Raw genomic sequence first — 115,343 nt, 5'->3', positions numbered from 1 at the left:
TGCATTACGGCTAGCCGCTTCGCGATCCTGCTGCATTTCCTCAACGGTTTTGACCTGTAGACGTGTATTACCTGTATATTGACGAGTAGGCAGCAATGGGCCTTCCTGTAGACGCTGTTTGGCTGCTGCAATCGCATCGGTATATTGTGGCAGCCATGCTTCGCCAGCTACCAGCATCTCGTCCACCATTTGCCAGATTTCCGGTGGATTGCATACCGCGCCCACGAGTGGGTCCATCATAAAGGCCTGACGCAGTAGCTGGTCGTCTCCATGCACCGCCGCTTCTACAGCCAGACGCTGAACGGAGATGCTCACATTGCAGACTGCTGCTGGGCCGAGCGGTAATGCACCCACATGAGGCATCGAGATGCCGTTACGATCCACATAGCCTGGCGCTTCGATGACGGCATCGTCAGGCAGATTGCTAATAATACCGCGATTGATCGTATTAAAATGTCCACGATAGACGCGTCCCGTCTCCAATGCTTCAATAATATACGAGCCATGCTCCTCACTGCGCTCTTCTGCGACAAAGCGCTTCGGCTCCTCCTTCATCCAGTTCGGGAAATCCGTCTCAAACCAGTTCCGTCCCTCCGTGCATACACGCAGATAACCCCCCGTTTCACCGTTGATCCAGCTGTTCATATCGATCCAATCGACAATTTCCTCTGGACGCTTACGATACCACGGTACATATTCACTCAGATGACCATTCGATTCTGTGCTGTAATAACCAAAACGACGCAGCATATCGATACGTACCTTCTCAGTACGACTGTATTCAGGATGCTGTTCAAAGGCTTCCAGCAATCCTGCTGTGAGATCGCGACCTTCGTGAGAAGCCTTGATATACCAGGTCTGATGGTTGATGCCTGCACAGATGATATCGACATCCTTTTTATCCAGACCATATACCTCGGCAATCTGATGATGACCATGCTGCACGCCATGACAGAGCCCTATCGTACGCACGCCTCCATAGGTATTACAAGCCCAGGTGAGCATCGCCATCGGATTCGAATAGTTGAGCAGCAGTACATCCGGTGCAGCCACCTCACGAATATCGCGGCATACATTCAGTATCTCAGCAATACCGCGCTGACCGTACATAATTCCACCCGCAGATAACGTATCGCCGACACACTGATCAACACCGTACTTGAGCGGAATATCGATATCTGTTGCAAATGCCTCCAGACCTCCTACGCGAAATGTACAGATGACATATTTCGCATTCCGCAGCGCTTCGCGGCGATCTGTGGTTGATTGAATTGTGATGTCTAGCCCATTTTCCACAATATCGCGCTGACATAGCTGGGTGACCATATCGAGATTGTGCGGAGCAATATCTGTAAATGCGATTTCAATATGAGCAAATTCGGGCACAGCCAGTAGATCGCGTAAAAGACCGCGTGTAAAACCGATACTTCCTGCACCAACAAAAGCTACTTTAAATGACATCTTGTGTCCCCTCCATCATTGGTTATCATTTTGATCCAGCGTGTAATATGCTCAACCCTATGCTGTACTGATCCCTTTTCGTTCATCGAGACAATGCTGTGTGAATCGCTGGGCAGCAACATGTTTCAATATACTGAATGGAGCGGATATCGCTTGCTATCCAGCATATGCAGCTAGCACTGGATTGCTTTTATTGTAATCCCGATCAAAAGTAAAGCGTTATCAATATCATCACCAGTTGCTAGCATAGCTGTCCAAAATCCTAACCTTGATTTAAAGTGATCCAGTAAATTTTATAATGAGCAGCCACAAGCAACAAAAAAGCACCACTGCATGCGTCATGCCTGCTCGGTGCTTTGTCGGTATAGATTTAATATATTCACAAGCCTCCAACTATGCTTACTCCATGCTCTATGTCATACAGCCTACATATCTGGATCTGAGAGCAGGACTAGCTATATAACGACTATACTTCCGGTTGCTCCTGCGACACCGTATTCCATCTCGTGCGCTCCATATGGGTGCGGTAATCCGCAGGTGTCTGTCCCGTATGCTTTTTGAACAGCAGGTGAAAATATTGCCGACTCGATACGCCCACATAATCGGCAATTTCGGCAATCGGAATATCGGTGCTACCGAGTAGCATCGTAGCCTTCTCCATACGAAGCGTATTCAAATAATCGGTCGGTGTTGTACCGGTGTGCTTGCGGAATACGCGATGCAGATAGCCTGGATGCACGTTAACAGCGGCGGCAATCTGTTCCATTCGGATGCTACGATCATAATTTTGTCGCATGAATTCGATGCTTTGACGCACATAGCGCTCGCCTTGCGATAGACGGCTTTGCTCATGCTCACGCCATAGTCTGGCAATACGTACAAGCAGCTGCGCAAAGAGTAGCTCGCTAAGCATGGAGGTCATACTGCGCTGATCCAGCTCCAGTACAAGCGCTTTGAGCGTGTAATAGACCTCTTCAGGATCCGATAATACGCTGTGCCGCTGTGGCTGACTGATCCACGTCGCAAGCTCCTCCTCCTGACGAACGAGCTGTTGCAAGATGGTCGTGTCCGATGACGATTGTGAAGACGGCTGTATAGCTTGCAGCCGCAATCCAAATTCCAGATTTAGCATTCGGCAGGGCTGCTCGCCTACGATCAATCGATGCGGCACATCCGCATCAATCACGATGAATTGACCACGCTGTAGCTCTACTACCTCGGGTTGTGTAGTATCCTGCGCCTTTAACTCACCATCCGCTGGTAATAGCTCGATTCGGCAGGTGCCAGCAATCATATACATAATCTCTGTCGAGTGATGCTGATGATAGTCCATTTCATAATGTTGCCACTGCTTATAATAATACGCGTAAAATTGCGGACGATAGCCGCTATCTGCTAGCTGGCTTCCGTATACGCTGGAGATGATGGAGGACGGTTCTGCTTCTGTTTTTAACGTATTAGAATAATGCTGTCTATTGGCTTGTGAATTGTATAGGGAAGGGATGGAACGCTGGCTTGCAGAGGGCTCACCAGGTGCTTGTGCTTCCAGCCGTGCATGAATATCAGCTGGCTCTGTTCGTCGGATATTCATGATAGTGTCCTCCCTTCATTCTTCCATATTTTGCAACTTTTTAAATATTCTTTCGTCCATAATAAAGCAGGCTGTACTAGAAATATAGATATATTCATAAGAATTGTAGAAAAGAGGTCGAGTGTATTGGTATATAAAAAATCCTGCGCTTCACTCCTGTTAGCATCAGCGCTATTCGTCTCACCGCTTGCCATACCTGGAGCCTATGCCGCTCCTACAAGCGATTATCATTACGAGATTCATGTAGCAGGTCAACCATCAACGTATGTTCAACAAGACAGTGTGTATATGAAAAATGGCACGCTATATGTACAGCTCAATTCTCTAGCAGACCGCTACTGGATTCAAGCTAGCTTCGACTCTACGGGCAAGCGCGCTGGCTTCAATGGCTGGTTAAAGAAAATAGGGGTACGTGATGGCAGTAAAAAAGCAATCGTCGACGGTAAAGTCGTAATGATGCCCAAACCAGCATATTTTAAAAAAGAAAAAGATAGCAAGCAGCCTGGCGTCTATGTTCCATTTCAATTTGCAATCGAAGCCTTAGGTGGTACATATACAGGCTACAATGCCCAAACAAAAGCAGTAACAGCTAAAAATTTGCAGGAACCTCATTTTATTTATACTACCCATCATGGCATGATGTACGGCGCTGATAAAAACGACGGTGCTGTATACAAATGGGATGGCAAGAGCAAGCCTGTCCAGATTTTCTCTTTAAATCACAATCTAGATGCAGCTGGCATCGATGTGGAGACGACACCAGGCGGATTATTACTGATCACGATCGGAAACTCCTACGGTGAGCCCCATCTCAATAGTGAGGTGTATCAGTTCCTTTACAAAAATGGAGCGCTCATTCGTCAAAACCATGCAGACTATAGTCCAGGCAATACCGATCTTATGGACAGGTATAAAGGCAAGATCATGATGAACGATAGTCACATCCTACGTTTCATTGAGGATGGTAGTGGCGATGTCGTACAAACGATCGATCTGACCAAGCTTGGTAACAAAGGTGTAGATCAGCAATATAGTATCGAAGCGATGGATGACGATATGCTGCTGCTCCGTAATGCAAACGATTTTGAGCTTAGTATAGCGAATATTCATACTGGGCATAGTGCTCTATTGTACAAGCAAGTGTTATCTGCAAACGAACAGAAAGTCGTCGAAGAGTCGCTTCCCGATGCCCTTCAATTTATGAGTGCGGATCGTTTGACATTCAAAAAACGCGTAGGTCACACGCTTTATTTTACCTTTGCTTCACCAAATGGCGATCCGCCACGAACCGTCACATATGATCTTAACCAACTAAAGTAACTAGCTAAATAGCTAAAGTAACTACTCGATTTCAGTCAATCCGATACTATTTTACAAGAAAGGATCTGATTCTATGATGAACAAGAAATCTTGCACAGCTCTTCTACTCTCTGCCGCATTGTTATTTTCACCGCTAGCGGCACAGCACGCTCAAGCAGCAGGTAGCAGCTACCAATTCAAGATCATTACAAAAACAGATCAGTATTCAAGTGTATATCAAGATTCTGCCTATATGCGCAATGGCACATTGTATGTACAGCTCAACTATCTTGCCAATAATTATGGACTGGAAGCTAACTTTGATGCTACGGGCAAGCGCGCTGGCTTCAATGGCTGGTTGAAGAAAATAGGCGTACGCGATGGCAGCAAAACAGCAGTAGTCGACGGCAAAATCGTAACGATGAGCCAGTCTGCTTATTTTAAAAAAGAGAAGGATAGTAAAGAACCTGGCGTCTATGTTCCATTCAAATTCGCTGTCGAAGCACTGGGCGGTACGTACGTCGGTTACAATGCCAAAACGAAAGTAGTCACAGCAAAAAATCTAAAAAAATACGATGTTGTCTCTACCTCCTACGATGGCATGACCTATGCGATTGAAAAAGGCGGCGGTAATGTATTTTCCTGGGATGGCAAAGGCAAGCCTGTTAAAATCGCCTCGCTTCAAGGAGATCTGGATTGGGTAGATTTTAAAATTCGTTCGACACCCAAAGGACTGGTGCTGTTCAGTATAAGTAATTCCTATGGCGAGCCACATATTAATAGTGAGACGTATCAGCTACTATTCAAGCAGGGTAAGCTCATTCGTCAGAATCATGCTGATTACGGTTGGGGGAGATCCGATCTGATTGATACGTACAATGGTCAAATTCTAATGAATGACGGCAAAAAGCTACGCTTGATTGAGGATGGCACAGGCAATGTCGCGGAGACGCTCGATCTGATCAAGCTAGGTAATAAAGGCGCGGATCAGCAATATAGCGTAGAAGCGATGGACGGTGATATGCTACTCATCCGTAACAGTCATGACTATCAGCTGGCTGTCGTTGATCGAAGTAGCGGTCGAAGTGTTGTCATCTACAAGCAGGTTCTAACCACCGCAGAACAGCAAAACGTTGACATCGATTCTGGTGGTGGCCCGATGGGTAGCGGCGACGGACTAACCTACGAAAAGCGTGTTGGGAACATACTATATTTCACGTATAATCCGCTAGTCGATTCAGGTAAACGTACTGTGACGTATGACTTGAGCAAGCTAATTAACCAATAAGAAAACGCACCATTACTATACCATTAGTACATCACTATACGATCAATACATCGAATCGAATATACTATCATACTCATCTCCAAGAAAGAATGGTACAGCATATGAACAAAAAAAGATGGACTTTCCTTCTGTTATTTACAATCCTGCTGCTCTCAACGCTTGTCGCACAGCAGGCTCAGGCAGCATCCAAAAGCGACTACCATTACGAAATTAACCGCGGACAAGACACAAACTTGTCTCCATTGCAAGGCGATGTGTATAAACGCAATGGTATATTGTACGTTCAACTGGACGATATTACGGGCAGTTATAATCTTCAAGCCAGCTTTGATGCTACAGGGAAACGAGCTGGATTTAACGGCTGGCTGAGAAAATTAGCAGTACGCGATGGAAGTAACATGGCTATTGTTAATGGCAAGACGGCTAAAATGGCAAAGCCTGCTTATTTTGCTAAACAAAAAGAAAGCAAAGATCCTGCCGTGTATGTTCCATTTCAATTTGCTGTAGAGGCGCTTGGTGGAAAATATACGGGCTACAATGCCAAAACAAAAACCGTTACGGCCAAGGATTTACCACATTATAATGTGAGCTATACAATCCACGATGGTATAACCTATGGAGTGCAAAAAGATACGGGTAGCTTATTATCGTGGGATGGTAAAAATCAACCTGTCAAAATGGCATCGCTTCAAAATAAAGACGATCTGGACTGGGTATCTGTTAAAGCAAAAACTACGCCAAAAGGTCTATTACTGCTAACAATTGACAATTCTTACGGTGAACCGCATAACAACAACGAGACCTATCAGCTCCTGTTTAAAAACAACAAAATGATTTGCCAGACATATGATGTTTTATACTGGGGCAGTCTTAGTCTGATCGACTCCTATAACGGAAATATTCTTCTCAATGATGGTAAAAAGCTACGTGTGATTGAAGACGGTAGTGGCAATATACTGGAGACGATCGACCTGATCAAAGTAGGCAATATGGGGGCTAATCAACGATACAGTATTGAAGCGATGGACGATGATATGCTACTCATGCGTAGTAATGTAGATTACAGACTGTATCTTGTTAATCGTCACAATGAACGCAGTATCATCGTATACAAAGAAGTATTGCCTGCTTCGGATCAAAAGGATGTTGAATGGGTGTTAAATGATACGAGCGGATTTATTGAACACGATAAGCTAGAATTTAATAAGCGAGTCGGGAATACATTATATTTCACCTTTCACTCACCTGCCAGTACCAAATCGCGCATCGTAACGTATGATCTGAGCAAGCTCAACAGTAAGTAATCGTAACCAATCTTGTTTCGTTTTAGAAACATATAGCTTGCGTTATAGTGATGCTCTACAGGAGCGATCCAGTGCTCTATTCAGTTAACGTCATCACATCGCGACTCCTCCTTATTGGCTGGACTCGCTGTACTCTACCCAGAACAATAGCCGCTACCTGCTGTATAACAACAGATAGCGGCTATTTCTTTTATCCTCTATGATCACTACTTGTGATCCATATTTATCTGCGCCAGCCTGCACTAAATAGAAAACGCGATTAACGGAACTCTGGCGGTGTACGACGGGCTACGCCTGTCTTAATCGCAGCTTCGATGACGCCTTTTCTTACTTCCTGTACGACCTGCTCGTTAAACACACCCGGAATGATGTATAGCTCATTCAGCTCATCTTCCTTAACGACCGATGCAATCGCGCGTGCAGCAGCGACCTTCATTTCCTCATTGATCGTTGATGCGCGGCAATCCAGTGCACCGCGGAAAATACCAGGGAAGCACAGTACATTGTTAATCTGGTTCGGATAATCGCTGCGTCCGGTTGCCAGTACGCGTACATGCGGCTCTGCCAGCTCAGGATCGATCTCAGGATCAGGATTGGCCATCGCAAATACGATACGGTCATCTGCCATCGTATGCAGATGCTCGACGGTCAGCAGACCTGGACGAGATACGCCCACGAATACGTCTGCATCGCGAATCACTTCGCTCAGGCTACCACGTTCCTGATGCGGATTACTATTCGCTGCAATCCAGTTCCACATCTCGTGTGCATATTCCTCATCGCGCACCAGTGCGCCTTCTTTATCAACAGCGATCAAGTTCTTCGCGCCTGCTGACAGCAGCATCCGCACGCAAGCTGCACCGGCAGCACCGATACCGAGTACGACAATTTTTGCTGTTTCCAGCTCTTTACCAACGATACGCAGTGCATTCAGCAAGCCTGCCAGCACTACAACAGCCGTTCCGTGCTGATCATCGTGGAATACCGGAATGTCCAGCTCCTCACTCAAGCGGCGCTCAATCTCAAAGCAGCGTGGTGAGCTAATATCCTCCAGGTTGATGCCGCCAAAGGCAGGCGCCATCCATTTTACCGCCTGAATAATCTCTTCCGTATCCTTCGTATTAAGGCAGATCGGGAAAGCATCCACTTCACCAAATTGCTTGAACAGCATCGCTTTACCTTCCATAACAGGCATCGCTGCTTCAGGGCCGATATCGCCCAGTCCAAGCACGGCTGTACCATCGGATACGACCGCTACCATATTACGTTTAACGGTCAATGAAAATGCCTTTTGCCGATCCTCATGAATCGCCATGCACACCTTCGCTACGCCCGGTGTATACACATGGGACAGATCCTCCCGGTTTTTGACTGGAGACTTCGGTTGAACCTCGATCTTACCGCCCAGATGCGCTAGAAACGTCCGATCCGATACGTTGACGACCTTGACTCCTGGCAGCGCTCCAACTGCCTGTAGCATGCTTTCGCGTACATTTTCCGGTAAATTAATTGTAAGGTCGCGTGTTGTGCTCTCTGGACTGGCATGGATCACGTCAATAGCGACCACATCGCCGCCATTTTGACCAATCGCACCTGCCACTTCACCAAAGCTCACCTGTGTTTTGTCCATTTGTAAACGCATAATCATGCTTGTTCCAAGAGCCATCGTTATACCTCCTGCAAAATACGTTTTTGATCAACAGATCACCTGCATAACCGATAATATGTACCCTGATGCCAACAGCAGGTCATCGTTACATGCCTTTTTAAAATAACGCTTACATTGGAAGTCGGACTCCATTATAACATAGTTTATGACCAAATAAACGCAGTCGAACGGTCGGAAATGGAGTTTATCGTGAATATGATAATCTAACACCACTATGTAACATTGTTCTGTAATATCATTATCAAGCCCATTGTTCATATGTGCCCATGCGAGCCTACACTGAAATACATGCTACACGAAATAGACCGAGCTATGTTCGTTATAACATAGCTCAGCTCGCTCGTAACCATCATCCCCTCAACCATTACGATTCATTCATTTCGGCTTTCTTTGTTTGTACTCTGTACCCAGTGCTCTACATATTGTAGAAAGCGCCGGGTCGCTGGAGAAGCCTTGGACATCGACTGTACCGCCAGACCCAGCGAACGAAAAGCTGGCTGCTCCAACTCCAGCATACCGACGTTGTGGTCACGCCCCTGTAATACGAGCTCCGGTAAAATGCTAATGCCCAGCCCATTTTCGACCATAGCAATAATCGCATAATCATCACCCAGCACAAAATGTACATCAGGCGTGATGCCAGTATGCTCCAGCACACGCCTCACATCATAATCCGAGCCTTCGCGTGGCATAATGAAGGCTTCCTCTGCAATACGCTCTAATGGAAAGTGTGCAGCTTGCCGCAGCGGATGATCCGGTGGCACGATGACCAGCATCCGATCCTGTCGCAACGGTACAATCTCAAAGCTCCCTCTAGCTGGCAATGTCATAAATCCGCAATCGATCTCCCCAGCAGCCAGCCAATCCTCAATTTGCTCATAGTCACCCTCTACAAGTCGAAAGCTAATGCCCGGATAATCGCGCTGAAAATCCTTGATCATGCCTGGCAACCAGTGTACAGACACACTTGTAAATGTACCGATGCGAATCACACCGGATGTTAAGCCGTGAATCGAGGATACTACCTGTTTGAGCTGCTCATTCCAGTTCACCGTTTCGCGCATCGGTGGTAGCACCCGTTCTCCATTGGTCGTCAGGCGAACACCGGAGCGATCTCGCAACAATAAGGGAAAGCCGAATTCACGCTCCAGCCCATGAATAATATGGCTGACCCCGGACTGAGTGAATCCAAGCTCCTCTGCCGCTCGTGTTAGGCTGCCCAGCTCGACCACTTTGAGCAGTACCTCATATTTATGAATACTCAACCGTTGCACTCTCCTCAGTATGCTTTCAATCTTGCCGTACAGCCTTTGCCTCACAGCTCCAATCGCATATTCTACTTTTCTAATTAACACTGTATTTCTATATCTCACTTCTAATCGCTCACTCTTATCATTGCTCATTCTCATGATGGTTCATTTGCATTACATTCTCTCATGTATTCCATTACAAACATTCAATATTCTTGTATCTATATTGTACTATACTGATTTCATGATCTTGTTACCAGTATGAATCTGGAGCATACCGGTAGCTTGAATAGGATGCGATCGTAAAGGATGGATTCAACATGAAGCAATCACGAGCCGACCTGCTAATTTTCACGGTCACGCTCTGCTGGGGTTCCTCGTATTTATTTATGAAAATGGGGATGGACTCGCTCAGCCCATACAATCTGATCGCGCTGCGCTTTGGATTGGCATTTATTTTAACGGCTCTAATCTTCTTTCGTCAGCTACGGCATTTGGACTGGCGCACGACTGGATATGGCGCGCTGCTTGGACTATGCCTGTTTGGTGTGTTTGCGTTTATTATGTTCGGGCTGCAAACGACCTCAACTTCAAACGCGGGCTTTCTCGTTAGCCTGACTGTTATTTTTGTGCCGATTTTGTACTGGCTGCTCTTTCGCCGTGCACTGGCTGGAAAGCAGATTGTCGGTGTGCTGCTTGCCGTAATTGGTATTGGACTGCTGACGCTGAACGGACAGCTTGCGATTCATCCCGGCGATGCGCTCTGTATTCTGGCGGCGCTTTGCTATGCGGGCTATATTTTGATCACTGGCGCAGCGGCGAGATTGACGAGAAGCACGCTGAATCTGGGCATTATGCAGCTTGGCTTTGCTGGATTGTACGGCTTGATCTTCTCTCTGATCTTCGAAACGCCTACCTTGCCTCATACAGGTGACGGGTGGCTAGCAGTATTGGCTTTAAGCGTCGTATGCAGCGCATTTGGCTTTGTCGTACAGCCGATTGCTCAGAAATATACAACACCAACCCGGACAGGGCTGATCTTCTCCCTGGAGCCGGTATTTGCCGCGTTATTTGCTTACTGGTTTGAGCATGAGATGCTGTCGGTCAAAGGATATATTGGTGCCGGGCTGGTGCTGGCTGGTGTGGTCGTATCGGAGTGGAAGCTTGGCGGTGGTAACAAGCGGAAGCGCCGCAAGCGAAGTGCCATTGTATCGGTGCAAGAAGCACAGAATGCTTCGCCGCTATAGCAGGAATTAGGTCAAATAAAAATAGATCTACTATGCAATCAAGCCGCTATGTCCTCTCCTGTATAGGTAAGAGACATAGCGGCTTTTATAATGTAGTGACTGTTGTGGTGTAGAGATTTTTGTAGTGTAGTTATTTTTATAATATAGAGACTTTTATAGTAAAGTGACTATTACTGTGCAGCAAATATTATAGCACAGAGATTTTTTATAATACTATTGCAGTTAGGACGCTTTATTTACGTTCATCATTATGCAACGATGTGAGTAGTGAATGATAACACTTCACCATCCATCCCTCATATCCATCATCGATCCATGTTATCCCTGCTCGATCAGCATTAATATAGCTTGCCGACCGCCTCTGCCTGAAATGGCTTGAGCTCATCTAATCGACCATCGTGTATTTTGGCTGCCCATTCTGGATCAGCCAGCAAGGCACGACCTACAGCGACCAGATCGAATTCGTGGCTTTGCAATCGTTCTGTCAGCACGCTCATACTCCCCTGTTGGTCCGCACTGGCACCAGCCGCGAAGAAATCGGTAAAATCCTGCTTCAAGCCGACCGAACCGACGGTAATAACCGCTTTGCCTGTGATATGTTTGGCCCAGCCTGCCAGACTGAGCGGCGATCCTTCAAAGGCTGGCTCCCAGAAGCGACGTGTGGAAGCATGGAAAATGTCCACACCTGCCGTTGCCAACGGTTGCAGCACCTCTGCCAGTTGTTCTGCATCATATGCCAGCTTCGCCGTATACACTGGGTACTTCCATTGCGAGAATCGGAATACGATCGGGAAGTCTGGACCGACTGCACGGCGACACGCTTCCACGATCTCCACTGCAAAACGAACACGATTGGCGATACTTCCACCATACTCATCCGTCCGCTGATTGGTCGTTTCCCATAGGAACTGGTCAATCAGGTAACCATGTGCCCCGTGCAGCTCAATACCGTCGAAGCCAAGCTGCTGCGCCTGTAGCGCTGCATCGGCAAACGCCTGCACCACTTCACGAATCTGCTGGATCGTCATCGGCTCCCCTTTTACCTCACCATACACATCCAGACCGGATGGGCTGATCGATGGCGCTGCACCTGCGGGCTGCGGAACATTCTCCCTAGCGATCCCTGCATGAATGAGCTGAGGTATAATTTTACCGCCAACCCGATGCACCTCATCCACGACATGCTTCCAGCCTGCCCGTGCAGCTTCACTATTAAAGTCGGGGCTGTTTGCCGGGTCCTGATTGGCGGTAGGATGCGGAATCGAGACATTTTCTGTAATGATCAGACCTACATATTGCTCGGCACGACGACAATAATAATCCGCCACCTCCGGGCCGGGTACACCATCTGGCGAGAATCCGCGTGCCATCGGTGACATCACAATTCGGCTGGATAGCTCCAGCTTGCCTAGCTTGAGCGATTGGAACAGCAGCGCTACATCTTGCTTTGGGTGGGATTGCATATTATTTTCAGTGAAATTCATATTTATCGTAACCTCCAATGATGTTTTCGGTTATACTATATTCATTATCTTTAGGAAATAAATATATAAAAGTAAGTTATAGAATAAAACAATTCCTTCCCCGGTGCATGCTACCGGGTGAGGTATATGCCTGATTGTACAGGCGTGAACTTATGGATACAACCAACAAAATCTCCAATGTGTCGTTTAAGTCTCATATTCTAGAATCTGTCGTTTATCGCTCGGCTCTGCCATTTTAGTTCATACAGGAGGTATGTAGGATGTCCCTTTCCGCTAAACCCAATCCGCACGATCCGCGTGTGAGACGTACTCGCCAATTGATTCATCAGGCTTTTGTGGAATTACTTCAAACTAAAGAATTTCATGAGATTACGGTGAGTGATATTACACGTCATGCGATGATCAATCGGGTTACCTTTTACACCCACTATACTGACAAATACGAGCTGCTGGATTATATGATATCTACCCATCTAATCCAGCTACTCTACAAAGGCATCGACCCGCAAAATGCACTGACTTCGGAGGCGCTGACGACGCTGATCTGCGCACTATGTCAATTTCATGAGTATTCCGGTACCAAATGTCCGAAAAATATTGCTTCCCTTCGTTCGCTGGTCGAAACGAATATGAAACTTCAAATTCAGCAATATATGTTGGAACAATTAACAGCTCATCTGCCAGAACAGGATGATGCGAAACAAGTCACATTGTCTACTATGATCAGCTGGTCACTGTATGGTGCAACCTTGCAATGGAGCAGCGAGCCAAAAGAATCACGCGATACGCCACTTCAACTCGCAGCGCGCATGACTCCGTTACTGCGAAGCTGGATAGCTGCTTGATAAACATCCGTTCCATTGGCGTAAACGGCAACAGCTTTATTAAGAACAATTCAACGGGGATGTGGCGAATACGTGAGTAGTGCACGTGAATAGTGCACGAGAGTAATACATGAGTTGCAACAAAACGGCTGTACAGTAAGCACAGCCGCTCTCATAAACAACATATTCTCGTAGTCTGTTCTCGTAGCGATAGCAGTAGTCAACATGGAGTGGTGAAGCGTACTCGATCTTTGAGCAATCCCAGGTAGATCTATTATTCTACAAAATCGTGCACAGCAAAGATCGCTGGAAAATCGTTCATATGCCGATGCATTTGATACACTAGCTGATCGACCTCCAGCACGATATCCAGCTTGATGCTGCGATTGATCTCAGCCATCGTCTCGTACAGTAGATCAATCTCCGATGACTGTAAACCGTCCAGCCGGAAGTAGCATAGCGATACATGGGGCGAATACATGCTCCGCTCCGGTGATAACTCACGGATACGCTCGTACAGATCAATCAGCAGCGCATAATCGTCAGCAGCCTCGGGTGCATATTTGATACTCACTACATCGCGTGTATTCGTACTGACGCCCAGCGCGCGCATCGCAATATGGCGACCAGCATAACGCTCCGCAATCTCACGAAATGCCTGCTCAATCTGTGGTTGATCCCTGGTCATACGCTGCCGCACGATCTCCATGCCTCCGCTCGTATTTCGTTCATTGCTCAGCGCATGAATCGTTAGATGAAATGTCTCTGGCAATAGCGCTACGAATCGATCAGGTAGCCGTTCAAGCAAAATCTGCTGTGCCTGCTCACAACGCTGCCGATCTGAAGCACTGAGTGGAATAACGGTGGTATATCCGTAAAAGTCATTCATCGTTCCATCCTCTTTAATTTTGGCAGCTAGCCCCTCTGATACTTTCCACTGCTGCGGCTTGTTGTTCATCTGCTCCTGCCACTGACGCTCCAGCTGACTGACGAAGTGCATATAATGAATGTGCATATCGTTCATCGTCGATTCCCATCCTTTCTGTATGATGCTTGGTTTTATCGCTTTAGCTTAACGAATCAGCACAAACTCTCTTCAAATTCCAATCACGATTTGTGTAAAAATACAGAAGGATAGCACAAGACAGACATCAACATAGCGTAGAACATAACGCAGAGCATACCAAAAAACCTGCCGATCCCCATAAGGGTCAGACAGGTTTTTTGAGGTTTAATTTTCAATAGAATACTACCTGACCGATCAGGCGCACAGGAACAATTTTAAAAAGCAGGTACAGCAATATCGGCGTAGTTATCCTGCAAGAACTTCTTCACTTCTGGGCCTGCCAGATGCTGCTTGAGCTTTTGAATAGGCTCGGCATCCTTATTATCTTCACGCGCTACCAGTGTGATTGCAAAGGTTGAATCCGCTTTTTCAGTAACGAGTGCATCCTTGACCGGAGTCAGATTGAGCGGCTTCGCATACGCAGGTGTCATTGCTACCAGATCCGCTTCATCGTACATACGTGCCAGCATGAGCAGATCGACTTCCTTGAAGCTGTAGTTTTTTGGATTAGAGATGATATCGGCTTGAGTGGCATTCATGCCCACGCCGTCTTTGAGCTTGATCATGCCTGCCTGTGCCAGCATTTGCAGGGAACGACCGATGTTGGATGGATCGTTCGCAATAGCGATCACCGCACCTTCTGGCAGCTCGTCAATGCTCTTATACTTTTTGGAATAGGCGCCATAGATTGCATCGTATACAGGCTGAATCGCAACTAGATTCGCACCCTTGCTCTGGTTGTACTGGTTCATATACGGTACGTGCTGGAAGAAGTTCGCATCGACTTCTTTATTCGCCAGCGCATCGTTAGGCTGTACATTATCCGATAGCACGACAACTTCCAGATTGATGCCGTCTTTTTTCAGTAGTGGTTTTACAATATCGAGCATATCGGTCATCGGTGGGATCAGACTTGCCACCTTGAGCGTCGTTTCGGTTGTACCTGTTGCTTCGCTAGAGCTTGCTGCCTCATTCGTAGTAGAGCTAGATTTACCGCCACATGCGGCTAAGAATAGCATCATCGCGATGAGCACCATCCATAGTGCCTGTTTGTTTTTCATGTTGTTCCTCCGTTAGTTGAGATTAGTCACCAGTGAGTAGACCCAGAAGGTGACCCTGTTATCATTACAATCAAAAAGCGTGTTGTTCATTACGTTGAAGCTACTATATGCCGCGCATCCATGTATCAACGCTTATCCAATACACGCGCTAGCAGGCTCCCGATAAACTGAACGCCCTGCACGAGAATGATCATCAGTATAATCATGTAGACCATCACATCCGTTTCGAAGCGCTGGTAGCCGTAACGAATCGCAAAATCACCAATGCCACCGCCACCCACGATACCAACAACCGTTGAATACGAGATAAAGCTGATCGCCGATGTCGTTAGTCCAAGCACCAGACCAGAACGTGCTTCTACATATAGAAATTTAAAAACAATCTGTAGCGGTGACGCTCCCATCGCTCGCGCCGATTCGACAATCCCACGCGGCACATCCAGCAGAGCCTGCTCCACCAGACGAGAGTAGTACGCAATCGCAATAATAGACAACGGCACAGATGCCGCTTCTGTACCGATCGACGTACCGACGACGAGCCGGGTAAACGGAATCAAAAAGACAACGAGTAATAAAAATGGAAACGAGCGCACCACATTAACAAATGTGTTCAGCACACCAGCCAGTACAGGCTGCTCGTACAGTTGTCCTTTTTTGGTCAGATACAGCAGTGTGCCAAGTGGCAAGCCTATTAATACCGCCGCGGCAAGCGAAATGCCGACCATCGTGAATGTCTCACCGATCGCACGCCAGATTTCATGCTGATACCGTTCCAGCATTTCCCCAAGTGTTCGTGATCCACTCATGTTGGCTCACCGCCCTGCTTGGTCGACTCCGATTGACCGAGTAGCTGTTCTCGATATGACAATGTATAGTCGGGTGCAGGCGCAAAGCCATGCTGTGCACGCGAATAGCTCTCCGTGATCCGTCCATGCTCCATGACGGACACCGTGTGACAGATACTTTTGACCACATCCATCTCATGCGTAACGATCACAATCGTAACACCCAGCTCCTCATTGATCTGCTTTAACAGCTGCAAAATGCCTGCTGTCGTCGCTGGATCGAGTGCAGAAGTAGGCTCATCGCATAACAGCACCTGCGGACGATTCGCAATCGCACGCGCAATCGCCACCCGTTGGCGTTGTCCACCACTCAGCTGCGCTGGATACGCATGTAGCCGATCCTGCAAGCCTACCTGCTCCAGACATTCGTGAACACGGAGCTTACGTTCGATTCCCTTCATACCAGCAAGCTCTAACGGCGCAGCTACATTGCCGCTAACATTACGATTATGCACCAAATTGAATTGCTGAAAGATCATACCGATCCCTTGCCGTACTTCCCGTAGCTTCCGCTCCGATAATGCTGTCAGCTCTTGACCAGCGACGATAACGCGTCCTGCATCTGGCCGCTCCAGCATATTGATCATGCGCAGCAGCGTCGACTTCCCGGCACCACTACTGCCTACAATGCCGTGAATGCCGCCAGCCTCGATATGCAGATCGATCTCCTGCACTGCTGCCTGCCCTACTCCAACCGAACCAAAATATTTACTCACGCCTTCCAGCGTAATCATTCGCTCTCCCTCCTCTGCCTCAACCCGGACCGATGAGGTGCTATTCCTGTCGTGCATTGCTGCTGTATATCAAATGATGTGGCATCCCGTCAAAGTGTATTACTATTTTATCATATCTGTTATAGCCTACACTCCTGCTACATTATAAGCAAAGCGATCTGCTGTGTCACTAATTTTCGGTGGTTTAGTTGGTGAAGGGATGATGAAGATTATTGGAGAAGCTACTGAGGAGAGTCGCTCGGAGGGATGATATGAAAATTTCTAGTAAGGGCTTGGCTCGGTCAGAGAAGTAGATGAGAGAATCAGAGAACTGGATCAGAGAAATAGAAAAGACGCAGGCTGCTATGTCCCTGAGGGATAAAACAGCTTGCGTCCGGTTATTGTGTGTTACTTGTTCTTTTGTTTATGGACTATGGTGCGTTGGCATACATCACTTCCCGGAAGGAATAAGGGAACGAACTCCAGTCTCGCATAGGAATCTACGGAGTAGGAGTAAAATGTAGATTCCTGAGTTCCAAAAGCGGTAAGATATTTTGCTTTGCAAAACTCACTTTTTCATTGAATCCTGTGTTAGGAAGTCGCTAACACGGTAAGTCGTCCTTTCCCCTTATTTCCTCCCCTCCGTTCAGTACTTTTCACATTAAAGAGTTGTAAAATTAGCAGTAAGCATTACTTTTTCTAGCTTCAGTTACCTTTGCTATAAGATTGCTATAACTAAACATGCTATTCGAATCTTATAAAATAACTGTTGCTCACTCTATGCGCTGAAACTAAAAAAATGAAGTAACTAACCACAATCAGCAATCGATCCTTGCACAGAACGGAAGGCCGAGAACGATGCCAAAAGACCGACCTTTAAGCCGGGATGCCTAGTGTTAGTGATCTTCTAACACGGGGTTCCATGAAAAGGGATTTTTGCAAAGCAAAATATCTTACCGTTTCATCTGCTTTCTTCCTATTCGGAGTATCCCGGCTTAACCGAAGGTCGTTGGCATGTTCTCGGCCTGGAGTGCTTGCTGCGACGAACATTTTAATACGTGTACCTATTCATCCAACCTTACAATCCAATCCAAACCATTCCTTGCTCAACCTTGACCGGAAACGTCCGAACTTGTCCTTCATCAGGCGCCTGTACCATTCCAGTACTCAGATCGATTTGCCAATCATATAGCGGATCGTACAGAATGTGACCGGATACGATACCTTCGGCGATAGGGCCGCCTTTCGGATGAGGGTTACGATTTTCGAGTGCAAAGACATGATCATCAGAGGTGCGGAATACAGCGATTTCCTGTCCTTCCAGAATGATTACGCGTCCGATTCGGCTCAGGAATTCATCCAGTGTGCCTGCTTGATAAAATGTTTGGGTCATGTTCATAGTGTTCAGCCTCCTTTTGCGTTATACGTTTGTTTTCGTTCCAAATAGCGCTGTCCGTGTTGGTTCATCATGCAGCACTTTTTGCCATGGGTCTTCAAGCTGAGCCAATGCGATATTGACGCGTTCGATTAATTGTTGACGGTTATCCGTATCATCCAGAATAGCAGCCTTGATCTGATCCAGTCCCATACGTTCGACCCATTCCGAGGTGCGTTCGAGGTATTTACCAGTTTCGCGGTAGTATTGAATAATCGCGCCGCACAGATCGATCAGCTCTTCATCAGTTTTAACCTTGCAGAACGAATCAGCCAGACGTGCTTTGATCCCACCGTTACCACCGATAAAGATCTCCCAGCCTCCATCGTTACCAACGATACCGATATCCTTGGTGCACGATTCAGCGCAGTTACGTGGGCAGCCGTTGACTGCCATTTTGAATTTGGCAGGGAAGTCAAGGCGTTCAAATCGCTGTTCCAGCGATGCGCCCATGCCCATCGAATCCTGTGTACCGAAGCGGCAGAACTGCGAACCAACGCAGGTTTTAACAGTGCGTAGCGATTTGGCATATGCATAGCCTGATGGCATATCCAGCTCTGCCCAGACGAGCGGCAGGTCTTCTTTTTGCACACCGATCAGGTCGATCCGCTGTCCGCCTGTCATTTTCACGGCTTTCACATTATATTTGACCGATACATCGGCGATCTTTTTCAGGTCTTCCGGTGTCGTTACGCCACCATACATCCGTGGGACAACGGTATACGTACCGTCCTTCTGAATGTTGGCGTTCATACGTTCGTTTACGAAGCGCGATTCCTTTTCATCCTGATATTCTACCGGATGGATCATACCGAGATAGTAGTTAATAGCTGGACGGCATTTCGAGCAGCCCTCTGGATTTTTCCATTCCATCACATTCATGACTTCTTTGATCGTTTTTAAGCCCTTATCGCGAATAGCAGCAACGATCTCGTCGCGACTATGAGTTGTGCACCCGCAGATGCCCTGACTTGAAGCTACAGTTGCACCGTCACCAAGTACGAATTGCAGAATCTGCTCTACCACTGGTTTACAGCCACCACATGAGCGAGTCGCACCCGTACATGCTTTAATCTCGTCTACGCTCGTTAGCCCTTTATCCTGAATTGCACTGACAATATCTAGCTTGGTGACACCGTTACAGCCGCAAACAATTTCATCATCTGCCATCGTTTCGACCGATGCTTTTTTCTTACCATGACTGCAACCACCTGTGCCCATTAGCTCCGCATATAGCTCGTCTGTCATCGGCGCACCATCACGAATTAACTTTTGGAGCTGTGCCGAATCGTTAATATCGCCAAACAATACTGCGCCGACGATAGTGTTATCCTGCAAAATAATTTTTTTGTACGTCTTCTTCCAATCATCACGAGCGGTAATAACCGATTGCTGTTCATTTTCAATAAACACACCTGCCGAGAACACATCGACACCGGAGATTTTCAGCTTGGTCGATACGGTCGAGCCTTCATACGGCTGTGTATCCAATCCGCAAATATGCTTTGCCAGCACCATGCCCTGTTCAAACAATGGAGCAACCAACCCGTAGCAATTGCCGCGATGCTGTACACATTCGCCGACAGCATAGACGTTAGGCATCGATGTTTGCAAATAGTCGTTCACGAGAATGCCGCGCTCCATTTCGATTCCACTATTGCGCGCTACTGCCGTATTCGGACGAATCCCTGCTGCCATCACGACAAAGTCCGCTTCCAGTGTAGTACCATCGTTGAACAGCAGACGCTCTACGCGCTCGCCACCCTGTAGCTCAGCAGTCTGTGCACCCATTTTGAATTGGATGCCCTGTGATTCCAGTTCCTTTTTCAGCATCGCAGCAGCGACCGAATCCAGCTGGCGCTCCATCAGATCATTCATCAGGTGCACAACCGTAACATCCATACCCAGACTGACCAGACCTTTTGCAGCTTCCAGACCGAGCAATCCGCCACCGATCACTGCGGCTTTCGGATAAGTCGCAGCGGCTTCCATCATCTGATGACAATCTGCAATATCACGGAATCCGACTACGCCCTGTTTATCATGACCCGGAATAGGTAGAATCAGCGAGCTAGAGCCGGTAGCGATAATCACTTTGTCATATGGAATAGGGTCACCTTTATCCGTGATGATGCAGCGGCTGTCCGCATCGATCGCAGTCACGGTGACACCAGTATGCAGGGTAATGCCGTTCTCTGCATACCATTCACGGCTATTCAGTACGATATCATCAATTGTCTGGCTACCTTCCAGTACATAAGACAACATGATCCGGTTATAGTTTGGATGCGGCTCACTACCGATAACTGTAATCTCGTAGTTGCCTCCCAGCTTGATGATTTGTTCCAGTGTCGCTACCCCTGCCATACCATTACCGATCAGGACGAGTCGTTCACGTGTTGCTGTCATTGCAATTCCCCCATTGCGTTTATAGTGGTGTTGTAATTGATCTACATTGTGGCTTGTTCTGTAATGTGGTTCATTCTGTGTTCAAAGCGTCGAAGCATCTATAAATATCCCATAACTACGTTATATATTTCACAATCTTTAATATCTAAAATTGGAGCTTTTTATATGTTTAGTATACTGCTGCACAATGGGAGGGGATGTGATCTAGATCACCTTACTTTTCCACTTTTAGTTATGTTTTCACCTTGTAAATTCATATAACAACGAAAATAAAAGACAGAGCCCATTTCTGCCTCTGTCCCTGTTTATTTTAAAATTGAACAAATCGTGACTATTGATAGGAGGCGTTACAGACGCGCAATAGTACACCCGTTTGTGTTAGCTTCCAGCTAAAAGTGTCGGCTCCAAAGCAAGCTCACCTTCATCCAGCACACGTATGCCATGGCGACGAAATAGTGCTGCTGTTAAACCCGCTCCATTGATCTTATTTCCGCTAAAGGTACCATCGTACACCATCCAACTGCCACAGGAAGGACTATTCGCTTTCAGCACAGCTACAGTTACACCCGCTTGCTGTGCTTGTTCCAGTGCGATATAGGCGCCTTGCTTGAATGCTTCGGTCACCTCGACACCCGTAGTCGTCACAACGCGTGCTATTCCTGCCCATACATCGTCTGCGGTTCCGCCTACGATCTCAGCTGGCTCGCGTGGTGTGGACAGACCGCCAAGCACCTCCGGGCAAAAGACGACAGCCTGTCCGGTAGATAGCAATTCTTCCAGCGCCTGAACTAGATTGCTGCCTCCATCATATCGACAAGGTGTACCGATCAGACATGCACTAATTCCGATCATTTCTATTCCTCCTTGCTCACCATCTCATCGGTAAAGCCTTCCCCACTATATTCAGCATTCTGCTCCGGCTCATCAAATTGCTGCTCCATTCGTTGCTCATCCGCAAGGCTTTGAATATCCTCAGAGCTGATACTAATATAGCGGTATCCATTTTCCTGCTGTCTGCGTAGTGCTTCCTGCTTGAAAAAGCGCGGACTTCCTTCCCCTGCATCCTCATCGTATACCAGAATAAGACCATCGGTTTTACGAAATAATAGCTCGTCCCGTGCTTTGAATTGCCAGATGCCTTCATATGGACGATTACTCACCACACCATGAAAATCAATCTGCTTCAAAATGCCCTCATAATATTCCTTCTTATCATCGCTCCAGCGTTCCTCTGGGCTGGCAAATGCAGATAGGATCGAAATCCGTAATTGCGGATAGTCCTTTTTCAGCTCGATCGCTTCCTCACATGCCCACAGATCGACACCGTATTGTCCCGGCGTGATCACCCATTCCAGGCCTTCCTCCAGCAGCGGAACCAGCTTGCTACGAATCGCCTGCCGGATATATGGGATACCTTCATGCTTCTGGTTGAAAATATTCAGCTCATGCGCCCGGTAGCCCGTAACCAGTATATTTTTCATACGCTAGCGTCCCCTGCTTTCGTGTTCATTGTGTAGTGTAGCCCCTCGTATCATCATACCATGATGACATTGCTACATAGATAAAATCACCTTTTCGCCATGGCAAATATAACAAACATAACAGTCATGACAACACAGGTAAACAGATAAAAAGACCCTTTCGGCTCCAGTGAGCGCTGCAAAGGGTCTTTGTGTACTGCCTTATGTGTACAGCTTATCCGAATACGATATTCGGCAAACGCAGAATGGAATGAGCAATTACGTCCCCATCTTTTTGCGTTGATTGTTTACTTTTTTGGTCATCTGGCTGGTCATCTTTTTCGTACCTGTCGATTGTAGACCACCTGCACCTTTACCCTGGTTTTGCTTCTTTTGTGCCAGCAGACGCTTGGCTGCTTCAGCCTGACTCAGCTTTTTGGACTGACTTGCTTCCTCAGTGGACGATGGTTGATTTTGTTCTGTCGTCAATGCACTCACCTCAGCATCATCATAGCATAATCATGAAGGCAACTCTATCCTTTGTTCATGCTTTTATTGCAACAGATAGACATGCTGGCGTTCGGTATCAAGTGCAGCTACTACCGCACCCTGACTGCTATCCATAAAATGAAACCGTTCCGCTCCACCTACAATCATCGACGCCTCCAGCTCATAGCGATTACGCTCCACTGTAGTCAAACCAGCCAGTACCGAGCTACCCAGCTGCTGTGCCTCCAGATGATCTAAAAGCCAGCGCGCTGAGCGAAGTCCCATGCTTGCTGGTCGCTGACCGGTCAGCTCGTCCATATGCCGAAATTGCCCTGTTCGCTGGTAATGAATACGTGTGTACATGTAGCTGTATACGCTATGTGCATAGGCACGAGCATCAAAGTTCGCAATACTCGCAAGCGCGGTCTGCGCACCTGTGACGTAATCGTCTGCACTCATCTGCTCATGCATATAATATTCACAGTTGCGGTCAAAGTCCTGCAATAGCCACGCATAGACTTCAGGCACATTCATACCACCGAATACAGCGGTATCGCCGAGCCAGCGATATTTGCCATCATTATAGGCAAAGCCCCATACATGTGGCTCACCATACCGATCGGGTGCAACACACGGTAATCCCTCTATACCGAATAGGTGAATCCGGTACATCTGCCCATTTTGCAGATGCTCATGATCAAAGGAGACGAGCGGTAGAAAATAACAGGAGAGCGCTGGATTGTCCAGTACCTCGTCTGGATCGGGATACCAGTGAATCGATGGCTGCTCCTGCGCTGTACTCTTATCCTGCACATCGACTTCATGCTTCATGATGATCGCACCTCCGATTTAGCCGTTTCCGCCCTGGAAGGAAGGATACTTCGTCATGCCGCCATCCGCAAACAATGTAATCCCGGTCACATAGCTTGCTTCGGAGGATGCCAGCCATACAGCGACAGCAGCGATCTCTTCTGGTTCACCGATATAGCCCATCGGAATCAGCTTGGTCACCGCTTCCTTTTTCTCCGGATCTTCGAACTTCTCCGCATTAATCGGGGTATTGATCGCGCCTGGTGCGATACCGTTCACTCGTATGCCATGCGGTGCATATTCCATCGCCAGCGTTTGCGTCATCATTTTCACACCGCCCTTACTGGCAGTGTAATGCACAAAGTGCGGCCACGGAATAATCTCATGCACACTCGACATATTGATAATGTTGCCCTTAATCTGATGCTTCAGCATATACCGAAGCGCCTCACGGCTACCGAGAAAGGCACCGGTCAGATTCACATTGATAACCTTATTCCAATCGTCCAAAGACAGCTCATGAGAAGGCACTTCATTTTCCATCCCTGCATTATTGATCATAATATCCATGCTGCCAAAGGTATCATGTGCCGTCTGAACGATGCGCTGTGCATCCTCTTCATTCGACATATCTCCCTGCACATCGATCGCTTGACCTCCAGCTTCCTTAATCTTGGCAATCGTCTCTTCTACACCATCATGGTTACTATGATAATTAATGACCACATTTGCTTTTTCCTGTCCAAAACGAAGCGCAATCGCCTGACCGATACCAGTTGCTGCGCCTGTAATTACTACCGTTTTGCCTGCCAGATCCGGGTACATAATGCTGCCTCCTTCATCGTTTCCAAAGTGTAGTTTCATGCTGCGCTTTGCCGGGAACCGATCATTCCTCGAAAAGCAGCTCTACCCATTGGTTACACGATTTGGAGCATTCGTAAACAAAAGGAGCTTAGCTGTCAAGCTTCACGCCAAGACGCTGCACGAGCTCCGACAGGTTCTGATTTTTCAGTGCCCCCTCTACTAGCGCGGGTAAAAGATTCGGCGTGCAGGCAAAGCTTGGCGTTCCATCACGGGTAAAACGCTTCGCTATATTGGCATCGTAGAAGGGCTTTCCATCATCCGATAGCGCCAGCAGACAGAGCGTTTTCACACCGGATTCGCGCATTTCGCGCATCCGCCGTACAAGCCGACTCTGATTGCCACCTTCGTACAGATCAGAGATCAGAATAAACAATGTTTTCTTCGGTTCTTCAATGAATTGCTGGCAATAGGAAACGGATTTGTCGATATCTGTACCACCGCCTAGCTGAATACCAAACAGCATATCGACTGGATCATTATTGCATTGCTCCGTCAGGTCGACGACCGATGTATCAAAGGCAACGACCCGCGTATCCAGTGATGGCAGGCTGGCAAAGATCGCCGCGACGACCGATGCCCAGATGATCGAATCCGCCATCGAGCCACTCTGGTCAATATCGATAATGACCTTCCACTCGTTACTACGCTGCGCACGGTCAAAATAATAAAACTTTTCAGGAATGATCCGTTTATGCTCTACATCATAATGCTTCAGATTACGCTGGATTGTGCGTTTCCAGTCAATCCCACTCAGCGAAGGTAAAGGAGAATGCTGGCGACGATTCAGCGCACCCGTCACTGCACGTCGCAGATTACTCTCCATCCGTTTTTTCAAATCCTCTACGACCGCACCGATCAGCTGACGTGCCGTTTCCTTCGTTCGCTCCGGAATTTTGCCCTTGAGCGCCATCAATGTACCGACCATTGCAATATCAGGCTTCACATGCGCAAGCACCTCAGGCTCAAATAAAAGCTGCTTCCAGCCTTTACGCTCCATCGCATCCTGCTGAATAATCGATACAACATCGTCCGGGAAAAATGTCCGCACATCGCCAAGCCAGCGTGATAATACTGGAGCCGAAGCACCACTACCTGCTCCTCTGGACGTCGTATGCGAGCTATTGGACTGCCCAGCTGCAACTGTGCCGCCTGTCTCATCATAAATAGCCGCCAGTGCTGCATCCATCACACGTTCATCACCAGACAATAAAGGGTTATCCGGTGATACACATTGCCGTAATGTATTCAACTCCTCTTCAGCCGCCGTGCCCAGAATCAAGCGCCAGCGAGCCAATCGTTTTGTGGCTACTTCAGTTGGAACCATAGTGGAGTTCTGAGATGACCCTGACGGGGGTGATACAGGGGAATCCAGTGATGCGCTAGATTCAGGCGGTGCGGTAGATTCCGATGATGCGCTAGATTTGGGTGATGCGAACGATGCCTGTGTAGATATAGGCTCGCCTGATGACCCAGCAACTGTTCCATCATCCTCTGATAATCGAGGCTGGATCAATTGACTCTCTACAGCTGCTGTATGACCGATTCGTTTCACGATGTGTTCAACTCCTTTCCGTTTAGCATTCGTAAGCAGTTATGCTTTAGGCGGATAAATGTATACGTGCATAGTTTTAGAGCGTGTACACTATATATTTACAAATGCGAACTTGTTGTGTTCATCCTGCCTAAAAATCATCAAAATCAAACTCATTCAGATCATCCAGCATCTGCTCTTCTTTTTCCTCCAGCTCACCAGTCAATAGCTCTGCTGCCTGTTCAGCATGAATGCCCCATACCTCACCAAGTAGCTCTGCCACCTGAGACTTTTCCGCAGCTGAAAATGTACTGAACGCACGACGCAAAAATACGAGCGCACGCATAAAGTGCTCATCTTCCAGTCCATCCATATAGTCGCTCAGCTGCTGCCATAAGCTCAGACGCGACAATAGCATATATCGATTACGCCCGGACAGACCTTCGAACCAGCCCGCTCCCAGCTCTGCTGGTACGCCCGGTGACAAACGACGTGCCATTTCCGAAGCGATATCCTGCTGATCAATCGCAGACCGCTCCATGAGCACCGCACACGCAAAGCCTGACAGACGCGCGTTGAGATCATCACGCCGCATCAGCTCGCCCAGCTCCTGTAGCCAGAGCGCTCCATCTACCTCTTCGTCATGCTCCTGACTGATCACATTTAGCTCATGAATTGCTCCCATCATCGATGTAGCAACCTCATCCTTACAATTGCAATTATCGGTCAAGAATAGACAGCCACGGAAAAAGAGCTGTTCCAGCAGCGGTACCAGTGGAGACGTATCCACACGCCGCACATCGCCATATCGGATCATACGAGATAGCTCGCCTGCGGCGGCTGCGATCTGCAATACATCTCGATTATCAACAGCGAGCCGCTGTAGCACACGTCTTGCCGGCTCAAGCTGGGCGATCATACCGCATTGAATCGCAATCGCGATTAGCTTGGAGGCTTCTTCTAATGTGCTACATTCATCCAATCGCTGTTGAAAACGATAGCCTGCGGCAACTTCCACGGTTTCACCGAGCAGCGTTGATTCAATAACCTGAATTTCAACCTCCGGCGACCACTGTAATACCCATTGCTCTGCCCAGGTCGCCTGATCCTGACGTGTGACGGCTTTTTTAGCAAAGTCGATACCTAACAGACGCAAGCGATGCAGTAAAAAGGAACGTCGTAGATCAAGAAACGCAGACGCCTCCGAGCTAGCACGGCGATTTTCGCGCAGATCAAGCGCAAGCTCTGCTGCGACCGCTGTTTTGTAGCGTGTAAGCTTTAATTGCTTGAGCAGCCGATTGAGGTCATCCTGAATCGGCGTTTGGCTTACTCCCTCTGCAAGCTGTCCGATCGATGTGCCTACATTCAGCCTCGCTAGCGGCTCAGCCACCACAGATAATTCGCCCTGACCGAGCAATGTACGTGCAGCATCCTGTAGATCGCCCAGCACGGGCTGTGTTCCACCACGTAGCGATGCTAGCGATTGCGCCATACGCACAGCCTCGATGACCTCGGCAGTCGAGCGATAGGTGCCCATCTCGCGTAGCTCACGAGCTACACCAGATAGATAATAATGAGGAAGCTCGTGTAATGCTTCCTTTTGCATCATATTCCACATTAGCTCGTAATAATGCGGGGCGTGATTCCCTGCACCATATCCAGATAATGAGGACAGGCGATAATAGGAATAAGGCATCAGCGTGAGACGAGTCGAGCGCTGGGGTAGACGTTTCAGTTCATCATCACTCATCGGTGGTAAATGTTCGCTAATTTGCAGCGCAGACGCATGATACGAGCCGCATACGACAACGATGCGTGCAGGATCATGCCCTGCCTCCATCGTTTCCATAATACGTCGCCGCATATACGCTTCTCTGACCGCATGATAAGCAAAGGCACGTTTGGCAAAGGGACGCTCATCCTCTTCTGACCATTGACGAAGCTCTGTTGAAAACAGCTCGATCGAGCTCGCATACGAATCCGCACCTAGCTGATGCTCATAATAACGTTCCCAGTAGGAATCATAATCGGGCTCGCCAGACAGCTCGGCAATGCGTTCGTACATCGCATCCAGTGGATGCTTCGTATTATCATCTTGCCCTTCATCGTGTCCTCCGTCCGGTTCTTCAGATCGATGCTGCTCTGTCTCGGTTGGCAACTTAGAAGGCTCGGTTTGCTCTGGATCGGCTAAATTAGTCGACTCTACATCTGCTGTCACTGCATCAGCATCAGCATCAGCATCAGCATCAGCATCAGCATCAGCATCCAAATTATCTGGATTTCCCAAGCTTTTGTCACGTCGATCCCCATGCTCATATTGCTCATCCATGGCGATCATAATCGAGGAGGGTAGATCGATAAATTCCGCTTCAGCGCCATTTTTTGCCGCCCATTGCATAGCCTGATATTCTGGCGAATACGATGCGAGTGGCCACATTGCCGTGCGAACCGGTAGCTCATCGGTAAATGCGAGAATCGCTACCGGTGGCTTGGTGCCTTTTGCGACCAGGTGCCGAATTTCGGAGGTCGCATCTGCTGGCCCTTCAATCAATACAGCCGTTGGACGTATACGATCTAGCGTTTGCAGTAGATGGTAAGCACCGCCCGGGGACAGATGGCGCACACCAAATACATGCACATCCGCTACCGTCGTCGTACTCACCCGTTCAGCTCCTTGCAGGCTTGATACAGCCCACGCCATTCTGCACCACGTTTTTTCATTACATGATCCAGATATTCCTGCCATACGACCCGATCCTTATCATCGTCCTTGACGATTGCCCCCTGTAGACCGGCTGCCAGATCCTCATCCGTCATCTCTCCACCGCCAAAGCTCGCTGCGAGCGACATACTGTTGGTCAGAAGCGAGATCGCCTCTGCCGTAGAAATCACACCTGCTGGCGATTTGACTTTATCCTTGCGATCCAGCGTCATGCCCTGACGTAGCTCTCTGAAAATCGTAACGACTTTATGTAACGCATCATCTGTCGGAACCGCTGCCTGTAGCTCATAAGCAGAAGCAATCTCAGCGACCCGCTTCTTCACAATCTCCACCTCAGTATCCAGACTATCCGGTGCGGGCAATACGATAATGTTAAAACGACGCTTGAGTGCCGCCGACATCTCATTCACACCACGGTCGCGCGTATTCGCGGTTGCAATGATGGAGAAGCCTTTACGTGCCTGCATTTCCTGACCAAGCTCCGGCACGGAGATCGTCTTTTCAGACAAAATAGAGATTAATGCATCCTGCACCTCTGACGCACAACGCGAAATTTCTTCAAAGCGAGCGATGCCACCAGCCTCCATCGCACGCATAATAGGACTTTGCACGAGCGCCTGCTGGGTTGGGCCATTAGCCAGCAGCATCGCGTAGTTCCATGAATACCGCACATGCTCCTCACTCGTTCCCGCAGTTCCCTGCACGACCAGTCCAGAATGTCCATAGATCGCAGCCGTTAGATTTTCGGATAACCATGACTTGGCTGTACCCGGCTCGCCGATAAGTAATAGCGCACGATCCGTTACCAGTGTCGCAATCGCCATTTCCACCAGACGGCGGTTCCCGATATATTTCGGTGTAATATCGACCTTGCCCGCTTTTCCTCCGGTAATGAAGGTGAGTACGGATTGGGGCGACATGCTCCAGCCGGGTGGCACATGTCCTTTATCTGCTTTTTTCAATGCCTCTAGCTCGTGTGCATATAGCTGCTCTGCCGGTTGTCTTAGTACCTGATTCCAAGCCTCCGTGTTGCTCATGCCTTCATCTCCTTCATTTGTTGAATGACTGCGCGTAGCTGTGAAGCTGCTGTATAACGGAATTTGCCTCTAATTTTCTCATCGCTATCTGGAATGAGCTGTTCCAAACGCTCAATATCCTCCGCTGGGAATTGACTGATCAGACGCATAATAAATGGATCGACCGTGTTACTTGCACTACCCTTTTTACTTTCCATCACATCCCAGAAAAGCTTCCGCAGTTCATTAGTGGACATGCCTAAACGATGCAATGCACGAAAATATAAACTTGCATCGCGATGAGTTAAATCACCACGTTCAATCAGTGCTGCCTTGAGCAGCTCCTCTACCTCTTGTACGCCCGGTCTTGCGAACGCTGCGACAAGCACCGTCTGATGATGAGCTAGCATAATGTCTAACCAGCGCGGATCCCACTTTGCTTCCATTTCTTCCAGTGGTAAAAATGTATGAAACCACAGATCATAACGATGCGTCTCGCCATCACTGTATAGTAGTTCAACCTCGCTATCCTCGTGCTTCACCAACTGATCTTCTAGCCATTCAAAGATACGCGCGCTATTAGGCGTTGCATGTCTTCCTCCACGGTGACTACCCGCACCAAGCCCTTGACTGAAATGCTTATAAAATTCCTGTGGTGAGCGATGACGATATACAGCGGTAGCTACACGGAGAATATAATGCGGATATACCTTTTCCAGTTGATAAAGCAACTCTACATCATCATTATTTCCCTCATATGCCAGCGCAGAAGCAGGCTCCTCAAGCAAGGTCATTTTATGATAATTCTCTCTCATCATACTTTGGAACGGCTTAGGATGCTTTACCATAAACCGATACATTTCCAGCAGTGCTTCTTTATCATGATGATTCCAGACGCGGAAATGTGCTACTAATTCATTATTGTAATGCTGTACCGTTTCATCTTTCGGTGGGTGCGATGCTACTGCCTCCAGCGCTTCCCATGCCGCAGCATGCAGACGTTTTGCCAGTTCTGGCTGCATGTTTACGAGTAACGCATCTACAACCAGATCCAGATCACGACTTGCGTCTGAGAAATTGATGTAAAGCACTTCCTGTGCCTCAGGCGCACTAATCTGAGCAAGTGCATTATATGCCACAGCACGCACCTCCTTCTTCTTATCCTTACTCCATTCCAGCAGATGAGGCAAATATTGCTCCAGCCCTGCCAACCCAGCAATCGCAGTAGCTTTCATATCGCCTTTGGTCGTTTCAGCTGTTTGAAAATAAAAGTCTGCATACTCCGCACCTGCAATCGCCTGAATCGCCTTCATTTTACGTATTTCCAGCTTGCCACCCTGCGGATCAAAGTCATCCATTAAATACGGCAAAACAGGCTTCCCATAACCCGGCACGATACTGTTCATTGCCAGATCAGCAATATCCGAATATGGATCAGCCAGCGCACTAACAGCAAGCGGTAACAGGCGCACATCCTCAAAATATCCTTCCTGCCACGCATGCTTCACAATTTCATAGCGACCGCCACCTGTTGTCGTCAATGCCTGCTGCACGGGAGCAAGCTGACGATACGTCAATCGAGTACGCAGTGTGATATCCTCACTCGATAGAGGCTCTGCCTGCTCCGATGTGCTCGCTGTACTGCCCTGTGTACGCAGTACAGATAACACGAGCAGGGTAAGGCGCTGTAATTGCGTCGCGGAGTCCTCACCTTCTGACGTAGAGGAGCCTGCCAGTAATGTCGCCACCCCGTCACCGATTCGCTTAAATACAGGTGAACGTTCACCCAACTGCTGTAATCTAGGCAGCAGGCGATTTAATCTAAAATCATCCTTTGCTAGATCGCTGCCTGCTATATATAAACGCCGAGTCTCCTGATACACCTCTTGAAGTAATGCTGTACTCATAGCCTTTCCTCCTTGTGCATTCCGTATCATTGGTATCGTACTCATATTGGTATTCAACATGTTAACAATGAACAGCCTGATCAAATTTAAAATGGAACGGTCATGCAGTCATGCATGCTCTAGCCTAACCCTATTAATTCTCCTGCTCACAATCGAGTATAGGAAAATCAGCTTCGCAACTACTCAAGCCAAACGGTTCAGTACAGCAGGCGAATGATCTCCTGCTCGCCAATCATCGATAAGGGTTGAAAGAGTAGCTGTCCCGTATCCACATGATGCTGGAATACACCTAGCCAAACGGCATCGTGCAATCCATCCTGTGCAATATAAGGTAAGAGCTCGGTAGTGCCTGGTATCGGAAAGCTATGATCCTGCACATTCCCAAGCAGTAATTGCTGATCCTGCTCATCTGTAATATATAGCTCGCCATTGTTTCCCTTATACGTTGACTTCACATGCAGCAGCATGGCAGGATGTGCATCGGCGAGTGGATTCTTCAATTGATTCTTTACCGTTTTGATAGCATCGGCATAGCTACCCTTGGCCTGCTGACGAACGCGTGCAAGCAGGTCTGCATGTAGACTACTCGGAATTTCACCTTCCCAGCGAATACGCGGATTCAGATCACCTGGATACCGATACCATTCGTTCACTTTCACACTACCGGTGTAGCTGTCCTCTTCACGCAAATGCTTAACTGCACGATAAGGGCGATAGTTAAAGGTACGCCAGATCGTATCCTTATCCGGCTCCATCCAGTAGCCCAGATCGACAAACTCCTGTCGTCCCGCATCTTCATAGCTTACAAAAGCAAGCTGTACTAGCTCCGCAGCTTCCTGCTTCAAGCCATACTGCTCCAGCTCAGCTAGCTGCCATGTATGTCCGAGCCATTCCTCGATAGGTGAATCGGTATCGAGCGCTAGCTCCGAGTCTTCTAAACGTGCTTGCAAATGAGTACGCCCCTTTTGCACAAGGGCTTGAATACGACTCAGCTGTTCTACTTCAGCCGTATAGCGCTGTTCTGGATCGGACTTGTCTGCTAGCAGTAGAGATAGACGACGAAGCTCATTTTGCGCACCGGACAAATAATAGTTGCCCATCTGCTTCACATGATCATTAATATTTTTGATGACCTGCTTATCTGCTGTTCCCAGACCGCTTCGTACCAGCGATAACGTTAGCTTTTCTAATAAATCGAGTCCGTCCAGCTGCGCTTGAATTTTCTTTTTCAACGCATTTTTACTGGCGGTTTTTTTACGTGCTGATTCGGCTGGTGTGGATGCCGATTGCTCGCGTTCTTCCTTTTTCTCTTCACGCTTTTCTAGCTTTTCACGCTTACTCGCGATATCCTCAGGAATCGGTGCCTCATTAAAGGTCTCTCCCGCCGCATACGCATACATAATCGCCAGCGCATGCTTACATGGAAACTGACGACTTGGACAGGTGCAGCGAGATACAGGCTTATCCTGCTGAATAAAATCGACGGAGCATTGATAATTACTTTTTCCGCTACCCGCACATTCGCCAAAAATTAACGTATCATCGGCTGTGCGATAGAGCGCTACCAATTTCTTTTTTTGTAGTAAGCCGCGGCCATTTTTCGCCGCTGCTGCATTGGGAGCAAGACTGTCTATGTATTGATCATCAATTGTAATTGCCATCAGATGAAGCCTCCTTTGTGTATATACAGATGAGGCTGTGGACGAATTAATCATACATCAGGCTATAAGTATAGGTTCGTGCTGTTCATTAGGTGTAAGGCCAGAATATGATCATCCGACTACAGCATGTGTAACAGGGTTTACAGGTTACAGGACACATACGGCATATCCAGCATAAGATGTATAGGACAGATGGAAAGCAAACGACGCAAAAGAAAGCAAAACGATAAGATGCCCCCTTCTCATTCGTGTATCTGCCCATTCACAACGGAATATATATTCATTATAGAACATTTGTTCTTATTTTTAAAGTCTAATTATTCGATTCCTGCTGCATGGAACTGCTGACGAAGTTGATCTAGGAATGTACCATTTGCTGCATCAGCTGAAGATAGCTCATAAAATAAGGCAACTTCATTTCCATACGCATAGTTAAAGCGAACATAACCCTCCAGCGCTCGATAAAATAATTTGCCCGCATACAGCGTCTGGATGTTCAAGTCAGGCACATACTGTTCAGCAAGCTTCGCTGCAATCTCCCGCAAATACGCCTGCTTGCCTTCTAGCGTATTGGCAAATTCAATCGCAGATGCACCCTGCTCCATGACACGCTCACTACGTAGCATCAAAAATTCATGCTGCTGTCGTCCATTCCACGGCTCAAAATAGGCTTCATGAGCAGCTGGATCATAAGCGTCTCCATATAATCGCCGTAGCTCCTGCTTCATAAAATCCTCCCACGGCAACTGCTGCCACGGTACAGCCGTAATCTGCTCGGAGTGACGCGGTAGCCAGAGCCCTCCTTCCACATCACGATGTAGTGCCAGCATGTCCCCGTCAATTGTGCTGCCGATGACGATACATTCAGTCAGCTGACTTGCTGTAATCGAACTCTCCTGCTCATACTCCCATAACCCATATTCCGCAAATTCTTTTAACCGTTCGGCATCAGGCATCTCTATATGCCACAGATTAGTATACGTTCCCTGACCATATTCCAGTAAAAATTCACGATACGCCTGCGGCAGATTCACGTTATACTGCTGCTCCCATGCGTCTAGCTCTTCTACTATACACACCTGTCTGTGCGAAGACACAATATACATGATTCACCTCCCTTTCTCAGCTGGAACCATTGAATGACACTTGTTGAATGATAAGAGCAATCTCATCTCCTTATGACGTTAATTTAAGACGTTCCGATGTTAATTCCAGGCGTTCCGACGTTAATTTTAAACTTTGATTCGAGATTTTAACTTGAGGTTTTAACTAAAAGCGTGACTTGAAACTTTGACTTAAGACCTTCATTTGAGCTAGAGTCGTGCTGGTTTATTTGTATTATACATGCCGAAATAAGGAAAATCCTCCACAGTACAGATGTGGAGGATACAAGACATGTATAGTATGGAGGATTCGAGGCATGATATCACAGGATAACTATAATGATTCTGATTCCTGTTATGAGAGCTTTGATTGGTACATATGACTATCCATAGTCTTGCTACATCACAGCTGATTATGCAATAAATTCAGTGCATTGCGTAGCTCGGATACCGGAATTTGACCGGGAGCAGATGCGCGCTTTGCTGCCCCAAATGTAAGGGCGGAACCGAACAATTCACCAGCCAATCGGCTGATCACGCCCTGACCTGCCATCGACATCGTAATCAGTGGACGTGTCGCGTACTGCTCCTTCATCGTATAGGTCGCATCCATCAGAGCGAGTACATCCGCAGGCGATTGAGGCATCGCAGCTAGCTTTAATAGATCGCCGCCAAGCTCCTGTGATTTGCGTAAACGTGCAATAATCTCCTCTTTAGGTGGTGTAGCTGCAAAATCATGATTTGAAATAATTACCGGTACATGATGCTGATGTGCTTTGTCTACAATGGCACGCACATGCTCATCGCCGATAAAGAGCTCCACATCAATCATATCCACCTGACCGGAAGCAGCCAGCGATTGATTCAGCTGTACATATTCATCTATCGCCATATCCGTTTCGCCGCCCTCCTGCTTCGTACGGAAGGTGAAAATTAACGGCACAGATGGCAGATAGGCACGAATCTCCAGTAATGCTGCACGCACACGCTCAATATGATGAACATGCTCAAAAAAGTCCACGCGCCATTCCACTACATCCAGATCAGCCGTTTGTAAAAAGCGTGCTTCCTCCTGCAATTGCTCGGTCGTCCGGCCAACCAGCGGTACACACACTTTAGGCGCGCCTTCGCCGATGACAACGTGTTTTACGATAACAGGCTTGAATTCGTTCGTCATGGGACAAGCTCCTTTTCAACAATAATTTGCAAATGAGTTCAGGCAGACCTGATCGGCTGCTTGCTTCAACAACGAATAGGACGGAGCGAGCAAGACGTTGCCCCATGCTGACGCATGATGAGTACATAGCGCAGCTGGTGGCATATAATGATGCGAATAGTAAGGAGACAAACAATCAACTATGTAAAGGAAAAGCAGGTGTCGCCTATACTTGTTCGCTGGACAGGGGCCTAGCTCATGCTTGTTGAACCTAGTATACCCGTTATTCAGCTGGTTGAGAATGGCAACACCTGCGAGTCACATACAAAATCCCCGCATCCCTTCACTAATTCAGAGCCACAATCTCCCATATCTAATATGGAAGCTTACGTTTCTCAGGATCAGCAAGGGATCGGGGATTGCTTTAGAAACCTTATTATGTGTATGACTATTTAGGAACGGCTATGAAGCAATCCATTCATCGAACGATATAGCATCAGTGCCGCTTCTGCACGATTGAGCGACTTACGTGGCTGGAATGTGCCTGTCGGATAGCCTTGCAGTAAATGTGCCGCTGTCAACTGCTGAACCGGGATTATTGCCCAATCCGCAATATGCTCGCTATCTGTATAATCATTGGCTACTATCGTAGCTGGTATAACGGATGAGAGAGCAGTCTCTACTTCCCCAGATGCCCCTACCGTTTGCAAAGCATGTGCTAGGATTTTGGCAGCCTGCTCGCGAGTAATAATCTGATCTGGAGCGAATTGAGTCTTACTCACTCCGCTAATCCAGCCATTCGCATGAGCAATAGCTAGCTCTGGTACATACCAGTCCTGAGCATGTACATCACGGAAAGGTAGCGGTGCTACTTCATTATGAGCTTCGGCTTTCATTTGATCAGCAGAATAAACTAACCGCACGAGCATCGACATGAACTCTGACCGTGTGACACCCAGCTCCGGTGCGAAGGTCGTTGGTGTTTTCCCTTTTAAAATACCGAGCGCTGCCAATTGATCAATTTCGAATTGAGCAAAATGGTTACGCGTATCCGTAAAATCGCTACGAATGGGTGCATCCTCTGCAAAATCAATCGTTCCTGTCGTTTCCGCTGGCTCGGTATCCGCATTTTGCTTATACATATCAACTACAACATCTGCCTTATTGTCTACATTACTATCATCTGAAGTTAATGAGCCAGCGTTATGTGGAGATACGAGTCCAAGCTGTCCGGGAATCTGTCCATCCCGACTGGTGTGTATGCGAACCGACACAGGCGCCGAGCGATCACCAGCTTCATTTTCGCTCCATACAAGGAATGTATAATTCGTATCTGCACGAAGCGATTGAATCTCCCATTGTCTCTGCTTACCCTTAAACAATAGCTTACCTGTAGCTGACGATATCGCATACTGCTCTGCGCCATCCTTCGCTGTCAGCGTGATCGTCGCACGATGCCGACTATCCGATGTTGAAAGGTTAAAGCTCGGATCAGGGCGAGTGACGAATGCGGGCACTGGATAGCTACGACTTTCGCCACCGTTATTGACAGCTCGAAGCGTATAGTTGGTATAGCGAGTTGCACTATCTAAACCAGTTAACAGCGCATATGTGCTGCCGCTTACTGTAGCCACCTTACTCCCATCCGGTGCATACAGATGATATTCATCAGCACCAGGGATTGTATCCCAGTGAATCAATACATCCTCTACACCGCGCTGTCCAATCTTCACAAGCTGCTCGGGGAGGATATCGCCTGCGTCCGGTATCGCACGATAGTCCACTGTGATAGCTTGACCGCGTCCACTATCATTTACAGGTGTGATCGTCGTGCGTCCCCACTCACCCGGCTGTAGCTTCACATGATAGCCTGACTGACTAACGATGCCCTGAAGCTTACCTGTCATATCACTGATCTCATAATAGCTAGCACCCTGAACAGGCTGCCAATCGAGTACAATTTGACCAGGCTCGTTGGACTTCACACGCGCACCCTCTACAGCAGGCGGTAAGGTGATGGTTTGTAACGATACCGCTTTAGAATAACCAGCATCATTGCCTGCCTGTACATGGAATCTATATGCATTGCCTGCCTGCAAGCCTGTAATCGCAAATGTTCCGTTGGAACTATGATACGTCTGCTGATTGAGCTGCAAACGGTAGCTATTCGCACCGCGGACAGGCTCCATATGCACATTGAAGCCATGCTCCGTCTGATCTGTGATACGAATTCCGTCTGGTATAGCAGGTCGTGTAGTAGCTGTGAGTATCGCCGCCGTACCTGTACCACTAGCATTGATTGCCTCGACTGTGTAGGTATATACTTTGCCAGGATCAAGCTCGCGATACGTATACGTTGTGTCTGTTACGGTATCGCTATAGCGTCCATCCACATATAATCGATATCCAGTTGCACCGCGTGTAGGCTGCCATTGTAGCGTTTGGCTTGTATCCGATGCTTCGCTGGAATGGAGTGCTTCGACACGACCCGGCAACGTCCAGATGCCTGGTAAGTACGTAAAATAGCCAAATCCCGTCGTATTCGCCAGTGCTAGCTCATAGTTGAATAAGGTGCCAGAAGGGAGCTCTACATCTCGATATTGCTCCAGCTCACCTGACAAATACGTATTGTTGCTGACCGATTGTCCATTGCGCTGCAAGTCTGCGTACACCGCTCCAGTTACGGTTGTCCATTTTAAGTCAATCTCATGCTCATAAGCGGCTACCCGATCGAAACCGAATGGCGCCGCTGGCAAGGATAGGTAGCTTGCATGCTTCGCCATGCCTTCTCCACCTGCATTCACAGCCGTTACCGCCACATCATAGAGCGTGTTCGGCGCGAGAGGCCCTACACTCGTATAAGTAGTGCCAGTTACCGTCTGTTGTGCGGTAATTGTACCTGTTGTCCTATCTGTAAATGTAATATGATAGGCATCCGCAGATGCTACCGGCTGAATATTCACCTGCGCGCGTGTGAAGTCTTTTCCTTGCAGACTTACACTGACCTGCTCCGGTAGATCTGGACGCGTATACAATACGGTCGGCTCTGACCAGTTGCTTGCCCCTGTATGGTTGAGCGCACGAATACGATAGCTTTGCCTTGTGCCTGGTGTTAATTCGGACTCGATATAGCTAGCTGTTGGATACTCCAGCTCCTGTCGCTGACCTGTCGTTTCATTGACCAGCTCATATCGAAGTCCATCTGTCCAGCCCATAGCTGGTTGTTGCCACTCCAGCTCGATCTGCTTGCTGCTGAGTGTGCGTCCGTTTAATAATGGCGTAGTCGGCATTTGCTGCAAACGTATATGATCGGTACTCATCGTCACGTTATTGCCCATTCGATCCGATGCCTGCACGGTCAAATACCATTCGCCCTCCTCTGTAATCGGGACGGTAAATGAGCTTAACGATGACGTATGCCATTCTCGCTCCTCATTGTCGATATTCTTATTTTGACTCCACGAATATCGAATGCGATCCGGATCAATACCTGACTGTGTATCGCTTATATTCACCTTTACCTCAGCAGGCTCTGCCGACCACTCTCTCCTGCCCGGTGTAAACGAAATCTCGGGTGCTTGCCGATCAATATTACTCACCGTATAGGTCGTTTGCGTAGAATTACCAAATGAATCCTCCGCAGAAAAGGTGTAGCTACCATTCGCTGTAGCTGTAAAAGAAGCGGCTGAACCGGACACGATGCGATCCGGTGTGCTCACCTGACGAACCCATGTCGTGGCATCATCCGCTACTGCACGTAGCTCTACATTGCCTGTCGTCCAATCCGATACAGAAGGCGTGACCGTTAACGTAGGCAGATCTTCATCTACAATCGGAATATGGACAGCGGGCGATACATTTCCTTGCTGATCCACAGCGGCAATATGAACATAAGAGCGTATCGACGGCATCGCGGTTGACCAACGATTGGCTGTCGTTGTGACTTGACCTGAGGGCTGTGTCGTTGGATTCGTATCAACAACTACTGAATAGCCTTTGATGCCAGACGTAACGGTAATCGTCTGGGCTGTAGACAGTACCGTAGCACTTTCATTGCGCGGATAGCCTTTCAGCTGATAGCTATACGTGGTGCCTATATCAGACACCATATTCCATGACAGCTCCAGCTGGCGAGTCTGCTTATTTGGTGTGGCAGCTATATGCTCCGGTGCTTGCGGTGCAGCACGGTCTACAGCTCCAGTATCCTCATAATCGGACAAATATCCTTTGTACAGCGATTGACCATCTCGATACAATTCAACCAGCTGTGCATAGCCAAATTTAAACTCATCCAGATATACCGTGCCTGGTGCGACTGTATCGAAGATCGCATCCATTCCCCGTGTCTCATACTCCATGTCGGTATCGGTCGAGACGATAACATTCGTACTGTACGTTTTCCAGCCTTCGTTAGCGATCAGCGAGCGCCCGATAAAGGCGTTATCCTCCCAGTACATCGATACAACATCATCTCCTGCGGCAAAGCTGGAACGAAACGGTAGATTCGGGTATAAATATACTCGTTTGTTCGCAACATCCACCCGCTGAATGTAGGTCGCTCCAATGCCATAATTCGTCGAGGAGCGATCCGCCAGCGTCATTAATGAATTTTGAGACTGCCGTCTAAGAAACTCTTTATTCAGCTCGTCAATACGATCCACCGTAAACGACGTATCTCCTGCTCGTACAGGCGCTGTAAAGTGAATAGGTGCTTTGATATCTGGATAATACTGTGGAAAATGATTCAATGGATAGGTGCTTTTACCCGGGCCACCTGCCATAAAGGGTTGAATCCATCCATTCGTACCCAGTGCCTTCGCCTTAAAGGTGATCGATAGCGGTGTTCCGCGCGGAATGCCATATTTTCTCCCCAGATACACACGCGAGCTGTCTGCTGAGGTAGAAGGATACCAGTAGGCATTTCCTTTGCCCAGCGTATCCGCTACCTTGAGCGAATAGTTGCCGCTGAATTTATCCTCGCTCGTCTGACTTTGCCCACCTGCTGTACCACTACCACCAGCCTTCACGTCAAACTCACTCTGATTCTCAAATCCAGATTGTGTGATCACATCGGCATCTGCCATCGTTGCTGACCATTCCAGCTTCACATGATCGCCTGTACGATACGTTGCTGTGAATTGAGGTGCAGCTGCTGCCAGCGCGGACGATAAGGGCAGTAGGCCGGATATCATACTTATGCTAAGCGTCGTCGCTATCATTTTATGGATCATATGCTTCAATCGTTCTCCTCCTCATTCCTCAACCTGCTCACTCCCCGACTGTAGTGGAACGCAAAAAAGCACCACGCAAAAAAGACATATTGTCCTTTTGCGAGGTGCTTCCTCACGAAGTATTGATTTCCTAAAGTATACTTGCTTCAACGTTATTCGTAAATAGCTAAAATAATAAAATTACTCCTACTCGATGTTTCTGATCTGATATTATTGCAGCTCATTCGCGTAATTTACCTTAATTCTCAAATGGGTCGCATCATCGCAAAGCACGAATAGCTTCGCCTCTGCTGGAATGGGCTGATCCAGCTTGCGGTTAATCGTCATATCGTTACGATCACTAATGAGCGTAGCTCCTTCCGCCAGTAGCGTATGAAAGGCATCTCCATACGTATGCCACTGTGGACGCACCTCCACCTGAAACAGATCCTCTCCATAGCGACGATTCAATAGCTGATTAATAATATCATTGTTGCCCTCGTGCAGAGCTGAGCGTACGGCGAGCCGTGAGATCGCATCATGGGATAACACAAATTCATTAATATGCACATGGCGGAAGTTTTGAATATGATTTTCTAGCATAATTTCAACGGTTGTATGTACTTGTGGAGCGGTGCGTTCAATGCTGGAAGCAACAAGCAGCGATTTTCCATCTACAAGTGAAGCATCATCAATCCGTGAATCTGTGAAAATAATCGCCGACTGCGCGGTAGCAATGCTTGCCTGAAGCAATGTTTCCTCTCTGGTCGGATCGCCCTTCACATAATGCACCTGTGGATGATCATACGGATGCTTCTCCAGCTGATCGATAATTAAAATATCCAGCTTCGGATTACTGGAAAATAGCTCATCGATCGCATAATGTGCTTTTTTGCTCCAGTTAATGATGATGATATGCCCCTGTCCACTATAACTCAATTTGCCCGCATCCCTTCTGCGATTATATTCACCCATCGAATCGATAATTTTACCGATAATCAAGCTCAGTAAGCCAATCCCGAAAATATACAAAAAAATGGTAAACAGCTTCCCCGGTATACTTTCCATAAAATAATCGCCATAGCCCACAGTAGCCATCGTCGTTAGCACCCAGTAGAGCGCATTGAACCAGTGTCCAAAGGTAGTCGGCTCTAATGCATAAGCAATACCCGAGCTAAGCATAATGAATAGCAACGCTGTAAAGGCAAGCACAGACTTGCGCATCCTGATTAACCGACGCGACAACTGAATAATAATATGCATGTTCAATCATTCCTTTTGTATATTGTCCATTGCCTGTTGCTTTTATCGCAGTCCAATCGTCCCTCACTCAAATTGCCTCAAGTTCGCCCATTCTCTATCGTCTCGGCAAACGTCAAATCAGCTATAATAAGAGCAATTGTACACGATATCCCCCTATGGCAGAAGCCAGAATGCTGAATGAAGGAGTACGGAAAAGAATGGAGCTTTCAATATCGGAATGGCTATCTTATATTAATGAGGACAATTTAAAACGGTGGATGAATGATTATCGGTCACTCGGGCCGCTGATCAGTATATTAATTCCGTTTCTTAAATCATTTATTCCCCCGATGCCTACTATTGTAGTGCTCGGTGTGAATGCTGCTGTATATGGGCTATGGTTAGGCTTTTTGTATTCGTACATCGGCATTATTACAGGTTCTCTGGTCGCTTTTCTGATCATACGCAAGCTATCCGAGCATCATCTGCTTCAACGCATTGTGAATAAGCCCCGAGTCGAGCGCACTCGCAATTGGATCAAAGAGCATGGATTTACATATGTATTTCTGCTCAGTTTGTTTCCAGTCGGGCCATTTACGATGCTCAATATAGCGGCTGGGCTGAGTGGCATTCGGTTTCGCTCGTTTTTGATCGCGATATTGTTCGGACGCGGCTTGATGGTGTTCGCTGTTTCATTTATCGGTGCCGATCTGGCGCTATACTGGGAAAAGCCCTGGTATATCGCATTAGTGGTACTCTTTATCGTCGTTTGCCTGATCATTAGCCGCAAAATCGAAGCCTTTTTCAGTGGAAAGGAGCAGACTCTATGAGCTGCTCCTTTTCATTTGGTGCGTATTCCCATAGCTTATACTAGTCAACTCTTGTATTTCGATGCATTCTGTTGCGATCGTGTTCGCCCTGAACGGGTAATAGGGCTATATATTATGAAAAGGAGAACGCCGCAATGGATATGAACCTACTCGCAACGTTAACACCGACAGCAGAGATCAACATGGCAGACTGGGTGGAGCAATATCGTTCCTTCGGGCCGCTTATCAGTATTGCCATGGCATTTCTACTGTCATTCATTCCACCATTGCCCACCCTTGCTGTCATCGGTGTGAATGCCGCTGCCAACGGGCTATGGTACGGCTTCATCTTTTCCTGGATCGGTGTCATGCTCGGCATTGTAACCGTATTTGTGCTGGTACGTAAGCTATCGCACTGGTCATTCATTCAGCGTATTGCTGAACGTAAAAGTATGCGTAAAAGTCTGGGCTGGATCGAAAAGAACGGCTTCTGGTACTTATTTTTATTCAGTCTACTGCCGTTTGGCCCCTTCACCGTGATGCATGCTGCCGCTGGCTTGAGCGGAATCTCGCTACGTTCGTTTCTCATCGCTTCCGCAACCGGACGTGCGGTGATGATCTTTGCCGTTTCGTATATCGGCTCGGATCTGGACAGCTATATCGAGCATCCATGGCTTCTATTGCCGGTTGTCTGCTTCCTTGGTGCTGGACTATGGCTGGCCAAACAGCTAGATAGCTGGATGAGCAAGCATGGAGAAGGCGCTACGTCCTGACTGTGCTTGCTTCAAGCTTGGTTTGTACTGAATCATTTTGTACTGAATTATACAGGAGCCTTTATGAATTTCATGACCAGAAAGTGGTAATCGTTCCTCGCGTTCCATCGAAGCTGTCCTTATTAAAACGGATCAGCATGTATGAAAATTAGTGTATTCTCTATCCTATTCCTATACAGCTCTCCTGCTACCATGCAGCGATAGCACCATCTGTACGTGATTCGGTGCCGCCAATCAACACGCCATTTTGTTCATCCCGTATAATGATCTGTCCTCGTCCGAATCCACCCGAGCTATTGGCGCGTCGAATGATATGACCTTTACGCATCAAACTTTGAGCCAGATGATCGGGGAAGGATGGCTCTACCTCGATCGTCTTGCCCTCCAGCCATTGCCAGCGCGGCGCATCCAGTGCCGCCTGCGGATTCAATTCAAAATCGATCATATTCATCACAACCTGCACATGTCCCTGCGGCTGCATAAAGCCACCCATCACGCCAAAGGGACCGACGGCGCGACCGTGTCGAGTCAGAAAGCCTGGAATAATCGTATGGTATGTCTTCTTGCCCGGCTCCAGTCGATTATCATGTGCCGCGTCCAGCGAGAAGGAATGTCCTCGATTTTGCATACTAATGCCTGTACCTGGAATTACGATCCCGGAGCCAAAGCCCATATAGTTGCTCTGAATGTACGACACCATATTGCCTTCATTATCCGCTGTTGCCAGATAGACTGTGCCACCGGCAGACGGCTTGCCTGGCTCTGGCTGTAGTGCCTCCTCACCGATCAGCGAGCGCCGCTCCTGCGCATACGACTCGGATAGCAGATCGGCGGCAAGCACGGTCATTTTATCCTCCTGCGTGATGTATTTCAGTCCATCGGTAAAAGCGAGCTTCATCGCTTCCCATTGCCGATGATGCGTCTGCACCGTATCCCGCTCGGTGAACGAATAGCCTTTTAATATATTCAGCGCCATCAATGCGATCAAGCCTTGCCCTGCTGGTGGAATCTCCCAGACTTCGTAGCCATTATATTCGACCGAGATTGGCTTTACCCATTCGGGTTGAAAGGCAGCAAGGTCTTCTTTTCGCAAATAACCTCCATATTGCCGAGAATGAGCATCCATCTGCTCTGCCAGCTCGCCCGTATAAAAAGAAGCCGCCCCACTCTCCGCAATACTTCGCAGCGTCGCAGCATGTCCAGGTGAACGCCATAATTCTCCAATACGCGGTGCTCGTCCATCCGGAGCAAAGGTATCAAACCAGCCCTGATACGCTTCGTCCTGCAACGTCTCCTTGAATCGCTTGAATGTCAGCTCCCAGTAGTAGCCTAGCGTTGGCGAGATCGGAAAGCCATGCTCTGCATAATGAATCGCAGGCGCCAGCACCTCTGTCAGCGGCAAGCTTCCGAATCGACGGGATAGCTCGTTCCAGGCGGCTGGCGTACCGGGTACAGTCACAGGTGTCCAGCCATACGTAGGCATCTGCTGATGACCTGCTGCCTGAACAGCTTCAACGGAGATCGATTGTGGAGCTGGCCCATTCGCATTCAGACCATGCAGCTCATCCTTCATCCATACCAGTGCGAACGCGTCGCCGCCAATGCCATTGGACGTCGGTTCCACGACCGTTAGACATGCAGCCGTAGCAATCGCTGCATCGACAGCATTGCCACCTTTTTTCAAAATATCAAGACCTGCTTGTGCCGCCAGCGGCTGCGAAGTCGCTACCATACCATGCTGTGCGTATACCGCATTGCGTTGAGAAGGATATGGATAATGCAGGGGATCAAAAATGGTCATATCGTCGCCTCCAGTTGCGATTATTGTGAGCTATTCTTCTCTATAATCTATATCTGTATCTACATTGTTATCCATCTGGCAATTAAGGCGCTATGCGGCTGTAGCCACTCATTCTCCCGTACCAGCTCCTGCGCTCGCTTGCGTGCAGCAGGCAGCTTCGGGGTATGCCCTTTCTCGTACTGCATAAGCCAGCGCAAAAAGGCTAAAGCTGTAAAAGCATCCAGCTGATCCTTCGCCTGCGGACGTGCCTCCAGATAAGCCTGACGAAATACACGCTCATAGCGCAATGATACATATAATCTCAACATGAGCAGCGCCCATGTGAGATCAAGACGTGCATCCAGTAGCTGGATATTCGTCCAATCGATAATCGTATATCGCTCACCATCATATACGAGATTGGCGGGATGATAATCAGCGTGAATGATCGATGGCTCTCGCCACTCAATATGCTGAATCAGCGTATGAAGTAGAGCGGATAACTCGGAATGCTTATCTATTCCACTATAAAAATAACTGTTCTGCCCGTATGCTGGGATAGCTACACCTTGCATCGCATCGATACGGATTTCATGCAAATGGGCAAGCTCACGCGCCAGCAGTGACAGATGAGGGGTCGTTATTTTGCGAATCGGTTCTCCATCATAGCTTGTAAGTAATACAGCCTGATTATGATATGTACCATACCCGTATACACAGGATACAGCTAGCTTATGCTGGTATAGCATCGATAGTACATCGTATTGCCGCCTTATATCTGGATTAGACTGCTCGTTCCACAGCTTGAGCACATAATGCTGTCCCTGCACAGATAGCTTAAATACCTGCGCTTCAAAGCCAGGCACCAGCGTTTCCACTACACAAGCCTGCGGGTCTACTAGTAAGGCTTGCAGCTCTGGCGAGCATACTTGCCAGCGAATATCAGCTAAATTCTCCATACACGTCCTCCATTCGATATACGATGCAAGTGTAAGATACATAATGAATGTTTATTCTTTCCTAGATCAATCGATGCAGAATAGTGCTCCATTTATTCCTTCGTACGGTGATCATTGTATTCTATAGCCACCGTATACGCTTTTCAAGGGAAGAATGTACTGGATGGATGACGCTTTCAATATTGGAGCGCTACCGCTTGTTAACGCGAATTAACCCAAGCTTTTCTATTGTTAAATGGGAACATAAACAAAAACCACAGTACAGTCTCTATATGAAGAGACGATACTGTGGTTGAATGGACGTACCTTTTGACTCCAGCTATTTTATTCAAGTCCGTTATTCAAAGCATTTGAATTCAGATGCTCATGTTAACCATTCATACGGTCGTTATGGTCGTTACGATCATTGCGCTTATGCTCTGTAGCATCTTTATGCAAATTGACCGTCGGCGAAGTGTTGTTGGTGTTTCCTCCATTATCCGAAGGGCTATTGCCCGGATCGGAAGAATGATAAGGCGATTCCTGCTGGCGTTCACGTGAACGCGTAAACAGACGCTTTACCCAACCGAAAGCAGCTACAACTAGAGCTGCAATCACATACCAGAATTTTTTCAATAAGAGTAGCAGACCTAATTTTTTAGCAGCAACCAGTCCGGCGCCACCTACAATCAATCCGGTCAATCCCATTTCCGATACGTGATCAATCGACTGATCAAAGTCTGTATATGTATTGCCACTTTTTATAGTTAGCTTGGGCAAAATTTGCTGTTCCAGAATCTGACGATCCGCAGCCATATTACCCGGGTCAGTAACTAGAATTACAGAAATGTACCCGGTACGTGTCAGAATACGAGAATTATAGTTAATGATAGGCTGGTTCTGATAATTCTGTAGCTTCAGTGACCAGGTCAGATTACGTGTAGCCTCATCGTATTTTGGTGCTTGATCCCAACCAATGACCTGGAGCTGATTTTCTGCTGGCACCTGTTTATTGTTTTCTTCTGTGCCACGACGATAGCTATCCAGCAGATCATCAGCATCAATATCATTTTTCTCATCGTCGGCGATATGACCAGAATCGTTGTACTCAAACAGCACCCACCAGCTCTGACTATCATTCGCTGGAAATACACTACCGATCTCCTGACCGCTCGGAACATCGTTGGAATCGATAGTCATCTTCTTGGTATCATCACCGTTTAAAAAGTAAAACTCCTTACTCAAATCCAGTGAAGCAATATCATCCATTTCTACTTTCTTTGGACCTGCTACCCAGTTGTATGTACTCTCGGTCTGTGTACTGCTACTGTCGGATGCATAGGCAGACGTTATGCCGATCATCATCCAGACTACTGCCCCTGCGAGGGCAAACTTTTTGGCAAATTTCAATGGATACCTTCCTTCCTAGTACCGTGTGTACGGTACTACCCCTATTCTATTTTCTCGCTGGTCTTACAACAGCTCATCCTATGATACTGGGTTCACAAGCCGCTTAGACCTCTGCATCCTATCATTTGCTTGCTATATAAATCAATACATAAATATTACATATATAAATATTCATGACTTTGGAACTATACACTAAATTGGATAAATCTATAATAAGCGGTAAATTAGTCTTGTTATTTCATTTTTATGTACAATAAAAATAGACCATTGCAGCGCTGTACGCTACTAATGGTCTATAGCTTCATCGTTTATTCGCTTCATCGCTTATCGGCTCACTCAGCCTGTCACATGCAGCTTCTTTTCCGCACGCACATTCGCAATCACAACGCTGATCTGACGCAGAATCTCATCCATCGAAGCGGGATCATTCACATCATATTCATCAATATTCAGACGCAGAATCGGACAAGCAGTAAATTCATTGATCCATTTTGCATAACGTCCATGCATCTGCTCCCAGTAGGAGCGATCGGTATCAATTTCCATCTGACGTCCACGCAGCTGAATGCGGTTCAGAATGGACGGCAAGCTACCTTCCAGATACACCAGCACATCAGGATGCGGGAAGTATGGCGTCATCACCATCGCTTCGAACAGGCTCGTGTACGTCTCATAGTCGGTAACCGACATCGTGCCTTTGTCCGCGTGCATTTTGGCAAAAATACCAGTGTCCTCATAGATCGACCGATCCTGTACAAAGCCGCCACCTGCTTCAAAAATCTGCTTTTGCTCCTTAAAGCGCTCAGCTAGAAAATAAATTTGCAGATGAAAGCTCCAACGCTCAAAATCATGATAAAACTTCTCCAGATATGGATTATGATCGACCTTTTCCAGCGATGTTTTAAAATTCAGGCGTTCTGCCAGCGCTGACGTGAGCGTCGATTTGCCGACACCTACCGTACCAGCAATCGTGATCAGCGCATTTTCAGGTATGTTGTATTCGTTCATGTATAAGCTCCTTTAAGCGGGTAGCAATCTCATCGAATTGCTCCCTGTTTTCCACAAAATCAATCGTGTCGCCATCGATCGTAATAATCGTCGTATCTGGCTCACGCTCGGCAATAGCTGCCATTGCCTCATCGTAATCAAGGATCAATTGCTCCAAATAAGCGGTATCCATGCCTTGCTCAAATGAGCGCTGACGCTTGGCAATCCGTCGTAGCAATGTATCCAGACTCGCACGGATATAGACGATCACATCCGGCTTCGGCAGATCATCGGTTAATAGATGATAGATTTGGCGATACTTTTCGCGTTTGACACCTTTTAACGTACGCTGGGCAAAAATCATATTTTTATAGATATGATAATCGGAAATGACCGGCTGATTGTTGGCAATATACTGGATGCCTGTATCTTCGAGCTGCTTGTAGCGATTACATAGGAAAAACATCTCAAGCTGAAAGCTCCATTCGTCGATATTTTCATAAAACTTACCGAGAAACGGATTTTCCTCTACGATTTCCTTCAGAATCGGCAGTCCCAGCTCCTGCGATAGCATCGTGGACAGCGTTGTTTTACCCGCACCAATCGGGCCTTCAACGGCAATAAACGGGGGTTGATTCATAGGTTGTACGATCCTTCCTAGTTCACATGGTCGTGCATAGACTTTAAGTATTGTATCACGAAAACAGGCTTTGACCAGCGTTAATTACAAACGAAAATACAAGCATTTGACTTCGCTAGGAATCAAGCTTGCTAGCTGGATGTCTTCCGTACTAGAACAGCCTCAAAAATCCATAGCTCCCTTACTCTTCTATGTAAGTACGATGTAGGACCAAATAACTGATTTTATTTGTATACCAGATTTATTGGAAATAAAAGTAATATAAACCTAAAAAAGCATTCACTTTACTGTATAGGTATGGTATATATGTAGTGCTTTAAAATAAATACATATTGTAGGAGGAACAGCAAGTGAACTGGTATTTAAAGGTTTTGAAAGATTATGTGAATTTCCAAGGAAGAGCAAGACGTAAGGAATACTGGATGTATGTGTTGATTTCTATTCCTATTATCCTGGTACTGTATCTGCTGGAATCTCTGATAGGTATTAACGGTGTACTGACCTTTGTGTATTCTCTGGCTGTATTGCTGCCAGGTCTGGGCGTTATCGTTCGTCGTTTACATGATACGGATCGCAGCGGCTGGTGGATTCTGATCGGACTTGTTCCATTTGTTGGTTCGATCATCTTGATTGTATTCCTGTGTCTGGAAGGTACGCCAGGAGACAACCGTTTTGGCTCCAATCCGAAGCAATTTGCTTAATAGGTCGTTTGCATAACAAGTAGCTTGATCTAGCAACTATAGAATGACAACAAAAAGGCGGTGTGGAACAATCCACGCCGCCTTTTGCTATATAGTTTGCTATATGTAGGATGGCTCGATCAACCAATCTACGGCTGATCGATGCTCCATGCGCTCCTGATGATGCCATCCTTTATTCGAAAATGTATAAAATAATACCATTGTCCCTGCCAAAATCCCAATCCAGATAAAGCTCATATTGCGATCTACCGATATGCTCCTGAGTGTCTACATGCTGGGCGATCAAACGCTTTTCCAATCGACGCTTGGCGGTTTTGAGCAGATCCAAATGACCCAGCTCGATCAGCTCCAGCTCAATTAGCTTCGTGATCCCACGACGATACACACATAGAGTCGAAGCATCAACCCACCAGGAATCCAGATGCTCTGGACGCTTTTGGATTTCTTCCAGAATATCCGATAACGATCGCTCTAAAGCTTCCTTTCCGTCATAATCGGGGGCCTTATCGCTTGAATCAACCTCCAGTAATCCTACAATCATACCCGAAGCATTATGTACACCCCAATCGTAGTACATATCGCTAATCGGCAGCCCAAGCTCCTGTTGCAGAAAGGTCTGCAAGTCTTCCAGTACCGCATTCATAACGAGCTCACGTGTATAACGAAAGGTTTCCTCCTCATTATTTACAAGTAGAAAATCCTCCACCGGACTAATAAAATTACGAAGCTGAAACACGATGCAACGCTCTGACAATACAATCTTCACGGACTGTGGTCCTTTTCCAAAGCGACTACGAAGCAACTTGGTTACATAAGACGTCGACTGACTGATCATTTCCCTAGTTTTCAAAACGAGTACACCACCATTTATAATATCGTATACATTCTGTGTGTCTCATGCTGAAATTAAGGATGCGCATGGAATCATGTATTATAGCCAATATACCCTACTAACATTCAATTGACGATATTGGAACTCGGAATCAGGCAAAATGTTGCATTCGTACCCCTTAGCTGTCTCTTGATCTCCAACCATAGTCGTATATCAGTGGCAGGTAATGATCGTTATCCTTCCTGCCTTACAGGCTCTGCTGTCATATGGTCTTCAAATAAATAAATAAATGATCATACTGTGATCCTTCTCAAAATTCCAATCCACATACAGATCAGCGATTTTTTTGCCGACAATCTGCTCGATAGTCGTCTGCTTTTCCAGCAGCCTTTTCTCCAGCTTGTCCTTCGTCACGCGCAGCATCTGCTCATACCCAAGGGCGATAAATTCCTTTTCCAGCAAAATCGTCGTTCCACGCCGGAAAATAAACAGCATACGCGTATTCACCCACCAGGAATCGATATATTCCGGCGGCTTCTGTAAGGCGTTTGTCGTCTGGATGATCTGCTGGTGGATGATCTGCTTGTGCTTGTAGTCTGGAGCTGGTGAAGTTTCTGGACCTAGCAGCGCTACAATAACACCGGAGGCATGATGCAGCCCCCAGTCATAGTACCAATCGATCACATCCATATAAAGCTGGTGCTGGAGAAAGCTTCGTAGTTCAGGCAGCAGTGATTTCATGATCAGGTCACGCGTATAGCGAAAAGCCTGCTCCTCCTCCTGACTAATTAGAAACTTTTCCACCGGGCTAATAAAGTTTTTTAAATGAAAGACTACGCAATTTTTGCACAGATGAATCGATACCGATTCCGGTCCCTTGCCAAAACGATTGCGTAATAGCTTTGTAGTATAGCTGGTAGCTTGTGTGATTATACTTTTTGCATTCAATGATTTATACACTCCACATTTTAAAGAGTCGGAATACGTAACGGATTGCTTCGAGACCAACCTTACATGGGCAGGAGCTGACATGGATAAGAGAATCACGATATCGCCTGCGACATGTATTGATTGTAAAGATCATCCGTCCAGTTCTCGGCGCAGATGATGAGTAAAGCTAAGCAGGTGAAGAGGTTTCGTAAAATATCGGTCAAACCCTGATTGATACGCACGGATAATATCCTGCTCCATCACACAACCACTTACTGCCCAGATTGGAGTAGATTCATGATCAGCCTGTTGTTTTAGCTTATCTGGAATGGTGTATTCCTCCGTGATCGGAAGCTGAATATCAACCAGCACCAGTGCAGGTGAATCCTCCCCTAGCTTCGACATCGCTTCATCACTGCTGCCTACCTGAATCAGCTCAATATGAGGGAACTTTTTACTGAGCAGGTAACGAACCAGTTGGAGATTGATTGGATCCTGGCCAATATATAACATCGATTTGGATTCCATCTCGTCGACCTCCTTTGTAAAAAAAATAGACCGAAGCCGGGCTTGGTCATGCCCAGGCTTCGGCCTAATCTCAGCGCATACACGATGTCTGAATTATTACCGAATACAATATGCTTTTATAATGAAATGATCGCTACCCAAATAGCCGATCTGTCTTACTCCATCTAACATTCATCCACGAACAGTATGGTGTCTGATCGCGATGATCGATATGGTACATACAAGGATGCAGATGTAGCAGCATTCTCATCATGTTCTTCATCTGTCCATATATTCCCCGGCATAACGGCTCTTTTTCCAGAAGTATGGTTATACCCTTTCGAAAGACAGCACAGATTCCGGGTTGCATTGATGCTAGGTTTCGGGTCAAGCTTTATTTCCGTTTGTCCTTACGATCTGCTTTCCGAAAGATAGGGACCACATCTATACTTTCATAATCAGCGGATCGTCTTGGTATCAAATAGTAGCTTGGATCGACATCATGCCCGAACACCAGTGTACCCTAATCCTAATATAACCGATATATCTCTAAATTTAAATGCCTACAATCCGATTCCTTCTGGTGGCTAGCTTTCCACCAGTTTACATACTTTTAACACTTCATAAGTGTACTCGATTTCAGAACTATTTTGTATGCAAAAAAATCAAATTGGTTCGTATAGATGCAAAGTGAGGCCAAAAGATGTGTATCGCCTCTGATTCTTTTCTCCTCCATTTCTCATAAAAATATCAATTATGACATAATTATCAGGATTTGTATAATTCCTCTTTGCCCTCGTTCTGGTAAAATGAGAACGTTAGCATGAAAGGAAATTGCTGTATCCTTTATGATCCTATATCAACAGGAGGTTTATTATGAAAAAATGGTTACTCACTGCGTCGCTCGCTTGTATGCTTGGCGCAGGTTCGTTTACGTTGCCTACTGCCTCCCTGCCTGCCGCAGAAGCAGCCGCACCCGCTACGAACATTATGTTAGACGGCTATCCATTACCTTTTCCTACAGCGCCCGTTATTAAAAATGGAGCCACACTCGTTCCATTCCGCGCCATCTCAGAGGCACTTGGTGTAAAGGTAAGCTGGAATCAGGCAGCTAAAACGATTACCGCTACAGCAACAAATCAAAATAAGACCAAGAACATTATACTTACGATGAATAGCAAAACCGCAGTGGTCGATGGCGCGAACGTATCACTCGCTGTTGCTCCGCAAACGATTAGTAATACGACGATGATCCCTCTTAGCTTTTTTAGTCAGCAATTCGGAGCCAGTGTGAACTGGAACGCCTCCACACGAACCGTAGCCATCACTTCACCGATCAAGAATATGTATTCAATGGGCTTTTATGCAATCTCATCCTATGATGAGCGTGCCTTCGTGCCCGATTTTAATGCGGTCGCATATGGCTGGAGCCGGATTACAACCGATGGCGAATTCTCTACCACAAGCACCGAATACAAATGGCCTCAGGCCGCTGGAGCCGACACACCAGAATCGATCATTCAAAATACCGCTGCTAACGGTACCGCTCCGTATCTGATGGTATACGCCGTTGACGGTCATGGCGAGCTGACTCGTAATCTGGAAAATCAGGAGCTCCAAAACCGTACAATTCAAGCGATGATCGATACGGCAAGCTCGAAAGGATTCAAAGGTATTTTGCTCGATTTTGAAGGCTTGGGCTGGAGTGGAGACAAAGCAAAAGCACGTAGTGACTATAACGCCTTTATTAAAAATCTATCGACCAAAGCACATCAGGCAGGATTGAAGCTTACACTTGCCCTGCATCCACTCAATAGCTCGTATACAGGCTATGATTACAAGCAACTGGGTGCAATGGCAGACGACCTGATTATTATGGCGTACGACTATACCGATAAGAAAAGTCCAGAGCCGATGGATAAAGTGAATGATGCGATCCTGATGGCATTGCAAAACACAGACGCATCGAAGCTCATGCTGGGCATCTCCCTGAGTAGTGAGGATGCTAGTAGCGTTAATGCTAAGATTGGACTTGCTAAACGCTATCAATTAAAAGGGGTCGCCTTATGGCGCCTCGGTATTATTGGACAAAATGCATGGGATGCGATGCATCAATCGATTACGTTTAAATAATCTCGCAGCTGATGTTTAAAGATCAGGCTGCTTGCGTAATGCGTAATGCGTAATGCGTAATGCGTAATGCGTAATGCGTAATGCGTAATGCGTAATAAATTATGCACTGCGGAGATCGTACGAGGCAAATCAGATCCGGTAGAATTCCAATCTAGCTACAAAAAGCAAGGATGCTCGATATGCACAGATGACAATAGCTATACAATAACCCTATGGCAGCGAACGTTAGCTTACTGAATTGTAAGGTATTTTTAAGCTGGTTCGATGGGAAGTAACCCCCGTATTCGATATGCTGAGCTCATGAAACAGAACTACTCCGGCGTTGGGAGTTCTAATGATCTGAGTTTAGTTATTTATCGAATATGGAGGTTTTTCTATGTCTACTTTAACGGCTTTAACGGGTTCGACTTTTCGTCTGAGCAGCTTTCAGCTCAAGCTTATCGGTATACTGTTGATGGTTTTCGATCACATTCATCAATTTTTCCCGATTGATGTTCCCATCTGGTTTACATGGATCGGACGTATTGTAGCGCCGATCTTCCTGTTTGCAAGTGCAGAGGGATATTATTACACACGCAGTAAATGGAAGTACATGCTGCATTTATATATCGGCTATGTGCTAATGGGCATCATGAATATGATTATTCAGCGTCAACTTCCATCTGAACATGTGCTGATTAACAACATCTTCGGTACACTATTTTTAGCTGTACTCTATATGTTCTTGATCGATTGGTTCATTAACTCGATCAAGGCACGTAAATATGTTCAAATAGGTGCGGCAATCATCGCATTCATCCTTCCTATTGTTCTGAGTCAGGCTGCTATGCAGTTCCTCACTTCATCAGCTATTGGCAATCCCGTACTTTTCAATCTGTTCATGTATGGCAATCTGTTGATCCCCGTACCAATACTTGTTGAAGGTGGGTATGTATTTATTATTTTAGGCGTTCTATTCCATTTGCTACGTTATAAACGCTCGTGGCAAGTGCTTGCACTCGTTGCTGTATCCGTATTGATCGCATGGATGAGCCATTTTGAGCTGCTTGCCGAATTTCAATGGATGATGGTTTTCGCTGCAATTCCAATTGCATTATATAATGGTACCAAGGGGCGTAATATGAAATATTTTTTCTATGTATTTTATCCTGCTCATATTTATTTCTTGTATATGCTGGCGTACTGGCTGGGGAAGTAAGTGAAATATAATTAGCGCAGTATGAAATGGTATGTCCAGGTGCGGCACAGGTGCAGATAAGGTATATAGGATTGAAATATGTACAGTGAATTGATTTATAGTTGAGGAATATAGACGTGATAGGAAGCACGATGTAGGATAAGTGACGAATAAGTAGTTGTATTGTTTTTTGATATAAAACAGGCACTTTCTTGGGATTAGCTCTAAGAAAGTGCCTGTTTTGGCGTATAAGGTGATAGGTGCTTTTAGTGCTTTTAGTGCTTTTAGTGCTTTTAGTGCTTTTAGTGCTTTTAATGCTTTTAATGCTTTTAATGCTTTTAATGCTTTTAATGCTTTTAGTACTTTTAGTCCTTTAGTGCTTTTAATATTCTTAATGCTGTTAATCTGCTTAGGCTCATCCATGCTTACTATGGCTTTGCATTCTATTTTTGTATCCTATTAATAAGTACCGCATTAATGAGTACCGCGGCTTGCGTAATCGTCATACGTGCTACGATCCGTATCATAAAATAATACATCGCCGTCTGCTACTTCATACGACACGCCATATGGATCGGTCATCAGATGATCCCGTTTTCCATCGGTGCCGTCGTACCCTTCCAGCTGCCACCATTGGTTGCTCAGTGGCGCATGGATGTATTGTAGGTGCGGACGTGTCGTATCACCATTTACAATCGACTCGATATCCAAATTGACCACAATAAAGCCCTGCTTCAAAAAGATCGGTGATTTCTCATCCAGCACATGACTACGTCCATAGGCGGCTAAATCGGTTCCCTTCGGGACAGCATATACACGTGCAGGCAGGCTATATTCCCCGTACCACTGCTGCACACTCGCATTCACGCGTGCAGGTGTTGCCGAAGCGTTCGCTGGACGCGCTGGCGACTGGATAAATGTGCGTAGCGGAGATGGCAGAATCTGAATATCATAACCCCCGGTGTAGGTGGGTTGACCCGCTCGTTTCAGGAATTGAGCCAGATACTGTTCCTTCGAGATCATCCAGCCGCTCGTTAACTCATAGATCGATGTTGCCGTTTGCTTGAGGTCAGCCATCGGTACATTGCGCAGCCGTTGATTCAACGTCACCTGTCTGCGCTCGACATCAGCGGCAGAGCCAATGCGGATAAACGATTGCTTGTCCGAATGGTAGTACAAATCGACCGGGATACGCTCCGGTGCCGTTGCTGCTAAGCGATCCTGGTAGTAAAAGCTCGGCGTGAGCTGAATTGCATCCCGATCCCCAAACATATTGCCCATCGTTTTCAGATCGAATTTGAAATGGTAGCCCGTTTTGACGGTGACGTTTTTCGAGCCGGGCTGTGGATGACTGCCGCGCAGGATCGGCAGGACATACGGACGCGTATTGCCACGTGGCTCCCCATCGATACTGTTCGGACCGACCCAGTAGGAGCGTCCGGTTGGTGCTGGACTGCCGACCGCCTGGCGGAATACCGTTTCCCACGCAAAGTCCGCAATATCGGTCACATGAAAATCGTACAATCGTCCGATCACCTCGACATCGACCGTATCTTTGGCGACATGGTGATTCAGATCGGTATTAGCATCCTGCTGCGCAGTGAAGCTGGTCGGTGCATTTTCAGCGATAGTGCGAAACGCGATTGTGTAGTTGCCCTCATCGATCCAGACGGGCAGCTGGAATACCGTATCGAGCTGCTGGATAGGAATATCGATCCACGTTTGCTTGGGATAGAATGTTTTGTGATCCGCACTGTATACATCGAATGGGAACCAGACCTGTTTCGTTTTGAAATACTTGGCATAGTCTCGTTTGCCGTAGCCCGGATACGCATTGATATCCAGATGCTGTCCAGTGGTAGGAATACGTACGGTGAACGGACGATTCAGAATGAGCGCCATGCGATCCGCGCTTGGGACAGTTTTCTGGTTATGCGTCTTGTCATCTGAAACGGAGGCATAGTCGACGACAGGGGTATGTACGGTCACGCTATTGATGCCATTGATGGTGTAGTTCTGGTCGCCTTCGCCGTTGACATTGCTCTCTAGCATGGTATAGAAAATTGTTCCGCTCGATGGCGTATTCGCTTTATTCACGAGACGCTTATTAATGGGTTGGGAACCTTTGTACAATACTTGTTCGCCCCCATCTTTGTAAGAGCGAATCTTCGTTGGTGCAGGAATCTCCTTAGGTGCAACTGTGGTTGCTTTCACCCAATCCCCATTCATGACTTCAGTATCTTTGTTCTTATAGCTAAACTGAATCGCATCATTACGAACTTGAGGCTGGTCTGTTTTGCCTTCAGCCATACTTTTGAGCTTACTACGATCATTAGGTACGGAGGGGCGACCGTTTCGTCCACCATCGATTGTACCCGGGCTATAGCTAACATCGCCCGTTTTTGCTGGGCGAACATGATCTTTCGTTTCGGTACTAGCTTCTGTGGTCAAAGCAGGTGGAGTATAATTAGCTACTTGCAGTGTGACAGAGCCACCTGGCAAAGCATAGTTATTTAGCTTCGCAGAATCAATGCCCAGCACTTGCAGTTGATTGATCTGCCAGTACGAATAATCTCGGGTAAAGTCAAATGTATATGTTTTAGATTCGCTTGCGGTTTTTGTCTTCCACTGGTCTTTACTATTTTTCTCTTTCCATTTCAGACTATAACGTACTTTCACTTCACAATCGTACTTAATCTTTCCTTGCATTTCACCGAATTTGTGCTGGAATAAGTAATCATAGCCCCATGCATTAGCGTATAGGTTCTCACTTGTTGGAATGCCTTTCGTTGCATCAAAATGACGCCCATTCGCGCGATCATCACCTAAAATATGACCCGTAGCTTCTGGATTCATCAGTCCTTTAGTTACTTCCTGTGATTGCGTTGGCGGTAGGATGGTATACTTACAAGCCCCCATTCCACCCGAGCCATCTGAGGGCAAGTCCGGGTCATCACAGTTCTCATTCTCTGCATTTGTTTGGCCGGGCTGACATGGTTGTCCAACCTCGTAATATTGATAGATCCGATATTGTTCGAAATTCCCTTTATAGGGTTCTAGTTTGGGTGGATCCCCTTCTGAAATATCTTTAAACTTTGATGGATCACTACCATCTGTTGTTTTTTTATAGCCGGCATATGTATAGCCTTCATGTGTTGGTGGCTCAAATGTATATGGCTTACCTGGCTTCATTTCTTCGATGCGTGGTGGGAAAATGTCATTGAGTGATTTGCCATCGACGGTTTTGTAGTAGACGCTGAGATCAGCGGCTAGTTCGATTTTGAAGAGGACTGCGGCGTAGATGCGATAACCTTTTACACCGTTGTTACAGCGATCACCGCAGAGATAAGTTATATCTTCTTCTATTCCTGAATCGGTATCTAGACCTATTTTTAGCTTTATAGGAACTTTAGCTGTATCTGTACCAATTCCTGAGATACTGGGTCGAAAGCTGATGGCACCACTAGGCATATTATTACTAATATATTCAGAGTAATCCTGCCAAGTATCTGAACGGGACGATGTGAAATATTCCTTCAATAAATCTTTTTGATATTTCCCTCCTGGCAAAAGTTGAATTTGATCTTTGTTATTAGGGTCATCAGGATTAAATATAGCTGTTTGTATGCTCTTTACAGTGCGATTCGGAAAATTGAACATATAATTTTGTTCAGCTTCGCCTACATCACCACGTTGAGGTGCCAGTCCATTATCCCAAGACGTACCTTTCCACATATCAAAATACATCATACCAACGAAATACCTATAGTTAGCTTCTGTAGTATCAGGATCTTTATCTTTATAATATTTTAAAGGTGTAACCGATTGGTTTTCTTCAACAGCGTACAATGTAGAGGCTGCCGAAGGAGTAAAGAGATTACATAGAATGAATAAAGCCATTGCAACTGAAACATAACTTTGATAACGCTGTATCCAGCGTAAAAAATGTTGCACGTTACTGTTTCCAAGGATTCTCTAAAAGAACCATAGAATCCATATCTGCGTATTTAATTAAGAGATAATCAAAATCTTTAGGGGCTAATGGTACTTTATCAATGATTCCAAGACGATCTAAATCATACGATGAATCAATTTTAAAGTAATTAAATCTTGTCCCATCTGCATTCTTAGTCTGTAACTGCTTAATCGCAGATCGATTACGATAATCTTCTTTTTTTGTTAAATAGCCCATATGAAAGTTTAATTCATTTGAACGATTTCGGATAGCTTGAATTCCATCAACTGCTACACGTTGTACATCGAACAAAGTGCCATCAAGTAATTTGACTGGTAAATCCGATTGTTTCAAAACGATAACATTTTTATATGGCTCACGATCTATGTTATTCAAAAAATAACCATCATTCCGCTGATCAAAATACTTCGTCACCATCGACATCGGATTCTTCTTCAAATTGAGTTCCTCCAGCGTCGGCACATCCTTACTTCCAATCCACACCCATTTACCCACCTGGTCCCAATCCACCGACTGCCCCAGCCCTTCACTCACCAACCGCAAAGGCACATACGTCCGCTGCTGCTTCACAATGATCTTACTATCATACGTCTTGCTCTCTCCATCGACGACAGCCGTTGAAGAACCGACAGTCAACGTCACGCTATGCTTATCCGTCTTCAGTGTAACCGTCTGTTTGCCTTTAGTTTGTTGATACCCGACCTTCGCTCCTAGCTTCTCCGAGATAAAGCGGATCGGCACCATTACAGCGCTATTCTCGTCCTGAAATGGCTTCGCATCTGGGAAAGCCATTTTACGAGCATTCAGCAATACCTCCACCTGCTGCGTTGGAACTGTAATATTGTAGGCAGCATGAGCTTGGTGATAGATTGGCAAAACGCTAAACATAAACGAACTTGCCACCACAGACAGCATTGTTTTTTTCAGTACATTCAATTTCATTGTAAATCCCCCTGTTAATAGTAGTTTTCATTCCGATGCGTTATTTGTCTTATGTATTTATCATAGGCAAATAATAAATAATGCGCTAATTTCTAGGCATCTTACTTTATATCGGAAGAATCAAGTTAATTACCAATAGTACAATTAAGAGGAAAATATCCATTCGCTGCGGCTTCTTTGGCTGACGTGAACACTTCCTCGGTCGCATACGGCGATTGACAGGAGCGCGATGGAAAATAATATTTACGCCCTTCCGCAACAACACCATTAAACGTATCGGTCTTCACGATCCTTGCCCCTCCGAGCGCATAATTATTGTAATATTGACTACCTAGCGGAATGCCCTGTACAAAGGCAAGTACCCCTGCATCGTTAATCGTATTATTCCAATCCTCCTGCGAAATATATGGGACGGTAAAGGTATAGGAGACCCCGTAGCGCTTCGCATCGGTATTGTAGCGATTAATCGTATGCTCCAGATCATTTTGAAGCGTATTCACAATCGTTGTACGACGCATCGCATCAAAGGCATCGGCATCCTCAAGCAGCTTCACATCGGCCTGCTCCTGTAGCTCACTGCGAAAACCATGTAGCCACTTCCCATCTGCTGCCCGGTGCATTGTAACATAGTCGTCCAGTGTGAACGCATAGGTATTATTTTGCTCGTCCTTGTACGCATATGGCTTTTTGGGACTCCATACATGGCGAAACTCCGTCTGTCCTTCCCCATTTTGATACTTTTCAAATTGATATACATAGTAGCCGTCATACCCAACTACAATCAGGGCGGGAATATAACCGTTTAACACCTGCTGACCATTCGGATCAGCTGCCACATTAAAATTCAAATACATCGTATGGAAAAATGTATCTGCCGCCGCTTCCTTATTGATCCGTACCTGCTTGGTAGACTGATACTGACTCTCCGTGGGCTGGCTCGCATTAGTAATAAGCGCATGAGCTGCATCCTGCGTTGCCGTATCGATTGCCCTGTTATATCGAAGCTGTAGCTGTAGATTATTGCGATTGTCCTCCTGATCCAGATTATTCTTCACAAATATAAATAATAGAATCAGCACGAAGATCACTGCTAGATTAGTAATCTTCATTTAAGATCATCCCTCCATACGGAATTACGATCTTCTCATTCGGTGCATTCCCTCCACCAAATAGCATATCCCCCATCAGGGTAGCCATCGTGCGATTCGTATTTTTCACAGTCACACTGAAAAAATCTCCCTGACTCAGCTTGTACACGCGTACGGGATCATCTGGATTATCGTTACCAGCCGGGAACAGCTTCGCTTCAATCTGGCTATTATAATACCCTTCATAATGCACCTGATATGTATTTTTAAAATTAGCGTCATCGTCATAGACCGGATCATAGCGCTTATGCTGATGCTCCATCTGAATATCGTAGGTATTGCCTGTTAAAAATAACTGGTCTTTAAACTGCTGCATCATCGTCGGCGTAATATAACCTTTATCGCGAACACTATCTACGAATCGAGTCACTGCATTCAGCGCTACGATCTGCGAGCTGTTATCCTGAGAGCTGTATGCCGTATAAATCGGCCATATGCCCATCAGCAGCAGTGCTAGCAAAGCGGCAAAAATTTTCATAATTGCATTACTCATGCTCGGTTCCTCCCTCAGCTTGCGTCATACGTAAGCATCGTTAATCGCCCCTGCGTGTCCCGTACATAGGTCGGGTGATACGTACGATTCACATCTATATGAGATACATCCATTTCATCCGGGTCCATACTGCTATCGAATCGCTGTCCATTCACTAGAACAGGCGCGTTTAGCTCTTGAATTTGATAGAGCGTCTGAATAACCTCAGCTCCGGTGCAGGTGTAGTCACTTTCCATTTTTAATGTAGCTTGCTGGTTTTTATCGGTTGTGTTGATTAATGTGTACACTTTGGCATTAATATCGGTTGTTGTCTGAAATAGGCTTGAGCCTGCGGACAGACAAATGATAAATAATAATATGCCTGCTCCAAGCCACAATGCGGTCTTCGCATGCTCTCCAATTCCCATAGCGCCATCATTTCCTTTAACTAGATTATACGGGCGGTAGCCTATGCTACTGCCCGCATGGTATACATCGAGATTGTGTTAGCCCGCTTCAATCGTATCCTCTCATCTAGTGCGGCTGTTTGCTTAGATCACTTGCTCCTCCTACGATCAGTTCTGACTGAATACCAGTGCACGAACGACATTACTGCGGTCGCGAATAATTTCGCTTTTGAATGTTCCGGTTGGATTGATATAGTTGCCTGATGCTTGATCCATTGCATCTGACAGACTACCGGATGGCTTGGTTTTATTTACCGAACCGTAATCCACACTATCGACAGAAGAAGTCGTATTCACTTCATTAAAATACCAGTTCCCATTCGGGTTTTTGCCTGTTTTCACCATGATGCCGAATCCACCCTGATCTTTAAACTTGCGTAGCGAGGACACCACCTGGCTACCTGAAATATTCGTATTGTCGTACACCGCATATTGCGTTTGATCCAGCTCTTTTTGAATACCAGAAAAGTTATTCTGTGCGGTCTTGGTTGCTTCCTGCGCACTGATAAACAGCACAACGACGATTGTGATTAAAGCGATGGTAAGGAAAAGTCCTGCTGCTACTTTTAAGGCTACTGATGCATTATTCATGGTTTGGCTCCTTTAATATGTTGAATTGGAATTGCTGGGTAGTTGTTTATGCTATACCGCGCTATAATTGGTCATTTCTACAATTGATTTAACTGCTGATAATAGGCACCCATCTGCTCAAAGCTCATATAAATAAACGGTAAAACGAGGTAAATAAATGTGAGTGCCGCCATCGGAGCAAAGCCGATAATGCGACCCCATTCTGATTTCGTTTCGATCATGCGCTCATAATCCTGCTTACGCTTCTCAAAATTGTAATTGCGCTCATGCTCCAGATCATCGAAGGCTTCTCGAATCGGAATGCGCTCTACCGATAAAATAAGCTTGTCGATCGTGCGCGCTAATGGCACAAACGGTGCATTCTGCTTGAGCGTTTCCAGTGCTTGCTCAGCTCCACTCTCAAAATCGAGCACCGCCCGATGCAGCGGCTCTCTGAAAATCGTCGAAAATCGCTCCATCCACTCCAGTATGATATCGACGGACATTCGATCAATCTGGCACAGCATCGCAATAATTGTATGAAACTGCTCCACTTCGTTTTGCATATCGATGTAACGAATCTTTTTCTGAAATAGTAAAATCCAGAATGGAATCAGATAGCCGATGTAACCCATTCCCAGTGCCAGCACCAGCTCATACCATTTAAAATATTCCGATTGCAGCACACGCATTTTACCTTCGATACGATCCACTGCCGTCAGAAATTGCGAGCTGTTGCCAGCCTGCGGATTGTCCGTATACACCTCCTGCATAATTCGTTCCGGTAGTTGCTCCGGATCGATGCCCTCCAGCCGATGAATAATCTGGGTATCAAAGTCGGTCAGCTCTTTCGCCTTAGCCAGCTCATCGGCAGAAAGCTGCCCAAACATCGTTTCATTTTGTGTGGGTGCCGTCAGAATATTGCGAATCGTAATCGAATGCATCGTATGAAACGAGGATAGCATAATCGCAAACAGACTCGTTGCCAGCACCATCCGATGGAGATAATGCCATTCCAGCGGCGTCCCTGCATTCGCATCCTTGAGTAGTGTACGAATCCGAAAATGAGCTGTCGTTCGCTTGGCTGGCATGATACGCAGCACCAGCCACTCGATTGGACGAAGCTGAAGCAGCTTTTGCTCCCATAATATTTTGCGTACCTTGGCCTGATAGATGCCCTCCTGCTGATCCTGTAGCTTTTTGAGCAGAATATACGACAGTAAAATGACCGCAAAAATCACGATTTTGAAAAAGAAGCCAAATTTGCTGTCGTAAAACTGCTCCATAATCGGGAAATTATTTTTCGCCCATAGCTCAATCGGCTTCGTGAACAAAATAGGAGCAATCGCAATGGCGGTTAAGCCTTTTAGCAAATAGCTCAGCTTGGTACGCTTGAGCAGCTCCAGATTAATCTCACCTGTCAGCTTGCTCATATTGCTTAAATACAGCGAGCCATCCTCCACCGTCTTATCGCCAAACTCCTTGACCAAATAAGAAATTCCGGCAAATGCTTTTAAAAATCGGTTTGGTGCCGCCTGATAGTAGCTTTGTAGCTGCTTTTCCGGCTCTGCGGCTACGAGAATCTCATATACCTTTTTCGCATGGAGAGAGGCTTCATGGGTGGAGGCTTCAGATGCATCATGCAGTGCCTCCTCGATCATGCCATGCTGCTGATAGCTATGACGCACATCGTCCATGACCGACTTGAGCTGCACGAGTAGCCGATTTTCCACCCGATTCACAAAGGCGTCGATCAGCATGCCATTCATCACGAGCGCTGTCAGTGCAATCATGAACATAAAGGTCAGATCCTTATTCATAAACAGCAACGTCAGAATAAATAGGGATACAATCGCCAGTGTGACGAACACGATCTTCATCGTTTCCCGGCGCATAGAAAATTCATCATACGAATGAATCGATTGCAGACGCTTACGGACTCGAACAATGTAGGCACGCAGCAGCGGTACTCGCATATAGGCCTGGTAGGATTGCTGTAAAAAATGATTGTATTGGCGAATCCGCTTGGAGCGTCCTGATCCTACATAATCGAGATACGTTTTATACATTTCGGCATGACCGTTCTGCCGATTTTTGCGCTGTACATATTGGAAGGCAGCCAGCAGCACGACAAAGCCAAATGCAGAACCGATCAACACATACGTTAATACATTAAGAAGCGCCAACGGCTATGCCACCCCAGTTCTCAGCGATAAATTGCTTGAATCGAAGCTGATCGGCAGGCTCCATCATCTCCAGCATTTGCTGTCGGTTCAGCTCGGAGATCGGATGCACAGCAACATACTGACCATCCTGATACTCGATAATATTGCGCCCTTCACCAACCTTGCGTCCGGTGGAGCGCTGGAAGTAGGTTGTCATACTCTCCATCATCGCTGTAAACCGTTCATCCGAGCGTCTTGCCTCGCGGAAGCTGGTCGGATATTCCTCTTCATCCAGCACGACGCATTCGGTAATACGCTCGATATAACGCGTTCCATCTGGATCTCTACGCAAATGCACATCAAAGTTGAGTACCCGCACAACCTGTTCCTCTGCCGTCTTCTCATTGCTGAAAATACCCTGTTTGAGTAACGAGTTACGAAGCGAATACACCAGATCTTTAAACGTCTTCGCATGATGCGTGAAAATCGTAAACAAGCTGGCAACCTGTGCCATCTGAATCATCCAGGCAGCTACCTCATCGGTTGCGACCTCACCCAGAATGTTAACCGTTCCGTCCGTTTTCTTTTGCACATCCAGCCCGGATTGTCCGGTTACCGTCTCAGTTTCGCGGAACGTCAGAATATTACGCTTGTTGTAGATTTTGCGCAGATGTAGCTCGAATGACATCTCCTGAATACGCAATGTGAACGTTTCGTTAATGTAGGCAACGAGCGCCATCAAGAGCGTCGTTTTACCCGAACCCTGTGCTCCGGTAACCGCTACGATGCGCCCACCCTTCATCAGATAGATCAGCAGTGATTTGACCAGATCATGATTCGGAATGCGATCCGTTATGAGCTGATCCAGTGTCGCAGACGCAGGATCGAATTTCCGTACGAAAAATGCCCAGGATTCAGCAAAGCTTGGACGTACAACGACAATTCGGCTCCCATCCTTCATTTCATTGACCTTAAAGCCATTCGCCTCGGATAGCTGTCCTGGATTATTGTACCGATAGATGTTCTGACATACTCGCTTCAATTCAGCTTCTGTTCCAAAGGTAAGAAACTCCAAATGTACCGATTTACCACGATAAAAAATCCACACACTGTCATGGCTAAATGGAATCGATTGCTCATTGATCGCCGATGTAAAATCGTAAAAGTCATCATCATACTCTACCTGACTGACCGGCACACCAGACACACCGCCACTCACACCATCAATCTTCATATCGCGAATTTCATCAATTACACTGAATCCTTTGAATGTTTGATAGACGCGCTGTACGATAATGTGTAGCTTATCCTCAAAATGCAGCACACTGCGGAACCCATCATATGCTTCGTCAATTTCGGCTGCTGTGATCACGTACGAGCCTGAGCCGCCTCCATCCGGTCGATGCTTGAGCTCAGCTAATCGATGCTCTTCTAGCAGACGCGATAATCCCTGTAGTCCGTACATCGCTTTATACTGATATAGCATAATATCGAACTTTTCCTGACTGGTCAGCGCAAGCGGATGATGAAAAGGAATCACCCCGTTCATATTGTCCTCGGTAAAATCATACGTCTTGAGCAACAGATCAAAGATCGTGCTTTTCACAAAGGTCTTCGCATTCAGATCACCATGCGTACAGTCCTTGAGCGACTTGATTAATGTGGCTCGCTGATTCAGTCTGCGATTATATTCTTCCTCAGACAGACCAAGATCATCCAGCGAAGCAGAGGTCATTTCATTTAGTGCCGCTTTGACATAGCCGATAATCTCAGGCAACGTATATTTATTGTTAGATTTGTCCTTTCGCTCGCGATCTTCTCCCTTATAGCTCAGCTTAAAATAAACGAGTACAAATAGGATCAGCACGATAAGCCCGATGCAGGCTCGGTTGATCAATAAGCTCAGATCGATACTACTCACCTGTCATCAAGCCTCCTTCGCATACATATTCGAATCCACCTCAAGCGCTTCGAACAAGCCCTTATTCAGTTTGCGAATATATTGCATAAACGTATAATCCGGCTGATCCCGCTGCACATGCTTACGTTTCAGGAAAAACTCAACCACCTTCTGTTCATTGCAAGCATCCATATATGTGGTGCAATGCGGCAAAGCAAACAGAGGTGCCTTTGGCTTGAACAATCGCCGAATATTGTTAATCGTTAGCTGGGAAGCAGGATCATACTGCCCGATGACCAAAACATACGGCTTTCCCTCCAGATGCTCTGGCATCTGCTCGAAGAACTCTCGCAGCAAGCTCATATTTTGACTGAGGGAGACGACCACCAGATCAGCATGGGCGATTACTGCCTCATTCAGCGCATGACCGGTGCCACTACCTGCATCCAGCAGTGTCAGATCATAAGCGCTACGTGCCGCCTGACAGATCGGAGCAGCCACCTCATGCATACGTATAAACAGATCGGCATCCGGCTTATTCGTGCCAGGCAGCAGATCGAGTGAGCCGCTAAATACAGGAAGGGTGTAATCCTTCATCGTACTGCCTGTCAATTGACCGGAGCGTGCCAGCCGTTCAAGCGAATCGATACCACTCGACGAATAAGCAATCGACATCGCATCCAGTGTACGCTGCTGCCTGCGAAAAGCATCCTCCACAAGCGAACCGCCATACTGCGTATGTCCAGCAAGCACGATGCTTACATAGTCGAGCGCCAGCATCGCCGCCGATGCAACCAGATTCGAGGAATTCCCTGTCTGCCCTGGACGCGCTCCCCAGAACGCAATTACATTCCCCATACCGGTTGACTCCTCCGCGATAATTTTTTGGTATAGCTTTTGAGCTCCTGATTGTCCAGCTCGCTCACATTGCCTGCCATCTGCTGAATAGCGGTGCGCAGTGGACGAGAGATGCGCTTAATGCTGACCGTATTGCTATTTTGATTCACAATCTTCTGCATATAATCCGCTTCATCAAACGGAATCGTAAATGAGCTTTCTTCAAATACGATCGGTAGACAGCCCAGCAGCTGCTCCATATAATCCTCTGCCAATCCGCTATCCACCTGCTGAACAAACAAGCGGCAAAATGGTACTCGCGGCTGCGTCGCATCACGCTTAGCTAAAATAAAGCTCATTAACTCCATCGCCCTTTCAAGCGAACGACGCTCTGGCGACATCACGACAAATCGTTGTTTGAAGCTTTCCAGATCATCCATACGAATAAAATCAGGCTGTGAGCATAACACAAGCACATGATCATATTGCTGCTCCCGATCCAGCTGATGCTTCATCTCAGCAAAGGTAGTAAACGCATAGCCGATATCAAATTCATCATATTCGGATACACCCTCGCCATTAGCAACGATCGGTGTATTGTAACGAATAAAGCCTTCTGTGCTGGCATCGACCAGCAGTACCCGGCGACCTGCCGTTTGCAGAAATTTGCTCAAATAGATGAGCAAATCACTAATATCAGCAGAGCCAAGAAACAATGAGTATTTCATAGTAATCCTCCTTCAACATTGGATAATGTACAGGCGACTTCACGCTTGTACGCTATATCATGATTTTCCTTCTGTGTCGTATCAACGATCGGCTGGATCGTGGATGTTACCTGTTTTATTTGACTAACGGCTGTTCAAATACATCCTGTGCCTTCTGATCCGTATGACTGCTGCTGGAGCTTGTAGCTGGGCCGCTTGAAGCCGGCACTGCCTTTTGCTCGATTGGCGTTACAATATCGGCTGGTGGCTTGGATTCATCCGTGCCCTGCGCCGCTGGGTCTGTGACGGGATTGGTCGACGAAGCTGACGGTGAGGATTGCAGTGCTGGCGTTTCAGACACGACCGAATCCTGCGTGTACGTACCACTATTTCCATTACTTTCACGACTTACAGCATCTGCTGCGGATTCGCTAGAGGTCTGGGATACCGCTGCTCCACTGACCTTTGCCTTGTCTGCTTCACTCATCCGACCCAGGTTCATATCCAGTGTAGACCGTGCTTCCTTGCTCAACTGTAGTGTCGCCTTTTCCAGTACATTCGGATCGGATTGGATCAGGTTGATCACATCGATATTGGCAGGATAGTTCGGAATAGCTTTCTCCTGCATGTACGGATCAGCATAGGAAATGGCATACAATCGTGCACCCTGCAAATACGCATCCACGATCGCACTGCTCATCGCCAGCAGTTCGGATTCATTGATGTTGTACCATACGGTTGTACCGGATAGGTCTTCGACCTTTTTCTTCGATAGCACGATATAATCACTACCATTTGGGAAACCGATACGCACATCGACAAAGTCACCCTTTTTCAGCTTACCTGGTAGCTCCATAACGCTATACTCGCGGCTCCGCAAATCCTTTGGTGTAGCGCCTTCCGCGTATACCATCGCTGGCGTAAGTGCGGTGCCCTTGCCTGCATCAATTTTGATAACTTTGCCGATCAGCTGCTTGGGATCAGCGATGGCATTGGTCGGTGCGCCCTGACGAGATACAAATGCAGTCGTTAGTTGCTTGCTACTAATGGTATCGCCTGCCTTCAGGTCACCGATCGTCACTACAATTTTGCTGGAAATCGCTTGCTGCTCCTGCAATGCCTGCTGCGCGCTCGTAAGCTCTACCTCATATTGTGCCTTGATCATTTTGAGCTGCTTGGATTGATAATTGATCAGAAATATGTATCCGAGCGATGATAAGATCGCTACGATCAAGCCGCCGATCAAACCAGCGTAAATCTTATTTTTCATCCGAAAACGAATAATGGACACGTTGCTAACACTCCTTAACTAAAGCTCAATTCACTTGCGATATAGCTAGATGATTTGATAGTTCTTGCTAACATCATTCGACTACGGTTATACGATTAAAGTTCTAATTACACTCGCCAGGCGCCATTACGTTCCATTCGTTTCGGTTACATTCTGCGACGTTCAAGCGAATGGCTTACGGTTCTACTTTACGACTGACGGATCAACAGCTGCTCATTCACCAGCAGCCAGTGCCCAGATCGGTGTATTGAGCACCTGCTGAATGAGTAGTTTTTCCTGTTCAGTTGGCTTACTATGAGCATTCTCCAGTCGGCTAATACGCGTCTGATACGAGCCAATCTGTCTGGCAAGCTCACCCTGTGACAGCTTTCTACGCTTGCGAGCAAAGATCAGTCGTTCCGCTTCATTTAGCATCATCTCCACCCCTTTTTGCTCCTTTCGATAGACATGAACAACAAAAAAAGCACGCAAAATGCCCTAAGGACATTAAGCGTGCTTCGCTTGTAATTAGTCGTTGTTTATTTATACAGCCATATTATATGATGCCCCTGCACGATGTCAATCGCTTTTTATAAAGGGATATCGATTACTCGTTATTGCTATGATACATTTTGTTGAGCAATTGCCATAATTGCTCTTTTTCCTCAGCACTCAGACTGCTCGTTAATCGCTCATTGGCATCCTGTAGTGTCTGATACAATATCGGCTCAAATGCCCTGGCACGCTCGGTCGGATAGAGCAAATAGGCACGCCGATCGTTCGGATCAACACGACGCTCAATATACCCTTCCTGCTCCAGTTGTCGTACAGAACGCGCGGTCGTTGCCTTATCGAATTTGAGATCATTCGTTAGCTGATCCTGATTCACACCGGGACGCTGCAAAATCGCTTTTAAATAGCTATGATGCCCGCCGCTACCGATGCCATGCGGCTTAAAGCTGCGTGCGAGTTGCTTCTGATTGAGTCGATTAATATAGGAGATCAGCTTGCCGATCGAATCCCTTTTCATGCGTGTACACCTTCTCTACCGGATGATCTCACCGGGGTAATATGCAGCTATCGTTCAGAGTCTGTTCGCCGCTATCATTATACATTCAAAGTCAGATGATTGATCGCGAGAACGCTGGATATATGAAGGATAGGCTTATTTAGTATTGTATCAAAAAAATATACATCAAATTAGTTGCAGGCGCAACCAATTCGTTTTATACTCAACTTATCGATATGGTTGCACACGCAACTATTTATAAATGAGGTGGTTTACCGATGGAGGAAGCGGCAAAACGACGTACGTATCAGGACGATCCAGACATTCAGCGTAGACGCTGGATCATTCTCATTGTCATGAATTTGTTTACCTTTATGTCCACACTGGACGGCAGCATCGTGAATATTGCGCTACCGACAATCTCGGAGTCGCTCAAGCTACCTGTAGCACAGACCGAATGGGTGACGACGAGCTATCTGATGGCGATTTGCGCAGCGATTTTATTTTTCGGAAAGCTCGGAGATAGCATCGGTAAAATTCGTATTTTCAGGCTAGGCATGATGATTTTTTTGCTCGGATCGTTATTATGTGGCTTTAGCACGAGCCTTACCTTCCTACTCGTCTCGCGTGTTATTCAGGCGATTGGTGCCTCGATGACGATGGCAAATAGTCAGGGAATCGTGACCGATATTTTCCCACCGAACGAGCGCGGGAAGGCACTCGGATTAGTCGGTACCTTTGTCTCCCTCGGTAGTATTGCGGGGCCAAGTCTGGGCGGTGTGATGCTGTCTACACTCGGCTGGCAATCGATCTTCTGGGTCAATGTACCGATCGGCTTGATTGCGATTGCGTTTGGCTGGAAGCTGCTTCCGGTTGATATGGTGAAAACAGGCGCACGGATCGATAAGGCTGGAACAGGGCTGTTTACAGGCTTTATTTTATTTCTGTTCGCAGGGTTATTGCTGGGACAGCAGCTTGGCTATGGCGATGGGCGTATTATCGGCTCGCTTGTCGTGGCAGCGCTATTGCTCGGTGTATTTTTATGGGTAGAGGCGCGAAAGCAAGAGCCTTTATTACAGCTGGGTCTGTTCCGTAATCCGCTCTTTTCGCTCGGTATTCTGTGCGGGTTTCTCGTATTTGTATCAAATTTTTGTTTTAATATTATTGCTCCCTTTTATACACAAAGCATTTTACAGCTATCACCGTTTCAGGCTGGATTTTTGCTGATGCTGTTTCCGATTATGATGGTGATTATCGCCCCATTGAGCGGCGCGCTATCGGATCGTATCGGCTCAGAGATTTTGACATTTGCAGGTTTAATCGTGATGGTGGTTGCTCAATTCGGACTGGCGCGCTTGCATCAAGGCAGCCCGATTCCGATCGTCGGTATATGGGTAGCGATGCTCGGGATCGGTACGGGGATGTTTCAATCGCCGAACACTTCGCTCATTATGTCGCGTATTGCGAAAACACAGCTCGGCATCGCAGGCAGTGTGAACTCGCTTATTCGTAATGTTGGGATGGTCGTTGGGATTACCGTAGCAACGAGTACGCTATTCGGCGTAATGAGCAGTCAGGCTGGCTACCGTGTGACTGGATTGATTCCGGATCGACCAGACATTTTCCTGACGGGAATGCACGTTGTTTTTGTTGTTTCGGCAAGCATTTGTCTGGTGGCGGCACTGTTGACGGGATGGCGGATGATTCGTTCACGGCGTGCTGAGGCTGATAGCAATCAAGCGAAGGGACAGATGGCGGAAAGCAGAGTTGCAAGGAAATAAGTGGTTTTTTTATTGTAGAGCCGTGTTGTTTCTTGTGTATGTATTGGAAGGTACCATGACGATTATGCGTCATATGATTAATTACACATGCTGCTAGGGTTTTATTTTTATGACAAAAAGCCGTGTTGATTCCACATAGGATCACACGGCTCTTTGAATGCTGTCAGCTATATATAGATTGCTTCATAGCTCTATTGAGGATAGAGACTACGGTATTGGATAAGGTGTGTCGTTATTTACTCGTAATACGGATGACAGAAATGGTCTTATTTTTGCTATTGTAGATCGCCAATTGATGGTTGCCAAGCCAGGAAGTTTGAGGCTCACTTCCTGTATAATGCAGCTCAACAAGCCATTTCATTGTAGAAGCATCGGCAATACGAATCGTATGACCTGTAAAGTAAATCTCATGATTTCTTAAATCGCCCCAACCCTCTTCGTTAGCTATCAATGCAGTTGCTTCTTTACCTTGATTATTAAGAAATACTATCTTTTTGTGTGTCCCCATTATGTCGATGATCTGATTATCATGGGCAAAATACGGCCAGGGCTCATCCATTGTGGTATGCTGCCATTGCTTCTGACCTTTAGCATTATACTTGGTCAAGCCATAGCCATAACTCTCGTTTTGCTTGATTTGACTTTCAATAGCTATTGATAGATCAGGCAGTAAGTAAGCATCCCATATATAACCTGGATCATCAATAGATTTTTTAAATATATAGCTACCTTTAAGATCCTGCACACTTAACGTATAATGTGCACTATTTCCATCAGTCACCAGCATTCGATTTGATTGCGCATCCCATACCGTACCCGTAATTGTGCGGTTTTTAATCAATTTTCCTTTAGTATCAAAATAATGAAGTATGGATTGATTATTATACGTATACGTCACTAGCAATTGATTTTGATCGATCAGCCAGTATCTCCACCAGTTAGTCCCACGTCCGAATATATTATCCTGTTGGATAGTCCGTGTAATTTTGCCACTCTTTTCATTAATGGTATACAAATAAAAGGTCGTATCATCCTGAGCCATCAAAAAGATTTCTCCATTGGACTGAACATTATAAGCCGTTCTTGCCAGTTCTTTGTTACTAACTGTTGTCTCCCACACTTTTGTTCCGTCACTTGATCGAATAGACGCAATCTTGATGGTTCCATCTTTTGGTTTACCATCACTAAATACCTTCGTATCGGTTTGATACACGACGATCATATCGTCTCCAGAACGATCAGGAAATATAGAGTGAACATAGCCATATTCTGTTGCATCCTTTACAAATTGCACCTTATAGCTCGCCTGATTCCATTTCCCCTTCGCATCTGCTACCTTCACTGACGTGATCGATTGCTGTAACGCCTGTTGTGGCGATGTTGCATTTGTAGGCGCTGTATTCGCTCCTTCGCCATACGTCCATTTCGTATCCGCCGTTATAACCACACTTAGAATCAATACTCCACATAAAAGCTTGCCTATCCATTTCACTATAACCTTGCTCCCTTACTTGATTATGTATAGCTTCCTCTATCATCTATCATCGTTTATCTGAGCTTAATGATACAGACATTTTATGTAAATAAGACCACATCATTTATTATAAATGACGTGGTCTACAATTATGCATATAAAGTCTACTTTAAACAAATGCGGACTGGCTATTATCGATACAGCTATTATGCTTCGCTCCGTGTTGTCGGTTGTATCATAACTTTACCCACTTCATCAGCGGATACTCATTTCCATCAATACCCGATCTTAATACTATCTCCTTCTACCCCTACGCCTTTAGAGCGCTCGAGTGGTAGCTTGTGCTCTGCCGAATAGCCCAGCGTTTCGCCGTCTTGTAGCACTACATTGCTGCCTACTACATAGGTGGTGATGTTGAGCATTAGCTCAAACACATCGCCCAGCTCTTCCTTAGAATTGATGATCTCCATCTCATCCTTGCCAAAATTTTTCAAGCCGACGGTATACGCGCAGCTACCTGTTCTATCTTCATTCGTATACAGACCGAGGAATACCCAGAGCTGTACAGGAAGCTCCTGATCTTTCAGCATCTGTGCTCCTTCGAGATAGGATTCTGCCGACATAACCATCGGTGGTGCGTAATACGCGATCGCCTGATCCAGCTTCAACACACTGGCAGTAAGTTGCGTAAATAGAGCATGACCGATAAGCGGATCTGTGATTCCCATAACGGTTACAATCACATTCGCTTGATGCGTGGATACTACCTGCTCACCCTCAGGCCACAGTACATTATATTTGCACGTTTCCTCGACCTCACGATCTGGAATTGGGCCTGGCATATAAGCAATCGCAATCTGCATATCGGCTAACTGGAACACCATATTATCATCTGGCTCCAGCCCTTCGATCTGAATACCCCAATCTTCACGCATATTCGTGATCACTTGCTCAGCATTAAACTCCGCACGATCAAGCAATACGAAGCCAAGCAGCATACTTGCAGGCTCTGGCAGATCGCTTTGCTCTACAGCTAAGGCCGGTTCAGGTGCATTGGCCGCAGAATATCCATAGGCGCTTGGCTGGTTAGTCGTTGCTGATGCATCTGCAAGCTTATGCCCATTCTCCTGCTCGGTGTTCTGTGATGATGTTGGTTCGGTAGACTGCTTTTTACGACGGAATTTATCAAAAAAACCCATAATTTACAGCTCCTTTAGTATGTAGTGGTCACGTCATTTCTTCATTACAACCGCTTCTGTGTATGCCCCTCCTTCGATACGATACGCTAGACTGGCATCCTATTCGCTCTGTTTTAGTGTAACAGGTATTCCATGAATTTCCTATCCCTGACCCTGATATGCAAAAGAGTCTGTCTGCCCGCATGCCACATCAGGCATATGAGCAGACAGACTCTCGATTATCATTGTAGCAAAACTATTTTAGATTCGGTTCGCCTTACTTTATAACATGATTGCATTATTCAACTACACAGGTAGCAGCATCAGAATAATCGACGACAGGCTCAGGCATAGACTGATCAGGCACAGCACAAGTAATACCTGCTGCTGATTCAGCCCACTCGACAGCAGACGATAATGAATCTGCGTCGCATCGGCCTCATAGATCGGCTGCCCTCTCAGCATGCGACGAATGACTACGAAAATATTATCAAAAATCGGCACGCCCAACGCCAGAATCGGTACAAACAATGACAGCAAGGTCGCCTGCTTGAACGCACCATCCAGCGCAATAATCGCCAGAATGAAGCCGAGGAAGGTCGCACCCGAATCCCCCATATACACCCTTGCTGGCGGCTTATTATAACGCAAATATCCAATGCCTACACCGACCAGACTGATCGCCATAATAGCCGAATCGGATTGGCCCTGCGCCATGGCTACGATGAACAGCGTCACTGCGGAGATCGTTGCCAGGCTTCCTGCCAGACCATCCATTCCATCTGTAAAATTAATAACCGTGGTCACTCCAAAAATCCATAGCAGTGTCAGCACAAGCTGCAACCAGTCCGGTAGCAAAATATACTGATCATTAAATGGATTGGAAAAGCCGGAGAAACGAATGCCTGCCATATACACGATCAGTGCTGCGGCGAGCTGTACAAGCATTTTCGGCAATGCGGGGAATTCGCGACGACTGACCTTGTACCAGTCATCTAACAACCCAATTCCCAGTACAAGTAATGCACCAATCAATACAGCTGCCATTTTCCATGTGCCTGCATTCATAAAGGATATGTATGAGATCGCAAAGCCTCCAAACAAGGCAATGCCCGCCATCAGCGGTACAGGTTCTTTATGAAGCTTACGCTCATTATCTGGACGCGGCTTATCTACAAAATCAATACGAATCGCCCACTTGCGTACCATTGGAATACTGATTAGCACAAATACAAACGATAGGATAAATGCAGCTACATATTGCATAGTTCCTCCTTATAGTTTGAACGACGTTTTGATTCGATTCATCGACTCCATGCATTGTGACTATATCTGTTGCGAAAACGATAGGTGTAACCCGTTTATTGCATAAATAGATCGTATACACTGGCTGTTCATCGGTCGCTTCGTTACCTCTTGAAAACACATCTAACTTAGATATACAGCGAAATTGCTAGACAAGCAATACGCGAAAACTGATATTTTTATCATTATTGATCGTTACATGTTATCAGAGTTTCGTGGAGGACTACTGTTTTGAGCGCAAACAAATAGCCTGACCGCATATACGATCAGGCTATTTTCTGATGTTATCCTTCTATTCATACGTTATCGCCAATCATGCTATGTGATAACCGTATACGTATTGCATGGTAGATCAATCACCAGACTCGGCGTTCAAAGGCGAATTCATTGCTTCTACCTGAACAACCATAATGACATGGCGATTATGCTTCTTCAAAAATGCGCTCTACCTGTGGCATAATATCATCCCAGCTTGCATCGGGCAGCTTGCTCACGGTTACGAAGTCGCGCATACCGAAAATATTGTCTACACCATCGATTTGCACGAGCGCTTGAGCGATAGCGTGCTCGGTGGTGTCGCCTGCTTTAACGGATGTACTGCCTGTACCTTCAAAGATCGTACGATCTGCATTGATTTTTACTGCGTTTGGATTGGGAGTGGATTGCACTTGAATGTGAATAGCCATAATAGTCTCCTTTTCGCCTGGAATATAGTTAGTGGTGTTCATCGTATTGCGATTATTTCCGCTTTTGACGCTTTGGTGCAGCGGCTTTACCACCTGCACGTGGAGCCGATTTTGGTCGGTCACGCTTCGGGTTTACCGTTAGATCGAGCGATTCCCAGCGACCGCGCAGCCAGTTATCGAACTCGTCGCCCTTTTCGCCTTCATACGCATCATAGATGTCTGCACGCATGCGACTAAATTTACCCTTGAAATCCTCATACGTGTGATCCGCAGGTAGACTCTTTTTGATACGGATCAGTGTTTTGGTCATATGGTTGAACAGCTCCGTACTCGGACGCTCTGGCATCTCAACCTCTACGCCCAGCTCACGCAGCTGTGTATATGCTTCCTCGCGTACAGCTGTAACCGGGTCCTGCTGAAGCATATGCTGAAGCAGATCAATTACAGGGGGTTGCGAATATTGTCCCAATTCACGTGCTGCTTGCAGACGGCGTTTCCAGTCTGCCTGGCGATGTGCATCCTTTTTCAGCTGGCTATAGTTTTCAGGCAATGCATAGCCACCTGTAACAGGTACAGCGACTTCATCCACGCTGTCATGCTCCGGGGAGGTGTGCAGTTGTTGCTCTTCGTTCTGGTCGTGCATTTCGTTACTCAATGTGTTCAGTTCCTCTCTGTCGCCCGTCAGGGCTCGTGTGTTTCTGCCCTAATACTAACACAATCGATTGCGAACGCCTAATCTTTTGCAGGATTTTCGTGTATACGATGATGAAATAAGTCTACGTGCTGATTTGACATACCATACCAGTATTGGATGCCCGGTCTGCACATCTTGCGGTGACCGCTGGAGTCACTCATTTAAACTATGTTACGATAGACAGGTATGACGTTTATGTAATAAATAGATAAATACATTTTTCTGTGCTCAATCCAGTAGCAGGAGGTACGACGTGAAGAAATCGTTAGTCCTATTTACATTAATCTTTTTTATTCCAGCTATCATTCTTAGCTTTTCCGTCTGGTCTGACTTTAGTAAAATGTATGACCCGGATGCCACAGGTAATGGGGTTTCGGATGTCAAACAGGTGCTATATTCAAATGACGGTACAAAGGTGCTGACCGTGATGGATGATTCGTCTGATGATGATATGCTCGTGCATATCTATAATGGCGAGGGTACAGCATATGACGGCGTAGCCCGATTGGACTCGGATATGTTTCGTCAAACGGTCATCGCTTACCAGCAAGGAAAGACGATTATAGCAGTTAAAGATTTGCAGGATCATATTCTTGCTTATCAGTTTAACCCGGATTCTACATACTCTAACATTATAAACAAGCCTATCGTAGAGAGTGGTTTTCTAACCAGCAGTGCTATAAGCTGGCGTGGACAGATTCTCCTCGCTTCTGCCGATGCTTCGAATTCGGATGGTAGCACGCCACCTGCAATTGCGATGATTCGTGGGGGTCAATATGTGTATGCCTCACTTGATCAGCTTGCCAGTCTACAGAACAAGCGTGTGACTGGATTAACTACCGTTTCAACTACATTCGATACGGCTGGTGCAATGGTACCGATGTATGAAGCAACACTCGCAGATACGACGACCGCTTATATTAGTGGCGTTTTGACTGATAAGGGTACTCCACTCGTTTATTACAAGCCAAACAGTGATAAGGCGAGCTTCGACTTAGAGGATGAGGCAGAGCAATATTTTCAAAAACAACTCGGTCGTAGCGGACGCTCTGCCGTTGTGATTAGTGGCGATTATCCAAAGCAACCCTATCTGCAATCAGCAAATGGTCAATCGCAAAAATTATTGAATCTACCCAAACCACTGTATCAAGCCAATGAATTTTTGTTAAATGAAGACGAGGTGCTGATCACAGGCTCTACTGCCAAAAATCCAGATGAAGGACGAACCGGTGCGTATGTGTACAATGAGGTTACCGGGCAATCCTCGGATGTATCCGCGCTTGTACGTAATTTGAGCCTTGAAGATATCACCAATGGGCAAATGCAATTTTATAAAGAAGCCAATAGCCCTGCGGTCTATTATTCGTATACAGGCAAGTCTGGCGGCTGGATGAATATTCAGACCGGGCAATCCAAGCAGCTTAGCAATGTAGACGCCAAAGCATGGCAGCTGAACGGGCATAGCGGAGCTACAGACAGCCACACACCAACACTACGCGGCTTCTGGGATTATGTTCGTCAGGGCGGACCGCTCGTGATCAACTGGATTATCTGGCTATTTGTTCCGTTTCTGACGCTGGCTTTACCTTTTGTTATTATCAAAATCGCCTCCAGTACACATAAACGCCGATTAAAACGCGGTATCGTATACGATGCGACCATTATGCGTATGAAGGAGACAGGTACACGTATTAATGAACAGCCGCTTGTACAGTTTACTGTTGAATTTCAACACGAGGGTCGACTGCGTACACTTGATGTGAACAAGGTCGTCTCCTATCTGAACGCACCATCCGTTGGTGACGTGGTAATGATTAGCTATGATCCGAAGCGTGATAAAGCGATCTTCGTTACGGAGAACGATCAGGTTCCCGGCATGAACGCAGGCAATCGTGAAGCGGAGCCACAGATTATTCGACAGGCTACCCTGCAACGAATCGAACGCCAGGGCATGATACGCCGCGCAGACGTGCTGATTCTGCATGTAGAGGCTGAGGGTCAAGTCCATCGTATTCCAGTTGTACAGGCGCCTGGCTTCACCTATGAGCCGTACACGCCAGTGCTGTTAGTCCGCATCGGCGATGTGGTACGCCTGTATCGATACGGCAGTAGCGTGAATAATCACGATGAGCAGGATCAGATTACACTGGATGCCAGTCTGGTTAGCTTCGAGCGCATGAATATACGCGCAGACAATCGTGAGCTGATGCTGATGAATGTATCGATCCATGCAGGCGATCGTAATGTATCACGAGTAAATAGCCTGTTCGTGCCGGATCAGACGGTATCCGTCATGCGCAATGGTATGCGAATACCGGTCAGTGTGAATCGACATGAATTTGCACGCGAATTGCGTTTGCTCAAAGGTAAACAGGGCAGTGTAAAGGTGCAGCGTGTGATCTATAACGGTACGACAGGCGAGCGTCCACTTGCCAGCATTATCGCTGAGCGTGATGGACAGCAGTACCGGATCGAGCAATCGATCGAGCCATTGTACGGTGTTCAGCCGGGCGATGAATTATGGGTATCTTATGATGAAGACACGCGTGAAGCGGTCATCGTACAGTATGCTTCGATGTAATATTTCATTTTGAATGAATGAGTATACATGCTTGATCAGTGTGCATGATATTTTCCATGCCATTTCTACATGCTGGAGTAAATGAAAGCCCTCGCGCGATGCGTATCATTTCTGCATCGAACGAGGGCTTTTTTTATTATCTTCTCGTTTTATCTTTTTATTATAAGATGGGCTTCTTGATCGTATACGGTTTCTTGATCGTACACAGTATACTGCAAGTCATGAATCCTGATGGTTACGAATCAAGTACCTTATCCATCACTCCGAATTCATCACTCCGACTCTGGCTGTTACTAGCTATCAAGCAAATGGAGATAGTTTGAACAATCCAAGCTCCGCTTCAATCTCACGAATCGCTTGAATCTGAGCTTCTGCCTCCTGTGCAGCCCGTTCGGCAGAATAGGCTTTCGAGCCGCCTAGCAATTCGATTTTACATAGATTTTTCAGCAGGATCAGTCGTCGTGCAGCTTCACCTGCACGATCCCCTTCGTCTATACTGCGCTGAATACTATCCGTATCTAACGTATCTCCATTTAGAAAACGCTTATGCACATCCTTCTTTACCTCCACGATATCCTTGTCACCTGTACGTACTGCCTGCTCAATCGCATGAATAGCGTGCTGCCTTGCCGCTTCCTTCTCTTCTTCTGGTGCCGTTAGAGCAAGCAGCACATTGGCATGCTCCAGCCATGTCCAGCGATTATAATTGCCGTCAAATGCAACCTGTGCCAGCGGCTTGGCAATCTGAAAGGCAGCATCATGCTCTCCCTTTGCATATAATAACCAGCCCAGCTCACTGAGCGTCTGGAGCTTGTCCTTGTCACTACGCATATCGCGTGCAGGCAAGTGCTTCATATAATCTGTTAATGCCTGCACCTCCATTACCTGCGCAACCGCCTGCTTTAACGTTAGCTTCTCATCCATTCTGCATTCTCCTTCCTCCAGCTTATGTACGACAAACCTATACGATATGCCATTATACTACAACTTACACTCCGATGAGCTGGAGTACACAGCTTAACAACATAAAGGGTAACACGGCGTATACGATCTATGCCTGTGCTACCCTGTATGACATGCTGAATGACTACTTATTTACATGTTCCGATCATACTTCTTATCATCCAATAGGTATAAAACAAGTACAGTGGAACGAATAAAACGTATCGTTATACTTGTTTTTGCTTATTAGCATGCTACAAATAACATCTTAAACTACATTAAACTAGACCGGGCTATGCGTATTGCTTCGTTCTAATCGAGTTATTCTGATGAAGCTACCCCATCACCTGTGATCAAGGTAAATTTCAAACCCGCTTTGGTAACCATTTACTATACTGACGCCGCACACGATGAAGCTGCTCGCTATGTCGTAACGCACGCTGCTCCTGCGATTTGCCAACAGCGACGATGAGCGATTCCAGCAGTATTAAGGGCGCTGCCATAGAATGAAATTCCCATACTTCGCCACGAGCGCTATATAGCGTAATATCCGCCTTTTGCCGCATATCACTTACAGCCAGATCGGTGATGAGTAGTGTACGACAGCCGCACTGTGCGGCATAATCGAACAGCGTAGCCAGCTCAGGGGACTCGGCAACAAAGCCAAACAGTACCAATGTATCGCCGTTACGCATATGAATGAGCGATTCCAGCAGTTCATGTCCGCCATGCTCGATCATACGTATCCGATTACCAAATCGGGTCAACCGGAATTCCAGTAAGGTAGCCAGTGAGCGTGCTGAGCCCGGTGCATACACATGAATCGTGCCAGCTTCTACGAGTGCTCGCACCGCTTTATCAAATTCATGCTGATCGAGCCGCTCTGCTGTCTGCTGTACATAGTGCAGGGTATCGAGCATTTGCGCTGCCGCACTCCCCTGCTCCTCCATCCGCTCAAAGGCAACCTGCAATTTAAGCGATGGTGACACCAGACCTTCCTTTTTCACCCGATGCTTGAATTCCTTCAGGTTCCGGCAATCGATCTCTGCCCAGAAACGGGATACGGTCGATACGCTCACTTCACATGCAGAAGCGATATCCTCCTCGACCATAAACGGAATGCCTTCGATATTTTTTAAAATATAATCCGCTACTCGTTGATGACTGCGAGATAGCTTCACATGATCAAACGTCAAGCCCATACGATGCCCCTCCTTGCTACAGCATGAAAAACGTTTATACCGGACATCTTCTCCTTTTACCTCTGCCTATTCCTTATTATACTGCTAACTTACTTCCATACCTCTATCCTACTTCGCTTACACCTGCTCATGCAGGGAAGCGACAACCTCGACTTTCTTTTTGAGCAGCTTCTTCACCGCATTCGCTGCACGAACCTGTAAATGTAGCGATGGGGCGATATGGCGTGTACATTTGCCAGCGCGAATCGCTTCACGAATCTCGGCAACCGTTTCATAGCTACCTGGAAGCTCATTCCATACGCAGCCCACCTGAAACATCTGGTGCGCATCGCTGCCTGCCACAACAGGCACATCATGCTGCTCGCCAAGCGTCAGCACCTTGGCGATATTTTCCTGAATACCGATCTCATGCAGATCCTTACCGTTCAGATCGAACGCATCGAAGCGGCGAAGCAGCTGAGGTGCTACATGATACAGATGATTAGATGAACGGAACGGATGACCACCAATGACCATTAGCCCGGCAGGCTGGCACAGATTGAACAATTCTTCCAGCGCAATAAAGCGATCTGGTGACGTATGTCCTTCCAGCGAGCGACGAACATCCAATAGCGCATCCTTCACGCCGCTAATGAGTATATGCCCTCCCTCAGCAACATCGACCTCCATCCCTGTAAAAATACGAAAGCCTTCGCGCTCATAATAATGTCCATTACATGGCAAATGACGATCCAGCGTACCATATACCTCGTCAAAGCGATGCGTATTAAAATGCTCGGTCAAAATGATCGCATCCAGACCATGCGTTAACGCTTCATCCAGAATCGTGTTAAAATGCTCCATCGAAAAGTCGGTCTTTTTAGATAATTTGGCATGAATATGAAAGTCGATTTTCATCGTGTAGGTACCTCCGCAAGTAAATGATTTTGATCGTATGATATAGGATTCGAAGCGTGATTGGTGACAGATAAGCTGGCTGGTCTTACTCCATCCAGTAGCTCGCCTGTATCGCCATGATACAGATTCAGATGCTCCTCTCGTAGCAAAAGATAGGCAGTATCCCCCCTGTCGTAGTCGGCATCGCCGAGTAAACGCACCGTAAGCAAGCGTCCACCAGCAAGCACGGTTACTGTCGTTTCAGAGCCTGCTGGAAATACCGTATCCACCTCACAGGCAATCGCACCAGGTACAAAATGACGCTGCAAACGGATATGCTCCGGCTTGATCGTCATCGTTACCGCCATCCCTTTGTCGGGTAAAGCGTTCAGTCGTCCTTCGAGCGCAAAAGAGCACACGGGTGAGGACAGATACAGGCTACCATCTCCAGCGAACAGGATGCGTCCGTCCACATGATTCATCTCCATCCCACCACTACCGAAAAAGTCGGCGATCCGCAGTGTCGCTGGACGACGGTACAGCGCCTGTGGACGATCTACCTGTACAATCTTGCCTTCAAAAAAGACAGCAATTCGTGAAGATAAGGTGAGCGCCTCCTGCTGGTCATGCGTCACATAAATAATCGTCGCTCCCAGCTCCCGATGCAGTCGTTTGAGCTCCGCACGCATCTCTACCCGTAAGCGCGCATCCAGATTAGACAGTGGCTCATCCAGTAGCAGTAGCTCTGGCTCGGTCACAATGGCGCGTGCAATCGCTACACGCTGCTGTTGACCACCGGATAGCTCGCCCGGATAACGTGTTTCTAGCTCACTGATTCGCACCTTATCGAGTGCCGCCATGACTTTCTGACGAATCTCGCTTTTACTTTGACGACGAATACGCAGCCCGAAGGCAACATTATCGAATACTGTCATATGTGGCCACAGCGCATAGCTTTGAAATACCAGATTCAAGCCGCGCTTGGAGGAATCTAGATGATACGCAGTCTCTCCATTGGCAACCTCTCTGCCGCTCAGTACGATCGTACCACCGTCTGCCTGCTGTAGCCCGGCAATCGTGCGTAATAATGTAGTTTTTCCACAGCCAGAAGGGCCGAGAAAGGTCATGAACTCACCCTTTTCCACTTGCAGATCAATGCCGCGCAGTACCTGCTTGCTGCCGATATTTACGGTAACGTTACGCAGTTCAATAGCGCTCATATTATTGTCCTCCAATTCCTGTAGTCAGGTCAGCCTTGCCATAGCGTGTTGCCAGCGCATAGACCAGAATTACGATACTGATCATAATCATCAGCACCACATTAGTAAGCTGCGTATATCCCTTTTCTACATAGGCAAAGGTGAGTGTAGTCAGCGTCTCTGTACGTGGAGTGACAAGCATAATAATCAGCTCCGTCTCCTTCATCGCTCCGATAAATACGATTAGAAAAGCAGATAGCAGACTTTTACGATTGAGCGGTAATACAATGCGTTTAAACCTTGTCCACCATGAGGCTCCGTTCATCTGAGCCGCTTCCTCCAGTTCACCACCTACCTGCATAACCGCAGCGCCGCCTGCCTTTACGGTAAAGGGCAATTCCTTTACGACCGTAATCAAAATGATCAGCCAGACCGTTCCGTACAGCGCTGGGATAATCCAGTGTGGACGTGCAAACATCGTAATATAGATCGCAGATAGTGAAATACCCGGCATCAGGTACGGTAAAAAGGATACTTGATCCACCGTACGCCCAATCCATGTCTGTCGGCCACGAGCGACGGCATAGCCGAGTAGCAAGCCCAGTAGCGCCGCAAGCACAGCCGAAAATGCGGCGATCAATAGTGAATTACGTAGCGCTAGCAGGAAGATCGGATTTTGTAGCACACCCTTTTCCCCCGAATTAATATCGCTAATCGAGCCGCCTATCCAGTAATGCAGGGTCAGGTTATCCCAGCTATACACTCCTTCCCGTAGCATAAAGGTCTGTACGAGCAAAATAAGCAGCGGCACAACAGACACCAGAATCATACTGCCAATCGTGAGAAGCGCTGTCGGCTTACGCCAGCGACCGAGTGATTGTAGGGTGCGCGGATTATCTTTACCTGTAATCGTAACGAAGCTGCGCTGTCGTCCAACGACCTGACTGTTCCAGTAAATCATCAGCATGGAAATCAGCATGAGCATCAGACTGAGCACATGTGCCTCGGTGGTTAATCGGGCTCGCATACTGGAATACAGCATCGTCGAAATCATATAAAAATCTACAGGCGTACCGAGAATCGCAGGCACCCCATAAGAGCTAATGGCACGCGTAAATGTCAGGATAAAGCCAGATAGGATCGCAGGCAGCATAAGTGGAAATACAATTTGACGGATAATCGTCCATCTGCCTGCTCCATTCATACTCGCTGCTTCCTCTAGCTGCGTATTCATCGAGCTCAGCGCGGCTCCCACGAGCAGAAAAAAGTACACACTATCATGAATCGATAGCGAGATGACGATGGGCACAAACCCATATGCCAGTGTATCCGGTGTTTGCATATGGGTGAGCGATTGCCAGATCCCCGGCGTACCGCCAATTTTGTCATTTTTGAAAAAGGTCAACCATGCCTGTGCAATCACCCAGGATGGCAATAAATAAGGAATGACCGCTAGAAAGGCAATTGCTTTTTTAAATGGAAGGTCGGTACGGGTTACGAGCCATGCCAGTCCACAGCCGAGCAGCATGGATAGTATCGAGACGACGAAAGCAACGGCACCTGCATGCAGGACGGGCTTATAAAAGAGAGACAGGCTCATATCGCTCGCCAGCACACGTTGCCAGTGATACAGTGTGAAATGCCCCGGGTTCGTTTCGGCAGTAATGCGCATATCCTGTGTTTTCCAGACAAAGGTGGTGAGCAAAATGTTGATCACGGGCCAGATAATCGTATACGCCAGAAATAGTAGCCCGACCAGCCCGATCACGTGAACCGGACTGCGTAGCCAGCCATACAGCCGATTCCATTGCTTGATGCGGCGGGGCTTGGTTTGGGAGAGGGTGATGATTGGCTTGTCGGACATGGGGGCCTCCTTTGTAAATGTAGTGGTGGGTGGCATTGATGTGCTGGGCAGCAAACACTCCGGGAAGGAATAAGGGGACGGACTCGGGTGGAGCCGCGGGAATCTTTTGGATTAGCAGTGAATGAAGATTCCCGCCCCTCCAAAGTCGTCCTTTCCCCTTATTTCCTTCCCTCCGTTCCGTGCTGATTGCAGCATGAATGCCTGGTGTTTGAGTAGTAAGTAAAATGCTTGTACGAACCTTAAGAAAAACTCAGGACGATTCATGGATTACATGAATATAGTCAAGCATTTTATTTAGGGATTGAGTACTGAACAGCTCTTATATGTTGGATGGATTAGAGATTGAACTCGTCAGCTCGATGCAATCAGTCGACTGTCTTTAACGTCTTTAATGTCTGTAATTGCATCCTGCCTTTGAGCATGACTTCGTTGGAGTTTGTTAGAATGACTACCTTCTTTATATAAAATCTGCTGATTTACGTTTGAGATTGTATATTTTCGTTTGACATCGATGGTTTGGATGTATTCATCTGCTACATCGACTTAACACTCATATCTTATAGATATTGGTTTTATCTTCGCTTTTACTCCTACTTCCCTTACGCTACTTCTGTTTGATCCAGAAATCGCGGACTTTGGGGGAGGTCATGTAGAGGGTGTCGGCGTCGAAGTTCCAGAGGTTGAGCTTTTCGAAGCCTAACGGGTTTTGGGTTGTGACGTTGGAGCGTGGGACCCAGGAGCCGACTTCGTTGAATGGTTCCATGCCTGCGCCTTTGCCGTCTTCTTCGCCCATCATCCAGCGGATGAATAGTTTGCCGGCGGCTTCGTGTGGAGCTTGCTTGGCGAGATACAGGTAGCCTGCGTCGGGTACGGATGTTTTGGGCTTGATGTCGTAGATTGGTTGGACATGCCAGCCTTTTTCTTCGACTTTGGATACGTCGCCAGAGACGGCGATGCCTACGGCGTCGCTGGATGTTTTGCCGATGGCGTCGAGCACATCGTCACTACCCTTGAGCACGGTTAGACCGTTAGCGAATAGCTGATGGATAAAGGCATAGCCTGCATTTTCTTCACCTTGCAGATCGATATCCTTACCGAACTTTTCTTTGTAGGCAGCTGCCATGTCGTCGCTATGGATGACCATCGTGGTGAACAAATCCATAAATGCCGGAGAGCTGAGTGGATCGGCGACGTAGACTTTATTTTTGAAGGCAGGTGTCGTCAGATCCCACCAGTTGGTGACAGGGATTTGCTTGTAATGATCGGTATTGTAAAAGATCGTACGGAACTCGACATAGTTGGCATAGCCTGGTGCCTGTGTGCGGTAAGGCTCGTCGACAGTTGGAGCGATATCGTCTGGCAAGTATTTGACGTATCTGCCTTGCTCGACCATTTCTTTGCCAACCGCGCCGCTCACTTCCTTGGTGATGATCACATCGGGATTGAATTGTCCGGCGTCCTGCTCATTGGTCACCTTGTCCATCATCTGATCGGATTTGACCTTGCTCACCTCGACCTTCACACCTGGATACTTTTTCATAAAGGTTTCGGCTGCATCATTGGCACGACCGGAGGTGGAATACACAACGACTTTGCCTTCTTGCTTAGCCTGTGCGTAAAGTGCATCGACCGAATCGTTTGTGCTCGTCTGCGCCGGGGCTGCCTGTCCATTCGCAACGGGAGAGTCGGTGCTGTTCCCACATGCGGATAATAACAATGCCGGAACGAGGAGTAGCGAGAGCAAGCCGCTCGCTCCAGCTTTACCAAATGAAGATTTCCTTTGAAGTGGAGATTTCCCTTTGAATGTTCTGTTCATAAATTCCTCCTGGAATAATGATAATTAACTTCGAAATGAACAACGCATGATTGCCTTTGCAGTTAACAGACAGCCATAGAAGTGGAAACTGGATGTGGATTGAGATTATGTAGGGTTTGTAAATACGTTGTCGCTACCTGCATGTCCAATACTACGGGTGAAGTGTCAAAATGATATTAAGCCATATGTTGATTTTGGTAAAAAATTATCATTGTCTGTAAATTTAATATTTTATTATCAAAAAAGTTCAGATCGTAATCAAAAAAAGCTTACTCTCCTCGTTATGAGGAAAGTAAGCTTTGGATGACTGGTGATTGTATTCATGCGTATCGTGCATTTGATCGATGATAGTTCATCTCATCCATGACAGTGAATATCTCAAGAACTATAGTATTGTTTGGTAAATGGCTCTGCCAGTCGGGAAGGATAAATCGTCGTGCCTGTCGTAAAAAACTCACAAAAATTCATAATAAGCGGATGCCAGCGCTCGGCGACAATGCGCTGCCGATCATTTAGCAACGCTTCCTCGATGTGAATGCGATTGATTTTCAGCTCAGCAGCGCATAGATGTCCGCCACTTTTTGCATCAAATACATACGACTGCTCCAGCAAAGCTTCCATTTGCACCGGGCATTCCTGTATGCAAGGCGGCTGCACCGTCTGGGATGCCACCGGTGTCAAACCAGCATGCTCGAACTTATCCGGTACGTACACATACCCCATGCTTTGCTTATATTCAGGCACAGGAGACAAGCCTGTCGTCAACGCCAATCGGTCGACGGCATGAACCAAATCGGCAGACGCTAGATTGATCGTACATTGCTGTTCCCTTTTGAGATTGGCAATCGTTTGTGAACGACTCGACATGCCAATCATACACGATTGATTCATCCACCAGATCGATGAAATCGGTGCGATATTCGGCGTACCGTCCGGGTTGATTGTACTGATGATTACGACAGGTGTACCAAAATATAAAATTTGCGGCTGAATCGTCTGATGCATGAAGATGCCCCTCTCTGTGCTCCGTATTATGAACATAGTATAGATCACGGAGGGATGCGCTTCTTTTGTTATCTTGCGGCTTCATTCTGTACCGAAGTCAGATGCTGCTGACGATAAGCAGTTGGCGTGAAGCCAGTCTTTTGTTTGAATAATGTGGCAAAATAGGACGGATTGTCGAGTCCTACCTGCATACCGATTTGCGATACGCTCTGTGTCGTCGTCAATAATAGCTTTTCCGCTTCGCGTATTCGCACAGTCTGCACATACTGTGCGGGTGTGTAGCCTTTCATATGGCGAAAGGAGCGTTGCAGATGAAATGGGCTTCCACTCGCCAGCCGGGACAGCTCCTCCAGCTTCAGATCGTCCCAGAAGTATTGGTCGATCAGCTGTACAATCTCTTCGACCCACTGCTCCTGCGGAGATTGCAGTTGATCGGGACAGCATCGCTTACACGCCTGAAAGCCCGCTTGCATGGCGTGTTGAACGGTAGTAAATAGACGGACATTTTTACGATTCGGTACCCGCGATTTGCAAGACGGACGGCAGAAGATGTTCGTCGTTTTGACACTATAAAAAAACTCTCCATCATGCCGTTCATCATTTTGAACGATCGCTTGCCAGTACGAATCAGTCAGTACAGGAGAAGCGTTTGTCGTTGCGGGTAGCATCACGTTCATATTTATCACACTCCTGCATGTATTGTGCGATGACTTTATTTCATATGTTCTGTTAGAAGCTTTATTCATATCCATTAGTCTAGACCAATATCCAGAAATGTACACAAATATTGCTTCAAAAAGTTACTGGCGAACTATTAACTCTCTACAAAATATAGTTTAATTCAGCACCCCTTTATATTTTTTCATAGCAAAAAGCCGGGTACCTATTACGGTATCCGGCTTTTGCCTGACAGCCTGAGCTGCCTCTATGCTTACACCATCACTTTACAAATATCATTCGTAAACTCAACCGGATCTTGCAGTGGCAGTCCCTCGATCAATAGCGCCTGGTTGTACAGCAGGTTCGTGTAAAGTCCCAGCTTCTCGCTATCGCTCTCATGTGCCTTTTTCAGCGATTGGAATACATCGTGGTTGATGTTAATTTCCAGCACTTTTTCCGCTTTTACATCCTGGCTGTTTGGCATCATTTGCAGAATTTTCTCCATTTCGATCGACAGCTCGCCTTCCGAAGTGAGGCAGACTGGATGCGATTTGAGGCGTTTGGATGCGCGTACGTCTTTGACTTTACCGCCCAGTACGTCCTTCATCGCTGTGAATAGCTCTTGGCTTTCGTTCTGTTCCGCTTCTGCCGCTTCGTCCTTCTCGTCTGGCTCAATGCCCAGATCGCCACTGGATACAGACTTGAATTCTTTTTCTTTGTACGCACTGATGATTTTGATCGCGAACTCATCGATATCATCGGTCAGATACATAATTTCATAGCCTTTATCGGCAACCATTTCGGTTTGTGGCAGCTTCTCGATGCGCTCGATCGAATCGCCAGCTGCATAGTAGATATACTTCTGCTCTTCTGGCATACGAGATACATACTCCGCCAGTGTAACGAGCTTTTTCTCCTTGGAGGAATAGAACATGATCAGATCCTGTAGATCGTCCTTGTGCATACCATAGTCATTGTATACACCGAACTTCAATTGACGACCGAACGATTGGTAGAACTTCTCATAGCTATCGCGCTCGTCCTTGATCATGCTTTGCAGCTGGGATTTGATTTTGTTTTTAATGTTTTTAGCAATTAGCTTGAGCTGACGGTCATGCTGTAGCAGCTCACGCGAGATGTTCAGAGACAGATCCTCGGAATCGACCATCCCTTTGACAAAGCTAAAGTAATCTGGCAGCAGATCACCGCATTTGTCCATGATCAGCACGCCGTTGGAATACAGCTCCAGCCCTTTTTCATATTCCTTGGTGTAGTAATCAAACGGTGTATTTTCAGGAATAAACAGGATTGCATTGTAGACAACTGCGCCGTCTGCACTAATATGCAGATGCTTGAGCGGCTTATCGAAGCCATAACGCTTCTCTTGATAGAAGTTGTTGTAGTCCTCGTCGGTCAGCTCGCTTTTATTTTTACGCCAGATTGGAATCATGCTGTTGATCGTCTGTTCTTCGGTATATTCTACATATTCCGGCTGTGCGTCTTCTGCTGCGTCCTCAGCCTTCTCGGCTGGACGGCTACTCGTCACATCCATCTTGATCGGATAGCGGATAAAGTCAGAATATTTCTTCACAATATTGCGCAGACGGTACTCATCCAGATACTCGTCGTACTGGTCATCCTCGGTGTTTTCCTTGATGCTGAGGATGATATCTGTACCGACAGTTTCTTTGTCGGTCGGCTCGATGGTGTAGCCATCTGCACCTTCGGAATGCCATTTGTACGCCTGGTCACTGCCCAGTGCACGCGTGATGACGGTTACTTCATCTGCAACCATAAAGGCAGCATAGAAGCCGACACCGAATTGACCGATGATATTGTGACCGTCCTGCGCCTGATTTTCCTTTTTAAAGGCAAGGGAGCCACTCTTCGCGATAATACCGAGATTGTTTTCCAGTTCTTCAGCCGTCATACCAATCCCTGTATCGGAAATGGTCAGGGTACGTGTTTCTTTGTTTGGCTTGATTTTGACGTAGTAATCTTCCTTGTGGAAGGTGAGGCTGTCGTCAGTTAATGTTTTGTAATAGATTTTGTCAATTGCGTCGCTGGCATTGGAGATCAGCTCACGCAGAAAGATTTCGCGATGGGTGTAAATGGAGTTAATCATCATTTCCAGCAGGCGCTTGGATTCAGCCTGAAATTGCTTTTTGGTCATGGTCGTATTATTCCCCTCTCCATTAAGTAAATGAATGTATGTGTGCCTTGCCTTCGTGCATATCGATCGGCTCCCTGTCCTACAGGCTGCTACCATCTGCACGTATATAGACTTCCTTCATATTAGCACTCTTCACTATCGAGTGCTAAACCTATCTTTTATATAACATATTCCCAATTTCCATGTCAATGTTCAAACCGAGTCATTCATCTGTACTTCAACCGTGATACAGCTGGATGATATGTATATTATTTACATGGAGAACGTGCTTTTCTCACTAACTGAACTATTATATACTATTCTTAATGGTCGAACTTACAATTATCCAGCCGCTAACCAGCATATCGCTGGCTCGGTATATCGAAGGAGTGAAAGGTCATGCCCCAATCCCATCGAATTCCGCTCCAACCACTTCAGGGCTTCGATTGGTCGAGTCTGACCGGCAATGTGGCAAGCGCTGCCGCGCATTTTAGCAGCGATTATATGTATGCTTTTGCCGATGCATGGACATTTCCCTGCTTCACAGAGCATGGAAGCAAGGCGATTCCATCGCTCGGTCAGGAATCCGTATTGTACAATACCTCCTATGACCAGATTTTGAAATGGACACGTCTGGATTACCGAATGGAACGGTATTTGCCTGCGGAAGAAGCGTTAGCGATGATTCGCATCGAGCTTGCTCAAGGGCATCCGGTACTGGTGAAGGGTGATACCTACCGTTGTTCATGGTTCCCTGCTGATTATGGTAGACTGCACAGACCTCATTTTTACCTGATTACAGGTTATGATGATCTGACGAATCATCTGTTCTGCACCGATGTAGCGTATATGACGTATCATCAGGCGCAGACGGTAAGTGATTTTAGTCTTGGCTTTGCTGGTGATCTGCTAACACTGCGTCCCAATCACGACCAGTACAGCCAGCCTGCACAGCTACCTACTCTGTACGAGGTGCTTACACGCCGTGCTACTGCCAATCTAGGGCTTGGCGATGAAGCGTATTCAGCATTTGATTCGATGCGAAATATGGCAGATGGCTGGATCGAGCTGGATCGTCTCGCTGCTGAGCAACCGCTACACAGTGCTGCTGATATGAGTCCGCTTAATCTGGAGCTCCTGTATATTGTGCAGGCTAGAATGCAGTTCTTACAGCTGCTTGAACAGAAGCGTGATGCAAAGGATTCTTTTATGGAGCAGATTACAGCTGCCTTTAACGAAACAGTTCGTAGCTGGACGCTGATTCGCAAGAGCTATGTACACAGCTTTGAACCGCGCGTACAGCGAGAGCCGCTACTAAGCCTTATTGCGGAACGCATTCGAGCTACAGCTGCGCTAGAGCAGTCGCTAGCAGAGAGCATTTTGCATAGCAATCGACTGAGAGAGATTATGAACGGCTATCAGCAGGCTGGTCGATCTGCCGGGCGTAAGCTATAGATAATGATGAATGAACGATATTCGCATCAATCGCTATAACACTTACCGATTCATACCATCGTGCGTATCTCCCTATTACGCGTACTCAGGCAGCGCCTGGTGATGAGATCGAATTGCCGACCTTAACGCTCCTGCTGGAATGATGCTCAGCCTGTGCACCCCCATGAATAATGCCTATAACAAGCCTGTATGCTATTCATTCATATATCTGAGGCGTATCTACAGGCAATCGATACACATGCAACATATGAGCACGAACACGCTGCGCCTCTCCATCATCGTACATATAACCCAGACGCTCTGCCATCAGGCGCGCACGCTCGTCGAATAGCTCCATCATGACAAACACAGACTGCCAGATCGCTTCGCTATCCGCTTGAGGATACGTAGCGAGCAGTCTTACCAACGTAGATTGCTCCAGATAGTGCGGCAAGTATTTGCCGCTTTTACCTGTATTGATCTGAAACTGATGCTCACTGCCAGCCTGCCAGCATAGCATCTGCTCCAGCATCGGGCGCACATAGCGATTGAGCTGATCGAGCGCATAGAGCAGCTCCTGCCGCCATAATCCTTTGGCAATATAGGTGGATACCCACCAGAACTCATTACAGCATCCAGCAAAATCCTCCGCAGTCGGACGCTTCACCCAGTACTCTCGATCATCTGGCACGGCAAGCTGTGGCAGTATGCCATCCTTATCCAGTAAAACCACTGTCAGACGATCCTCATCCACATACTCGCGCCAGCGGTCGATTCGCTGTAGCCGCAGATCAATCCGATTCCCATCCGCTAGCTGCATCAAATACATATATTTGACCATGTCTTCATGCAGAGGCAGCTCACTTTGATCCGGCATCTGCATCATGATCTGCTCGCCAAACCTCTCAACCCAGCGATGATCGCTAACAAATGGCTCTAACGTATCAACCAGATACACAATATCATAATCCTGAAAAATATCCTTCGGCGCAGCTGGATTCACTCTCGATCCGTTCATCGCTACAGCTCGAATATGAGGGTTGCGTTCAGCCGTTTCGATAATAAGCCCCATCATCTGCTGCTCACTTCGCATGATCTCGTCTCCTTTGGTATTGAACGTGGTTGGATCAAAGGCTAGCTCTCCTATCCCACTACGTACAATACTGTCTGCTTATTTCAATATAGATGTTCTCAGGATATCCAATCTGTTCTATTCACAGCACAGCCATACGGGTAAACGATTAACACCATGCTATACTCATCGTATTCCTATTTGCAAGGAGGCGATCACTGTGAAGGTACTACGCAAATTCATTCTGGCATTTTTACTGTCTAATGTTATCGGTAACTGGAGCTTTAAGCAGATTGCCTTTTTGCAATACAATCTCGCAGAAGGCTGGTTCAGCACGGGCAATATCCTTCGCTATCTTGTCAATCTTGCCTGTTATATCGCAGTGGCGGTATGGATTTATTTTATACTGGAACGCCTGGAAAAATGGAATGCACAGCGCAAGCAGCAATCTCGCTGAATAGCCGATTGCTCTGCGTGTTCTTCATATCACTCGTAAAGCGCCAGCATATGAGATACGCTCGCTACAATGCCTCACTTTCAGGTATACGCAAATTTATTTTAATTTTTAATGTAGATTGTGATTTTTGTCACATATTAAATTTTAGTTTTATTTTAAACTAAAGCCATGGAAGAGATGATCATCCCATAGCCAAAGAGATAGCAGCAGCTGATCCCCATAAGATCAAGCACCTACCCGATACACAGCCAACGGGAAGCTGACTGCAACCATACTGTTCATTATGAATAACCGCCTGCATGAGCAGGCACACAATACATTATTCAAGGAGTGTATCAATCATGAATACATGGCTCAGACAAAACAAAGTTGCAATGTGGTTATTAACTGTTCTCCGTTTCTACGTCGGCTTTCAATGGATCCATGGCGGCTGGGGTAAGCTGACAGGTGGCTTCGATGCTACAGGCTTCCTTACCAATGCCATCACGCTCAGCACAGGTGACAAGCCCGTCGTGAAAGCGGCATGGGCAGGCTTCCTACAGCATTTTGCTCTTCCTAATGTAGAGCTGTTCAATATCCTGGTTCCAGTCGGTGAATTCCTGGTCGGTCTGGGCTTGATCCTCGGTACCTTCACTACAGTCGCTGCATTGATGGGTATGGTGATGAACTTCGCCTTCCTGTTCTCGGGTACAATCAGCACCAACCCGTACCTGATCCTGCTCGAAATCTTCATCGTCGTTGCTGGTGCCAATGCTGGTCGCATCGGTCTGGATCGCTGGGTGCTGCCTTACTTGAAAGCACATGTGTTCAAACATCACCCCAAACATGACGGCGGCACACCTACCGCACCTGCACCGGATCATAGAGCTGCTTAAACCTACAATCAATTAGCCAATTCGTAATCGACATGATAGAACTCATAGCTTGTCCTGGTTTACTGGATCATTTGTAATAATTAAGCTACCTTCCGCCCATCCATTTCAACTACTCTTTGATTACTCCCTTACCACCTATCCACCTTCTGAGCGCTTCGGTTGAAGTGTTCAGAGGGTTGTTTTTTTATAATATTACATGATCGATACAGGCTTGAATGTATTGATCTGTGAAGCCTGTGCTGATCCAAAATATCTTTTGTTGTACCTTGAGCCTGCTGATTTTTTGGATTGTTGGATACTCGTCATTCCATTGTGAGATTAACGAAGTCAGTCGCTCGCTTATATCTGCCTTTTCCCAAATGTCAAATTTGACATATAAAATTCATCATGATAGTTTTAAAGTGAATTTCCTTTGTAAATTCTGGAATTTATTTTATCATTAGAGCATGAAACCTATATAACAGGAGGATGCATATGAGAACGCAGTGGATAGACGAATTGAACGTACTTGAACAGGATATTGTCGGATGGCGCAGACATATGCACCAGTATCCTGAGCTGTCATTTCAGGAAGTGAAAACCTCGCAATTTATCGCCGATACATTAACTAGCTTCGGCTATGAAGTAAGAACGGGCGTTGGTGAAGGCGGCGTGATTGCCGATTTGAAAGGGGCACAGCCAGGGCCAACGATTGCATTTCGAGCAGACTTTGATGCTTTGCCTATTCATGAAGAAAATGATGTTCCTTACCGTTCACAAAATGATGGCGTGATGCACGCCTGCGGACATGACGGACATACCGCGTCTCTACTCGGTGTCGCACATGTGCTCAGTCGTCATACCGATCAGTTGAAGGGGAATGTACGCTTTATTTTCCAGCATGCCGAGGAGAAAATTCCAGGCGGTGCCAAAGCGATGATCGAAGATGGCGCACTGGACGGTGTCGATGAAGTGTACGGTGCCCATCTGGCGAGCTATCTGCCCTATGGTCGCATCGCTGTTGTCGCTGGACCTGCGATGGCAGCAGCCGACGGCTTCTCGATCGTCATTCAAGGTAAAGGCGGACACGGTGCTCGTCCAGACCAAACGGTCGATTCGATCGTAGTAGGAAGTCAGGTAGTGGGCGCACTGCAAAATATCGTGGCACGTCATGTGAACCCACTCAAATCCGCTGTCGTTACAGTCGGCGTATTCCAGGCAGGCTCTGCATTTAACATTATTGCGGATACCGCCAAAATTGAAGGCACGGTGCGTACATTCGATCCTGAGGTACGCAAGCAGATTGAAGAGGATATTCGTACTACACTGGCAGGAATTACTGCGGCTTCACGCGCAACCTTCTCACTGGAGTATACGAATGGCTACCCAGCAGTAGTGAATCCACCGGAACAGGCTGATCAGGTGCGTGCGATCGTGACCGATGTGCTTGGTGAGGAAGCTTTATTTGAAATCGAACCAGCAATGGGTGCAGAGGACTTTGCATATTTCTTAGAAGAGCGTCCGGGTAACTTCTTCTATGTTGGCTCACAAAAAGATGAAGCAACGGCATTTGCCCATCACCACCCACGCTTCGATATCGATGAGCGTGCGCTGCTGAACACCGGACGTATCTTCCTCGGTATCGTAGCTGAAAAGCTGCTAAGTCCATCTCCTGTTACCGCAGGCTAATCATCATACAAGCAAGCGCGACTGCAAGAGCATTGCACGAGTTGCACTATAAGCAGCCTACTCGTATACCGAATCGAGCAACGATTCGCCGCAATAAAATAAAGCATAGGATATTCGGGTACATGGTCGATATCATTGAATACAACTGCTATGCTGCTCACTACTATCGCAGCAGTACAAACAAAGGCTCCCTGTCACCTTCTGGTGGCAAGGAGCTTTTTGCTATGTAATGCTACTCTTCTTATATGCTGGCTACTTTGCATCCTTGTTACTTCTCTATATCCTAGCTATTCTACATCATGCTAAGCAAGGTAGTCATAATCTTGTAAGGTGGCGTATTCAATACAGACATTCATATGAATCTACCTGGTGAGGTTGAACGTTCGATAACACTTCGCCTGAGAGCAAGATGATAGTTGCGTCCCTCACGCTGTGTTCGGTATGCTAAGTATATCGCTTATTATCTACGATAGCTGTACCGTAACCGAAGTCCTCTGCGCATGGTAAGCTCAGACTATGATATCCCTTTAAACATACGGGCTTGCTTGGACGTGTCGATCCCCCTTCATGATGTCGATCTCTGCCATCATTGTACAATTTATGCATGCAGACAAGCGAATGCGTAGGCGCAGCACCAAATCGTGGGTAATACCATATAGATAGCACGCTAGACATGGATGACAATCCTAATCTTTTATTGAACGGAGATGATCATGATGGAACAGAAAAATCTAGTATTCGGGATTATCGCAGGCGCACTGGTAGGTGCAGGTGCAGCACTTTTATTTGCGCCTAAATCTGGCGAGGATATGCGTTATACGCTCAAATCGGGCGCGAGCAGCTCCGCGAGCAGTCTGACGGAGACACTCAAATTCAAAGGTCGTGAGATGAAGTCCAGCACCGAAGAGCTGGTCGAGCTGGCTAAGGAGATTACACCGGTTGTGAAAGAAGCGATTGGTGTCGTGCAGGAATGGAAGGGCATGCTGACGGATGCGAAGGTCGAGCTGACTGGTGAGGTCAACAAGCTCAAAGCTAGCTCCTCTGATTCCTCGCTGACAAAAGGCCCAACTGTGATGTAAGCTCGCCTTTACGTAGAAGCAAATCGATTGCTGCTACAAGCCATTTATAGGATGAACCAAACAGCCTGTTACGGTCATGACCGGAAGGGCTGTTTTTTATTATCTGATGCCAGATCAGCGATGGGATTAAAAAGGCAATCTATAATTATACCGAAATGATAGCCGCTTGTATGGATGTATATATTGACTGTATTTTTTGATATATCATTATTAATATATCAAGCTTCTCCTAACAGCGAATCCTGCTTTTGGTCATGCTAAATAGTTAAGCTGATGATCTTAAATTCCATATTTTTCTACACAATTCTATAAACTGATATCTTTTGTAACAATATTAGTACTTTCGATCTATGTAAGCGCTCTAATTAACATGATAGCTTGTACATGTGACATGCAATACCTTTTATTACCTATTCAACTTGTTATCATCCATCGACAATCAAAGGAGAGATCAAGCATGAAAAAAAAGGTACTTCAAAAAGGAACCGTTCTACTGCTAAGCGGAGCGATGATGTGGGGCGGATTATCCATCGCTGGACCATCAGCATCCGCGTCATCCCCATCTTCTATTTCACATTTTGCAAACGTTAACATTTTCGCCTCTATGCTCGATTCGACCGCACAGGCGATACCATCTGACACCGCCATTAGCAATAACGGTAGCGTTCTCGCTCCTGCTGAGGGCACCAAGCAACTTGCCAGCGCACAGGCAGCAGGTACATACAGCGCTTATAATTTGACCGGATTCTCAACAGGCAATACGGGCGGCGGCACAATCGCTGAGACCGATGCTCGCTACAAAAAGGTCTATACGGCTACCGATCTAGCCCAGGCACTCAAAAAAGGCTCCGGGGTCAAAGTAATTGAAGTGATGAACGACCTGAATCTGGGCTGGAACGAGCTACCGTCTGCTGCGCAGACCTCTCCTTTCGCTGAGCATAACAAGCCACTCACTCACCCGGTACTCAAGCAAACAGGCGTGAGTAAGCTGACGATCGACGGCTTTGACGGGTTAACGATATTCTCGAACAATGGTTCCAAAATCAAGCATGTCGGCATCACCGTTAAACGCAGCTCCAATCTGGTCATTCGCAATCTGGAATTTGACGAGCTATGGGAATGGGATGAAGCGACCAAGGGTGACTACGATAAAAATGATTGGGATTACCTGACACTGGAGCAGACGAGCAAGGTCTGGATTGACCATTGCACATTTAATAAAGCCTATGATGGCGTTGTCGATGTGAAAAAGGGCAGTAATGGTGTGACCATCTCCTGGTCTTCCTTCCGTAGTGATGATGGCAGCTCTAATAGCTGGGTCAGCCAGCAGGTTAAAGTAATGGAAGCCAACAAATCAGCTTATCCAATGTATAACTATTTGCGCAGTAGTGCGGTAGGTCTGAGCCAGCAGGACATTATCGCCATCGCTGGTGGACAAAAGAAAACACATCTGGTTGGTGCTACGGAGTTCGCATCAGACAATCCTGATCTGGAAATCACGCTCCATCATAACTACTATCAGGACTCTCAGGATCGGATGCCTCGTCTGCGGGGCGGAAATGCACACGTTTACAATATCGTAATGGACGCTTCTGGACTGGTTGCTGCCAAGGCAAAGCTAACACCTGCCATGGATACAGCGATCAGCTCGAAGGGCTACCATTTTACTGTAACGAGTAATGGAGCAATCTCCACCGAGGGCGGTGCCGTACTGGTGGAAAAATCGCAAATTATCGGCGTCGCCTCTCCGATCCGTAATAACCAGACTGATCCAAGCAATAGCAAATATACAGGCAAAATTCGCGCAGTCGACACGATCTACACCGCGAATGGTACAACCTTCCGTGGGAATAGCGATACAGCAGGCAGCCCGCTCGCTCCGTATCCGGCAACTGCATTAGCCTTCTCATGGAATGGCTTTAGCAGTCTGCCTTACAGCTATCAGACCGATGATCCTACCACACTCGTTAGTCGTTTGAAGGCATCGGATGGCGCAGGCTCTGGCAAGCTAAGCTGGAGCAAAACGAACTGGCTCATCACTCAATATTAATCGAATAGAATTGCTAGCTAATCCACGCTTCCTATCAGTAAATAAACCAAGACCCTTGCCTTTATTCGTACAGGCGAGGGTCTTTATCACTCATTTGCGATACAGTTGTCGGTTTACAATTGCTTAGAAATCGAATGATTTGCAGATTGAATCACTTAACAGCGATTATATACGGCTAGCTTGTGGTTAATACTTATCATACTTTTCTATTTTATTGCTGCAAAGGAGAATTTGCCGTGTCCCAAACTGCTAATCTGGAAGCTGTTATTCAACAAATCGGTCTGCTGGGTCAGAGTCAGTTCGGCAAATCCCCGGAATCAGTCACTATTCGTACCAACGAGCACAGTGTCGTTATTTTTCTGAATGAGCTGATTGATCCGGACGATGAGCGTCTGCCGGATGACCCGGATGAGCGATATACCCATGTCTACATTTTACTTGATCAATTTGTCTATCCTGCGATTCGTAAAAAGGTTGAAGCAGCGGCTGGACAGCAGATTATTCACCATTTTATCGATTGGAAGGAAGACGTGAATCGCGCCTGTATCGCGATCATGTTTGAGCTAGAGCCAGATCGTAAAAAGGAAGATCTATACTCTGGTAAAGCCGAGCTGCATATCCGAGTAAGTCAAATTACAGAGGATGTACAAAAATCACCTGCTGATATCGAATCGTACTGGGTTGATCCAGATACACTGGTCATCATTCGCAAAGGATTATTGATCAGCCTGGAAAAGCGAATTATCAAAAAAGGCTTTAATAACGCCTTACGTGTATCCAAGCGTGAGCTGGAGCTGGATCGCTTTGTAGATGGCCTGCCCGTACGTACCATTCTCGGCAAAACGCTTGATCAAGCGTTTCTAGATTGGGATTTTGACAAAGATATCAGTCTGATGGTGCTTACCTTCCTAAACGATCATTGAGGAGACAACCGAATTGATATGATTGTGTATGTAAAAAAGCCTGTCCATCGAGCCCGATGCATAATGCAGCGGATGGTAGACAGGCTTTTTGCGTTGCGATGGATTCAAGGTAGCATTTGTAGCTCCTTCAGCATGTGCTTCAGCGTATTCTCGGAGACACGAGTCATCTGGTTATCAGTAATCTGGCGAAGGGACGATTGGCTTACGATGCTGGTCAATGCTCCACTAAGTAGCTGCGGGGCATGCTGGTTCACTATGCTGATCGCCTGCTCGTCCAGCTGTAGCTCCGATAAGCGTGTATGCTCGGTGTAGGAGCGCTGGAATAACCCTTTCGCTGGATAACGGAAGCAATAGCTGCCCGAGCCAAGCTCTAGTTGAACCAACTCCACCTCCTGCTGCACGTTGCGAATACCCGAGGCAGGAATGGACGGTATCGCATCGCCATTTTCCGTTAGCTGCTCTAAGATTGCTCCCCGCAAGCGAAGCGTTGCTGCTGTATTTACCGGAATCGTTACCTGTACAATAACATGCTCTCCATCCAGCTCCCAGCCACATTCAATGCGTCCATACATCGATTCATGTGTAGCCTTCGCATACGTAAGCTGCCGCCCACCGAATTGCGGCTCCAGATGAATATGACGATAAGCTGGCTCTTCCATCCCCATATCCAGACCAGCGATACGGCGATACATCCAATCACCGACTGCACCATAGGAATAATGGTTAAATGAATTCATATCATCGCTCCAGAAGGAACCGTCTGGCTTGATGCTATCCCAGTGCTCCCAGATCGTCGTTGCGCCCTGAGATACCGAATAGAGCCAGCCCGGATAAGAGCTTTGCAATAGCAAGCGTACTGCCGTTTCATGATAGCCATTATCCGACAGGGCAAAGCATAGATACGGTGTACCAACAAAGCCTGTCGTTAGATGATAGCCATTACTCACAACCAGATCGTTCAGATCACGCGCTACTCGCGCTCGCAGAGCAGGCTCCAATAGATCAAATACAAGCGCAAGTACATGCGCCGTCTGTGTCGGTGCCGCCATCCGCCCACGTCCCGTTACAAACTCAGCTTGAAATGCCTGAACGACCTGCTGATGAAGCTGCTGATACCGCTCAGCCTCGTCTGTTTTACCCAGTACAGCCGCCGCTTCCGCCACCAATCGTGACGAGTACGCATAATAGGCGGTTGCGATCAGATCGGTTGGGGTGGCGCCGATGTAGCTGTCTTCCCTCGCATCCAGCGCAAGCCAATCACCAAAATGAAAGCCCGTATTCCACAGCGCTTCTTCCTCACCCTGCGCGCGAATGTATTCTACCCACTTCTTCATGCTGTCATACTGCTCTGCCAGCAAGCGTGTATCACCATAATAACGATACGTCGTCCACGGACAGATCACGGCTGCATCGCCCCATGCTGCCGAGTTCGCACCACCCACAATATCCGGTACAACAAAAGGAATCCCACCGTCTGCATGCTGCTCTGCCTTCACATCATGTAGCCATTTGCTGAAAAAGGGAGCCCCCTGATAATTGAACAGCGCAGTCGAGATAAATACCTGTGCATCTCCCGTCCAGCCTAGCCGCTCATCGCGCTGCGGACAGTCAGTAGGCACATCAAGGAAGTTCCCACGCTGCCCCCAGCGTATATTGTGCTGGAGCTTATTCACACGTTCATCTGAGCATTCGAAGGTTCCGGTCGATGGCATATCCGAATGCAGAACTTCCCCTTCAAATGCATCCAGTGGCAGTCCGTGTTGTTCCTGTTCCGGATAGCCCTGTACTTGTACATAACGGAAGCCTTGAAAGGTGAAATAAGGGGCATACGTCTCCCCACCTGGCGTGCCTGCCGCACGATATGTAACGGTCTGCCGGGCAGGACGTAGATTGCCAAAATAAATATTGCCATCCTTGTCCAGCACCTCGGCATGACGCAGCTTAATCTGTGTGCCTGCGGGCGTTTCCGGTAAATGTAGACGAATGCGACCGACCATATTTTGCCCCATATCCAGCACATGATCACCAGCAGGCGTGACAAAGGTAGCGATCGGACGAATCGTCTCTGTGACACGAGTCGGCCAATTTTCCTGTGCGATCAGCGTGTTATAGCCAAGTGGCAACACCTCAACACCGTGCCAGTGACGATCGTCAAAGCCCGGCTCGCTCCAGCCCTGCTGCTCGGCTGTCGCATCATAGATTTCACCGTGATACATATTCGAGTACAGTACAGGCCCGGTAGCAGCACGCCAGTCCGTATTGCTCGTAATGATCTGTTCTCGTCCATCGGTATATCGAATATGCAGCTCCAGCAGCAGGGCGCGATGGTCGCCGTACGTATATTGCTTATCATCAAAGCCCAGCTTGCCCCGATACCAGCCATCTGCCAGCCATGCGCCAACGGCATTATTCCCTGGCTGGACAAGTGACGTCACATCATACGTCTGATATTGCAGTCGATGATGATAGCTAGTCCAGCCTGGAGCAAGCACATCATCCGATACCGTTTGCCCGTTCATATACAGCTCATACACACCCGCTGCTGTAGAATAGATACGCGCTGAAGCGATCTCTCCATTCAGCTCAAAGGTATGGCGTAGCTGAAAATTCGCCTCGGACTCTCGCTCGATCTCACGCGTATCCGGCGTAATCCACTGCGCCTGCCACTGTGCTGGCTGCATCATGCCAGTTTCCAATTGTCCTGGCTCACTCCATTCACTTTCTTCGCCTGATGTTGACCATACTTTGACACGAAAGAGATACGCCGTGCGCACCTGTAGTGCAGGTCCAGCATACTGTACCTGAATCGACTGTGAGTCATTCACCTGCTCTGAATCCCATATAACCTGCTCGAAATGCGGATCATCTGCAAGTGTCACCTGTAGCCGATAGGCAGACTGCTGTACATCACGCTGCGGACTGCTACATTTCCAGCTGAATCTTGGCCTGGCAATATCGGTACCGAGCAATCGGTTACGATACTCACACTGCACATCTGTAATTTGAAATGAACCCATCTTTTGATCACTCCTTCAACCTGTGTTGGGGATGAGATACGGACTTGCAGCGAACGGTATCGCTTTCTAACAATGGACAACCGGAGGCGAGATTTTTCATGTAAACGTTATCTTAATTGTTGATATTCTATCTCTATTCCATTACGTTGAATAGCGCTTCGATCTCAACCTTTGACAGAGCCAGCGGTCATTCCTGCTACAATTCGTTTGTTGAAAAATAAAAATAATACTAACGGCGGAATTTTCTTTAACTAAAGGATGATAACGATAATGCACAACTTAGCAGATATATGTCGTGTGCTTAGTCAAACCGGAATGCTGACCTAAAAGTGCGAACCTCAAGCTAACATGAAATCCCTAGGAGGTTCGCACCCCTTGATACATAAGGGATTTTCCTGTTTTTCTTGTAATTTCACTTCATTTTAGGTAGTCTAATTTTGAGGTTCGCACTTTTGCTATATAAAAGCCTTGCTGGATAAGGGGTAAAAGTAGGAACAGTCGCTCTCCGTGCGAGAGCGTGGATTGAAATGCAACAGTAACGTTATCTACGTCAGCAATCTCGAGTCGCTCTCCGTGCGAGAGCGTGGATTGAAATACGATCATCGACAAGGTAAAAGGCACCAAGTAGCCGTCGCTCTCCGTGCGAGAGCGTGGATTGAAATCTCAACCACCTCAGGCTTAGCTTGGAATAAGCGCACGTCGCTCTCCGTGCGAGAGCGTGGATTGAAATCTGATCAATGGCGTATCCGTCTGCTGTGCATACACGTCGCTCTCCGTGCGAGAGCGTGGATTGAAATATAGTTATGTTTATTAAATATCCCTAACAAGCAGGGTCGCTCTCCGTGCGAGAGCGTGGATTGAAATAACCATTGTTCAAGGTCTTTCTTTTCACCCCAACGTGTCGCTCTCCGTGCGAGAGCGTGGATTGAAATTGTATCATTCCACTCATGATCCACGTACCCGATAGTCGCTCTCCGTGCGAGAGCGTGGATTGAAATGCAACAGTAACGTTATCTACGTCAGCAATCTCGAGTCGCTCTCCGTGCGAGAGCGTGGATTGAAATACGATCATCGACAAGGTAAAAGGCACCAAGTAGCCGTCGCTCTCCGTGCGAGAGCGTGGATTGAAATTTGTGTACATTCTTGACCACTGGCCATGTACTCATCAGTCGCTCTCCGTGCGAGAGCGTGGATTGAAATCGGTACAGAAATTAAGGTTGTTAGCTCGTTCGGCGTCGCTCTCCGTGCGAGAGCGTGGATTGAAATACCCAACCGCCTTGCAGCACGAGCCGCCGGCGCGGTCGCTCTCCGTGCGAAAGCATAAATCAAAATTTATATCCTTTTATCGTCAGATCGGTAACTTGCCGATCCGTTTCCATGCAAAAGCAGATATTACATCCACGTCAGCAAGCTCTAACCCAATAAACAACACCCCACCCACAACAAAAAAAGAGAGTCGCATAATATCACTCGCGACTCTCTCCTAAACATTCACCTTTAAAGTAGCAATAGCCCTTCTGGATCATAGCCCTGCTTTGCTCCCACATGCTCTACTTTCCGTTTCCAATTAGCTCCCAGCATATAATACCTCAAACTGTCTGCTGTAGGATCTATGACTGCTTCCAGTTGAACTTTAAGTTGTTTAAACTGCATCGGATCGACCAGACACTCAAATACAGAATTTTGTACTCGCTGACCATAATTTTGACATATTTTAGAGACAGCGCGTAGCCGTTTCGAGCCTTCAGGCGAAGAAGTTTGTACGTCATATGTGATCAGAACCATCATACAAACTACCCCTTTCTCTATAGGTAACGTGAAATATTCTTTATCCTATATTATTTCCATAAAAATGGTGGATAGCTATCGAGATCGCCGCGGATATATCTTGCTAACAGAAGTGCCTGTGCATAGGGAAGTAGTCCGAGCGCAATCTTTTCACCTAAAAATGGATGTGTAATTTCTTCTTGTTTACGCTTCTGCCAGGCAGCAAGAACCTCTTTACGTGCTTCGTCTTTGAGTAGTACAGCTCCATTTTCTTTATAAATGAATGATTTGGCAGATAACTGACGACGGTTAATGAGCGATAGAACTAGACGATCTGCAAGATAGGGTCTTAATTCTTCCATCACATCGAGCGCAAGACTTGCCCGCCCAGGACGATCTCGATGTAGAAAACCAACTGCTGGATCAAGTCCTACGGTCTCCAAAGCAGAATGAACATCAATTCGCAGTAATGTATATAAAAATGAAAGAAGGGCATTAAGTGGATCAAGCGGTGGTCGTCGATTACGTGTTTTCATCTGAAAAACTTCGCGGTCAGCGAGTATCAGCTCATTCATGGCTCCAAAATAAATCTTGGCAGCTTTTCCTTCAGCCCCTCGAATCGTATTGCCAGTAGGCATTTTCAATACTGAAAGCGATAATCGTTTTAGTGCTTGGGCGGCCTCCGTCACCTTGAGAACATTGATCTCTGAGGCATGATCCCTCATAGCGCGGCGTAATACGCTTCGTGAATTAATAATTTTAGCTTGAATGAAACGACCTGCGACCTCTACTGCTTCTTCACCATCTGCCCACCGATACTGTTTTCTTCGCAATAGTACATTTCCGTTTACCTTTCCCTGAATACGTGCTTGAAATGCACCATGTTCATTTAGAAATGTTAAACCGACACCACGCTCTGCACATAAATGGAAAAGGGCAGGACTTGCTCCCGTATAACCAAAGGTCACAATTTGCTCCAAGTTATGGACAGGAACACGAAACTTTTCTCTTTGTTCTTTGTCTCCCATGAGTACAAGCACGTTTTCGCCATCTCTGGCCAGATAGCTGTCCGCAGCAGTAACGTAGAGTGTATTAAGCAATTTCCGCAAAATAATCTCCTCTTTCTTAGAGCTATACGAGAAGCTCGCTATTCCAATACAGCTAGTACGACGTTCCATCTATTGCTTCATTCGTCGTCCAGATAGTTTTCCATATACTGATCTACGTTACTATTTCTCATTTTGGGCATACAAATATGAATTAACGAACAAGATTTACAGCCCGCTTTGTAACGTGCAGGTGGTGTCTTCCCAAGATTGAACAATTCTCGCATCCCATTCAAATATTGTTCTACCCGTCCGCGTAAGCCGTCATTAAATTCAACATCGACACGTCGCTCTCGCTCACCGTAAAATAATGCACCCTCAACAATTCGTATCCCAAACATTTCCTCCAGACACATCGCTTGAGCACAAAGCTGTACTTCATCCCAGTCATCTGGCTTAGGCTTACCTCGCTTATATTCGACAGGGAAAGGAATCCATCTTCCACGACGTCCGATCAGAGGGGTTGCGAGTGTAGAAGAGTAGTCAGCATCGGCAGCATGGAATTCAATAACATCTGCTTTTCCACTAATCCCTAATCGTCTCGAGACAAGCGGCATCGCACGTGAAATTAATAGATTACCCCTTTTCTCAGTTAGCTCTGGATTGTCTGCTCGTTTGTGTAGCAATTGGCCTTCAAAGGTTTTGATATTTTCCTCCCATTGCTGTTCAATATGAATTAATGCCCATTGTCGTTGACAAAATGAATAGTGCTGGATACCCGACAACATTAGTAATTCATCATCATCGTACAATGAGAATATACTCATCTTTCTACAACCGTCACACCTTCTGGCAGTTCATCTGTAACGATATCAATCTCATAATCAGTATATGCACGCGCCGGAGCATCACCTATTTTGTGTACACGAATGCTTTCAAATAATTTATGAGCAGGTGCATTTCCAAGCTTTGAGGCGTGTTCAAATATAATCAACTTCCGCAATGCCATCTGACCACGAGAAGCAGAACGATCGTGCTCAAACATATTTTCTAACGATTCCCATAATAGCTCCAGATCCGCCTGTCCAAAATGGGTTTTATCTGCTAAATGCCCGGATACATACCCATCCATACGATATAATCCATACGGTACAATATGCTTGCGTCCCATTTCTCGTTCTTTATCCGTACCTTCCTGCGTTACAGCCATCCGTGTAATCGTCGTCTCTTGCGAAAAGATTGGATCAATGCTACGAGCAAATGTAAATTGGACAGGCCCTCGTACTTGGCCGCAATTGACTTTGGTTGTCATCACTGCACCAAATGCACGTACATCATAGAAATTGTCACACATCCAGTGAGTAAGCCTTATCGCTTCCGCACGATCTTTTGGCTTTAATTCTTTCGCTTTGTCCACATCTTCTTCGCGAACACTACGATATGCTTTACGATGCTGCTCATTCAGTACAGCACCCTCAGTGACGTAAATCCGATGTCCAGTGCCTTGCTCTCGTGTAATTTCTATATAATTCCGTACTTTGCGTTTTAAGCAGACATCAGTAACAATACCATGACCCGTCTCTGGATCAATTCGCGGCATATTTCCCATATCAGGATCGCCATTCGGATTGCCATTCGTTACATCAAATAAAATCGTGAATTCATGGCGAGTGATTGAACTCGCCATGTTTTCTGTATCTGTTTGCTCCAAATCGATATGCTGATTATTCGTCTGTGTCATGTGATTAGACCTCCATTCATTTAATAGCACTTCACGATCATATTTCTTTCCCCTGATTGATACGCAATAGCTCTATACCTCTTGCGAATCTGTTGTAGGTTCACTCAGATTAACAGCATCCGACTTTCCTTCATCTGTTGTATGGGCTGGAGCGCGATAAGCTGCCTGGTGATAATATCCGAGCATGAATAAACCCTGCTGCTTCAAATCCAAATGATTAGGAAACGCGTCTACTCCCTGCAAAATCGATCCAATCTCTCGATCACGAGATTTGCCATACTCTGCTTTTGACATATGATGTTGCGCCAAACGCAATAAAATTGGAAATACAGATGCTGGTGTTGACGAGGCAGAACCGAAATAACGATCTTTAATCGTGGCATTCAAACGTTTTTGACCAGCAGCATCTGTTTGAGCTCGCTCTAGTACGGCAAACAATCGTCCAAGTCGATAAGCAACCGACTGTGCTTCCTCATTTAACATTGGCGTTAAAGCCTCCTTCATATCGTTTCGTTTATACATACGAGCATATCGAGTGAGATAGGCTTTTATTACAGAAGCACGAACCCAGGCTGCTCTTCCATGTTCACCATAAGGAGAGATACGTCCATCTACTCGTGTACGTCCAACGATGGCAGCGTACACAGAATAGGGTAATGCACTTCCACTTAATATTGCTCGAAACCATTCGCTTTCCATTGCACCAGATATACTTTTACGCATTTTGGACATCTCATTTGTTTGACGTACTGTTTGTAGCATGATGTGAAATAATGTAGGAAGATCAGCATTTGTTTTCCCTGGACGTTGGATTTCCATATCTGCTGCATATAAGCTGAGCTTGTCAAACAGTTGTCTAAAGGAGCTTTGCCAGAAGAATCGAATAGACAAGCGCGCATTATTTCCGGACATTCCTAATACATAAAAGGATGCTTCTTGAGCCGGTAGCATATCTGCACTGACTTGCTCTGCTCGCTTAACACGGCTAAGCAAATCAGCAATCTGCCTTGTTACTTGACGATCTTCTTTTATATCTTCATTACGAGAGCCACCCAAATTTGATTGCGTCTGTTCGTTGTTATTTCTATTATCGATTTCACTATCTTGTACATTATGATCCTGTTTATTTTCAGTAGATAATGCGTTATATTCTTCTTCAAACAGTGAACTGAATACACTCTCCTGTAACTCCCATTCTTGCTGGGATTCACCTGGTAGACGCTCAGCCCAGAATACTACCGTCATATCTCCCATCTGACGAAGTCGATTCCTATCTGATAACAATAAATGATTTAGTGCCTTCGCATAACCAATTGATGCCATCTCACTAACTGGAGCATTATAGTTTTGCTTTTTGCCATAAGATTCGAGAGCAGGGAAGTTAAAAGAGACAATGCTTGCGCCTGAAGACTGTGCATTTTGCACTCCTTTAATATTCACTTTGTGTATTTTAGCGATCGGCTGATCCGATTCACCTGTAATCAGACAATGACCAAGTATCAAATCGTTATCCGCTTCTGTTTCTCTAATAAAGTGATCCCAAACTTCCAGTATAGTGGGTACTTCATGAATATACTGAGCTGCTCCATGCAAACGAAACACTAGATTATTATCTGTTGTGCCTACAATCTTAAGCAAATCGCTATACCATGGTGAATGTTCAGATAGATTCTGTGGACTCCACTGTTCATAAAATTGAATAATAGCACGAGCTTCTGGCTGTTGACATGTGGCAAGTAGCCGATGATGCAAATCTGCACTGCCTTGATATTTGGAAAGTGATACTTTGAAACCTGCTTCTTTGTCAGCTACGATTCCAAGAATATACTCCGCTTTATCCGATAGAAAAAATGGCTTAATTGCACTCGTTCGTAAAGAATGTTCAGGTACGGTCAGACGCGGTGGAATCTGTTTTTTCCCCTGCTGAATACGAATATCCACAATATTCAATAAATCACCGTTCTCGTTAATCTCTAAGACAAATGATACTTTGTCCAAACTATATCCTGGCTTAGACATTCCGGAATCAGGATCTTCCAATAACTGCTCATAGCGTTTATACAGTGATTGTAGGATCATCGCTATACCTCCCGTTCATATAAATCCGGTATGTTGATCACGCCCTTACGCATGATCGCGCGAAAAAACTTCGGCGATATTTCAGTACCATAGTCCAGATCCCATAACATCCACTGTAAATCTTGTTCTGGAGTTTGTGCATAGTGCGATACAGGTGTAGAATGTCCATCTTCCAGAAGCTCAAAATGGACTGGAAATTCACGACATCCAAAATACGGTTGATGATAAAACTGTCCTGCTCGTGCTCTGCGACAAAAAATGCTGTAATGCTTTTCAGGATTATCTGTATTTCCAGCGTTCATCGTCATTTCAAAATGAGCTTCAATCACGTATGCAACGTTGCGAAGCATGACTGTCATACGCTGTTGTGGGTCTTCATCAGGCTTTCGATGCTGTAAAATGATGTCTCGTCCATTCATCGCTTTCTTGACATCAGAGTCCAAAATTTTATTTTTCACTTCATTGCGACGTACCGAATCAAATGAAATTTCGTTCAATACATGAATACGATCAACAACCCAGCGAATGGCTGGCTTCCAATGGATCGCTTCCAGAATTCCGCGTGCTGCTGAAGGAGTCATTATATCGTAGCTAACACGCTCTGCCTTCATCTCTGGTCTGGTAAAACAAGCACGATCTCCCCACACATAGAGTCTGATTCCATAGCTCATTTGCACTGCTCCTCTTTGTTCTCTGGCTTACATAATCCACAATTCCTGAGCTGCACTTTGTTGCGAATATGGCTTAATTCCCGTCTTTCTGTCATACCATGCATTGGCACGATTCAACACAAAAATACCTTCACGTATTTCTTCTAATTCTCCGGCTCGTCTGTATTCTTCAAATTCATAAGGATAGAGCTGTACAGTGTAAGGTTGAAGCGCGCGCATAATTGTCCTGATTTCAAATCGTTCCGATTTTAAGCGAGTTAGCAATTGACGTGCCTTCCCCTGATAATATGGATCATCTGGGTCTTCTCCAATTGCCAAAGCCTGCTCATATTCTTTATCGTCTACATAAGGGATCAACAAGGCTTTCATCGGCGAATCGATTAATCGAAACTTATCCGCTACCGTTGCAAAAGGAAATGCCATACTTTTTGCGTTTTCTTCCAGCATGGGTAAGATACCTTCTCGATCCGTTTGATCAATCGTACTGTTTTGTCCATAAAAGAATAGCTCGTTAAAATATTGCTGAATAGCTTCAATAGATAAGGAACTTTTATTTTGCGCACTATACGTAATCAATAAACGTCGAGCTATAGCACCTGTACGACTCATCCAGCCTTCTGGAAGACCTTTTTCTGTCTCGAAAACAGTAACCTGCCCTTTACACAATTTACCTTGATCCATTAATCGCCCATTCCGGTTACAACGTCCAGCCGCTTGAGCAATCGAATCCAATCCTGCAAGTTCGCGATACACTGCTGGAAAGTCAACATCAACACCAGCTTCGATCAACTGAGTGCTAATAAGTATACAAGGGTGGCCTGCATGTAAACGCGCTTTGACCGTATGCAAAATATCCTGTCGTTGCTTTGGGCACATGCGAGCACTTAAATGGTACAACTCATCTGCTGTACTATGCGCCAATAGTTTATGATATAGTTCACGAGCATTACCACGCGTATTCACAATACATAGTGCCTGCTTGTTGTTTTCTGCAATACGTTCTGATAGCTCATTCCAATTTTGTTTTCCAATAAAGTGAACGTCTACTCGTTCAAATTGTCGATAGCGCTGCTGAGGATTAGCTACGATCTCTACAATGGGTGTGTGTGGTAAAAGCTTTGCCGCAGGGGGCTGAGTTGCTGTACAAAACACAACTGAACAGTCATAATTTCGAACCAATTCATCTAACGCATACAAACAGGGCTTAAAAAAATCTCCATTCATCATTTGTGCCTCGTCCAGCACGATAATACTGCCCGCAATATTATGTAATTTTCGCGTAGACGAACGCCGTGCAGCAAATAAGGATTCAAAAAATTGAACGTTTGTCGTTACAATTACAGGAAGCTCCCAATTTTCTTCAGCAAGCTTTTGACGTTCCGTTGTCTCATATTCAAATGTTCCTTCATTATGTAATTCGTGTTGAAAGTTAGAGTGATGTTCAAGTATGTGCTCACTACCTAGAATGTCACGAAACTCTTGAGCATTCTGCTCAATAATAGATGTATACGGAATCACATAAATGATACGACGTAAATGATGAATATTGGCATGTTCAAGAGCAAATCCGAGCGAGACTTGCGTTTTTCCACTTCCAGTAGGTAGCGTTAGACTGAATAATCCTCTTGGAGCGTTAGCATGTTGAATCGCTTCATTAAAGATTTCGTTACGCCAGTGGTCTATTTCTCCACGCGGACTATGAAATGTAGCAAGACGGTAGGAATAAAATTTTTGTTTTAATTGTTGGAATAAAAACGAGATGTGTTGTTGATCAGGTTTATGGCGTTTGCGCATTGAGTATCGGGAAGGGTCAGCGAACGCTTCGGTATTAAGTGAATCGGCATCAACTAAACAGGAAAAGAGCATTCGTACAAAAAAGGAAATCTGAAAGCCTGGAGCCGGACTTTTCTGAATGGGAAAGCGTTTTGGCGCATGGGGCATAGCTATTTCTGTATAAGCTGCACTGTAGTCCTGAATGTGCTCGGTACGACTCAGCCTTTTACGAAGACATGCATTATGATCCGCATCCGATGTACCGTAATCTGGCAATCCACTATGATGTCCAGCAATAATATAGGCCAGTAAACGCGCAATCGCTTTTTCTAGTTCAGTATTTGTCCAATGCTTTACTAAAGCTAATGCTCCAGCAGTGGCATGATCAACCTTTTTAGTAGAACCCTCCAAACGTGTCTGAAAAGCTTGAGAATATTTCCCTAAATCATGCAGACGTCCTGCAATATCTGCCCAATCTGCTGCACCAAAAGGCTGAGCCATTTCACTTGCCAGCTCTCCTACTTCGTTTAAATGAGCATGTAGTAGTTGCCAGGTAGATTTATCAGCAGATTCCGTTGTATGAGCGTAGTAGTTCAATAATCCACCTCCCTTTAAATACAAAGCAAGCATTACTCACTAATATGTACATTCCATAAAATATAACAAAATCCTTTTTTATTCCATAAAATTATTGAATTAAAATTATATAAATACGTTTTATGGTGTAGTTGAGCGTAAAGGTCAGTCATACAAATAGCTATATGGTTTGTTTATATGGATTAAAAGTGCGAACCCCAAGCTAACATGAATTTCCTGGGAGGTTCGCACCCCTTGATACATAAGGGATTTTCCTGTTTTTCTTGTAATTTCACTTCATTTTAGGTAGTCTAATTTTGAGGTTCGCACTTTTGCTATATAAAAGCCTTGCTGGATAAGGGGCAAAAGTAGGAACAGTCGCTCTCCGTGCGAGAGCGTGGATTGAAATAGGATGCTACTATAACCCATCACAGCAGATTGATGTCGCTCTCCGTGCGAGAGCGTGGATTGAAATAAATGGACTTAACAGAAATCGATCTTAT

The 115,343-nt window shown here is 46.5% G+C and carries 88 protein-coding genes and 1 CRISPR repeat array (1 of these 89 running past the window's edge); of the genes, 19 read left to right on the top strand and 69 right to left on the bottom strand.

Annotation, left to right across the window (positions count from 1 at the left end):
* Both IEX62_RS17795 and IEX62_RS17790 read right to left on the bottom strand, forming a co-directional pair.
* Positions 1-1,461 carry the 5' portion of an alpha-glucosidase/alpha-galactosidase gene (locus tag IEX62_RS17795; RefSeq protein ID WP_188776899.1) on the bottom strand. 45 nt of this gene lie to the left of the window's left edge, so the window shows 1,461 of its 1,506 coding nt (coding positions 1-1,461); its start codon is at positions 1,459-1,461; the stop codon falls past the left edge of the window.
* A gap of 466 nt (positions 1,462-1,927) precedes the next feature.
* Entirely contained in the window at positions 1,928-2,887 is a 960-nt protein-coding gene (locus tag IEX62_RS17790) for a helix-turn-helix transcriptional regulator (RefSeq protein ID WP_188777187.1), read from the bottom strand.
* Between the two features lie 291 nt (positions 2,888-3,178).
* Between IEX62_RS17790 and IEX62_RS17785 the strand changes: the two genes are divergently transcribed.
* The 3 genes from IEX62_RS17785 (at position 3,179) to IEX62_RS17775 (ending at position 6,943) form a co-directional block, all read left to right on the top strand.
* A complete protein-coding gene (locus IEX62_RS17785; RefSeq protein WP_188776898.1) occupies positions 3,179-4,372 on the top strand; it encodes a stalk domain-containing protein in 1,194 nt (397 codons plus the stop codon).
* A gap of 73 nt (positions 4,373-4,445) precedes the next feature.
* Positions 4,446-5,639: a stalk domain-containing protein gene (locus IEX62_RS17780; RefSeq protein WP_188776897.1), complete on the top strand. Its 1,194-nt coding sequence runs from the start codon at positions 4,446-4,448 to the stop codon at positions 5,637-5,639.
* A 101-nt stretch (positions 5,640-5,740) separates the two neighbouring features.
* A complete protein-coding gene (locus IEX62_RS17775; protein WP_188776896.1) occupies positions 5,741-6,943 on the top strand; it encodes a stalk domain-containing protein in 1,203 nt (400 codons plus the stop codon).
* 259 nt (positions 6,944-7,202) lie between these two features.
* Here IEX62_RS17775 and IEX62_RS17770 read toward each other — a convergent pair whose 3' ends face one another.
* On the bottom strand, positions 7,203-8,609 hold the full coding sequence (locus IEX62_RS17770) for an NAD-dependent malic enzyme (protein ID WP_229685905.1): 1,407 nt from the start codon (positions 8,607-8,609) through the stop codon (positions 7,203-7,205).
* 374 nt (positions 8,610-8,983) lie between these two features.
* A complete protein-coding gene (locus IEX62_RS17765) occupies positions 8,984-9,877 on the bottom strand; it encodes a LysR family transcriptional regulator (RefSeq protein ID WP_188776895.1) in 894 nt (297 codons plus the stop codon).
* A gap of 305 nt (positions 9,878-10,182) precedes the next feature.
* On the opposite strand from IEX62_RS17765, the gene IEX62_RS17760 reads away from it, so the two are divergent.
* Positions 10,183-11,109 carry a DMT family transporter gene (locus IEX62_RS17760; protein ID WP_188776894.1) on the top strand — a complete coding sequence of 309 codons (927 nt, stop codon included), beginning with the start codon at positions 10,183-10,185 and terminating at the stop codon, positions 11,107-11,109.
* A 338-nt stretch (positions 11,110-11,447) separates the two neighbouring features.
* Here the strand turns inward: IEX62_RS17760 and IEX62_RS17755 are convergent, their stop codons facing one another.
* The gene (locus IEX62_RS17755; protein ID WP_188776893.1) at positions 11,448-12,593 is read right to left on the bottom strand and encodes an NADH:flavin oxidoreductase; all 1,146 of its coding nucleotides are present in this window, start codon (positions 12,591-12,593) and stop codon (positions 11,448-11,450) included.
* Positions 12,594-12,853: 260 nt separating this feature from the next.
* Here IEX62_RS17755 and IEX62_RS17750 point away from each other — a divergent pair, with 260 nt between their 5' ends.
* Positions 12,854-13,438, top strand: a complete 585-nt coding sequence (locus IEX62_RS17750) for a TetR family transcriptional regulator (protein ID WP_188776892.1) — start codon at positions 12,854-12,856, stop codon at positions 13,436-13,438.
* Between the two features lie 253 nt (positions 13,439-13,691).
* Here the strand turns inward: IEX62_RS17750 and IEX62_RS17745 are convergent, their stop codons facing one another.
* The 20 genes from IEX62_RS17745 to IEX62_RS17650 form a co-directional block, all read right to left on the bottom strand.
* Positions 13,692-14,441: a 2'-5' RNA ligase family protein gene (locus IEX62_RS17745; RefSeq protein WP_188776891.1), complete on the bottom strand. Its 750-nt coding sequence runs from the start codon at positions 14,439-14,441 to the stop codon at positions 13,692-13,694.
* A 257-nt stretch (positions 14,442-14,698) separates the two neighbouring features.
* A complete protein-coding gene (locus tag IEX62_RS17740) occupies positions 14,699-15,544 on the bottom strand; it encodes a MetQ/NlpA family ABC transporter substrate-binding protein (RefSeq protein WP_188776890.1) in 846 nt (281 codons plus the stop codon).
* Between the two features lie 125 nt (positions 15,545-15,669).
* Complete coding sequence (locus IEX62_RS17735; RefSeq protein ID WP_188776889.1) at positions 15,670-16,350, bottom strand: methionine ABC transporter permease; 681 nt, start codon at positions 16,348-16,350, stop codon at positions 15,670-15,672.
* Entirely contained in the window at positions 16,347-17,123 is a 777-nt protein-coding gene (locus tag IEX62_RS17730; RefSeq protein ID WP_188776888.1) for a methionine ABC transporter ATP-binding protein, read from the bottom strand. Before IEX62_RS17730 ends, IEX62_RS17735 begins: the two co-directional genes overlap by 4 nt.
* Before the next feature lie 1,057 nt (positions 17,124-18,180).
* Positions 18,181-18,501 (bottom strand): nitrite reductase small subunit NirD, encoded by a 321-nt coding sequence (nirD, locus tag IEX62_RS17725; protein WP_188776887.1) that lies wholly within the window; start codon positions 18,499-18,501, stop codon positions 18,181-18,183.
* Positions 18,502-18,522: 21 nt separating this feature from the next.
* Positions 18,523-20,946: a nitrite reductase large subunit NirB gene (gene nirB, locus IEX62_RS17720; RefSeq protein ID WP_188776886.1), complete on the bottom strand. Its 2,424-nt coding sequence runs from the start codon at positions 20,944-20,946 to the stop codon at positions 18,523-18,525.
* 378 nt (positions 20,947-21,324) lie between these two features.
* Positions 21,325-21,798, bottom strand: coding sequence for a 2-thiouracil desulfurase family protein (locus IEX62_RS17715; RefSeq protein ID WP_188776885.1), 474 nt, complete (start codon positions 21,796-21,798; stop codon positions 21,325-21,327).
* Positions 21,799-21,800: 2 nt separating this feature from the next.
* Positions 21,801-22,427 (bottom strand): SLOG family protein, encoded by a 627-nt coding sequence (locus IEX62_RS17710; RefSeq protein ID WP_188776884.1) that lies wholly within the window; start codon positions 22,425-22,427, stop codon positions 21,801-21,803.
* Between the two features lie 258 nt (positions 22,428-22,685).
* Positions 22,686-22,904, bottom strand: a complete 219-nt coding sequence (locus IEX62_RS17705; RefSeq protein WP_371834061.1) for a hypothetical protein — start codon at positions 22,902-22,904, stop codon at positions 22,686-22,688.
* Positions 22,905-22,958: 54 nt separating this feature from the next.
* Positions 22,959-23,726, bottom strand: coding sequence for a hypothetical protein (locus IEX62_RS17700; protein ID WP_188776882.1), 768 nt, complete (start codon positions 23,724-23,726; stop codon positions 22,959-22,961).
* A gap of 18 nt (positions 23,727-23,744) precedes the next feature.
* A complete protein-coding gene (locus IEX62_RS17695; RefSeq protein ID WP_188776881.1) occupies positions 23,745-24,530 on the bottom strand; it encodes a glucose-1-dehydrogenase in 786 nt (261 codons plus the stop codon).
* A 127-nt stretch (positions 24,531-24,657) separates the two neighbouring features.
* The gene (locus IEX62_RS17690) at positions 24,658-25,893 is read right to left on the bottom strand and encodes a VWA domain-containing protein (protein WP_188777183.1); all 1,236 of its coding nucleotides are present in this window, start codon (positions 25,891-25,893) and stop codon (positions 24,658-24,660) included.
* 358 nt (positions 25,894-26,251) lie between these two features.
* Entirely contained in the window at positions 26,252-28,762 is a 2,511-nt protein-coding gene (locus IEX62_RS17685; protein WP_188776880.1) for a DUF5682 family protein, read from the bottom strand.
* On the bottom strand, positions 28,759-29,859 hold the full coding sequence (locus tag IEX62_RS17680; RefSeq protein ID WP_188776879.1) for an AAA family ATPase: 1,101 nt from the start codon (positions 29,857-29,859) through the stop codon (positions 28,759-28,761). The genes IEX62_RS17685 and IEX62_RS17680 overlap by 4 nt, the downstream gene beginning before the upstream one ends.
* Entirely contained in the window at positions 29,856-31,745 is a 1,890-nt protein-coding gene (locus IEX62_RS17675) for a HEAT repeat domain-containing protein (RefSeq protein WP_188776878.1), read from the bottom strand. Before IEX62_RS17675 ends, IEX62_RS17680 begins: the two co-directional genes overlap by 4 nt.
* A 197-nt stretch (positions 31,746-31,942) precedes the next feature.
* A complete protein-coding gene (locus IEX62_RS17670; protein WP_188776877.1) occupies positions 31,943-33,406 on the bottom strand; it encodes an SWIM zinc finger family protein in 1,464 nt (487 codons plus the stop codon).
* A 317-nt stretch (positions 33,407-33,723) separates the two neighbouring features.
* A complete protein-coding gene (locus IEX62_RS17665; protein WP_188776876.1) occupies positions 33,724-34,512 on the bottom strand; it encodes an SMI1/KNR4 family protein in 789 nt (262 codons plus the stop codon).
* 400 nt (positions 34,513-34,912) lie between these two features.
* Positions 34,913-35,686, bottom strand: a complete 774-nt coding sequence (aroD, locus tag IEX62_RS17660) for a type I 3-dehydroquinate dehydratase (RefSeq protein ID WP_188776875.1) — start codon at positions 35,684-35,686, stop codon at positions 34,913-34,915.
* A gap of 431 nt (positions 35,687-36,117) precedes the next feature.
* On the bottom strand, positions 36,118-40,896 hold the full coding sequence (locus IEX62_RS17655; RefSeq protein ID WP_229685936.1) for a fibronectin type III domain-containing protein: 4,779 nt from the start codon (positions 40,894-40,896) through the stop codon (positions 36,118-36,120).
* A gap of 210 nt (positions 40,897-41,106) precedes the next feature.
* A complete protein-coding gene (locus tag IEX62_RS17650; protein WP_188776873.1) occupies positions 41,107-42,138 on the bottom strand; it encodes a potassium channel family protein in 1,032 nt (343 codons plus the stop codon).
* 197 nt (positions 42,139-42,335) lie between these two features.
* On the opposite strand from IEX62_RS17650, the gene IEX62_RS17645 reads away from it, so the two are divergent.
* Complete coding sequence (locus tag IEX62_RS17645) at positions 42,336-42,947, top strand: TVP38/TMEM64 family protein (RefSeq protein WP_188776872.1); 612 nt, start codon at positions 42,336-42,338, stop codon at positions 42,945-42,947.
* A gap of 134 nt (positions 42,948-43,081) precedes the next feature.
* Positions 43,082-43,699 carry a TVP38/TMEM64 family protein gene (locus IEX62_RS17640; RefSeq protein WP_229685901.1) on the top strand — a complete coding sequence of 206 codons (618 nt, stop codon included), beginning with the start codon at positions 43,082-43,084 and terminating at the stop codon, positions 43,697-43,699.
* 187 nt (positions 43,700-43,886) lie between these two features.
* Here IEX62_RS17640 and IEX62_RS17635 read toward each other — a convergent pair whose 3' ends face one another.
* From IEX62_RS17635 to IEX62_RS17615, 5 genes are all read right to left on the bottom strand, one after another.
* Positions 43,887-45,500 (bottom strand): gamma-glutamyltransferase family protein, encoded by a 1,614-nt coding sequence (locus tag IEX62_RS17635; protein ID WP_188776871.1) that lies wholly within the window; start codon positions 45,498-45,500, stop codon positions 43,887-43,889.
* 59 nt (positions 45,501-45,559) lie between these two features.
* On the bottom strand, positions 45,560-46,438 hold the full coding sequence (locus tag IEX62_RS17630; RefSeq protein WP_188776870.1) for a phosphotransferase family protein: 879 nt from the start codon (positions 46,436-46,438) through the stop codon (positions 45,560-45,562).
* A 369-nt stretch (positions 46,439-46,807) separates the two neighbouring features.
* Positions 46,808-47,827 carry a DUF2167 domain-containing protein gene (locus tag IEX62_RS17625; RefSeq protein ID WP_188776869.1) on the bottom strand — a complete coding sequence of 340 codons (1,020 nt, stop codon included), beginning with the start codon at positions 47,825-47,827 and terminating at the stop codon, positions 46,808-46,810.
* A gap of 336 nt (positions 47,828-48,163) precedes the next feature.
* Positions 48,164-48,835 (bottom strand): deoxynucleoside kinase, encoded by a 672-nt coding sequence (locus tag IEX62_RS17620; RefSeq protein WP_188776868.1) that lies wholly within the window; start codon positions 48,833-48,835, stop codon positions 48,164-48,166.
* Positions 48,813-49,454, bottom strand: coding sequence for a deoxynucleoside kinase (locus IEX62_RS17615; protein WP_188776867.1), 642 nt, complete (start codon positions 49,452-49,454; stop codon positions 48,813-48,815). The genes IEX62_RS17620 and IEX62_RS17615 overlap by 23 nt, the downstream gene beginning before the upstream one ends.
* Positions 49,455-49,804: 350 nt before the next feature.
* Here IEX62_RS17615 and IEX62_RS17610 point away from each other — a divergent pair, with 350 nt between their 5' ends.
* The gene (locus IEX62_RS17610; RefSeq protein WP_188776866.1) at positions 49,805-50,155 is read left to right on the top strand and encodes a DUF805 domain-containing protein; all 351 of its coding nucleotides are present in this window, start codon (positions 49,805-49,807) and stop codon (positions 50,153-50,155) included.
* Positions 50,156-50,327: 172 nt separating this feature from the next.
* Here IEX62_RS17610 and IEX62_RS17605 read toward each other — a convergent pair whose 3' ends face one another.
* From IEX62_RS17605 to IEX62_RS17595, 3 genes are all read right to left on the bottom strand, one after another.
* Positions 50,328-51,005: a Na-translocating system protein MpsC family protein gene (locus tag IEX62_RS17605; protein ID WP_188776865.1), complete on the bottom strand. Its 678-nt coding sequence runs from the start codon at positions 51,003-51,005 to the stop codon at positions 50,328-50,330.
* Between the two features lie 255 nt (positions 51,006-51,260).
* Entirely contained in the window at positions 51,261-51,935 is a 675-nt protein-coding gene (locus tag IEX62_RS17600) for a Na-translocating system protein MpsC family protein (protein ID WP_229685899.1), read from the bottom strand.
* Between the two features lie 132 nt (positions 51,936-52,067).
* Positions 52,068-52,445 (bottom strand): response regulator, encoded by a 378-nt coding sequence (locus tag IEX62_RS17595; protein ID WP_188776864.1) that lies wholly within the window; start codon positions 52,443-52,445, stop codon positions 52,068-52,070.
* Positions 52,446-53,300: 855 nt separating this feature from the next.
* On the opposite strand from IEX62_RS17595, the gene IEX62_RS17590 reads away from it, so the two are divergent.
* Positions 53,301-54,557, top strand: a complete 1,257-nt coding sequence (locus IEX62_RS17590) for a stalk domain-containing protein (protein WP_188776863.1) — start codon at positions 53,301-53,303, stop codon at positions 54,555-54,557.
* Between the two features lie 376 nt (positions 54,558-54,933).
* Complete coding sequence (locus tag IEX62_RS17585) at positions 54,934-55,755, top strand: TraX family protein (RefSeq protein ID WP_188776862.1); 822 nt, start codon at positions 54,934-54,936, stop codon at positions 55,753-55,755.
* A 453-nt stretch (positions 55,756-56,208) separates the two neighbouring features.
* Here IEX62_RS17585 and IEX62_RS17580 read toward each other — a convergent pair whose 3' ends face one another.
* The 13 genes from IEX62_RS17580 to IEX62_RS17520 form a co-directional block, all read right to left on the bottom strand.
* Positions 56,209-59,484, bottom strand: a complete 3,276-nt coding sequence (locus IEX62_RS17580; RefSeq protein ID WP_188776861.1) for a DUF5704 domain-containing protein — start codon at positions 59,482-59,484, stop codon at positions 56,209-56,211.
* A 205-nt stretch (positions 59,485-59,689) separates the two neighbouring features.
* Positions 59,690-60,652 (bottom strand): copper amine oxidase N-terminal domain-containing protein, encoded by a 963-nt coding sequence (locus tag IEX62_RS17575; RefSeq protein WP_188776860.1) that lies wholly within the window; start codon positions 60,650-60,652, stop codon positions 59,690-59,692.
* A 125-nt stretch (positions 60,653-60,777) separates the two neighbouring features.
* Entirely contained in the window at positions 60,778-61,761 is a 984-nt protein-coding gene (locus IEX62_RS17570) for a hypothetical protein (protein ID WP_188776859.1), read from the bottom strand.
* Positions 61,748-62,293, bottom strand: coding sequence for a hypothetical protein (locus IEX62_RS17565; protein ID WP_188776858.1), 546 nt, complete (start codon positions 62,291-62,293; stop codon positions 61,748-61,750). Before IEX62_RS17565 ends, IEX62_RS17570 begins: the two co-directional genes overlap by 14 nt.
* A gap of 14 nt (positions 62,294-62,307) precedes the next feature.
* On the bottom strand, positions 62,308-62,700 hold the full coding sequence (locus tag IEX62_RS17560; RefSeq protein WP_188776857.1) for a hypothetical protein: 393 nt from the start codon (positions 62,698-62,700) through the stop codon (positions 62,308-62,310).
* 147 nt (positions 62,701-62,847) lie between these two features.
* Entirely contained in the window at positions 62,848-63,330 is a 483-nt protein-coding gene (locus IEX62_RS17555; protein WP_188776856.1) for an ABC transporter permease, read from the bottom strand.
* Positions 63,331-63,407: 77 nt separating this feature from the next.
* Positions 63,408-65,495 (bottom strand): hypothetical protein, encoded by a 2,088-nt coding sequence (locus IEX62_RS17550; protein WP_188776855.1) that lies wholly within the window; start codon positions 65,493-65,495, stop codon positions 63,408-63,410.
* Positions 65,482-67,386, bottom strand: coding sequence for an ATPase, T2SS/T4P/T4SS family (locus IEX62_RS17545; RefSeq protein WP_188777177.1), 1,905 nt, complete (start codon positions 67,384-67,386; stop codon positions 65,482-65,484). The genes IEX62_RS17550 and IEX62_RS17545 overlap by 14 nt, the downstream gene beginning before the upstream one ends.
* Before the next feature lie 15 nt (positions 67,387-67,401).
* Positions 67,402-68,232 (bottom strand): CpaE/TadZ family protein, encoded by an 831-nt coding sequence (locus IEX62_RS17540; RefSeq protein ID WP_188776854.1) that lies wholly within the window; start codon positions 68,230-68,232, stop codon positions 67,402-67,404.
* Positions 68,220-68,939 carry a hypothetical protein gene (locus tag IEX62_RS17535; RefSeq protein ID WP_188776853.1) on the bottom strand — a complete coding sequence of 240 codons (720 nt, stop codon included), beginning with the start codon at positions 68,937-68,939 and terminating at the stop codon, positions 68,220-68,222. Before IEX62_RS17535 ends, IEX62_RS17540 begins: the two co-directional genes overlap by 13 nt.
* 115 nt (positions 68,940-69,054) lie before the next feature.
* Positions 69,055-70,209 carry an SAF domain-containing protein gene (locus IEX62_RS17530; RefSeq protein ID WP_188776852.1) on the bottom strand — a complete coding sequence of 385 codons (1,155 nt, stop codon included), beginning with the start codon at positions 70,207-70,209 and terminating at the stop codon, positions 69,055-69,057.
* A 213-nt stretch (positions 70,210-70,422) separates the two neighbouring features.
* On the bottom strand, positions 70,423-70,626 hold the full coding sequence (locus tag IEX62_RS17525; protein ID WP_229685932.1) for a helix-turn-helix transcriptional regulator: 204 nt from the start codon (positions 70,624-70,626) through the stop codon (positions 70,423-70,425).
* A gap of 169 nt (positions 70,627-70,795) precedes the next feature.
* Complete coding sequence (locus IEX62_RS17520; protein ID WP_188776850.1) at positions 70,796-71,218, bottom strand: MarR family winged helix-turn-helix transcriptional regulator; 423 nt, start codon at positions 71,216-71,218, stop codon at positions 70,796-70,798.
* Positions 71,219-71,475: 257 nt separating this feature from the next.
* On the opposite strand from IEX62_RS17520, the gene IEX62_RS17515 reads away from it, so the two are divergent.
* Positions 71,476-72,978 carry an MFS transporter gene (locus tag IEX62_RS17515; RefSeq protein WP_188776849.1) on the top strand — a complete coding sequence of 501 codons (1,503 nt, stop codon included), beginning with the start codon at positions 71,476-71,478 and terminating at the stop codon, positions 72,976-72,978.
* Positions 72,979-73,210: 232 nt separating this feature from the next.
* Here the strand turns inward: IEX62_RS17515 and IEX62_RS17510 are convergent, their stop codons facing one another.
* The 5 genes from IEX62_RS17510 to IEX62_RS17490 form a co-directional block, all read right to left on the bottom strand.
* On the bottom strand, positions 73,211-74,470 hold the full coding sequence (locus IEX62_RS17510) for a hypothetical protein (RefSeq protein WP_229685897.1): 1,260 nt from the start codon (positions 74,468-74,470) through the stop codon (positions 73,211-73,213).
* A 257-nt stretch (positions 74,471-74,727) separates the two neighbouring features.
* Positions 74,728-75,651: a DUF4261 domain-containing protein gene (locus tag IEX62_RS17505; protein ID WP_188776848.1), complete on the bottom strand. Its 924-nt coding sequence runs from the start codon at positions 75,649-75,651 to the stop codon at positions 74,728-74,730.
* A 285-nt stretch (positions 75,652-75,936) separates the two neighbouring features.
* Positions 75,937-76,896 (bottom strand): glycosyltransferase family 4 protein, encoded by a 960-nt coding sequence (locus IEX62_RS17500; protein WP_188776847.1) that lies wholly within the window; start codon positions 76,894-76,896, stop codon positions 75,937-75,939.
* A gap of 461 nt (positions 76,897-77,357) precedes the next feature.
* Positions 77,358-77,621, bottom strand: coding sequence for a NifU N-terminal domain-containing protein (locus IEX62_RS17495; RefSeq protein ID WP_188776846.1), 264 nt, complete (start codon positions 77,619-77,621; stop codon positions 77,358-77,360).
* A 52-nt stretch (positions 77,622-77,673) separates the two neighbouring features.
* Complete coding sequence (locus IEX62_RS17490; RefSeq protein ID WP_308422657.1) at positions 77,674-78,276, bottom strand: HEAT repeat domain-containing protein; 603 nt, start codon at positions 78,274-78,276, stop codon at positions 77,674-77,676.
* Positions 78,277-78,568: 292 nt separating this feature from the next.
* On the opposite strand from IEX62_RS17490, the gene IEX62_RS17485 reads away from it, so the two are divergent.
* Entirely contained in the window at positions 78,569-80,896 is a 2,328-nt protein-coding gene (locus IEX62_RS17485) for a hypothetical protein (protein WP_188776845.1), read from the top strand.
* A gap of 300 nt (positions 80,897-81,196) precedes the next feature.
* Here IEX62_RS17485 and IEX62_RS17480 read toward each other — a convergent pair whose 3' ends face one another.
* The 9 genes from IEX62_RS17480 to htpG all read right to left on the bottom strand — a co-directional run bounded on the left by IEX62_RS17480 (position 81,197) and on the right by htpG (position 92,633).
* Positions 81,197-81,820 carry a DUF6707 family protein gene (locus IEX62_RS17480; RefSeq protein ID WP_188776844.1) on the bottom strand — a complete coding sequence of 208 codons (624 nt, stop codon included), beginning with the start codon at positions 81,818-81,820 and terminating at the stop codon, positions 81,197-81,199.
* Between the two features lie 383 nt (positions 81,821-82,203).
* Positions 82,204-83,040: a MurR/RpiR family transcriptional regulator gene (locus IEX62_RS17475; protein WP_188776843.1), complete on the bottom strand. Its 837-nt coding sequence runs from the start codon at positions 83,038-83,040 to the stop codon at positions 82,204-82,206.
* Between the two features lie 117 nt (positions 83,041-83,157).
* Positions 83,158-83,937, bottom strand: coding sequence for a PHP-associated domain-containing protein (locus tag IEX62_RS17470; RefSeq protein WP_188776842.1), 780 nt, complete (start codon positions 83,935-83,937; stop codon positions 83,158-83,160).
* Positions 83,934-85,136, bottom strand: a complete 1,203-nt coding sequence (locus IEX62_RS17465) for an ABC transporter ATP-binding protein (RefSeq protein WP_188776841.1) — start codon at positions 85,134-85,136, stop codon at positions 83,934-83,936. The genes IEX62_RS17470 and IEX62_RS17465 overlap by 4 nt, the downstream gene beginning before the upstream one ends.
* Position 85,137: 1 nt before the next feature.
* Positions 85,138-86,979, bottom strand: coding sequence for an ABC transporter permease (locus IEX62_RS17460; protein WP_188776840.1), 1,842 nt, complete (start codon positions 86,977-86,979; stop codon positions 85,138-85,140).
* A 604-nt stretch (positions 86,980-87,583) separates the two neighbouring features.
* The gene (locus IEX62_RS17455) at positions 87,584-88,795 is read right to left on the bottom strand and encodes an ABC transporter substrate-binding protein (protein ID WP_188776839.1); all 1,212 of its coding nucleotides are present in this window, start codon (positions 88,793-88,795) and stop codon (positions 87,584-87,586) included.
* A 378-nt stretch (positions 88,796-89,173) separates the two neighbouring features.
* Positions 89,174-89,800 carry a flavin reductase family protein gene (locus IEX62_RS17450; protein WP_188776838.1) on the bottom strand — a complete coding sequence of 209 codons (627 nt, stop codon included), beginning with the start codon at positions 89,798-89,800 and terminating at the stop codon, positions 89,174-89,176.
* 68 nt (positions 89,801-89,868) lie between these two features.
* Positions 89,869-90,477: a bifunctional transcriptional activator/DNA repair enzyme AdaA gene (locus tag IEX62_RS17445; RefSeq protein WP_308422656.1), complete on the bottom strand. Its 609-nt coding sequence runs from the start codon at positions 90,475-90,477 to the stop codon at positions 89,869-89,871.
* A gap of 254 nt (positions 90,478-90,731) precedes the next feature.
* Positions 90,732-92,633 carry a molecular chaperone HtpG gene (gene htpG, locus IEX62_RS17440; RefSeq protein WP_188776837.1) on the bottom strand — a complete coding sequence of 634 codons (1,902 nt, stop codon included), beginning with the start codon at positions 92,631-92,633 and terminating at the stop codon, positions 90,732-90,734.
* A gap of 378 nt (positions 92,634-93,011) precedes the next feature.
* Between htpG and IEX62_RS17435 the strand changes: the two genes are divergently transcribed.
* On the top strand, positions 93,012-94,067 hold the full coding sequence (locus IEX62_RS17435) for a BtrH N-terminal domain-containing protein (protein WP_188776836.1): 1,056 nt from the start codon (positions 93,012-93,014) through the stop codon (positions 94,065-94,067).
* A 196-nt stretch (positions 94,068-94,263) separates the two neighbouring features.
* Here IEX62_RS17435 and IEX62_RS17430 read toward each other — a convergent pair whose 3' ends face one another.
* On the bottom strand, positions 94,264-95,139 hold the full coding sequence (locus IEX62_RS17430; protein ID WP_188776835.1) for an aminoglycoside 6-adenylyltransferase: 876 nt from the start codon (positions 95,137-95,139) through the stop codon (positions 94,264-94,266).
* A gap of 199 nt (positions 95,140-95,338) precedes the next feature.
* On the opposite strand from IEX62_RS17430, the gene IEX62_RS17425 reads away from it, so the two are divergent.
* The 6 genes from IEX62_RS17425 to IEX62_RS17400 all read left to right on the top strand — a co-directional run bounded on the left by IEX62_RS17425 (position 95,339) and on the right by IEX62_RS17400 (position 102,170).
* Positions 95,339-95,575 carry a hypothetical protein gene (locus IEX62_RS17425; protein WP_188776834.1) on the top strand — a complete coding sequence of 79 codons (237 nt, stop codon included), beginning with the start codon at positions 95,339-95,341 and terminating at the stop codon, positions 95,573-95,575.
* Positions 95,576-95,913: 338 nt separating this feature from the next.
* A complete protein-coding gene (locus IEX62_RS17420; RefSeq protein WP_188777169.1) occupies positions 95,914-96,450 on the top strand; it encodes a DoxX family protein in 537 nt (178 codons plus the stop codon).
* A 474-nt stretch (positions 96,451-96,924) separates the two neighbouring features.
* Positions 96,925-98,118 (top strand): M20 metallopeptidase family protein, encoded by a 1,194-nt coding sequence (locus tag IEX62_RS17415; RefSeq protein WP_188776833.1) that lies wholly within the window; start codon positions 96,925-96,927, stop codon positions 98,116-98,118.
* Between the two features lie 713 nt (positions 98,119-98,831).
* Positions 98,832-99,197, top strand: coding sequence for a YtxH domain-containing protein (locus IEX62_RS17410; RefSeq protein ID WP_188776832.1), 366 nt, complete (start codon positions 98,832-98,834; stop codon positions 99,195-99,197).
* A 457-nt stretch (positions 99,198-99,654) separates the two neighbouring features.
* Entirely contained in the window at positions 99,655-101,247 is a 1,593-nt protein-coding gene (locus IEX62_RS17405) for a pectate lyase family protein (protein WP_229685896.1), read from the top strand.
* Positions 101,248-101,483: 236 nt separating this feature from the next.
* Positions 101,484-102,170, top strand: a complete 687-nt coding sequence (locus IEX62_RS17400) for a Na-translocating system protein MpsC family protein (RefSeq protein ID WP_188776831.1) — start codon at positions 101,484-101,486, stop codon at positions 102,168-102,170.
* Positions 102,171-102,274: 104 nt separating this feature from the next.
* On the opposite strand, the gene IEX62_RS17395 is transcribed toward IEX62_RS17400, so the two are convergent.
* From IEX62_RS17395 to cas3, 8 genes are all read right to left on the bottom strand, one after another.
* A complete protein-coding gene (locus tag IEX62_RS17395) occupies positions 102,275-105,187 on the bottom strand; it encodes a family 78 glycoside hydrolase catalytic domain (protein WP_188776830.1) in 2,913 nt (970 codons plus the stop codon).
* Positions 105,188-105,684: 497 nt separating this feature from the next.
* Positions 105,685-106,519: direct repeats of the CRISPR family, unit length 32 nt; unit sequence GTCGCTCTCCGTGCGAGAGCGTGGATTGAAAT.
* Between the two features lie 165 nt (positions 106,520-106,684).
* Entirely contained in the window at positions 106,685-106,975 is a 291-nt protein-coding gene (gene cas2, locus IEX62_RS17390; RefSeq protein ID WP_188776829.1) for a CRISPR-associated endonuclease Cas2, read from the bottom strand.
* Between the two features lie 50 nt (positions 106,976-107,025).
* A complete protein-coding gene (gene cas1c, locus IEX62_RS17385) occupies positions 107,026-108,132 on the bottom strand; it encodes a type I-C CRISPR-associated endonuclease Cas1c (RefSeq protein WP_308422655.1) in 1,107 nt (368 codons plus the stop codon).
* Between the two features lie 8 nt (positions 108,133-108,140).
* Complete coding sequence (gene cas4, locus IEX62_RS17380; protein ID WP_188776828.1) at positions 108,141-108,827, bottom strand: CRISPR-associated protein Cas4; 687 nt, start codon at positions 108,825-108,827, stop codon at positions 108,141-108,143.
* A complete protein-coding gene (cas7c, locus tag IEX62_RS17375; RefSeq protein ID WP_188776827.1) occupies positions 108,824-109,741 on the bottom strand; it encodes a type I-C CRISPR-associated protein Cas7/Csd2 in 918 nt (305 codons plus the stop codon). Before cas7c ends, cas4 begins: the two co-directional genes overlap by 4 nt.
* A gap of 72 nt (positions 109,742-109,813) precedes the next feature.
* Positions 109,814-111,820, bottom strand: coding sequence for a type I-C CRISPR-associated protein Cas8c/Csd1 (cas8c, locus tag IEX62_RS17370; RefSeq protein ID WP_188776826.1), 2,007 nt, complete (start codon positions 111,818-111,820; stop codon positions 109,814-109,816).
* Positions 111,821-111,822: 2 nt separating this feature from the next.
* Positions 111,823-112,491, bottom strand: a complete 669-nt coding sequence (cas5c, locus tag IEX62_RS17365) for a type I-C CRISPR-associated protein Cas5c (RefSeq protein ID WP_188776825.1) — start codon at positions 112,489-112,491, stop codon at positions 111,823-111,825.
* A 27-nt stretch (positions 112,492-112,518) separates the two neighbouring features.
* Positions 112,519-114,861, bottom strand: coding sequence for a CRISPR-associated helicase Cas3' (gene cas3, locus IEX62_RS17360; RefSeq protein ID WP_188776824.1), 2,343 nt, complete (start codon positions 114,859-114,861; stop codon positions 112,519-112,521).
* Between the last annotated feature and the right edge of the window lie 482 nt (positions 114,862-115,343).

It is taken from the genome of Paenibacillus hunanensis (genome assembly GCF_014645615.1).
Classification (GTDB): domain Bacteria; phylum Bacillota; class Bacilli; order Paenibacillales; family Paenibacillaceae; genus Saccharibacillus; species Saccharibacillus hunanensis.
The sequence above is the reverse complement of the archived record's forward strand: the minus strand, read 5'-3'. Positions and strand labels throughout refer to the sequence as shown.

What these genes read in the sequence shown, in the direction of transcription:
- IEX62_RS17475 (WP_188776843.1), bottom strand. Translation starts at nt 83,040, where the DNA reads ATGGGCTTGACGTTTGATCATGTGAAGCTATCTCGCAGTCATCAACGA.
- IEX62_RS17780 (WP_188776897.1), top strand. Translation starts at nt 4,446, where the DNA reads ATGATGAACAAGAAATCTTGCACAGCTCTTCTACTCTCTGCCGCATTG.
- IEX62_RS17555 (WP_188776856.1), bottom strand. Translation starts at nt 63,330, where the DNA reads ATGAATAATGCATCAGTAGCCTTAAAAGTAGCAGCAGGACTTTTCCTT.
- IEX62_RS17410 (WP_188776832.1), top strand. Translation starts at nt 98,832, where the DNA reads ATGATGGAACAGAAAAATCTAGTATTCGGGATTATCGCAGGCGCACTG.
- IEX62_RS17450 (WP_188776838.1), bottom strand. Translation starts at nt 89,800, where the DNA reads ATGCATCAGACGATTCAGCCGCAAATTTTATATTTTGGTACACCTGTC.
- IEX62_RS17505 (WP_188776848.1), bottom strand. Translation starts at nt 75,651, where the DNA reads ATGGGTTTTTTTGATAAATTCCGTCGTAAAAAGCAGTCTACCGAACCA.
- IEX62_RS17630 (WP_188776870.1), bottom strand. Translation starts at nt 46,438, where the DNA reads ATGGAGAATTTAGCTGATATTCGCTGGCAAGTATGCTCGCCAGAGCTG.
- IEX62_RS17585 (WP_188776862.1), top strand. Translation starts at nt 54,934, where the DNA reads ATGTCTACTTTAACGGCTTTAACGGGTTCGACTTTTCGTCTGAGCAGC.
- IEX62_RS17770 (WP_229685905.1), bottom strand. Translation starts at nt 8,609, where the DNA reads ATGGCTCTTGGAACAAGCATGATTATGCGTTTACAAATGGACAAAACA.
- IEX62_RS17645 (WP_188776872.1), top strand. Translation starts at nt 42,336, where the DNA reads ATGGAGCTTTCAATATCGGAATGGCTATCTTATATTAATGAGGACAAT.
- cas8c (WP_188776826.1), bottom strand. Translation starts at nt 111,820, where the DNA reads ATGATCCTACAATCACTGTATAAACGCTATGAGCAGTTATTGGAAGAT.
- IEX62_RS17460 (WP_188776840.1), bottom strand. Translation starts at nt 86,979, where the DNA reads ATGTCCGACAAGCCAATCATCACCCTCTCCCAAACCAAGCCCCGCCGC.
- IEX62_RS17500 (WP_188776847.1), bottom strand. Translation starts at nt 76,896, where the DNA reads ATGCAATATGTAGCTGCATTTATCCTATCGTTTGTATTTGTGCTAATC.
- IEX62_RS17515 (WP_188776849.1), top strand. Translation starts at nt 71,476, where the DNA reads ATGGAGGAAGCGGCAAAACGACGTACGTATCAGGACGATCCAGACATT.
- IEX62_RS17395 (WP_188776830.1), bottom strand. Translation starts at nt 105,187, where the DNA reads ATGGGTTCATTTCAAATTACAGATGTGCAGTGTGAGTATCGTAACCGA.
- IEX62_RS17715 (WP_188776885.1), bottom strand. Translation starts at nt 21,798, where the DNA reads ATGATCGGAATTAGTGCATGTCTGATCGGTACACCTTGTCGATATGAT.
- IEX62_RS17540 (WP_188776854.1), bottom strand. Translation starts at nt 68,232, where the DNA reads ATGGGGAATGTAATTGCGTTCTGGGGAGCGCGTCCAGGGCAGACAGGG.
- IEX62_RS17755 (WP_188776893.1), bottom strand. Translation starts at nt 12,593, where the DNA reads ATGAATTTCACTGAAAATAATATGCAATCCCACCCAAAGCAAGATGTA.
- IEX62_RS17760 (WP_188776894.1), top strand. Translation starts at nt 10,183, where the DNA reads ATGAAGCAATCACGAGCCGACCTGCTAATTTTCACGGTCACGCTCTGC.
- htpG (WP_188776837.1), bottom strand. Translation starts at nt 92,633, where the DNA reads ATGACCAAAAAGCAATTTCAGGCTGAATCCAAGCGCCTGCTGGAAATG.
- IEX62_RS17620 (WP_188776868.1), bottom strand. Translation starts at nt 48,835, where the DNA reads ATGAACGAATACAACATACCTGAAAATGCGCTGATCACGATTGCTGGT.
- IEX62_RS17635 (WP_188776871.1), bottom strand. Translation starts at nt 45,500, where the DNA reads ATGACCATTTTTGATCCCCTGCATTATCCATATCCTTCTCAACGCAAT.
- IEX62_RS17655 (WP_229685936.1), bottom strand. Translation starts at nt 40,896, where the DNA reads ATGATCCATAAAATGATAGCGACGACGCTTAGCATAAGTATGATATCC.
- IEX62_RS17595 (WP_188776864.1), bottom strand. Translation starts at nt 52,445, where the DNA reads ATGGAATCCAAATCGATGTTATATATTGGCCAGGATCCAATCAATCTC.
- IEX62_RS17680 (WP_188776879.1), bottom strand. Translation starts at nt 29,859, where the DNA reads ATGAGCAACACGGAGGCTTGGAATCAGGTACTAAGACAACCGGCAGAG.
- IEX62_RS17690 (WP_188777183.1), bottom strand. Translation starts at nt 25,893, where the DNA reads ATGGTTCCAACTGAAGTAGCCACAAAACGATTGGCTCGCTGGCGCTTG.
- IEX62_RS17675 (WP_188776878.1), bottom strand. Translation starts at nt 31,745, where the DNA reads ATGAGTACAGCATTACTTCAAGAGGTGTATCAGGAGACTCGGCGTTTA.
- IEX62_RS17570 (WP_188776859.1), bottom strand. Translation starts at nt 61,761, where the DNA reads ATGAAGATTACTAATCTAGCAGTGATCTTCGTGCTGATTCTATTATTT.
- IEX62_RS17520 (WP_188776850.1), bottom strand. Translation starts at nt 71,218, where the DNA reads ATGAAAAGGGATTCGATCGGCAAGCTGATCTCCTATATTAATCGACTC.
- IEX62_RS17730 (WP_188776888.1), bottom strand. Translation starts at nt 17,123, where the DNA reads ATGATTACGCTGGAAGGCGTGAGTAAATATTTTGGTTCGGTTGGAGTA.
- IEX62_RS17435 (WP_188776836.1), top strand. Translation starts at nt 93,012, where the DNA reads ATGCCCCAATCCCATCGAATTCCGCTCCAACCACTTCAGGGCTTCGAT.
- IEX62_RS17535 (WP_188776853.1), bottom strand. Translation starts at nt 68,939, where the DNA reads ATGAAATACTCATTGTTTCTTGGCTCTGCTGATATTAGTGATTTGCTC.
- IEX62_RS17445 (WP_308422656.1), bottom strand. Translation starts at nt 90,477, where the DNA reads ATGAACGTGATGCTACCCGCAACGACAAACGCTTCTCCTGTACTGACT.
- IEX62_RS17745 (WP_188776891.1), bottom strand. Translation starts at nt 14,441, where the DNA reads ATGAACGATATGCACATTCATTATATGCACTTCGTCAGTCAGCTGGAG.
- cas2 (WP_188776829.1), bottom strand. Translation starts at nt 106,975, where the DNA reads ATGATGGTTCTGATCACATATGACGTACAAACTTCTTCGCCTGAAGGC.
- IEX62_RS17405 (WP_229685896.1), top strand. Translation starts at nt 99,655, where the DNA reads ATGAAAAAAAAGGTACTTCAAAAAGGAACCGTTCTACTGCTAAGCGGA.
- IEX62_RS17615 (WP_188776867.1), bottom strand. Translation starts at nt 49,454, where the DNA reads ATGAATCAACCCCCGTTTATTGCCGTTGAAGGCCCGATTGGTGCGGGT.
- IEX62_RS17470 (WP_188776842.1), bottom strand. Translation starts at nt 83,937, where the DNA reads ATGAAAATCGACTTTCATATTCATGCCAAATTATCTAAAAAGACCGAC.
- IEX62_RS17710 (WP_188776884.1), bottom strand. Translation starts at nt 22,427, where the DNA reads ATGAAAAATATACTGGTTACGGGCTACCGGGCGCATGAGCTGAATATT.
- IEX62_RS17580 (WP_188776861.1), bottom strand. Translation starts at nt 59,484, where the DNA reads ATGATGTATTTTGATATGTGGAAAGGTACGTCTTGGGATAATGGACTG.
- IEX62_RS17575 (WP_188776860.1), bottom strand. Translation starts at nt 60,652, where the DNA reads ATGAAATTGAATGTACTGAAAAAAACAATGCTGTCTGTGGTGGCAAGT.
- IEX62_RS17700 (WP_188776882.1), bottom strand. Translation starts at nt 23,726, where the DNA reads ATGAAGCATGAAGTCGATGTGCAGGATAAGAGTACAGCGCAGGAGCAG.
- IEX62_RS17740 (WP_188776890.1), bottom strand. Translation starts at nt 15,544, where the DNA reads ATGAAAAACAAACAGGCACTATGGATGGTGCTCATCGCGATGATGCTA.
- IEX62_RS17560 (WP_188776857.1), bottom strand. Translation starts at nt 62,700, where the DNA reads ATGGGAATTGGAGAGCATGCGAAGACCGCATTGTGGCTTGGAGCAGGC.
- IEX62_RS17665 (WP_188776876.1), bottom strand. Translation starts at nt 34,512, where the DNA reads ATGTATATTGTGTCTTCGCACAGACAGGTGTGTATAGTAGAAGAGCTA.
- cas7c (WP_188776827.1), bottom strand. Translation starts at nt 109,741, where the DNA reads ATGACACAGACGAATAATCAGCATATCGATTTGGAGCAAACAGATACA.
- IEX62_RS17735 (WP_188776889.1), bottom strand. Translation starts at nt 16,350, where the DNA reads ATGAGTGGATCACGAACACTTGGGGAAATGCTGGAACGGTATCAGCAT.
- IEX62_RS17480 (WP_188776844.1), bottom strand. Translation starts at nt 81,820, where the DNA reads ATGGATGAGAAGCTAACGTTAAAGCAGGCGGTTGCGCAGGTAATGGAG.
- IEX62_RS17695 (WP_188776881.1), bottom strand. Translation starts at nt 24,530, where the DNA reads ATGTACCCGGATCTGGCAGGCAAAACGGTAGTAATTACAGGCGCAGCA.
- nirD (WP_188776887.1), bottom strand. Translation starts at nt 18,501, where the DNA reads ATGAACATGACCCAAACATTTTATCAAGCAGGCACACTGGATGAATTC.
- IEX62_RS17750 (WP_188776892.1), top strand. Translation starts at nt 12,854, where the DNA reads ATGTCCCTTTCCGCTAAACCCAATCCGCACGATCCGCGTGTGAGACGT.
- IEX62_RS17640 (WP_229685901.1), top strand. Translation starts at nt 43,082, where the DNA reads ATGGATATGAACCTACTCGCAACGTTAACACCGACAGCAGAGATCAAC.
- IEX62_RS17565 (WP_188776858.1), bottom strand. Translation starts at nt 62,293, where the DNA reads ATGAGTAATGCAATTATGAAAATTTTTGCCGCTTTGCTAGCACTGCTG.
- IEX62_RS17455 (WP_188776839.1), bottom strand. Translation starts at nt 88,795, where the DNA reads ATGAACAGAACATTCAAAGGGAAATCTCCACTTCAAAGGAAATCTTCA.
- IEX62_RS17650 (WP_188776873.1), bottom strand. Translation starts at nt 42,138, where the DNA reads ATGCATATTATTATTCAGTTGTCGCGTCGGTTAATCAGGATGCGCAAG.
- IEX62_RS17525 (WP_229685932.1), bottom strand. Translation starts at nt 70,626, where the DNA reads ATGATGCTAAATGAAGCGGAACGACTGATCTTTGCTCGCAAGCGTAGA.
- IEX62_RS17590 (WP_188776863.1), top strand. Translation starts at nt 53,301, where the DNA reads ATGAAAAAATGGTTACTCACTGCGTCGCTCGCTTGTATGCTTGGCGCA.
- IEX62_RS17670 (WP_188776877.1), bottom strand. Translation starts at nt 33,406, where the DNA reads ATGGCAATTACAATTGATGATCAATACATAGACAGTCTTGCTCCCAAT.
- IEX62_RS17465 (WP_188776841.1), bottom strand. Translation starts at nt 85,136, where the DNA reads ATGAGCGCTATTGAACTGCGTAACGTTACCGTAAATATCGGCAGCAAG.
- cas1c (WP_308422655.1), bottom strand. Translation starts at nt 108,132, where the DNA reads ATGGAACGTCGTACTAGCTGTATTGGAATAGCGAGCTTCTCGTATAGC.
- cas4 (WP_188776828.1), bottom strand. Translation starts at nt 108,827, where the DNA reads ATGAGTATATTCTCATTGTACGATGATGATGAATTACTAATGTTGTCG.
- IEX62_RS17430 (WP_188776835.1), bottom strand. Translation starts at nt 95,139, where the DNA reads ATGCGAAGTGAGCAGCAGATGATGGGGCTTATTATCGAAACGGCTGAA.
- cas5c (WP_188776825.1), bottom strand. Translation starts at nt 112,491, where the DNA reads ATGAGCTATGGAATCAGACTCTATGTGTGGGGAGATCGTGCTTGTTTT.
- IEX62_RS17495 (WP_188776846.1), bottom strand. Translation starts at nt 77,621, where the DNA reads ATGGCTATTCACATTCAAGTGCAATCCACTCCCAATCCAAACGCAGTA.
- nirB (WP_188776886.1), bottom strand. Translation starts at nt 20,946, where the DNA reads ATGACAGCAACACGTGAACGACTCGTCCTGATCGGTAATGGTATGGCA.
- IEX62_RS17415 (WP_188776833.1), top strand. Translation starts at nt 96,925, where the DNA reads ATGAGAACGCAGTGGATAGACGAATTGAACGTACTTGAACAGGATATT.
- IEX62_RS17775 (WP_188776896.1), top strand. Translation starts at nt 5,741, where the DNA reads ATGAACAAAAAAAGATGGACTTTCCTTCTGTTATTTACAATCCTGCTG.
- aroD (WP_188776875.1), bottom strand. Translation starts at nt 35,686, where the DNA reads ATGACGAACGAATTCAAGCCTGTTATCGTAAAACACGTTGTCATCGGC.